This is a genomic window from Thermanaerovibrio acidaminovorans DSM 6589, from assembly GCF_000024905.1.
Classification (GTDB): domain Bacteria; phylum Synergistota; class Synergistia; order Synergistales; family Synergistaceae; genus Thermanaerovibrio; species Thermanaerovibrio acidaminovorans.
Genome location: NC_013522.1, coordinates 1 through 115,343, shown reverse-complemented (window position 1 = coordinate 115,343; position 115,343 = coordinate 1). Strand labels below are relative to the sequence as shown.

Here is a 115,343-nt window from a genome sequence, read left to right as displayed (position 1 = left end):
CTCCTGGGAAGCATGGGGATAGGCAACAACCTGAACGTGGAGGCCTAGGGTCCAAGCCGCCGGGGGAATCTCCCGGCGGTCCCCTGTCCAGCCATGAGGATCCTTCTGTGTCTTGCCCTGCTGCTTACGTTCTGGTCCCCCTCGCAAGGGGCCCCGCTTCGCATTGAGGACCCGGTCCTCTCCCCCATCGGCTCCCACGGGAAGGCGAGGCTTAGGTCCCTGGTGTCCCCCGGGGATGGGGCCCTCCTGATCCTCTTCTCCCCCGGTTGCAGGTCCTGCCGGGATGGGATCCGGGAGGCCCTGGGGGGGCTCAAGGGGAAGGTTAAGGTGATCCCGGTCTCCACCTCTTACCCTCCCAGGGAGTACCTGGAGGAGCGATGGCGGGAGTGGGGCTTCAAGGTCCAAGGCTACGTGGACCCGGGGGATCGGATCTTCCGGGCCATCCAGGTCCGGGAGGTGCCGGTCTTCGCCTTCGTGCGGGGGGAGGATGGGGCCCTGCTGGTGCTCAAGGTCCTGGACGGGAGGGCCACCTCCGGCCACCTGGCCTCCCAGGCCCGCAGGCTGGGGCTGTTACGGTGACGCTTCCAAGGTTGGCCTTTTTTTGTTAGTCTTGTCGCGCCCTCACAGGAGACCACCGTTAGGAGATGTTGCGGATGGACCAACTGGACTTGAAGCTCCTTCAGGACCTCACCGAGGACGGCAGGATCAGCTACGCGGAGCTGGGGCGCAAGTACGGCCTCACCCGGGTTAGCATCAAGGAACGGATCGACCGGCTCCGACAGGAGGGGGTAATAGAGGCCTTCACGGTCACCATAAACCCCGAGGCAACCGGCAAGCACGTGTCCGCCTTCTTCGAGATCGACGTGGAGCCCTTCCACCTGGACTCGGTGGCCCACGCCCTGGCGGAGAAGGACGAGGTGGAGAACCTCTATCTCATGACCGGCTCCAGCACCCTGCACATGCACGCCCTCCTCCGGGACATGGAGGACCTGGAGCGGTTCGTGCTGGACCACGTCTACTCCCTCAAGGGGATAACCCGGGTCCAGACCCACCTGATCCTAAAGCGATACAAGAGCCGCAGCGGGGGCCTCAGGCTCTAGTTTTGGTCTCCGCCCCCCGGGATCCCCGCCGGGGGGCGGAAAACGACGCCTGCTTACCCTATTTGCGCAGATTGAATGGCCAGCCCACCACGCCGCCCTCCAGGACCGCCACGTCCTGGAAGCCGTGCTTCCTCAGTATGGATACCGCGTCCCAGCCCCTTACTGACACCTTACAGTAGGCGATCACCTTGCGGCCCCGAGGCAACTCCTGGATCCGCTTGTCCAGCTGCCCCAAGGGGATGGCGAGGATCCCGTCGAAGGGCAGCTGACCCTGGGCCTCCACTTCGCCGGGGCCCCTCACGTCCAGGAGCACCGCCCCCTGCTCCACCAGTGCCGCCACCTCCGAGGGGCGCACGGTCTCCACCAGCCCGTCCAGCCTGTTGCGAAGGTGATTGGCCCCATGGGTCAGCACATCCAGGGCGGAGGAGAAGGGGGGAGCGTAGGCGTGGTCCATGTCCGCCAGCATGTCCACGGTCATGCCCCCGTAAACCGCACAGGCCAAGGTGTCAAGCCTCTTATCAACCTGGCCGGTTCCGATAAGCTGGGCCCCCAGGACCCGGCGGCTGTTCCGGTCTGCAAGAATCCTTAGCACCACCGGGGCGGATCCAGCCATGAAGTGGGGCCTGTCTGGGTCCGTGACGGTGACGCCAACCGGGTCAAACCCCGCCTCCCGGGCGGCCTGCTCCGAAAGGCCCGTGCGGCCCACCGTGTGGTTGAAGAAGCGCATTACCGCCGTGCCGATTACACCGTTGAAGCAGGTCCCCATCCCCACCAGGTTGTCCGCTATCACCCGACCATGCCGGTTGGCGGTGGAGCCCATGGGTTGCCTGACCGGCCGTCCCGTAACCGTATTGAAGGTCTCCACGCAGTCGCCGCCGGCGTACACATCCGGATCGCTGGTCATCATGTGGGAATCGACCTTGATGCCCCCGGTGGGACCAATCTCGAGGCCCGAGTCCGCCGCCAGCTGGGAGTTGGGACGCACCCCAACGCTAACCAGCGCCAGCTGGGCATCGAAGTCCCCCTTGTCGGTGATGACCCTCCGGAGGGAACCTCCCTCCCCCTCGAAGCCCATAACTCGGCAGCAGGGAACGAACTCCACCCCGTAGGACCGGATCGCCTTGGCCAGGGCGGCACCGAACTCCCCGTCCAACAAGGCCGCCAACGGCCGGTCCAGGAGCTCAACCACCGTCACCTTGATGCCCCGCTTGGCCATGGCCTCCGCCGCCTCAAGCCCAACCAGTCCGGCCCCCACCACCACCGCCCGACTGACATTCCCAGAGTCCAGGGCACAGCGGATCTCCAGCGCGTTACGGGGGGTCCACAGGGGGCTGACCCCCGCCAAGTCCACCCCGGGCAGATCCGGCACCACAGGAGATGCTCCGGTGGCCAGAACCAGCTTGTCGTAGGGGATCTCCTTCCTCTCCCCGGTGGATGAGTCCACCGCCCGGACCACCTTGGCGGCTCGATCCACCTCCAAGGCCAGGTGGTTGGTCAGCACCTGGATCCCCTTGACGTTCCTGAAGAAGTTGGCGTCCCTTATTACCCCCGCCGGGGTGGAGAGCAGTTCCTTGAAGTCCGGCACCGCCCCCTCCAGGAAGAAGGGCATGCCGCACGCGGCGTAGCTCAGCGTGTCGGATCGCTCAATGATGGTGACATCCCAATGGGGCTTGAGCCGCCTAAGCCTGGACGCCGCCTTGGCACCACAGGCCACCCCGCCTACCACCACAACCCGCTTGGAATCCGAACCGGCCACTAGGACCACCTCCGACCAGATATACCCATGGGGGTATTTATGCTGCGCTAAGGGTACACCAAGGGAGGGCAAATGTAAACGGGGACCTCAAGGGTCCCCGGCAAGCCACGGCGCAGTATTAGGTTCCGGAGGGAGCGGACCCTAGACCATCTTGTAGGCGGCGGACTTGGCGCCGCAGATGGGACACTGCTCCGGCGCGCTGGTCCCCTTGTGGACGTGGCCGCACACGGTGCAGACGAAGAACTCGTCCCCGTCATCGGTACCCAGCTTGTCCAGCACCTCCTGGAAGAGCCTGGCGTGAACCTTCTCCGCCTCGTTGGCGTAGGTGAAGGTGCGCACCGCCTCGTCCCGGCCCTCCGCCTTGGCCTCGTCGATGAAGGGGGGGTACATCTGGGTGAACTCGTAAGTCTCGCCGCTCACCGCGGACTTCAGGTTGGAGGCGGTGTCCCCTATGCCCCCCGCCGCCTTGAGATGCGCATGGGCGTGGATGGTCTCCGCCTCCGCCGCCGCCAGGAACATCTTGGCCGCCAGCCTATGCCCCTCCTTCTCCGCCACCTTGGCGAAGGCCAGGTACTTACGGTTGGCCTGGGACTCCCCCGCAAAGGCGCTCATGAGGTTCTCGTTGGTCTTCATGTCCGAATCCTCCTCCTCTTCATTCATGAGATGCCCGCCCGGAGGGCGAGGTATCTAAAACGATTTTTATTTACCCCAGGGGCCCAAACTTGTCAAGGGGGGTTGACCGATCCTCCCCCGGGGAGTATCCTTCCTCCATGATCGAGCATACCATGAACCGGAACGGCAACTTCAACCATAGCTCCCTCTTCTGGTGGTGGCGCCCCTGAGGTCGCGGACACCACTGGATCTTGGTGGGGCCGCGGCCTAGAGGACCGCGGCCCCCTTTTTATCCCGAAGAGGTCGGGGGGCCATCCTACACAGGGGTGGTCCCCCTTCATCTTTAGAAAACACCAAGGTGAGATCGAGAGGAGGAAGACGAGATGAGGAACCATGCGGAGACCGAGACCAGGCGAGGCTACTTCGGGGAGTACGGGGGGGCATTCGTGGACGGATCCATCGGATCCAGGCTGAAGGAGCTCGATCAGGCCTTTCTAGATGCCCTGGAAGATCCGTCGTTCCAGCAGGAGCTCACAGACCTGCTCCGGCGCTACGTTGGGAGGCCCTCGGCCCTTACGTTCTGCGCCAACCTGTCCAGCCGCCTGGGCAGGGGGGCCAGGCTGTACCTCAAGCGGGAGGACCTGAACCACACCGGAGCCCACAAGATAAACAATGCCCTGGGACAGGGTTTGCTCGCCCGTCGGATGGGGAAGAAGGAGATCATCGCCGAGACCGGGGCAGGTATGCACGGCACCGCCTGCGCCACCGTGGCAGCCCTCCTGGGGCTTGAGTGCACCGTCTTCATGGGCTCCCAGGACGTCCAGCGCCAGGCCGCAAACGTGGCCAGGATGAAGGCCCTGGGGGCCCGGGTGGTGAGCGTCTCCCAGGGGGACGGGACCCTCAAGGAGGCGGTGGACGCGGCCCTCCATGAGTACGCTTCCAACCCCCAGGCCTTCTACCTCCTGGGGTCCGTGGTGGGCCCCCATCCCTACCCCACCATGGTGCGCCACTTCCAGTCCGTGATAGGCCACGAGGCCCGGGAGCAGTTCCTGAAGGAGGAGGGGCGGCTCCCCCACTACGCGGTGGCCTGCGTGGGAGGGGGCAGCAACGCCATGGGGCTATTCAGCGCCTTCACGGACGACCTGGACGTTAAGCTCATCGCGGTGGAACCCGCCGGCAAAGGGCTCGATTCAGGGCTCCACGCCGCCTCCCTCATGAGGGGGGAACCGGCGATCATCCACGGCTTCAAGACCTACGTGATCACCGACCCAAACGGGAACCCAGGCCGGGTTCACAGCATATCCTCGGGCCTGGACTACCCGGGGGTTGGACCCGAGCTGGCGCACCTCAAGGACATGGGCCGCATATCCTGTGAAGGGGTCACCGACCAGGAGGCCCTAGATGGCTTCTTGGCCCTCTCAAGGCACGAAGGCATAATACCCGCCCTAGAAAGCGCCCATGCGGTGGCCTTCGCCATGAAACTGCTACCCACCCTCAGCGATGGCACCACCGTGCTGGTGAACCTCTCCGGCCGGGGGGACAAGGACCTCAACACGGTCATGAGGGAGCTGGAACTATAGACTCATAGCCTCAACGAACCTCCACCGAGGACGCCCCATAGGCGGCCAGTATCGCCCGGTACTGGCCGCTTCGCTTCAGCTCCTTGAGCCCCCGATTGAAGGCCCTTATTGTCTCCTCCCCGTCCGGCATGACCCGGGAGGCCATGAGGTGCACCGTGGTCTCCTTGAGGGGCCCCTCCACCACCTGCAGCTTGTCCAACAGCAGGGGCTCCTTCTTCTTAAGCTCCCAAAGGGCCACCAGCTGATCCTCGGGCACCAGGTCTATCCTCCGGGACGCCACCTTCCTGGCCAGGTCGATGAAACTAACCCCATCGTAGGGGATGTAGACCTTAATGAACTCCGGGTCGTAGGCGTAACCCCTCATCCTCCCAACCCGGAGACCCTTCAGGCTCTCTATCCCACGGTATTTGAAGCCGCTCCCCCGCCTGGCCAGGAACACCACCCGGCTCCTCAGGTACGGGTCGCTCACGAAGAAGGCAGAGGCCCTATCGGGGGTGTACCAGGCGTTCATGAGGATAACCTCCCCACGGGAGGCCATCTCCTGGGCCTTCAGCCAATCGATAATCTTGAACTCAACCCGGTACCCCTGGGTCCCGAGGGCCTCCCTCACCAGCTCCGCCGACAGGCCAAGCCTGTGATGGCCCGGATCCAGGTAGGGTCCCCATGGATCCCCCGCCACGGTCAAAACACGGCCAGCGAAAGCAGACCCGCCAGAGGTCAGCCACATAACCGCCATGATCAACAACGCGTATCGAACCTTAACCATCGGGCCCCACCCCCCTTGGTGAGTTATCTAAAATGATAACACCATCCCCGCCATCAGGCACTTGCACCCCGTGCCCCTGATTGGCATACTTATGTGGACACAATTTTTTAAGGAGGGGATAACGTTGAACGTAAAACCGCTTCTCTTGGCGGCGGCCCTGATGGCCTCCGCGGGACCCGCCTCCGGCGGGGACCTGCCCAGTCGGGACCAGGTCCCCCAGGAGCTCCGTTGGCGTCTGGAGGACATCTACCCCACGGACGCCAGCTGGGAGGAGGAGTTCCGGGCGGTTCAGGAGCAGCTGCCCCGGCTGGAGGCCTTCCGGGGCAAGCTATCGTCCCCGAAGGAGCTGGCCGCTTGCCTCAAGCTGAGGGACCAGCTCTCCATAGCGGTGGGAAAGCTCTACGCCTACGCGGTGATGAGGAGCCACGAGGACACCGCCAACCCCACCTACCAGGCCCTGTCGGACCGGGCCTCCTCCCTGGCCACTTTGCTCGGCGCCAAGACCAGCTTCATCGAGCCCGAGCTGGTCCAGTTGCCCCGGGAACTGCTGAGGTCCTTCCTGGACGAGCCCTCCCTTAAGGACCACCGGTTCTTCCTGTCGGAGGTGATCCGGAAGTCCCCCCACGTGCTCTCCCGGGAGGCGGAGGAGCTGGTGGCCTCCATGGGGGAGGTGCTGGAGGTCCCGGAGAGGTCCTTCGAGATGCTAACCAACGCGGACATGACCTTCGCCCCCATAAGGGACGAGAAGGGCAAGCGGGTGGAGATGTCCGAGGAGCGGTACTACCGGTTCCTCCGGAGCAAGGACCGGCGGGTCAGAAGGGAGGCCTATGAGAGCCTCTACGACGCCTACTCGGCCCACGAGAACACCCTTGGGGCCACCTTCGGAGGCATGCTCAAGGCAAGCTCGTTCCTGGCCAAGACCAGGAAATACCCGTCGGTGCTCGCCATGGAGCTCTTCGACGACGCGATCCCCGAGGAGGTGTACCGACAGCTGGTGGACACCGTGGAGTCCAACCTTAAGCCCCTGCACCGCTACATAGACCTCCGGGCCAAGGCCCTAAAGCTGGACCAGCTGGCCCCCTACGACCTGCACGTGCCCCTGGCGGAGGAGATCCACCGGGACATCCCCTGGGATAGGGCAAAGGAGATGGTGCTGGAGGCCCTCTCACCCCTGGGGGAGGACTACGTCCGCAAGGCCCGGGAGGGGCTCGCCAGCGGATGGGTGGACGTGGTGGAGAACCGGGGCAAGAGGGGGGGCGCCTACTCCTGGGGATCCTACGGGACCCACCCCTACATCCTGATGAACTACAACGGCACCATCTCCGACGTGTTCACCCTGGCCCACGAGCTGGGACACTCCATGCACACCCTGTACAGCCACAGCACCCAGCCCTACCCCACCAGCGACTACAGCATCTTCGTGGCGGAGGTGGCCTCCACGGTCAACGAGATGCTGCTGCTGGAACACCTGATAAGGAACGCCAAGGACCCGAAGGAGAAGCTGTACCTGATCAACTACCAGCTGGACCAGATAAGGTCCACCCTCTACCGGCAGACCATGTTCGCCTCCTTCGAGCGGGAGGTGCACCGGCGCCACCAGGAGGGGGAGCCCACCAGCCCCAGGGAGCTCAGGGACCTATGGGGGAAGCTGAACCGCCGGTACCACGGACCAAACTTCCAGGTGGACCAGCGGATAACCATGGAGTGGGCCCGGATACCCCACTTCTACTCCCCCTTCTACGTCTTCCAGTACGCCACCGGCATATCCGCCGCCATATCCCTCTCGGAGGCGATACTGAAGGACCCCTCCGCCCGGGACCGGTACCTGAACATGCTCTCCCGGGGGGGCTCCGCCCATCCCATAGAGCTCCTGAAGGACGCGGGGGTGGACATGACATCCCCAAGGCCGGTGCTGGACGCCATAGGCCTATTCGATAGGCGGCTTGGCGAGATGGAGACCCTGCTGGACCAGGCGGGGAGATAGACGGGGGCGAAACCGCAAGGGGGGCCTACCGGCCCCCCCTCTTCCTCAAGTACATGATCCCATCCGCCCTGGCGATGGCATCCATAATGTTTTCGTCGGGACTGAAGCAGGTGACCCCGTAGTCGAAGGATATCCCCCCAACGGAACACAGCTTCATCTCCTCCATGGAGGCCCTCACCCGGGACAACAGCCCCTCCAGCTCCCGCTCCCCCGCCCCGGGGGAGAAAACCACGAACTCGTCCCCCCCGTAACGGACCAGCACGTCGCAGGACCTGACCGAGGCGGAGAGCGCCCGGGCCACTTCCGCCAGCACCCGGTCCCCCACCTCGTGACCGTAGGTGTCGTTCACCGCCTTGAAGTTGGAGAGGTCCACCATGGCGATGCAGACCGCCTGGCCGGAACGGGCGGATCGCCTCAGCTCCTCCTCCAACCGAGCCTCCAGGTACTTGCGGTTCCACAGCCCCGTCAAGGGGTCCTTGAAGGACTGGAGCTCCAGGAGGTGCAGATGCTCCATCCCCTCCCAAAGGGCCCCCACGTGCCAGGCCAACGTCTCGAAGAACCAAATGTCCGCGGAGTCGAAGGCCTCCCGGTGGGACTCCACCGATATTACCCCCCTCATCCGGCCCATCACAAAGATAGGCACGTCCAGCTGCTGCGCAGGGCTCCTATCCGAAAAGGACAAGTATCCGTCCTCGGAGGAACAGCGATGGACCGTGAGTCGCTGGGTCTGGAGGATTTTGCTCACCAGCCCTCCCCCCGCCTCCTTCAGCCTAATGCTACAAGGGAGCATCTCTTCCCGGGTGATGACGCTAGAGCCCACTATTAGCAGCTCCGGATCCCCATCCTGGACCTGGTAGAACTCCACGAGATCGTAGCCCGCCTGGGCAGACAGGGAGGCCACCACCCGCTGGGCCAGGTCCTCCAGATCCACCGCCCCCTGAAGGTCCTGGACAACCCGGTGAAGCAGACGGGTCCTGTCCAGCTCACGCCTCAAACTGCATATCATCTCGTTCCGCTCTATCCGAAGCGCCAGAAAGGCCCCGAGCGCCTCCAGCAATTTCCCATCCCGTTCCAGATTGAGCGACCGGGGCTGTCTCTTGCCCACCCGGATCATCCCCCACATGTGGCCATCCAAACCCCACATAGGGACCCCCAGCTCGCTTCTTATATCCCCCTCGGTCCTGACCACCACCTGGTCGGTTAGGGAGTCCTCGCAGAGGTACGCCTGGCCGGTGCTCATCACCCGGCCAACCAGGCCAAGGCCCGCCTCGATAAGGTAGTTCACCTCCGCCGCCGAGACGGGGCTTCCCCGGTTGCATCGGAACTCCATGGGGCCCTCCCGGCTGGACCGGGACACCACGGAAGCCACCTGGTAGCCCATCTCCAGGAGCCCATCCACCACCAGCCGGAAGAGCCCCTCCACGGTGGGCTCCTCCGCCAGGCGGATGAATAGCCTGGCCAGGCTCTCCCCCATGGCCACCCTCAGGTTAAGCGCCCCCTCCCTCAACCGGGCCAGGGACGCCTCCCGCTGGATCTGCTCCTTCAGCCGCAGGGAGACCAGCGCCGCCGCCAGCAGCGATGCGGCAACCTCCACCAGCTGGGCCTCCTCGAAGCCCAGCTCGCACCCCGCCTCCCCCGCCACCAGGAGGACTCCAAGGACCTCCCCCGCCCAGGAAAGGGGAAGCGCCCAGCCGGTCCCCCCGCACCACTCACCGCACACCGCCCCCGAGGACTCGAAGGCCCGGCGGACCAGCGGGTGATCCACGAGGCCCCTAACGCCGGAGACGTCAACCCAGATGAAGGACCCGGGCACCCCGTTCCTCGGGAGGTACATCCCCACCGTCCAGCCCCGGAGGTGCCGGGACAACAGCTGCGCCCCCTTGGCGCAGGCGGCCGCCATGGACTGGGCCAGTTCCAGCTGCCGTTTCAGCTGGGTCACCAACGACAGGTCCAAACCATCACCCCCGCTCCACCGGGATCGACTGGGTGAGGCGGAACACCTCCGCCATCTCCAGGTGGACCGCATTGAAGGCCTCCACCACCCGGGGGTCGAACTGGGAGCCGGAGCCGCTCAGGATGTAGTCCACCACCTCCCGGTGTTCAATGGGCTCCTTGTAGGGGCGGCGGCTCCGAAGGGCGTCGTACACGTCCGCCACGGCGGTTATCCGGGCCGACAGGGGGATCCGTTCCCCTTCGAGCCCCTGGGGGTAGCCGGAGCCGTCCCAACGCTCGTGGTGGTTCAAAGCTATCTCCGCCCCCATGGCCAGGCTTCCCTTCCCCTTCAAGATCTGGTATCCCATGATGGTGTGACGCTTCATCAGCTCGAACTCGTGGGGGTCCAGCTTTCGAGGCGCCAGCAGGATGCTGTCCGGGATCCCCACCTTGCCTATGTCGTGGAACTGGGAAAAGATCTCCAGGTCCCGGCAGACCCGGTCCGAGAGCCCCATGGCCTCCCCCAGGATCCGGCAGTAGCTCCCTATTCGGATCAAGTGCTCCCCGGTCTCCTCGTCCCTCATCTCCCCTATGAGGACGATGGCCCGGTAGGCCTCCAGCAGCAACTGCTCCGCCCTCTCGCGCTGGGCGGTCAGATCCACCGGGATGCCCATTATGGCCTTGAGATCCCCATCCCTGCCTCTTATGGCGCTGACGATGAGCTGCACCCAAACCAGAGACCCGTCCTTCCGGCGGTTTATGACCTCCCCCTCCCAGCGGCCCACCGACGGGTCCAGGACCATATCCCACATCCCCTGGAACCTTCGTCGGTAATCCTCCTGGGATATGCCATGATCAAGGTAGACCTGAAGACCGGGGTTAAGGATCCGGGGGTTCTTCCCAAGCGCCTCCTGTTGTGTATATCCATACATCTCCTCGAAGGCCCGGTTCACGTAGGTTATGGCCCCAAGGGGTTTGTGATGCATACGCTCTGGGAGAACTGGTCCAACGCGGAGCGGAAGACGTCCGCCTCATCCCTGGCCTGTATCAGCTCCGTCACGTCGTGCCCCCAGAGGACCAGGGTCCTGGCCCCATCCCCGGAGCCCATGGATCTTATCCGGACCACCAGGTGGCGCACCCGGTCCCTTGTCGGGCAGGTGAGGTGGACCGTACCGTCCCCCTTGGAGATGGCCTCCCTGAGGGTGGCCGCCTGATGGGGGGACCCCATCTCCCAGGCGTAGCGCCCCACCGGGGAGCCCCTGAAGAGGTCCCCCGCCGCCCCGTTGGCCCTCAACACCCGGCCATCCCCGTCCAGGACCAGCATGAGGGTCCCCGGGTCCTGCTCCACCAGCCCCGTGAGCCGCCGCTGAAAGGCAAGGTCCCTCATGGCCCTCCGGAAGGCCCTGTCCCTCACGTTGAGCCGCACCACCGCCCCCAGGATCCCGTCCTCCCCGGGGATGATCCGGCACTCCAGTCGCCCGTCGCGGGAGCTTACGCCGAAGGCGGGGCAGGAAGCGGACCTCACGGCGCACATGGCCAGGCTACAGAGGTCCTCCCCGAAGAGTTCCTCACATCTCATGCCCCGGGCCCTTAAGGGGTCCACCTTCAGGTAGGCCCCCATGGGATCGGACACGAAGACCACCGAACCGTCCCGGCGGATCACCGCCACCGGCTCCCCCGACGCGGACAGGGCCCTCATTAGAAGCTCCTCCATGGGTCCCACCTCCCAAACGCAAGGTTACCTGGGGCCTATTGTAGACCAACTTAACCACTCCCGGGAGGGGGGAGGGTTGTTACGAAACCTTAAGGTTCCGGTAAGACAGCCCCAACGTGGGGCGGGTATCCTTGGATCGCCAAGCTAGGTAAGATCAAGAGGAGGATGATCAAGGTGAGGTCGATTTTGAGGGTGCTGTGTGCCGCACTACTTGTGGGGGTCCTTGGCGGAGCCGCCATGGCGGGGGAGATCGTCATGAACGGTTCCACCACCTTGCTTCCCTTTGCCCAGTCTGCGGCGGAGGCGTTCATGAAGGCCAACCCGGGAGTGAAGATATCGGTCTCCGGCGGGGGAAGCGGCAACGGGATAAAGGCGCTGATCGACGGGACCACCCACATAGCCAACTCCTCCCGGGAGATGAAGTCGGAGGAGATAGAGAAGGCCAAGACCAAGGGGGTCACGCCGGTGAAGCATGTGGTGGCCTTCGACTGCATAATCCCCATAGTGCATCCATCCAACCCGGTGTCCAACTTGACGGTGGACCAGCTGAAGAACATCTACACCGGCAAGGTGAGGAACTGGAAGGAGGTTGGCGGCCCGGACAAGCCCATCGTGGTGCTCAGCCGGGACACCAGCTCGGGAACCTACGAGGTTTGGGAGCAGAAGGTGCTTAGGAAGGAGCCGGTGAGCCCCCGGGCCCTGACGGTGGCCTCCTCGGGGGCCATGATCCAGACGGTGGCCAAGAACCCCCTGGCCATAGGCTACGACGGGATCGGCTACGTGGATCAGCGGTTCGTGAAGCCCCTCAAGATAAATGGGGTTGACGGAACACCCACCACTGCACGAAACGGCAAGTTCCCCACCGCCCGGGAGCTCTACATGTACACCAACGGGGAGCCCAAGGGGGAGGTCAAGGCCTTCATAGACTTCATGAAGGGGCCCAACGGCCAGCGCTACGTGGCCAAGGAGGGCTTCGTGACCCTGAAGCCCTAAGGGAGGAACGCCTCGATGGAATCGAGAGGTGAGGTATCTAGCTTATCTGTAGGGGGGCCCAACGGGGCCCCCTTTTCTGAGGGGGTTACGGTCGTGGACGCCATGCGAGGAGACCGGCTCCCCCGGACATTGGTAGCCGGGGTGGCCTTCACGGGGATAATAGTTGTCGGAGCCATACTGGTGTTCCTCGTCAAGGAGAGCCTACCGGTGCTTCGGGATGCCTCCCTGATGGAGATGCTTACTGGACCGTATTGGTATCCCAGCCAAGAGGAGCCCAAGTTCGGCATGCTTCCCCTGTGGGTGGGCTCCCTGGCGGTGACGGGCCTTTCGGCCCTTATGTCGTTGCCTTTCAGCGTGGGACTTGGGATCTTTCTATCGGAGGTTTGTCCCCGGGGCCTCCGGGAAATCATAAAGCCCGCGGTGGAGGTGATGGGGTTCCTTCCGTCGGTGGTTCTTGGGTTCATCGGGATGGTGGTGATAGCCCCGCACCTGCAGGAGAGGTTCGGGGTGCTGACGGGGCTCAACATGCTCAACGCCTCGTTCCTTTTGGGGATCCTGATGCTCCCCACGGTGGCTTCTCTGGCGGAGGACTCCCTATCATCGGTGCCCAAGGAGGTTCGGGACGGCTCCTACGCCCTGGGTGCCACCCGACTGGAGACCACATTTCGGGTGGTGGTCCCATACGCGGCCAGGGGTATAGGGAGCGCCTGCATCCTCGGGGTTATGCGGGCCCTGGGGGAGACCATGGTGGTTCTCATGGCCGCTGGGGGGGCCGCCATCGTGCCCGAGTCACTGGTCGACCCGGTGAGGCCCCTCACTTCCGCCATCGCGGCGGAGATGGGGGAGACTCCGGTGGGGTCCTCCCACTATCACGCCCTGTTCTTCATGGGGCTGATGCTGCTACTGGCCACAATGGGGCTCAACCTGGCGGTTATGGCCCTGGAGAGGAGGAGGCGAGCGTGAAGATCCGGCTAGTCAAGGACCGGCTGGCCAGTTGGTGCCTTTGGGCTCTAGCCCTTCTGACCCTGGGGGCGCTGCTGGCCATATTGGGCTTCCTGTGGGTGAACGGGAGCTCCGCCATCACATGGGATTTCCTCACCCAGATGCCCCGATCCGGCATGACCCAGGGAGGCATAGCCACTCCACTGGTTGGTACGATCCAACTCATGTTGCTGTCCATGGCCTTCGCCCTCCCCATAGGTGTAGCCACCGCGGTGTACCTAACCGAGTACGCCCCCAAGGGGCCGGTGGCCTCCGCGGTGAGGCTTGCCATCAGGAGCCTGGCGGGGGTGCCGTCGGTGGTATTCGGCCTCTTCGGCCTGTCGTTCTTCTGCATCTTCCTGGGGCTGGGGGCCAGCATGCTGAGCGCCTCCCTAACGCTGGCTTGCCTGGTTCTGCCGGTGGTTGTAACCGCCGCGGAGACCGCCCTCCTGAACGTCCCCAAGGACCTCAGGGACGCTTCTTTTGCCATGGGAGCCACCCGATGGCAGACTATAAGGAAGGTGGTGCTCCCCACCGCCATGCCCTCCATAATGACCGGGGCCATCCTGGGGCTAGGCAGGGTGGCGGGGGAGACGGCGCCCATAATGTTCACCGGAGCGGTTTTCTTCACTCCCAACTTTGCCAAGAGCCCCTTCGAATCCGTCATGGCCCTACCTTACCACATATACGTGCTGGCCACCGCTGGAACCAACATTGACGCCACCAGGCCCATACAGTACGGCACATCGTTGGTCCTGGTGGGAACCGTGTTCCTGCTGTCTCTGACGGGGATAGCCTGGCGGTCCCGGCTCAGACGCTCCGGCAGGGCTTGATAGAACATACACAATAGAACATACACATAGGGAGAGATGTGTCAGATGGAGGAATCCAAGGTGGTCTCCAAGGGACTGACCCTGTACTACGGGTCGGTTCCGGCGGTGAGGAACGTGAACCTATCGGTGCCCGAGAGGTCCGTGATGGCCCTGATAGGCCCATCCGGGTGCGGGAAGAGCACGTTCCTGCGATGCATAAATCGGATGAACGACTTCATAGAGGAGGTGAGGGTGGAGGGGCAGGTGCTCATCGACGGGCAGGACGTCTACGGCCCCCAGACGGACGTGATCTCCCTCCGCCGGCGGGTGGGGATGGTGTTCCAGCGACCCAACCCGTTCCCCTTCTCCATATGGGAGAACGTGGCCTACGGCCCAAGGCTCCACGGCGTGAAGGACCGACGGGTGCTGGACGAGATCGTCGAGCGGAGCTTGCGGGGTGCGGCCCTGTGGGACGAGGTGAAGGACAAGCTGGAGTCGTCCGCCATGAACCTGTCGGGGGGACAGCAACAGCGGCTCTGTATCGCTCGGGCCATAGCTGTCGAACCAGAGGTACTGCTGATGGATGAACCCACTTCTGCCTTGGATCCCATGGGAACCGCCAAGGTGGAGGAGCTGGTTAGGGAGCTCAAGAAGAGTTACACTGTGATAATAGTGACCCACAACATGCAGCAGGCCGCCAGGGTGTCTGATAGGACTGCTTTCTTCCTCATGGGTGAGCTGGTGGAAGAGGGACCCACCAGGGAGATCTTCACATCCCCCAGGGACCCTAGGACCGAGGCCTACATAACCGGCCGATTTGGATGATGGGGGTTGGTCTTCAATGGAGCCTTTGAACATAAGAAAGCACATGGACCAGGACCTGGGGGAGATAAGGTCCGGGATGATGCGGCTAGGGGCCATGGCGGAGGCGTCCATCCGGGGCGGGGTGGCCGCACTGGTTAAACGGGATCGGAGTGAGGCCCGGCGGGTAATTGAGTCCGATGACGAGGCAGATCAGCTGGCCGGGTGGCTGGACATGAGTTGTCTGGAGTTCATGGCCCGGTACCAGCCACTGGGGGCGGACCTTCGGGCCATCTCCTGTGCCATCCACATGGCGGTGGACCTGGAGAGGATCGCGGACCTGGGTGTAAGCGTGGCCAAGCGGGCCCTTCGGCTGATGGACCAGGAGCCCATAAAGCCCCTGATGGACATCCCCCTCATGGGGGATAGGGTGTGCGCCATGCTAGACCTGGCGGTGAAGGCCTACCTCAACGGGGACGAGGACCTGGCCAGGGAGCTGTGCGCCATGGACGACCAGGTGGACGACCTGCAGGACCGGGTGGAGCGGGAGCTGCTGATGATAATGATCGACCGGCCCGCCACCATCGCCCAGGCCTCGGCCCTGGGGGAGGTGGCCCGGGTTCTGGAGCGGGCGGGGGACCACGCCACCAACCTGGGGGAGCACATCATGTTCATGATCACCGGCCGGCGGGTCAAGGCCTCCCAGTTTCGTCGCCCCCTGGGTGATAGGTCATGAGATGGAGGATACTAGTGGTGGAAGACGAGGAGGGCATAAGGGAGATCCTCTCCGAGGCGTTTCGCCGCCAGGGGTACACGGTCATGTGTGCCGCGGACGGAGACCAAGCGGTGGACCTGGCGCTTACCGCCGTGCCGGACTTGATAATTCTGGATCTGATGCTGCCCAAGATGGACGGATGGGAAGTCTGCCGTAGGATCCGGGAGGAGCAGGAGCTTAGGCACGTGCCGGTGATAATGCTTACCGCCCGGCGGGACGAGCGGGATGCGGTGGCGGGGCTGGAGGCGGGGGCGGACGACTACGTCCGGAAGCCCTTCTCCATCCCGGAGCTGATGGCCCGGGTGAGGGCCCACCTGAGGCGCTCCGACTCCCCCCAGGGGGGTGAGGTCCAGATATCCATGGGGAACCTGACGTTGGAGCCCCAGGGGGACGTGCTGGTGGACGGGCGACCCCTGGACCTCTCCCCCACGGAGCACCGGCTCCTGGAGGTGCTCATGTCCGGCCGGGGGAGGCTGGTGAGCAAGGAGGAGATCCTGGGCAAGATCTGGGGGCACGTGGGGAGCGACAGCAGGACCGTGGACGTAAACGTGTTCCGCCTGAGGCGAAAGCTTGAGGAGGCAGGTGCCCGGGTTACCATAAAGACCGTCCGGGGCAGGGGCTACCGGGTCATGGAGGTGTCCTAGGTGCTCAGGTCCATAAGGGGCCAGGTGACCCTGCTCCTGGCGCTCCCCCTGGTGACCCTGGTTGCCCTATGGTGGATCTTCGCCCTGAAGGACACCCGGGGCCACCTGGAGGATGAGACCCGGTCCAACCTGTCGGCCCTGAGCGCATCCGCCGGAGCGCTGGTCAGGCTGAGCGGCACCGAACCAGAGAGTCTGGATCGGGTCCTGGGACATTGGGCCTCCGACACGGGGGTAAGGTGCACCGTGATAGACCGGGATGGACGGGTCCTGTGGGATAGCCAGGTGCCCCTCGAGGGGCTTCCGTCCCTGGAGAACCACCTGACCAGGCCGGAGGTTCGTAGGGCCTTCGAGGCCGGGGAGGGCTACTCGGTTAGGCGAAGCGACACCACCGGGGTTGAGTACCTCTACGAGGCCCGGCGGGTGGAGCTGCCCGGGGGGCCAACGGTGGTCAGGGTGTCGCTGGAGAGGAACCGGTTCGAGGGGGTCCTGTCCTCCCTCAGGATGAGGCTCTTGACCACCCTGGGGGCGGCGCTGCTCCTGGCTCTAGGGGTCGGGACCTGGTGGATGCGGCGGATCACGGGCCCGATCCTGGAGCTGGCTAGGACCGCGGACCGGGCAGAGGCGGGGGAGGATATCCCCCTGCCCCCCGGGGGGCCCAACGAGGTGAGGCTCCTGGGGCTAAGCATCCGCCGGATGGCCCGGCGGCTCAACCGGGCCATGGAGGACCTGGAGGAGGAGCGACGGACCCTGAAGGGGCTGGTGGAAACCATGCCGGTGGGGGTCCTCATGGTGGACCGGCAGAGGCGGGTCCTGTTCTTCAACGACCCGATGTCGGACCTAATGAGATCCGACAGCCCTCCTGGAACGCCGGTGGAGGGGGCGGTGAGGCATCCCAAGCTGATGGATGCGGTGGACCAGCTCCTTAAGGGGGGCCAGGTGGAGGCCACCCTGACCCAGAGCGACGCCTGGTCGGAGCGGCACTACCTTATGAGGGGGGTAGGCGTCCAGGGTTCCGCGGTGGTAACCGTCCAGGACATAACCCAGCGGGTCCGGGGGGAGGAGGCCCTAAGGCGCTTCGTATCCGACGTGGGGCACGAGTTCCAGACCCCCCTGACGGTGATCCGGGGGGCCGCAGAGCTCCTCCGGGACTACGCCCTGGGGGACAACCTGATGCTCATCGACCGGATCCTGGAGCAGCAGAGGCGTCTCACCGACATGGTGGACCGGCTGCTGTTGCTAACCCGCTTCGAGGGGGGAGACCTGGGGGACCCCAGGGAGTTGGACCTGGCGGACCTGGTCCGGAGGGCGGCGGGGGACGCCTCCTGGCTCGCCCGGGACGGGGAGGTTCAGGTGGAGCTGTCGCTGCCCCATGAGGCCCCGGTCAGGGCGTCGGCGGAGATGGAGGCGGCGGTGAGGAACCTCATAGAGAACGCGGTGAAGTACGTGCGGTCCAAGTTCGACCGTAGCCCCGGGGGGCTCGTGAAGGTGACGTTGGAGGACCAGGGGGATAGGTACTCCCTGTGGGTGGAGGACAACGGCCCCGGGGTGCCCCCTGGGATGGAGGAGCAGATCTTCCAGCGGTTCCGCCGGGGGGACCAACACCGGTCCAGGTCCAGTGAGCCCGTGGGGGGATACGGGCTGGGGCTCTCCATCGCCCGGGGGATCGCCCGGGCCCACGGGGGGGACGTGAGGCTGGAGTGGAGCCAGCCGGGGGTTGGCTCCCGGTTCCTCCTGTGGGTTTCCAAGGGGCTAGATAAAAAATAGCTTAAAATAAGCTACCGAATTTGGCGTACAAATAGATGCCATTGTCGACAAAAGGACTACCCCAAATCGACAATGGCGTTTGTTTTTGGTTAAACCAGTCAGGACCTTTTAATTTTATAGCGCAAAACTTGCCCCATCGGGGTCTTTGGTTATAATACCCACATCTTCGGGGGAGGTGGCAAATGGACTCAATATACGAAAACATAAAACCATTTTAAAGGAGGCATCCCTGATGAAACTAGGACGAACTTGGGCCGCGGGGCTCATTTGCATGGCCCTCCTGGCGGCGGTGATCGCCTTAGCTCCACCGGGGTTCGCGGAGGACTCAGAGGAAGGGTCCTTCCGAATAGACGAGGTCAACCCCACCACACAACCATCGGCTTCGAAACCGGCGGACAGCGCCGGACCCGGCGAGGAACCGAAGCTGGTGGCCATAGAGGCAAGGGACGCGGAATACCACCAATCCATCAAGGACGCCCTCAGATCCATGGGGCTCTCACCCAAAGACCTGACCGCCTGGCTACTAAGACACCCGGAATCCATACTTCACAAGCTTGGCTCCTTCTCCGCCGACGACCAGCGCAAGGTGGCCACGGTGACCCGTTACATCCGGGGCACCAACCCGAGCGTGGCCCCCATGACGGCCCTCAGGACCGCCGGGGCCCTGGTGTACTACAGCGCCAAGTACGGCATACCGGTGCACCTGTCCACCGCGGTGGCCCACACGGAGAGCCGGTTCGACCCCAAGGCGGTGAGCAACAAGGGGGCCATGGGGATCATGCAGGTCATGTGGCGGGTCCACAATGGGCTCCTGCAGGCCAACGGCATCGCCACCAAGGACGACATGTTCAACCCCGAGAAGGGGGTGGCGGCGGGGTGCCTGCTCCTGTCCCGATACATCAACGCCTACGGGTCCATACCCAAGGCCCTGGCCCGGTACTACGGGGGCTCCTCCACCGCCTACTTCCGGAAGGTAAACACCAAGATGGCCAACATCCGGTCCTCCATCTATCCCCAGTAGGGACGTCACCCCCCTGGACACCACCGGGGGGTGACGTCCCTCCCCCGGTGGGCGTAAAATGGCGTAGACGCTATGATGCGCCATTCCGGTGAAGGGGAGGTGTCGACTTGGAGGCCAAGGCAAGGGTCATCCAGGAGTACGTGCCGGGCAAGCAGGTAACGCTGGCCCACATGATATGCAACCCCAGGGAGGAGCTCTGCTCCCTGGTGGGGGTGGAGCGGGCGGGGGCCATCGGGATAATGACCATAACCCCTGGCGAGGGGGCTATAATAGCCGCCGACGTGGCCTCCAAGGCGGGGAATGTTAACATGGAATTCATCGACCGGTTCACCGGCTGCATCCTCTTCACCGGCGACGTGGCGGCGGTGGAGAGCTCCCTCCAGATGGCGGTCCAGGTCCTCTCCTCCAGCCTGGGCTTCACCCCCGCCCCAATCACAAGGACATGAGCCGACGCAGGCTGATGGTCGTGGGCCCCATAGGGGCCGGGAAGACCGCCCTGCTCAGGGCCCTGGGGCTTACATCCTGCTCATCCAAGACCGAGGCGATATCCTTCTGCGGGGACGCGGTGGACACCCCGGGGGAGTTCTTCGAGATCCCCCGGTTCTACCACACCCTGATCACCAACTCCGCCAGGGCATCCACGGTGCTACTGGTGGCGGACCCCAAGAGGCCCGTCCGCTTCCCCTCCATGTTCGTGAAGGCCATGAGGGGCTCCGTCATAGGAGTGGTGACCAAGGCGGACCTGGCATCGGAGCAGGAGCTGGATCGGGCCGCCAGGGCCCTCCAGGGGGCGGGGGTGAGGGAGATCTACCGGGTCTCCTCCGTCTCCGGCCAGGGGATCCAGGACCTGGCCAGGAGGCTCGGCCTGGAGGGACAGACCCCCTAGAGCATGGCGGAGACCAGATCCCGGTGGGGGGATGCTATCACCGCGGTGCTGACGATGCCCCCCTCCTCCCCGAGCTTCCTCTCGCAGGCCCGGATGGAGGCCTCCACGCTTCCCAGGTCACCGGTCACCACCACGAACCCCTTGCCCCCCAGACCCCGGGCGATCCTTATCTCCAGAAGGCTAACCGACGCGGCCTTGGCGGCCACGTCCCCCGCCGAGACCGCCGCTACAGCGGATATGGTCTCCACCAGCCCCAGGGCCTCCACGTCCCCGTACTCCCCCGTGGCGGTCAATGCGGGGATCACCGACGGGTGGACGTTGGGGAGCACGTGGGAGTCCACGGTGAAGATGCCTCCCACCTGCACCGCCTTACCCACCGCAGTCCTCACCGCATCCACCTCTCCAGCCACTATAGTCACGTACTTGCCGGGACATATGGGGGACGAGAAGAGGAGCCTGACCTCCGACGCCTTCAGCATGGCGTCCGCCGCCTCAACCCCCTTGGGCACCGTCTTGTACTCCACAAGGCCTATGGCTCCCTTCAAGCTTCAACCCCCCCAAGATCATCTGACACCCGGAGGACCAGCAGATCCTCCCCCACGGACTCCACCAGCCCCCCCAAGGGGGCGTGAAGGTTAGCCGACACGTTCCCCCCCAGCCGGGCCAGGAGCTCCCCTCTTGCGACCCTCTTCCCGGGGGCCACCACCGGGACCGAGGGGGCTCCTATGTGCTGCTTCAGCTTCAACACAAGCCGCCGGGGCTGAACCTCCACCTCCCCCATGGGGGCGTGCACCCCACCGTACCGGGAGAGCCCAAGCCTGCCAAGCAGCTTAGGCGTCGGGAAACCCCGGAAGGACCTGAAGGGGTTGACCTCCTTAGGGGCCTCTCGGTGGGGGTTCCTTATCCCCATCCTGCCCATCCGGGACTTGAGCTCCCGGTTCAACTTCCAGGGCTGCAGCCCCATGACGCATGCCACCTCGCACATGCCGCACTCGCAGCACAGGAAGGCCTCGGTGGCCGCCGCATCCCCCTCACAGGTGTCGTTGTAGGCCGCAAGGCGCATCAGCTTGTCGGGCCTCAGCCGATGTCCCAGCAGGTAACGGGGACAAAGGTCGGTGCAGAGCATGCAGTGACAGCAGGCGGTCTTGGCCAGGCTCATCATGGACCTCATGTCCCTCTCCTTGGCCACCACCAGGGGATGGTCCGGCGGGAGCACTATGAGCCCCTTGGTGGTCTTGGTAACCGGCTCGTCCATGCGCCGGACCACCCTCCCCATCATGGGGCCCCCGTCGATCACCACGAAATCCTTAAGGGGACTGCCCCCCACCGCCGCTACCACCTCACCGAACGAGACCCCGAGGGGGACCCTCACTGTGGCGGGTCTATGCACCTCCCCGCAGACGGTGAGGTACTTCTCCGTCACCGGGATGCCCCGCATGGCCCCCCAGATATTGAGGAGGGTCTCCACGTTGAGCACCACAACCCCCACCTCCAGGGGGATCCCCCCCTCGGGCACTATCCGACCCGTGGCCTCGTAGACAAGCACCTGCTCGTCCCCGGCGGGGTAGACGTTGGGCAACACGTGCAAACGGAGGGATGGGAACCCACCGATCTCGCCCCCCAGGGCCTCCAAGGCCTCCCGGTACTTGTCTTTGATGCCTATGATCCCCTCCCGGGCCCCCAGGGACCGGACCACCGCGTCCAGCGCCTCCAACACCCTGGAGGGGTACAGGGCCATCAGCTGCTGATCCACCTCAAGAAGGGGCTCGCACTCCGCCCCGTTCACCAGGACCGACTCACACCCGCCGCCAAGCTTCACATGGGTGGGGAACCCGGCCCCACCGGCCCCGACCACCCCCGCGTCCCTCACGGCGCTCACCAGATCCTCCATCTAACCCCCCCTCAGGCCCCGAAGACCAGGGTCTTTATCACCACCGGCAACACCCGCCCCCGGGCCAGGGGACGGCCTATGTCCACGTAGTCCCCGTTCTCAACCCTCACGCCGTCCACGCTGACCACCCTCACGTCCTGGGGCAGCCGGCTCGAAAGGGCGTAGCCCAGCGCCTTCCCCATGTCCCGCTCCACCACCAGGACCAAGAGCCCTGACCTGACCGGGTAGTCCCCCAGCCCCTCCAGGATCTCCTCCGCCAGACGCTGGACCTCCTCAAAGGATGGGTTGCTCAACCCCTTGAGCGCCAGGGCCACCCTCATCTGCTCCCCCGCAGAGTCCATGAACCAGCCCAGCCTCTCCCTCAACGCCTGGGGCAGGCAGTGGGCCTCCTCCGCCTCGGACACCCTGAGGATCGGCAGGTTCCTCAGGGGAAAGACCCCATCGTGGCTGAACCCTATGGTGCTGCCGCTCAGCTCCATGGAGTGGCTCCCGGCCCCCACCACCGTGGCCCTTATGGTCTCCTCCGGGGGGACCACCTTACCCAGGGCGAACATCCGGGTGCCCATCATGGCCCGGGCCAGAAGGACCCCCAGGTCCCCGTACCGATAGGGATCGTCCCACACCCCCTGGTGGATGCAGTCCCCCACCCCACCGGATATGGTTATCCGGTCCAGCTCCCTGCGGGGGTCCTTCAGGTCGTGGGACGTCAGCATCCGATCCAGCAGGGATGTCCTGGGGACCAGCCCCAGGAGCTCATCGCACAGGGAAGCCATCCGTCCGCAGATGGACTCCGCCACCTTAGGCTCCAGCCGATCCCCCGCCCGGATCCGGAGCCCCAGGTGATCCAGCACCGGGGATATCAGGTCCGACACATGCTCCACCGTGCCATCCTGGGAGAGGCGGACGAGCCGTCCCCCCACGTTGAGGCACGAGGTATCCACCACGTGCCCCTCCCGGAAGACCGCCACGTTGGTGGTCCCGCCACCCACGTCCAGGTTGGCCACCGTGGAGCCCTCCCGCCTGGAGAGGGCCTCCGCCCCCGACCCCTTGCCGGCCAGGATGGCCTCCAGGTCTGAACCGGCGGTGGCCACCACGAAGTCCCCCGCCATGCCCTCCACGCTCTCCAGGACCGCCTGGGCGTTCTCCTTCCGGGCGGTGTCACCGGTTATTATCACCGCCCCAGCGTTCACCTCCCGGGGATCCACCCCCGCCAGCCGGTACTCCTCCTCCACCAGGCGCCTCACCGCCCGGGCGTCTATCTCCGTGGGGGACAGAAGGGGGGTGAAGTGGATCCGGCTCCGGTAGATCACCCGCTTCTCCACCACCGACACGCTGGGTGCGGAGGACATGGCGGCCCGGTCGTCCAGCACCAGCTGGCTGAAGATAAGCTGGGTTGTGGTGGTGCCTATGTCTATGCCAACGCTGGTGAGCACCTCCCCCATGTCACACCCCCCTGAAAAATCAGTACTCCTTATCGTACCCCTTGGGAAGGTTCCGGTACATCATCACGTAGAAGGCACTGCTGAGCCGGTTGAGTGCCCTTATCACGTCCGGCCGGCTCGGTCCCTCCTCCCGGTTGAAGGCCTTGAAGGCCGCCAGCTCCGCCTCCCGGGCTAAGGCCCTGAGCAGGTTCAGCTCCGCGCATATGGACCCCATGGAGTAGTGGGCCCTTATGTGCCCAATTCCAAAGTGCTTCCGGGGGTTGTGGGACATGCGCCTTATCTGATCCCACTCCATCCCCATGAGGGGGATCTCCTCCACCGGCGAGCCCATCACCTCCGCGCTCACCAGCCCCCTCACCAGGCCAAGGAAGTCCTCCAGCTCCTCCGCCAGGTCCTCCCGGCCCACCTCCGCTGCCCGGGCCTGCAGGGCCACTATCCGGGCCTGCAGGGTGTCCAGCTTGCCCCGGAATGCGATCACCGGATGCCCCTTGGGGACCAGCCGGTTCCCCTTTAGGTGGGTCATGTGCTCCGGCTTCTCCCGGAAGGCCCCCCCGTCGGGGCCAACAAAGGGGGCAGGAAGGGCAGCCCGGAGGACCTCCCGGGGCCCCTCTTCCTCCCCGGCGGGGAGGTCCACCTTGGGGCTCTCCACCACCAGCTGGATCCGCCTATCCGACAGGTACTGCCGGGCCGACGGGGTAACTATGGTGTCCCGGTCCACCACGTACCGGTCCACCTCCTTACCCCCTATCTGGGCCCTCAGGTCCTGCTCGGTCACCAGCTTCATGGGATCACCCCCGTCACTGGGATGCCCAGTCGGCGGGATAGGTCACGTAGAGGAACCGGACGAAGTCCGGGGTGCTGAAGTGGATGGTGGAGTTGGCGGGGATGAAGATCACGTCCCCCTTGTGCCCCACCACCCGCCGGCCGTCCACCACTATCTCCAGGGTCCCGTCTATCACGTAGTCCACCTCGTCGTACCGGAGGGTCCACTTGAAGGTGCTCCTCTCCATCTCCATCACCCCGCACCCCAGCCGGGGGCTCTCCTCCAGGGAGAGGATGTCCTTGAGGTAGACCCGGTCCGAGGGCTTGCCGGTGTCGAACCTCTCGGGCCGGACCTCCCCGGCCCTGACCGCCAGCACCCCGCTGGGGTCCCGGACCTTGGGTACCGACGACCCCTCCACCCCCTGGTCCTTCAGTATGTCCAGAAGTACCTCCCTGATCATTCCCTTAAGCTCTTCCCGGTTCAAAGGACACACCCCCTCCGCGGGCTTCCCCTCCAGGCTCCAGGGCCTGGGGATGAAGCTCCTGTAGATCCAGCCCCCCCAAGGGGAGCCGGCGGGGACCCTCAGGCCCCCGCCCAAAGGGCTCGAATCCCACCTACTTGGCCTGGCCATTGGCCGGGGTGAACTTGCAGGCCAGGATCACCGCAGTGATCCCCCCAACCAACTTGCCCACTATCATGGCCAGGATCAGCCCCCGCTCCACCCCGGCGGTGAAGCCCAGGTGATCGCCAAAGACGAAGGCGGCGCTGACCGCGAAGGCCACGTTTATCACCTTGCCCCGCTCGTCCATGTCCTTCATCATGGTGAACATGGGGATGTTGTTGGCCAAGGTGGCCACCATACCCGCGGCGGACACGTCGTTCATCCCCAGCCTCTTGCCGAAGGCCATGAGGGGCTTATTGAAGACCTTGGTTATGAAGGACACCATGGGGAAAGCGCCCGCCAGGACTATGGCGATGGCCCCCATGACCGCATAGGACTCCGTAAGGGGGGTCAGCGCCATTGGGGACCCCTCGGGGAAGAACCGGAAGGGGGAGAGGGCCTCGATTATGCCCATGGCCAGCCCTATGGTGATCACCGACACAACCCCCTTGCCGAAGAGGATGAACCCCCGGATCATGGTCTCGGGGATCATCTTGAGCCCCAGCACTATCAGGACGGAGAAGACCACCACCGGCACCAGGTTGATGAGCATCACCATGAAGGGGAACTCCCCATTGAGCATCAGTAGCCCCCCGGCGAAGCACCCCAGGGGGATGGTGATCATCCCTATGAGGATCCCCTTGGCCAGGGCGGGATGGTCCTTCTTCTCTATGATCCCCAGCGCCACCGGGATGGAGAAGACTATGGTGGGCCCCATCATGGATCCCAGGATTATCCCCGCGAACTTGCCAACCGTGGGGTTTATGGCCATCTTCATGGCCAAGGGGTAACCACCCATGTCACAGGCCAGAAGGGTGGTGGCGAACATGGAGGGATCCGCCCCCACCATGGTGTAGAGGGGGACTATGACCGGCTTGAGTAGCTCCGCCAGCAGGGGGGCTATGGTTATGACTCCACCCATGGCCAGCATCAGGGAGCCCATGGCCATGAAGCCCTCCTCGAACTTCTCACCGAAGCCCCAGCGGTTGCCGAAGAACGCCCTGTCCACCGCCCCTATCACCATGAACCCGGTCATAACGTAAAGGATCACGTCGTTTATACCCATACGGACCTCACCTCCGATCGATCCAATAGGCCCCGGCACCCGCTAGCCCAGCAGGGACTCGTCCACCTCCACCGAGTCGATGATCCCCACTATCACCGCGTCCACCGGCACCGTCCCGTCCCTGAAGAGGACCCGGGCGGAGCTGCCCTGGGACACCAGCACGTGGTCCCCTATGCCGGCCCCCGCCGCATCCACCGCCACGAAGCTCTGGCTCGCCTCCCCCTTGCAGGGAAGGACCACGAAGAACTTGAGCCCGTTGAGGCTATCGTCCTTCTTGGTGGCCCACACGTTGCCTATCACCTTGGCTATGATCAAACCCCGTCCCCCCTACGCAACTCCACTCCCCTGGTCCTCAAAAGGTCACCGCACAGGGGGGTAACTATGGCCCGGGGATCCACCAGGATGCACCGGACCCCCTCGGTCAGCCGATCCTTCAAATCCCGCTCGGAGACCACCCGGATCCCCCGGAGGTCCAGCACATCACCGGATCCCTGGGGGGAACGGGCCTCCATCGGCTCCGCCGGAGCCACCCTACACTCCCCCGGAGTCGCCACCTCCTCGGGACCGCCCACCACCCGTACACCGAAGGACATGAGCCGGTCCAGGCAGGCCCGGTAGTGGTTCGCAAGGGGAGATCCGGGGCGAAGGCCCCCCATCCAGCCCAGCGCCTCCCGGGTCACCATCACCGGCACCCCCGAGACCAGCCCGTCCAGGATCAGGGACGTCACCGGGTCCTGGGGCACCCCTAGGGAGGCCATCACCAGTTGCCCCATGGACAGCCGGGGCACCAGCACCGCCAAGAACCCTCCGGGAGATACGCAATCCGAGCATGGCACCAGGGACAGGGACCTACGGTAGCCATCCGGCAGGTCCGAAACCTCCCCGGCCACCAGCACGTCCCCCCCAGAGGAGGAGAGCTCCGGGCCCAGCCGCCGCATGAGCTCCTTGACCACCAGGTCCACCAGCTGGGACCGATCCATTCACCTCACCCCTTCCAATCCAAACGGACGGGACAGCCCAGGGCTATGCCCAGGGGGGTCACCAGGAACGGATGGGGGGGTATGGAGGCCTGGATCCCTACCTCCGCCCCAAGGACCCGGTCTATCCCCCCGAAGGCGCAGGTGCCCCCCACCAGATACAGCCTCTCCATTGGAAGCCCCTGAATGGAGCGCCGGACGATGGCCCCCATCTTCTGGAAGACCGGCTTCACCACCCCCAGCAACTCCCCCTGCATGGCGGGGTCCCGCTTCAGGGCCTCCGCCTCCTCCAGGGGGATCCCCCTATTTCCCGCTATGACCAGCGACACGTGGACCCCCCCGGTGGGCTCGTCGTGGACCCGGACCACCCGTCCGTCCCGGAATGCGGCTATCCCGGTGGTGCCGCCCCCTATGTCCACCACCGCCCCGTCGCTTACCCCCAGGACGTGGTTGGCCGCGGTGGGCTCGTCCATCACCGCCAACACCTCCAGCCCGGAGCCCTCCACCACGTACCGGTGGGCGGCCCCGTCCCGCTCGGAGGTGCCGGGGGGCAGGGCTATGGCGGAGGCCACAAGCTCCTCCCCTATGCGCCCCTCCAGCCGACCCTTGAGGCGCCTAACTATGGCGGAGGCACCGGCGAAGTCCACCACCAGGCCGTCCCGGACCACCGAGGCCTCCTCCATCTCGAAGGCCACCGGCCGCCCCCACCGGTCCACCACGGTGAGCACCACCGATGCGGTGCCCAGGTCCACCCCCACTCGAAGGGGGCCCTCCCAGTCCCGCCGGGTCTCATCCCCGGTCCGGAACGCCTCCTCCAGGAGGGCCTCCGGGGACATGACCCCCAATGGACCCGTCATGGCACCAACCTCCCCCTCACGCCCATGCGATAGCCGCAGGCGTTGGCTTCGTCGTAGTCGATGTGCATGGCCAGCTGGAACTTGGGGGACACCCGGACCAGCACCTGCTCGAAGATCACCGGTCTGTCCCCCTCCACCCGGACGCTGACCGTCTGCCCGTCCCGCACCTGCAGCAGGGCCGCGTCCAGGGGGTCCATGTGGATATGCCTCAGGGCGGCGATGAGGCCCTCCTCCAGCTGCACCTCCCCCCGGGGGCCCACCAGCAGGACCCCCGGGGTGCCCTCCACCTGTCCCGACTCCCGGACCGGCACCTGGATCCCCAGGGCCGCCCCATCGGTCAGGGACACCTCCACCTGGGTCCTTCCCCTCTCGGGCCCCAGGACCGCCACGTTACGGATCTCCCCCTTGGGCCCCACCAGGGTGACCCGCTCCTCACACAGGAACTGGCCCGGCTGGGATAGGGGCCGTGCGGGGGAGAGCACGTGACCCTCCCCGAAGAGGGCCGCCACGTGGGGACCCGAGAGGTGCACGTGACGCCCCGAGGCCTCCACCGGGAACGTGAACCGCTCCCTCAGGACCTCCAGCACCCGGTCCGCCAGCTCCCCCGTATCACGGGACCCCATGGGTCTCACCTACCCGCCGCTCAGGCCCCCTCCGAGGGGGATAGCTTGGGGAGGATGAACTCCACCTCCGAGTGGGGCCTGGGGATCACGTGGACCGATATGAGCTCCCCCACCTTGCTGGCCGCTGCGGCCCCCGCGTCGGTGGCGGCCTTCACCGCCCCCACGTCGCCCCGCACCATCACGGTAACCAGCCCACCGCCCACCAGGACCTTGCCTATCAGCGTCACGTTGGCGGCCTTGACCATGGCGTCCGCCGCCTCGATGGCCCCCACTAAACCCTTGGTCTCGATCATTCCCAGAGCCTGCATGTTGTTGTTCATGTCCCCTACCTCCTCGTCGCAGTGGTCTACCTACAGGACGGCCCCGCCGCCCCGGCTAGGCCTGAAGCCGCCTCAAGATCTCCTCGGTTATCCGGTCCACCAGCCGGTCCAGGTCCCTTCCCCCGGGCTCCCGGGGTCCTGGGGCCGACAGGTCCTCGATCTCCCGGACCCCCCAGGCCACCCGCCTCACGTTGATCAGGTGGAGGGGTCCCACGTTGTCCGACGTGGCATTGTGTCCCGCCGCCCCGCAACCCAGCGTCATGGAGGGGAGCAGGTTAGTGGTGGCACCCACGGCCCCCAGGGCGGACCCGGCGTTCACTATCACCCGGGACACGGGCTTCTTGAGCCCGAACTGACGGATCACCTCCATGTCGTTGGAGTGGATGGCCAGGGTGTGCCCCGCCCCCTCGAAGTCCAGGAGGCGGATGCACAGCTCGCAACAGGCCTCCCAGCCGTCCTCGGCGTAGAAGGCCAGCACGGGACAGAGCTTCTCCTGGGAGAAGGGGTACTCCTTACCCACCCCGCCACCCTCGGCCAGCAGGAGCCTGGTGCCCTCCGGGATGGATATGCCCGCCATCTCCGCTATGTGCCTGGGGCTTCGGCCCACCGTGCGGGGGTTCATGAGCCCCGAGGGTAGGAAGATGGTCCTGGCCACCCTCTCCGCGTCCTCCGGGGGCAGGAAGTAGCCCCCTTGTCTTACGAACTCCTCCCGGACCTGGGCCTCCACCTTGCGGTCCACCACCACCGACTGCTCGGAGGCGCAGATGGTGCTGTAGTCAAAGGTCTTGCTGGCCACGATCCTGGACACCGCCTGGGGCACGTGGGCGGTCCTATCGATGAAGGCGGGGGTGTTGCCGGGCCCCACCCCTATGGCGGGGGTTCCGGAGCTGTAGGCGGCCTTCACCATGGCGGAGCCGCCGGTGGCCAGGATCAGGGACACCTGATCGGACCTCATCAGCTCCTGGGTCCCCTCGGGGGACAGGACCGACATGCAACCGAAGATCCCCTTGGGCCCCCCCGCCTCCTCCACCGCCCGGGAGAGGATCCTCACGGTCTCCATGATGCACCCCTTGGCGCTGGGATGCGGGGAGAACACGATCCCGTTGGCGGACTTGAGGGCTATCATGGCCTTGAATATGGTGGTAGACGTGGGGTTCGTGGAGGGTATGAGGGCCGCTATGACCCCCACCGGGACTGCCACCTCGATGACCCGCCGTTTCGGGTCCTCCCCTATGATCCCCACGGTCCTCATGTCCTTTATGGCCTCGTAGACCCCCAGGGCGGCGAACCGGTTCTTGAGGGCCTTGTCCTCCGGCTTCCCGTAGCCGGTCTCCTCGTGGGCCATCCTGCCCAGCCGGTCCGCCTCCTCCATGGCAGCGTTGGCCAGGGCCCGGACCAGGCGGTCTATCTGCTCCTGGTCCATCCGGGCCAGCTCCCGCTGGGCCGCCCTGGCGGCGGATATGAGGTCCCTGGCCTCCTGTCGGGACAGAAGGTCCCGGTCTCTCACCTGCACTGGCGCTCACCTCCCCCCGGGCCCCGGTAGAGGGCCCTTATCTGTCTTATCAGCTCCCCCTTGGAGGCGAACTTTATCCGCCCCCGGTCCATCTGAACCGGCAGGGACCTGGCCAGACGCCTCAGCTGGGCCACCGTCATGGACTCCAGGTCCGGCACATCCCCCCCGGTGCCCGCCGGGGACTCCTTCGGCTCCTCATCGGGGGGGACACAGGCCTTCCCCTCCGGCTCCCCCTGGTGGCCCAGCATCTGGTGCACCTCCGGTGCGGGCCTGGCTATCACGTGGGACGTCACCGGTATCCCCAGGCGTCCCAGGGAGGCCACCGCCACATCCACCGCCGCCCGGACGGAACCCACGTCCCCGGAGAGCAGGACGGTGACGATCCCCCCCTTGACCTTCACCAGGTCCACCAGGGCGACCGACGCCCCCTTCAGGGCCGAGTCCGCCGCCTCCACCGCCCCCAGCATGCCCCTCACCTCCAGAATGCCCAGGGCCCTGCCCGTCGAGCGCCCCTCCACCTCTGCCCGCCTCCCTCAGGGGGCTAGAAGAGCAGGGGGTTCTCGGCCACGAAGATCACCGCCTGGGCGAAGGCGTCACAGGCGGCCTTACAGGCCGACTGGGATCCGGTGAGGAGGCCTCCGCCGAAATTGGTCTCCGACGGGGGGCCGTAGAAGGCAGCCAGCCGCACATCCGCCGCCTTGAGTGCCGCGTCAAGGGCGTACATGGCCTCCAGCGGGGGGGCGATCAGGTACGCCAGGGCCTCCCCCTCCTTTATGCCCGCCACCTTGGACAGGTAGCTACCGGTCCTGGATATGCAGTGGGCGTAGTAGGGTATTGTGTCATCGTCGTTAGCGGATACAAACCATGCCTCGTTCTCTATCACGTCCGCTATGGCGTTGAGGCCGCTTCTCACCTCCGCGGGGTTCGGGCCCGCTATGATGCCTATGATCTCCCCCGCCAGCTTGGTGTTGGCGTTGGCGGCCCCACCGTAGAAGGACTTGGCGTAGACCACCTCCACGTCCGCCTTCTTGGTGGCCTCGTCCAGCGCCGTGTAGGTCACGTCGTCGCTGTCGGCGGTCACCATCCCCAGGCTCCTCTGATCGGGCCTCAGGCCCAGGGCCTTGGCCATGTCGGGGTTCACGTTGGGGATTATCTTCACGCTCAGAAGCCTAGCCTTCAAAGGATCTCCCTTCATTTGCCTTCCCCCCTTAATTACAAAGCGGCTAAAGCTTTAGGTCTATTCCGCTGGCCCGCTTCTCCAGCATGAGCTTTATGATCTCCGCCACGTATCCCCCCGCCTCCACCGCAGGGGTGCCGCCGGAGTGGATGTTGGAGACCACGGTGCGCTTCGCCTCCGGCATCCCCACGGTGCCCTTGTAGGTGATGTAGGCGGACATGCTCTCCGCGGTAACCAGCCCGGGGCGTTCGCCGATGAGGACGCAGACCACCTCCGCCCCGGTCACCTGGGAGATCACGTCCATGGCGGGCACCCGGCCGTACTTTACGAAGAAGGGCTTGGGCAACTTTATGCCCTGTCGGTCCAGCGCCTGGGCCATGGCCTTGAAGGTGTCTATGGCGTTGGTCTCCACCGCGGTGGTGCTGAGCCCGTCGGAGATGTAGACCAGCACCTTGGGGGGCGATCCCACCAGGCGCTTTATGGTCTCCGTAGCCTCGGGGGAGAACCGGCGGCCAAGGTCCGGTCGGGTGAGGAACTGGTCCTTGTCGGCGCACTCGGTCTTGACCACCTGGAGGTCGTTCTTGGCGAGAAACTCATCGGAGACCTCGCTGAAGACCGCATCTTGGGCGGCGGCGTGATCCGCCCTGAACCGGAGGAGGGTCTCGGTCTTGTACCGGGGCCCCGCCCGCCATACCCCTATCCTGGCGGGGGTCTTGGCCTTCATAGCCATGAGCGCCGCCGGGTCCTTGGGGGATGGGACCAGGCACTGGGTCCTTATGTCCACCTGGGTGAGGTCTGGTAGCTCCCCCTCCTGGCCCGACGGGGCCTCCTGGGCCCCCTGAGGCGGGGTTGACGGCTGGGTCGGGCTGGGCTCTGCCCCCCGGGACATCTCGTTCAATATCTCCATCACCAGCTGCTTGAGATCCTGTTCCTTGACCATCGATCACCCCTCCTGTCAGCAGAAGATGGAGGCGTCCCCGGCTCGCTGGGTCAGCACCCCGTTCTCCAGAATCCCCCACTTCTCAAGCCAGCGCTCGAACTCCCCTATGGGCCGTACCTTGAGGAGCTGCCTCAACGCGGCGGTGTCGTGGTAGCCGGTGCACTGGTAGTTGAGCATCACGTCGTCCCCGTGGGGTATCCCCATGAAGTAGTTGCACCCCGCGGCGGTGAGTAGCACCGCCAGGTTCTCGATGTCGTTCTGGTCCGCCTTCATGTGGTTGGTGTAGCAGGCGTCGCACCCCATGGGTATCCCGGTCAGCTTCCCCATGAAGTGGTCCTCCAGCCCCGCCCGGATCACCTGTCTGCTGTCGTAGAGGTACTCGGGGCCGATGAACCCAACCACGGTGTTCACCAGGAAGGGCTTGAAGCGCTTGGCGAAGCCGTAGCACCGGGCCTCCATGGTGACCTGGTCCGCGTCGAAGTGGGCGTCGGAGGAGAGCTCGGACCCCTGGCCAGTCTCGAAATACATGAAGTTGGGGCCCGTTGAGGTGCCCTGCCGGGCCGCCAGCTCCATGGCCTCCGCCAGCATGGTGCCCGATATGCCGAAGGCCTCGTTGCCCTTCTGGGATCCGGCGATGCTCTGGAAGAAAAGGTCCGTGGGGGCCCCCTGGCGGACCGCCTCCATCTGGGTGGTCACGTGGGCCAGGACGCATATCTGGGTGGGGATCTGATAGCGCTCCTTGAGCTCCTGGAAGCTGTGGAGGATCTTCTTGACGTTCTCCACCGTGTCGTCCACCGGGTTAAGGCCTATGACCGCGTCCCCCACCCCGTAGGATAGCCCCTCCAGGATGGAGGCCCTTATGCCCTCCACGTCGTCGGTGGGGTGGTTGGGCTGGAGGCGGGAGGCAAGGGTCCCCGGAAGGCCTATGGTGGTGTTACAGTGGGCGCTGATCCGGATCTTGCTGGCCCCGTAGATGAGGTCCATGTTGCTCATCAGCTTGGCCACCCCGGCCACCACCTCGCTGGTGAGTCCCCGGCTGACCCGCTTTATGTCCTCCCCGGTGACCTGGTCGGACAGGATCCACTCCCTTAGCTCCCCGATGGTCCAGCCCGCCACCTCCTGGTAGATCCTCTCGTTCACGTCGTCCTGGATTATCCGGGTGACCTCGTCCTCCTCGTAGGGGACCACCGGGTTGTTCCTCAGGTCCGCCACGGTGAGGTTGGCCAAAACGTGCTTGGCCGCCACCCGTTCCTCCATGGACTGGGCCGCTATGCCCGCCAGCCTGTCCCCGGACTTCTCCTCGTTCGCCTTGGCCAGGACCTCCTTGACGCTCTTGAACTGGTATACCCGGCCGAAGAGCCTCGTCTTTAGCCTCACCTCTCCATCACCTCCGCTTTGGGTGTAGTGAGAGGGCCCCGGTGGGGAGCCTAAAAGAACCGCCGGGGCCCGGCGCGCCACATCAGGGGCAACGCCCCAAGCGCGCTGGTCCCCGGCGTCCGCGGGCACCCAGCTACCACCGCCGCGATAGGTCTCCTGGCTTACCATCATCCCCCGCCGCGCCTTCCCGGGACAACCCAGTGGCTCCAATGCGGCTTGGTCCGGATCACAGTGGCGGCCCCGCGCCGAAATCCCATCGGCTTCCCTTGCATCGCGGCTGGTCAGAGATTGACAACGGGCAAAGGCCAAACAGAAACCCCTATAGAGGGATAGAAACCTTGTTAGCTAGTATAATCCAGACTCGTCAGAAAAGTCAACAGTGCTCAATATTACGCTATGGTTTCTAATCCCTAATACTACCATGCCACTGGTACAAAAATAAAATTAATATAGAAACCCGAACCCACCCCCGATTGACCTTTCTCTTAAATTAAGCTAATATCATTTGGCATTCGTCCCGCTAGAGATCAGAGACCCGCGGGCCCCATGGGGCCGTGCGGGCTTTTTTAGTATCTGGGGGGACAAATCAAGGGAGAGGGGAGTGAGAGGTTTGAAGATCATAGGACATCGGGGCGCCGCGGGACTGGCACCGGAAAACACCCTGGAGGCCATAAGGCGCGGCCTGGAGCTGAACGTCCACGGCATCGAGATCGACGTGCAGCTCACCAAGGACCGACAAGTGGTGGTGATCCACGACTTCACCGTGGACAGGACCTCCGACGGATCCGGAGAGGTGGACCGGCTGACCCTGGAGGAGCTACGCCGGCTGGACTTCGGCGCCAAGTTCCACCCCTCCTTCAAGGGGGAACGGATACCAACCCTCATGGAGGTGCTCCAGACGGTGCCCACCGACAGGCTCCTCAACGTGGAGCTCAAACAGATCGCCTACCGCCGCCGGGGCCTGGAGGAGGAGGTGGCCAAGGTGATCCGCCACTTCGGACAACACCACCACATCATCGTGTCCTCCTTCGATCACCGGGGCCTCAAGACCATCAAGGAACTGCTACCGGAGATACGGATAGGCCTCCTCACCTACCACTACCCGGTCAACCCAAGATCCTACCTGGAGGGGCTGGGCTTCCCGGTCTACAGCCTGCACCCCGCCTTCGAGCTGGTGGACCGGGAGGACGTGAAGACCTACCTGGATATGGGACTGGAGGTGCTCTCCTACACGGTTAACGACCCCCAAACCGCCCGGGAGCTGGAATCCATGGGTGTCAGCGGCATCTTCTCCGACAGACCGGACCTTTTCGTTTGATCATCTCATACCTCAGGAGGTAAGCCCATGAACCGAAACGTCAAGAAGTGGATAACCCTCTTCTGTCTGGCATTCTCCGGCGGCATAATCTACCAGCTCCCGTACCTGCGGGAACAGTTCTACATTCCCCTCCAGAATGCGCTCCAGATAAACAACACCCAGATAGGCAACCTGATGACCGTCTACGGGATCGCCAACCTGTTCCTATACTTGCCGGGGGGCATCCTGGCGGACCGGCTCCCCTACAAGAAGCTGGTCCCCTTCTCCCTCATAGCCACCGGCCTCACGGGGCTCTACTACTCCACCTTCCCGGGCTACCACATGGCGCTGGCCATCCACGTCATCTGGGCCTTCACCACCGTCTTCACCTTCTGGCCCACCATGCTCAAGAGCGTCAAGATGCTGGGCGACAGCTCCGAGCAGGGGCGCCTCTTCGGCTTCTTGGACTTCGGTCGGGGCCTCTCCGCCACCCTAAGCGCCTTCGGGGCCCTATTCGTCTTCAAGGCCTTCGGTGCCACCCTGCTGGGCCTCAAGGGGGCCATCATCTTCTACTCGGCCACCATGATCGCCCTGGGAGTGGTGGTCTACTTCCTCCTGGAGGAGAAGAAGGGAGAGGTGGCGGAGGGAGCCAAGTCCCTGTTCGACGGCATCGGCGACGTGCTCAGGATGCCCGCCATCTGGCTGGCGGCCATGATAATCTTCGCCGGCTACAGCATCGGCGCGGGGCTAACCTACATCACCCCCTACCTCACCGACGTCTTCAAGATGTCGGTCTCCATGGGGGCCTTCATCGCCATCATAAGGACCTACGGGCTACGCCTGGGGGGCGGACCCGTGGGGGGCATCCTGGCGGACCGGATCGGATCCGCCACCCGGCTGATCCGGATGGGCTTCGTGGCCATCGCTGCCCTGGTGGGCTGCCTCTACCTCATCCCCGGCTCCCCCAAGCTGCTGGCCCTGATGCTGGCCACCACCCTCTCCGCATCCTTCTGCGTCTTCGCCGTCAAGGGGGTCTACTTCGCCCCGGTGGACGAGATAAGGATCCCCAACCACCTGGCCGGCGCCGCCTACGGGGCCATAAGCCTGGTGGGGTACCTGCCGGACACCTTCATCTACAGCTACTTCGGAAACCTGCTGGACCGCTACCCGGGCATCCAGGGATACCGGCTCATATTCCTCTCCCTCATCGCCCTGGCGGCCATAGGCTTCGTCTCCGCCCACCTGCTCCTCAAGCACATCCGCAGAGAGGCCCCCTCATCAAACACCATACCATTGGAGACGGAATGAACGAATCAAGAAGGGGGGCACAAGCCCCCCTTCCTTCGCAACCAGGAACAGCCCTAGAGCAGCCCCGCGTCCTTCAACCGATTAATATGATACTGAATATACAGAGGCCCGAAGAGGAAGGTCATCAAACCCGACTTCGCCACCGAGTCCGCCGCCAATGGGCTCCTCTCCCTCTCCCTCACCCAAGACCTCAGGTTCTCCCGGAACCGGAAGGAAACCACTATCATGATCACCCCGCCAACCAGGGACATCAGGCCATCGAGGACACCCGTTGCCAAGTCAGCGCTTCTACCAAGAACTGCAAACACCAGCGACAGGATCGCCATCCCAAGGGGAGCTATTCCAAGGAGGTCGTCCACTCGCCGAGGCCCCATGGCGTTGAATGCGCCGCGCCTCGAGTAGATCCAATAAGCGGGATATAACCCCAGTGTTACCCAGGTCAAAAGGATCGCAACCAGAAGGTGAACCCTATCTAACCTCACATCACCCTCGTACATCCACGTCAACCCCCCCTCCGCAGGCCCGAACCACCCTCACCTCCCCCAGGTCCCACCGGGAGGCGATGAACTCCCGGCAAGCCTCGGCGGAGACGGGATCCTTGAATATCACCCCGCTGGCGGTGCCCGAGTGGGCCACCGCTATACCTATTCCCTTCCTCTCCCTGCAGGCGGAGAGCAACAGGGGCCACTCCTCCCGAGGCATTATGGCCTGCTGGATTATGGACGACATGGTGGCCGCCGCCGCCACCTTCCTGGAGTTCCCCTCCAGGAGACCCCGCTTGAACACCTGGTAGGCCTTGGCGTGCCGCTGTGCCCTGTCCCTCACCGCCTTGAGCAGCCCTCGGTCCCGCCGGTAAGCCTCGGTGTCCAATGTCCGGTAGGGCAGAAGCGCCGCCAGCCACATCTCCGGCGGCTCCGGCAAGCGCTCGATGAGCCTGCCGTTTATGTGGTCCACCAGCGCCAGGCCGCGGAACATGGTGCCGTCCGAGGGCTCCACCGAACAGCACATCCTGAAAAGCTCCTCCTCCGACACCTCCCGGCCCCCAAGGGCCCCGCAGGAGGCTATGACCCCCCCCACGTCCATGGTGGAGGTCCCAAGTCCCAGGGCGGGACGAAGGGGGTTCTCCACCTCCACCGAGGCGTCATCCACCCCGAAGGCCTCCCGGGCCAGCATCAGCGCCCGGTGGGCCTTGGGCGCCAGGCGACTCCTGCCTCCCCCGCGAAAGGCCCTTACGCTGCCCCGCCACTCCACCGTGAGGCTCACCAGCGCCTCCCCGTCCGGCAGGATCCACCCCTGTATCCACTCCCCCACTGTCCCCCTGAGGGACGCCACCGCCATCAAAGCTCGAACACCCCCATGACTGGCCCGTGATCCGACGGGCGCTCCATCGCCCGGTAATCCCTCAGCACCGCCGAGTCCACCGAACGGTCCGCCAGGCCCCGGGTGGCCAGGATGTGATCTATCCTCCAGCCTATGTTCCGCTCCAGGGCACCCTTCACCCGGTAGTCCCAGAAGGAGAACTCCCCCTCCCCGGGTCGGTGCCGGCGGAACACGTCCACCAGCCCCGCCCCCAGGAGCCCCTCGAAGGCCTCCCTCACGTCCCGGTGAAAACACACGTGATCCGCCTTGTTCTTCGGGTTGGTCACGTCCGCCTCGGTGGGAGCCACGTTCAGATCCCCCACCAGCAACACCTCCCCGTCCCCCTCGAGCTCCCGCACCAGCTCCGCCAGTCGGGACAGGAACCTCAGCTTGTAGGCGTAGTCCGGATGGTCTATCTCCTTCCCCTGGGGCACGTAGCAGTTAACCAGCCACATCCCGTCAAGCCTAACCCCAAGTAACCTGTAGGGATCCATCTCCTCCCCGGAGGGGAAGCCCGCGAAGGAGTCCTGCTCCTCCCCCCGGATCGCCGCCGCCACCCCGTTGTAGGCCTTCATGCCCCTCACGAGGACCCGGTAGCCCCTGGCCTCGAAGATCTCCCGTGGGAACTCCCGGTCCACCGTCTTGGTCTCCTGAAGGCAAAGCACATCAGGCCCTTCCCGGTCCAGAAGGGCCTCCACTATGGGGACCCGGGCCTTTATCGAGTTGACATTGAAGGTTACCACCTTGAAAATTGACAATCATATCCCCCCGCAGAGAACGCCTTGAACCTATTCTATTGTAATCGGGGGATAAAGGGGAGGGGAGGAAGTGCAGAACAAGTGCTCCGGCGCCAGGCGGGTGGCGGTCATAGCCCTCATCCTCGCCTCCCTGATCACCGTTGGGGTCCTGGAGATGCGGATGGACATGGGCCTCTCCTGGGTGGACTCCTTCTTCTACACGGTAACCACCCTGGCCACCGTGGGGTTCGAGGCGCCGCCAAACCTGACGGACCGGGGCAAGGTCATCCTGGTGCTGCTGATAATAGTGGGCTTCGGCGTCATGGCCTACGCCATAGGGGAGATAACCCGCTACTTCGTGGAGGACCGGATCCTCACCATGCTCGGGAGGAGGCGCGACAGGATGCTGAACACCATAAGGGATCACTGGATCATCTGCGGCCTCGGCCGGGTCGGGACCCAGATCGCCGAGACCTTCGCCTCCGAGGGGGTCCCCTTCGTGGCCATCGAGCGGGGGGAGCAGGCCATGGTGTCGGGGGTGGAGAGGGGGTGGCTGGTGGTCAACCGGAACGCCACCGAGGAGCGGGCACTGGAGGAGGCGGGCATCACCCGGGCCCGGGGGCTCATCGCCACCCTGAGCAGCGACCCGGACAACGTCTACGTGGTCCTCTGCGCCCGGGCCCTCAACATGAACCTTAAGATAATCGCCCGGGCCAACGACCCCCAGTCATCCAACGCCCTCTACCGGGCGGGGGCCAACAGGGTGATCAACCCCCTGGTGGCGGGGGCCTTCACCATGGCCAACGTGGCGCTGCGCCCCAAAGCGGCGGAGGCCATGCAGGACCTGCTCTCCACCACCCGGAAGCTGAACCTGGAGTTCGACAAGGTGACCATATCGGACGACAGCCTGGTGGCGGGGCTCTCCCTGGCCCAGGCAAACATGCGGCGCAACTTCAACATGCTGGCCCTGGCGGTGGACCGGAAGGGCAAGGTGGTCTACAACCCCCCGGCGGACTTCGTTCTCCAGGGGGGTGACGAGCTCCTCTTCCTCTGCCAGGTGGACCACGTGGAGGACCTGCGGCGCCTCCTCACCGGCAACATCTAGCCCACGTACAGGACCCCCCGGGCGGACACCCGCACGGGCCCCCTTAGCCGGTACCTGGCCCCCAGGTCCTCCAGCCCCACCTCAACCAGGTTGTAGCCCCCCGGGCTCTCAACCCTCACCGGGGACCCCATACCCCTCATGACCGCTGAGGCGGCCACCGCACAGGCCCCGGTCCCGCAGGAGAGGGTCAGGTCCTCCACCCCCCTCTCATAGGTGATGCACGTGAGCCCCCCCTCCGAGGGGCTCACGAAGTTTACGTTGGTCCCCCGGGGGAACCGGGGATCGTGCCTATATCGGGCCCCCAGGGACCGGAAACCGTCCTCCCTCAGATCCCATCGGTCCGCCCATAGCACCAGGTGGGGAACCCCCACGTGGAGGTACCACATCTCCGCCTCCACCTCCCCAACCCGCTCCGACACCCGGAACAGGGCCCCCTCGCCGAAGGGGTTGAACCCCATGTGGAGCGACACGGTGGAGTCCCGGTGCACATGGGCCCTCACGGGACCCACGTTGGTGAGGAACTCCATCTCCGGGTCCTCCAGCCCCAACCATCTCAGCATCATGGCGAAGCACCGGGCACCGTTGCCGCACATGTCCGCCTCGGACCCGTCGGCGTTGAAGATCCTCATCCTGTAGGCCCCCCGGTCCCACCCCATAACCAGGAGCCCATCGGCCCCCACGGAGGTCCTCCGGCCGCAGGCCCTCACCGCCAGCTCCGGCAGGTCAAACCTAGAGCTGAGCCGCCCATCCAGATCGTCCACGAACAGGAAGTCGTTGCCGTTGCCGTCCACCTTAAAGAACTCCACCCAATGGGACAACCCCATCACCCCCCGGACACCCGGAACCCCCTCCGGGACAGCATCTCCCTCAGCCTCTCCCGGTGGTCCCCCTGGATCAGGATCTCCCCCTCCTCCACCCGGGCACCGCACCCCAGGGACCGCTTCAAGTCCCGGCACAGCTCCTGGACCTGGTCCTCCGACAGGCCCCGGAGGGACACGCAGGTCCCCACGTGACCCTTTAGCCCCTTGCGCCGGAGGGACAACACCGCCCCCTTGGGCCCCTGGGCAGGAACCTCCGCCGAGGGGCGGCCCTCCGGGGGGTCCCCCGACGGGGTTGGCAGGGAGACCCCCGCCCTGGCCAGGGCCTCCCCCAGGGAGTTCAAGTTCCCCTGGCTCTCCGCCAGGGGCAGCCTACGCTTGGCCACCGAACACCATCTCCTCTATCTTCCCCACATCCAGCCTCTCCTCCAGGAAGTCCGCCAGCCGGTCGTACCGCCGGTCCCTCATGGCCCGGCCGCTCATGGCCTCCCCCCGGAGGGACTCAAGCCCCCACAGGGACCTCACGTGGTTAAGCAGGGCCCGCCTAAACAGCGGATCGTCCGCCAGCCCGTGAAGGTAAGCCCCAAAGACCCGTCCGTCCATCCCAAAGGCCCCGTCGGGGATACCCCCATCCAAAATCAACGGCGCCATCCCATCCTCCAGAATGGTCCGCCCCGCGTGGATCTCGTAGCCCTCCACGAAGGCACCGGCTATCCGGTCCAGCCAGTGTCCCCCCATGACCCGGGCCCGGGCGGGGCCCAGGACCTTACTCCCCTCGAACACGGTCCTCACCGGCAGCAGCCCAAGCCCGGCCTCCTCACCCCCCCCTTCGACGCCAAGGGGGTCCGAGATGGACAAACCCAGCATCTGGTAGCCCCCGCAGATCCCCCACACCAGGGCTCCCCTTCCAAGCTCCTCTAATATGGCCCTGGGGAACCCCCTGGCCTTCAGCCAGCGCAGGTCTTCCAGGGTGGTCTTGGTTCCAGGTATCACCACCAGGTGGGCCCCCCGGATCTCCGACGGGTGCCCGGCGAAGGTGACCCGGCACCGGTCCTCCCCCAGGGCGTCAAAGTCGGTGAAGTTGGACATCCTGGGCAGGGCCACCACCGCCACCCGGACCTCCCCGGAGCCGAAGTCCCGGCGGTTCAGGCTGTCCTCCGCGGGGATCGACAGGTCCTCCCTGAGGGGCAGCACCCCCAGGACCGGCAGGCGGCTCATCTCCTTAAGGAAGATCACCCCCTGGTCGAAGAGGGAGGGATCTCCCCGGAAGCGGTTTACCACCAGCGCCCTAATCACAGATCGATCACACCGGGGGATCAGCTGCAGGGTGCCCAGCAGGGAGGCGAAGACCCCGCCCCGCTCTATGTCCGCCACAAGTATCCCAGGGGCCTGGGCAAACTTAGCCATCCTTACGTTCACCAGGTCCTGGGCGTAGAGGTTCATCTCCGCCGGGCTCCCGGCCCCCTCCATTATCACCAGATCCGACGAGGCCTTGAGCTCCCGGAGGGCCGAGGCGGCCTCAAAGAAGAGGTCCTTGGCCATGTGCCGGTGGTAGTCCCTGGCGGAGGCCTCCGCGTACACCCGGCCCCTGAGAATAACCTGGCTCACCGAGTCCCCCAGGGGCTTCAGCAGGATGGGGTTATGGATCGGGTCCGGCTCCACCATGGCGGCCTCCGCCTGGACCGCCTGGGCGGTGCCCAGCTCCCCCCGGGGGGTGGAGTAGGCGTTGAGGGCCATGTTCTGGGCCTTGAAGGGGTTCACCCTGAGGCCCCGCCGGGCGAACAGCCGGCACAGGCCGGTCACCAGGAAGCTCTTCCCCGCGTCGCTGGTGGCCCCCATCACCATCAGGGCCCTACCCTCCCGGCGGGCAGAGGCCCCCGGGATGGCCCTTGGCCCCCCCTCAAGGGGCCTCGAGGCCAGGCAACGGTCCAGGAAGCGCCGGAACGGCATGGGGCAACCCAGGGGATCCAGGTGGACGTAGGAGCCGAAGAGGTCACGCCCCCCGTAGCCGCACCTCCACCCCCTCCCGGAGGAGGCCTTGGAGACCTCCATCAGGGGCTCCTCCTCCCCGTAGGGCTCCGAGTAGTGGAACTCGTGTCCGAAGATCCGCTCCCCCCGGCGGCCAACCAGGCAGTCTGCGTCAAACCGGGCGGTCACGTACCCGAACCGGGATAGCCGGTTCCCCATGGCGAAGTCCAACTTCAGCAACCCCGCCATTGGGGCGGACCGGCCCAGGTGGTCCCGGATGGACCGTCCCAGGACCATGAGGCCCCCGCACTCGGCGTATATGGGTATCCCCCGACGATGGGCCTCCCGGAGGGACTCCATGAAGGGGGAGAGGGCCAGCCGGTCCATGTGCTCCTCCGGGTAGCCCCCAGGGAGGATCACCCCCCTCACCCCCTCCGGTATGGACTCCCTAAGGGGGCTGAACTCCACCAGATGGGCCCCCATCTCCTCCAGGGCCCACCGGCCGCTCCTGTAGGTGAAGGAAAAGGCCTCGTCCCGGGCCAGCGCCACCGGCACCTCCTCCCCCACGGGCAGGTCCGGAAGCCGCTGGGGGGGCAACGCCTCCCGGGCTATGCGGATCAGCCCATCCAGCAGTTCCCCAGGCACCGCGGAGGCCAGCCGGTCTATGGAGCCGGTCAGGTTGGGATCCTCGAAGGCCTGGACCAGCCCCAGGTGTCTGGAGGGTATGCCCCCCTCCACCCGGGGGATGCACCCCAGGACCGGTGGCAGGTGGAGGGACTCCATGGAGGCGGCGAGCAGCTCCCCCATGGGGCCCGAGACCCCGTTCAGGACGATGCCCGCCACCTCCGGGGCCCCTGGCAGGTTCACCAGCCCCCAGGCCTGGGCCGCCAGCGTGGGGGAGGCGGACCGGCAGTCCAGCAGGAGCACCACCGGCAGCCCCAGCTCCCCGGCGGTCCGGGCGGTGGAATGGAACCCCTGGGGGCCTAACCCGTCGTAGAGCCCCATGACCCCCTCCACCAGGCACAGGTCCGCCCCCTCCGAGGCGGTACGGTAGCTCCAGCGGACGAGGCCAGGGGTGAGGAACCCGTCCAGGTTCCAGCACTCCAGGCCCGATGCGGCGGAAAGGTACGAGGGATCGATGTAGTCGGGCCCCACCTTGAAGGTCTGCACCCGGAGCCCCCGGGCGGAGAGGGCCCTCGCCAGGGCGGCGCAGGCGGTGGTCTTCCCCGACGAGCTGCCGGGGGCGGCGATGATTAGCCCCCTGGCCATGGTGCTAGCCTATCATGGACTTGAGGAACGGGGGCAGCACGAAGGCGGCCCGGTGGATCTCGTGGGAGTAATACCGGGTCCCCTCCGGGGCGGGTCGGCGGACCTCCGCGGGGTCCAGCCCCTTGGTGCCTATGCCGTAGGTCCAGAAGCCGGTAGGGTAGGTGGGCATGAAGCCCACCGCCAGCTTCACCACCGGGAAGACCTTCCTGAGGTCCTGGATGGCGCCAGCAACCACGTGGGGGTCCGAGAAGGGGGACTCGGTCTGGCAGACGATGAACCCGTCCTCCTTGAGGGACCGGTGGACGTTGGCGTAGAAGGGGGCCTCGAAGAGCCCGGCGGCGAACTCCACCGGGTCGGTGCTGTCAACGATCACCACGTCGAAGGACTCCCGGTTGTCCTCGATGAACTTGAGGGCGTCCATGGGGAGCACCCGGGCCCTGGGATCGTCCATGGCGCAGCTCAGGGTGGGGAAGAAGTCCCGGGCGGCCCGGATAACCTCCTGGTCTATGTCCACCAGGAAGGCCTCCTTCACCGAGTCGTGGCGCAGCACCTCCCGGAGGGTGCCCCCGTCACCCCCCCCCACGATGAGCACCCGCTCCGGGTTAGGGTGGGAGCACAGCGCCAGGTGGGCCATCATCTCGTGATAGCAGAACTCGTCCCTCTCGGTAACCTGGATGGCCCCGTCCAGGACCATCACCTTGCCGTACTCGGGGGTGTCCACCACCAGCAGGTCCTGGTACTGGGTCTTGATGTTCCTGAGCACCTGGGTGATCCTGAGCCCCAGCTTCATGTTGTGGGTCTGCTCCTCGAAAAGCCACATCTCGTTAAGCCTCTTGGGCCTCACTTCCATAGATCATCCCTCCCGGGCAGAGTAGAAGCCCCCGGGGATCCCCCGGGTGGCTACCAATTTTAACCCATCAATCCCTGTCCTTGAAGCGCTGAAATATGGCATCCATGACCAGGTGGTTCTGCCGGAACCACTCCAGCACCTCCGGGGCGAAGTGCTCCGGCATGGTGCGTCCATCCCCCTGGAGGATCACCCGGACCGCCTCCTCGTGGGACATGCCTTCCTTGTAGGCCCGCCGGGACCTCAAGGCGTCATATATGTCCGCCAGGGCCATGACCCTGCCCTCCCAGGGGATCTGGACCCCCGCAAGGCCAAAGGGGTATCCGCTCCCATCCCACTTCTCATGGTGGGTAAGGCATATGCGCCGGGCCATGGCGAGCCACTCCGCCTCCCCCAGGATCTCCGCCCCCCATACGGTGTGCCGCTTCACCAGTTCGAACTCGTCCCGGGTGAGGCCAGAGGGCTTGGAGAGCACCTCGTGGGGCACCTTGAGCTTGCCTATGTCGTGCAATCGGGCGAAGATGCCTATCTCCTCCGCCTCCGTCTCGGTGCGCCCCAGGTCCATGGCGATGCGGGAGGCATAGGTGCCTATGCGGCTTAAGTGCTCCTCCGTCTCGTTGTGGTATATGCCGGTTATCTCCTGGAGCTTCTGGGCTAGGTAGTAGTAGGACTCCCTTATCTCCTGCCGGGACTTGCTGGCGTCCAGGAAGCCCGCCAGCACCGAAGCCACGGGCACCAGGGTCTCCAACAGGGTCTCGTCCCTTCTCCGCCGCTCGGTGAAGCTCACCGTGAGGCCCCCCACCGGCCGCCCCATGTGGGAGAGCCCCATGACCACCTCGGTAACCACCGCCTCGTGCAGGGGCAGGTACCCCTCCGCCTTGGAGACGTCCTCCGCCCAGATGAGCCCCTCCCGGACCGCCCGGCCGATGAGGGAGGAATCCAGCTTCACCGGCTCCGGGGGAAGCCCCTGGTCGTAGCCCGAGTAGGCCACCGGGATAAGGGTGTCCCCCTCCAGCCGGTCCACCACCACCCCAAAGGCGGAGAGCATCTCCCTTATGGTCTCCGCAATGCGGGCCACCTCGTCGGGGGCCTGGTAGCCGGACCGGACCAGGTTGGCCACCTGAATGGTCTGGCCCCAGATCTGCTCCCGCTTCCGCAGGATCTCGTTTGACTCCGTGAGGGAGGCGTTCATGGCCGCCACCTCCTCCCCGTAGGCGTTTATCTCCTCCTGCTGGGTCCAGAGGACCCGCATGGCGGCGGCAACTCCGGATAACATGGCATGAAACTCCTCCAGCCTGCAACGCTCCATCTTCCTCCCCATCTCCTCCGACAGGGAATCTATCACGTTGGATAACTCCTCCGGGCACCTTGTACCCGCTAGGGCCTTCTCCATCCGGCGGAAGAAGTCCGATATCTCACCCATGTCCGGCATGACCTGGTCACGCCAGAGGCGGTAGAAGGCGAAGAGCAATAAGAACATGGCCAGGGACATGAGAATGGGGATCAAGGAACCTCGAATGGCGTTCAACAGCACTTGCCGCTCCGGAACCGTGACCAGGAGCCTCATGTTCTGCACCTCGAAGCACCGGGCCCAGAAGGGGAGCCCCTGGGCGGTGCGCCCCCGGCCCCAGGTGGAGCCGTTAAGGAAACCCGCATCCACCCAACCCCGGGCGGCGAAGTGCCGCCCCACCGGGCCATAGTCCGCCCATATGACCCGCCCGTCCCGGCCAGCCAGCACCGGGGAGGCCCCCATCTCTCCGGTAACCAAGAGGGGGGATGGGTCCATCCTGACGCCGATAAGGTACCGGGAGCCCTCCATCTCCCGTACGGTTACGAACTGGGGGTGCCCATCGGGGTTGAAGACGCTGGACACCTGCCACAGCCCCTCCAGCTGGTCCATCCCGGAAAGGGCTATGCCGGTCGGGATGTAGCCCCGGAAGGTCTGGTCCACCTGGTCCCCCAGGAGCCGTGCCAGGAGCTCCACATCGGGGAAGTAGGTCTCCGCCTTGTATGGTACGGAGGCGATGTAGGAGGCCTTCACCAGCTCCGAGTCCAGGTGACGAACCAAGTTGGAGCTCAGGTTCTCGGTGAAAATCCAGGACCGCCTCTGCCACTCGGACAGCTGGGACTGGAACATGTAGACCCCCTGCAGGGCCACGAGTAGGAACCCCGCGGTGACCACCAGTCCGAACCAGCGGACGAAAAGCCGCTTGAAGGACGTCACCGGCCCGCCCCCCCCCTATCCCGCCAGACCCCATCCTCCAGGATCACCCTATGAAGGGGCAGCATGGCGTCCCCCGCGGCGTCCAGCGGGTAGTCCCCCCTCAGGGCCCTGACGGTCCTGAGACCCTGGAGCCCCCGGAGGACCCCCTGGGGACCCGGGCCTCCCGAAGAGAGGGCGTCGGCCAGCATGCTCACCGCCCCGTAGGCGGAGTCCAACGCGGGCAGCACCGGAAGTCCCGCGATGCGGCCCTTGAGGAACCGGAGGAAAGGATGCCCCATGTCCAGCTCCACCGGGGAAAAGACCACCGACCAGGCGGTCCCGTTAGGCCCCGCAAGGGCGGCGCTGACCGACGACACCCCCCAGCCGGAGGTCACCGCCCCCATGTCCCTGAGGGACCAGGCCATGTTGAGGTATATGCCCGTGTAGTAGGCGGGGAGGGCCAGGTAGAGCCCGTCGTAGTCCCCCACCATCAGCTCCTTCCTGAACCGCTCGAACATGACCCCCGGATCCCCCTCCATCACCCGGACGGGATCCCGCCCCAGCCCCTTGGCGAACCCCTCCAGCTGTCCCCGGGAGTAGACCGAGTTGCTCCCGTCGATCACCGCCAGGTACCGCTGAAAGCCCCCCAGATCCCGAGCCAGTTCCCCCGCCTCCAGGGCCCCGGAGGGGCCCGAGTACCGGTAGAGCACGTCCCCCTCCACCGCCAGCGAGGGGGCGTTGGCGTTGGTGGCTATGGCGGGCACCTTGGCCTGGTTCAGGAGCGGGAGGATCCGGGCCACGAACCCGGACGTGGCGCCGCAAATCACCGCCGACGCGTTGGCGCCCCTTATGGCCTCCAACGCCTCTCGGTCATCCTTTCCGGTGACCACCAGGGGCCTCAGCCGGTAGCCCCAGCCCCGCCGGGCCAGGTTGAAGTACTCCAGGGCGAACAGGGTGGACTGCTGCACCTCCCTGGAAAGGGCGGCCCCTCCCCCCTTGTCCTCGAACCAAAGGGCCACCACCACGTCCTTTGGGCCCATTAGGCGCCAGGCCATGAAGACGAGCGACAGAACCAGTAGCCCCCCCAGGACGTGGCGGAGCAACCGGGGGTTCATTCCAAGCTTTGGAAGCCTGAGCTTGGGCACCAACTGTCACCTCCAGAGGACCGGCGGGGACCGCCGGCCATGCGGTTAAATTCTACCAGTTTTCTGGCGCATTTTGGCCCTCTCCATAACAACAATTTTATGGAGCCGTCACACTCATGGAGCCATCACAATCCGTCTGGGTTCGGCCCTGATGGGATATAATCCGGATCAAAATCCTTCAGATTCCGGAGGTGACGTCCGTGAGGCGAGCGTTGACCCTGATGGCTGCCCTTTTTTGGCTTGTGGTCCTAGCGTCGCCGGGGCTATCCGCTCCGGTGACGGTTATCTGTCCGGTGGAACCCCTGTCGCACCTGGCCAGGCTCATCGGAGGTGATCGGATCCGGGTGGTTACCTTGATCCCCCGGGGGGCGGATCCTCACTCGTTCGAGATGCGTCCCAGCCACGCCAAGGCGGTGTCGGAGGCCCGGGGGGCCCTGAGGCTCGGTCTTCCCCTGGAGGACCGGCTGCTTCCCAAGATGAGGCAGCGGGGGGTGAGGATATTCCAGCTCAAGTTCGACCCCCTGTACGACGGGCATCGGCACCTGGACCCCCACGCCTGGACGTCGGTAAGGAACGGCATGTCCATGGCCCGGTCCATGGCGGAGGCCTTCGCCGAGTTGGACCCGGCGGGGGCCAAGGCCTACCGGGCTAGCCTCTCCAACGTGCTTTCCCGGATGAGGGACCTGGATCGGCGGATGGGGGATGACCTCTCCCCCTTCAAGGGGAGGGGTATCCTCTCGTACCACCCCTCGTGGAACTACCTCTGCCAGGAGAGGGGGCTGGTGCCCCTCTCGGTGGAGGTCCACGGCTCCGAGGCAGGGCCCAGGCACATTAGCCGTCTCAAGGACCGGATCTCCCGGGAGGACATAAAGGTCATGTTCGTGGAGCCCTCCAAGGCGGGCAAGTCCGCCGCCTCCGCCGCCAGGGCCCTGGGGGTGTCCCTGGTGGAACTGGACCCCATGGGGGACGACTGGTTCGCCATGATGGAGGGCGCATTGGCGGCGTTCCGCTCCGCCCTGTCGGGGAGGTGACGGGATGGAGCTCCACCTCTGGTTCCAATACCTGGGGCCGGTAACCCAGGCCCTGCTGGGGGGGGTGCTCACCTGGGGGCTCACCGCCCTGGGGGCCGCCATGGCGTTCCTGGGGGCTAACCCCTCCAGGAAGCTGATGGATCTGATGCTTGGCTTCGCCGGGGGAGTGATGATCGCCGCCAGCTTCTGGTCGTTGTTGGCCCCTGCCATAGAGATATCCGGGGAGCTTGGGATGGTGGAATGGCTGCCGCCGGCGGTGGGGTTCATCCTTGGGGCGGTGTTCCTTCGGCTCCTGGACCTGGTGCTCCCCCACCTTCACCCGGCCCTCAAGGGGGCCAAGCCGGAGGGGATAAGGGCCCACCTGATGAAGACCACCCTGTTGGTGCTGGCCATAACGCTTCACAACATACCCGAGGGTCTGGCCTTCGGGGTGGCCTTCGGCGCCGCGGGGCTCTCCCCCTCCGCCACCCTCTCCGGCGCAGTGGCCCTCACGCTGGGGATAGGGCTTCAGAACCTGCCCGAGGGGCTTGCGGTGGCGTTCCCGCTACGGAAGGCGGGGTTCTCCCGGGGGAAGGCGTTCTTCTTCGGCCAGCTTTCCGCGGTGGTGGAGCCCCTGTTCGCCATGCTGGGGGCCGCGGCGGTGGAATTCGTGCGGGTGGGGCTCCCCTACGCCCTGTCGTTCGCCGCCGGGGCCATGATCTACGTGGTGGTGGAGGAGGTGATCCCCGAGTCCCAGTCGGAGGACAACGGGGACCTGGCCACCATGGGGCTCATCCTTGGGTTCACCTGCATGATGATCCTTGACGTGGCGCTGGGTTAGCGGTTATACATCTTTGTTAGCCTCCGGTGAACGGGAAGTCCGGTGCGAATCCGGCGCGGCCCCGCCACTGTGAGCCCGACGAGTCCGCCGATGCCACTGGGTATGCCTGGGAAGGGGCGGATAGGATGAAGGCCAGCCAGGAGACCGGCCGGGGGCTGAAGGGAAGGTTGCCTGCGCGGGCGGGCGCCTCCGGTGGGAAACGCCTTCCCTTGCCCTTGGGCCCCGGGCCCGGCACAACATCGAAAGGAAGGGGGGAGGTGCGCTGTCTCTCTCGTACGACCGGGATCCCATATCCATCGAGAGGCAAAGTCTTAGCCTAATCCGTCAGGTCCTCCAATCATACTCCATATCCCCGGATCTCATGCCCGTGGCAGAGCGGGTGGTCCATGCGGGGGCGGACTTTTCACTGGCCAACCTGGTGTGCGCCACCCCGGGGTGGCTCTCCGCCGCCCGGGAGCGTCTCACCCGCCAGCGGATCCTCTGCGACGTGGACATGGTGCGCTCCGGCCTGTCCAGGAACCTGCTACGCCAGCTGGGTCTGGAGCCCGTGTGCCTGATACACCAGGAATGCACCGCCGACGCCAGCCGCCGGATGGGTATCACCCGGGCCATGGCCTCGGTGGACGCCGCTCTGGAGATGGGTATCCGCCTCTTCGCCTTCGGCAACGCCCCAACGGGGCTGTTTCGTCTCATGGAGAGGGGGGATCCCGGCGGGGTGGACCTGATCTTCGCCTTCCCGGTGGGTTTCGTGGGGGCGGCGGAGAGCAAGGAGCTGGCCCTAGGCTGGGGGGCCCCCTGCGTGGCCCTCAGGGGCCCCAGGGGGGGATCCAACCTCTGCGCCGCGGCGGTCAACGCGGTGATGAGGCTCTGCGGGGGGACCAAGGGTTAGCGTGGTCATGTCATGGCGCCCGAATAACGTCTCGGGAGGTATGAAAAGTGAGGAGTTTATTGAGGTTCGCGGCGTTGGGGCTGACGTTGGCGTTGAGCCTTCTCTCGCCCTTGGTGGGGGGTATCGCCCTGGCTTCGGAGGCTAAGACCCAGCGGAACGCCATCCTGGTGGTTGCCTTCGGCAGCTCCATGCGGGAGGGCCAGCGGGCCATAAACGCGGTGGTGAGCTCCGTGAAGGGTGCCTTCCCAGGGACGGAGGTCCGGCTGGCGTACACCAGCCGCATAATAATGCGGAAGCTTGCCAAGGAGGGTCAGCACTTCGACGATCCCCTGGTGGCCCTATCCAAGCTCCACGCGGAGGGCTTCACCCACGTGGCGGTGCTCTCCACCCACGTGATCCCCGGGGAGGAGTATGAGGACCTGTCCGCCATCGTGGGGGCCTTCAACTACATGAGGGACCACGGGTCCAAGAGCGGCTTCGAGGCCATAGCCCTGAGCCGGCCGCTCCTCTGGTCCCCGGAGGATTTCGATAAGATGGCGGCTATCCTCAACCGGGCATACGGTAAGGACAGGACCCGGGCGGTGGTGTTCATGGGGCACGGGTCCCCCCACCCGGCGGAGGGGGCCTACGCCCGGCTCCAGACCGTGAGCCTGAGGACCAACCCCAACTTCGTCTTCGGCACCGTGGAGGGGACCCCGTCGCTGGACGACGTGGTGTCCACCCTCAAGCACGGGAAGTTCAAGCGGGCGCTGCTGGTGCCCTTCATGCTGGTGGCGGGGGACCACGCCCACAACGACATGGCGGGCCCGGAGGATGAGTCCTGGAAGAGCGTGCTCTCCAAGGAGGGCATAAGGGTGGACGTCCACCTGGCGGGGCTCGGGGAGAACCCGGAGGTCCGGGCCCTTCTCGTGGAGCACCTGCGGGAGGCGGCCAAGGAGGCGGGCTTCTAGCCCAACGGCGCCACGACGAGGGGGCCCATGGGCCCCCTCGTGAACGTATGCCCCACCGGGCGGGAAGGGAAGCGACATCCTGCATGCATAAAAGAAGACTGGTAATCCTCCTTGCGGTGCTCCTGTTGGCGGCGTTGCCCCGCTTTTCCTGGGCTGTTACGGTGATGGACGACCTGGGGCGCCGGGTTACGGTCAAGGGTCAGGTCCGGCGGATCGTGTCCCTCTACCCGGCCCACACGGAGAACCTGGTGGCCCTTGGGGTCCGGGACCGGATCGTGGGGATCTCCCAGGGGGACGATCCGGATCTGGTAAAGGGGGCCCGGCAGCTACCCTTGAGGCCCTCGCCGGAGACCATACTGTCCCTCAAGCCGGACCTGGTGGTCATGCGGTCCCTGCAGTCCTCCATGCAGCCCCAGCTCATATCCCAGCTTGAGGGGTTCGTGCCGGTGGCGGTGCTGGACCCCCCGTCCTTCGATGGGCTGGAGTCCTACGTGCTTCGCCTGGGCACCCTGGTGGGCCGCCGCAAGGAGGCCCAGGCGAAGCTCAAGTGGGCCCTGGGTATCCTGGAGGAGAGCCGGCGGCGGAACCGAGGCCGGTCCCTGGGGGCGGTCCTCATAGTCAACAATCGGGACGCGACCACCTGTAGCCCCGGCACCTGGCCCAGCCGCCTGATGGAGGCCTCGGGACTTCCCCCGGCGGTCCAGGGGGTCCCCACCTCGGAGGGGAGCGCGGTGGCCCGGCTGGGGGCGGAGGGGCTACTGGCCGCCTCCCCCAAAATCAAGGTGATCCTGGTCCAGCGGGGCCCCATGAACCCCGGGGGCCTGGAGGACTTCCTCCGGGACCAGCGCTTCGCCCCCATGGAGGCGGTGCGCCGGGGTAGCGTCTTCCAGGTGGACGAGCGGGACGTGTCCCGGCCGAGCCTCATGAGGCTCCAGCGGGGCCTCAACCTCCTCTCCTCCATCCGGGAGGGGGCCAAGTGAGCTTGAGGTACGGCTTCACCACCGGCACCGCCGCCGCCGCCGCTACCCTTGGGGCCGCCCTTTGGCTTCTGGGCAGGCCCTCCTGGTGGGTCAAGGTGACGCTCCCCTCCGGGCAGGTTCTCCCCATACCGCTGGGGGGTTGCGAGCGGATAGAGGGGGGAGCCCAGGCCTGGGTCTTCAAGGACGCGGGGGACGACCCGGACGTGACGGACCGGATGGCCATAGCCGCCAAGGTGTGGCTCCGTCCGGGGGGAGGCGTGGAGGTGGACGGGGGCCACGGGATAGGGCTGGTGACCCGGCCAGGGCTCCCGGTGCCGGTTGGGGGCAGGGCCATAAACCCCGCCCCCCTGAGGATGATCCGGGAGAACCTCCTGGGCGCCCTCCCCCGGGGGCTGGGGGCCCGGGTGGAGATCTGGGCCCCCGAGGGGGAGAGGGTGGCCAAGGGGACCTTCAACCCCAAGCTGGGGATAGAGGGGGGCATATCCATCCTGGGGACCACCGGGGTGGTTCGCCCCATGAGCGAGGACGCGGTGGTGGAGACCATAGGCGCCGAGCTGTCGGTCCTTCGGGCGGAGGGGGCCACGTCCGTGTGCCTGGCGCCGGGGAACTACGGCCGGGACGTGGCGGTCCGCCTGGGGGTTCCGGTCCACAGGGTGGTCAACGTGAGCAACTACGTGGGGCCCTCCCTGGACCGGTGCCGGCAGCTTAGCTTCCGAGGGGTGCTGTTCGTGGCCCAGGTTGGCAAGATGGCCAAGGTGGCGTCGGGCTCCATGGACACCCACAGCGCCAAAAGCGACGGCCGGATGGAGGCCCTCTGCGCCTACGGGGCCCTGATGGGCATGGACTCCTGCTGGATCCGGCGCATAATGGACTGCAACACCGCTGACCAGGCGGCCACCATGATGATCCAGGACCCCCGGGGACGCCTGGCGCTGGAGGAGCTCTGCCGCCGGGCCTCCAGAAGGGTGAGCGAAAGGTCTGAGGCTTCTGGGGCGGCGGTCACCTTCGCGTTGCCCAACCTGGAGCTGGCCCGGTCCGGGCCGGTGGAGGACCTTATAAGGTCCATGAGGGGGGACGGTTGATGCTGGAGCTTGGGGAGATAAACGTCTTTGGCACCGGGGCGGGGCCATGGCACCTGACCGACCGGGTCATGTGGCTGATCATGGGCTGTTCGTCCCTCATGGGGGACCGGCGGATCCTGGAGGCCCTGGAGGTGAGGGAGCACCAGGTAAGGTTGCCCCTGGCCTACGGGGACCAGCTGGGGCCCGCCATAGAGGGGGCCCCCAAGCCCCTGGGGATCCTGGTGAGCGGGGATGTGGGGCTCTTCAGCCTGGCCCAGCGGGTGTGCGGCCTTTTCCCCCACCGGGTGCGCCTCTTCCCCAACGTGTCCAGCCTCCAGCTCATGGCCTCCCGTCTGAAGCGAAGCTGGGCCAACGTGCCGGTGATCTCCGTCCACGGCCGTCCCCCGCTGGAGGCCCTGGAGCTCCGCCGGTTCCTCTGGGGCAGGCCCGAGGGAGCGGTGCTACTGGGAAGGCCCCAGGATGTCCGGGAAACCCTTCTGCGCCTTGGGGAGCTGGTGCGGCCGGACGTGACCGGTCACCTGGGGTGGGACCTGGGCACCCCCCGGGAGCAGGTGTTCCACGGGGGGCTGGACCAGCTGGCACACCTGCCATACACGGGGAACCTATCGATCCTGTGGCTCTCCGCGGGCCCCCAGGGATTCTTCGGGGAGCAGTCCCTTAGCTGCCTGCCGCCGGGGCCCATGGACGACTCCGCCTTTCAGCGCCTCCAACGGGTGCCCATGACCAAGAGCCCGGTGAGGGGCCTCGTCACCGGCCTCCTTCAGCCCCTGTGGGGGGCCCGCATCCTGGAGGTGGGGACCGGCACCGGGGCGCTCACCTGCGAGCTGGCCCGGCAGGCGGGGCCCGGGGTGGTGGTCTCCATCGAGCGGGACCCGGAGGCCATGGAGCTGGCCCGAGGGAACCTGGAGCGGCTGGGGCTGGCCCTTGGGGTTCATCTAGTGGGGGGCAGCGCCCCGTTGGACTTGCGGGGGACCTTCGACCGGATCGTGATCGGCGGCCACGGGGGCGCATTGGAGGACGTGATCCGCTGGGCCCGGGACCTGCTGGTCCCCGGGGGCAGGGTCCTGGTGCCCTGCGTTCTGGCCCGCTCCGGCCCCAGGGCGCTCCAGGCCCTTGAGGAGGCGGATCTGAAGTGCGGCATGACCCGGCTCTTCCCCACCTGGGGCAGACCCCTCGGGGGGGATTGGATGGCGGAGGGCATGAACCCGGTTGACTTGGTTTGGGGTGATCTAACGTGAAAGGACCGGTTTGGATAGTTGGGGCGGGACCCGGGGATCCGGAGCTCATCACCCTCAAGGGGGCCCGGCTCCTGATGGAGGCGGATCTGGTGCTCTACGCTGGGAGCCTGGTGAACCCCCAGGTTCTCGAGCACTGCCGGGATACCTGCGAGAAGGTGGATTCCTCCCGGCTGTCGCTGGAGGACCAGGTGGAGCTCATGGCAGACCGGTGCGGCCGGGGGCTCAAGGTGGTGCGGCTCCACACCGGGGACCCAAGCCTCTACGGGGCCATAGGGGAGCAGATCCGGGCGCTGGAGGCCCGGGGGGTGGAGTGCCGGATCGTGCCCGGGGTCTCCAGCCTCCAGGGGGCCGCATCGGCCCTCAAGATAGAGTACACCGTGCCCGGCGGGCCCCAGACGCTGGTCTGCACCCGCCTGCCCGGCAGGACCCCGGTGCCCGGGGGGGAGGACCTGAGGGTCTACGCCTCCACCGGGGCCACCCTGGCCATCTTCCTCTCCTCCGAGATGGCCCAGCGGGCATCGGAGCTGTGCATCGAGGGGGGGCTGGACCCCCGCACCCCCGCCGCCTGGGTCTACCGGGCCACCTGGCCGGACCAGCGGATGGGCAGGACCACCCTGGATCGCCTGGGGGAGCACATGGCATCCCGGGGCATCACCCGGCACGCGCTGATGGTGGTGGGGCAGTGCCTCGATCCCCAGGGACGGAGCCTGCTCTACCACCCCTCGTTCCACCACATGTACCGGAAGGGGGCCCCGGAGGATTGAGGGCGCTGGTGTTGGGCCTCAAGGGGGCCCGGGAGGGGGCCGAGAGGCTCGGATCTCTCCTGAGGGTGCCGGTGGAGCTGGCGGAAGGGGACCTCAAGGCCCGGTTCGAGATGGCCTGGGGGGGCCACGACGCCCTGGTGTTCGTGGGGGCGGTGCCCATAGCGATCCGGGCCATGGCGCATCTGCTGAGCGACAAGGCATCGGACCCGGCGGTGTTGGCCCTCCCGGAGGACCTCTCGTGGGTGATGGTTCTGGCGGGGGGTCATCTGGGGGGCGGATCGGACCTGGCCTGGGAGATCGCCTCCCGGACCGGCGCCAGGTGGATCCCCAGCACCGCCACGGACCGGCGGCTGATCACCGCCCCGGACCGATGGGCCCGGCGGCACGACCTCCGGCTCCTCAACAAGCGCCTCCTGCCGGGGCTGATAAGGGGGCTCCTGGACCGGGGGGAGCTCCGCTGGTGGTGCGACCCGCTCCTGCCCCACCCTCCCCTGCCCCACGGGGCGGTGGAGGCAGGAACCCCCGAGGAGGCCCAGGTGCTCTACACCGTGAGGGACCTGGGGCTGGAGGATCGGCTGGTTCTGGTGCCCCGGGCCATCTCGGTTGGGGTGGGGTTCCGGAGGGACGCCGCCGGGGAGGAGATCCGATCCGGCGTCCTCGATGCGTTGAGGTCCCACCCGGAGGGGCCCTTCCTCCCGGAGGCGCTAAGGCGCCTGGGCACCTGGGAGGGCAAGGAGGGCTCCAGGTCCCTGATGGAGGCCGCAGGGTCCCTGGGGGCGGAGGTCCGCTTCTTCCGCCAGGGGGAGATCCTAGGAGCTGAGGGGCCATTCTCCCCCTCGGCGGCGGAGCGTCACCTGGGGCTACCCGGGGTGTCGGAGCCCTGCGCGGCCCTGATGGGCCGGCCGTTGGGGGGCCGCATGGTGCTTGGGGGGATCACCGCCGCCCTGGCGCTGGAGGATCCGCCGTTTGCGGGTTCCCTGTCGGTGGTGGGGATAGGCCCCGGTGATCCCCGGCTCATGACCGTGGAGGCCCTGGAGGAGCTGGAGGGGTGCGACGTGATCGTGGGCTACTCCCTCTACGTGGACCTGGTGCCCTCCCACATCCGGGGCGCCAAGCGGCTGGAGTCCTACCGGATGGGTCAGGAGGAGGACCGGGTGGTCCGGGCGGTGGAGCTGGCGGAGGCGGGGTATCGGGTGGCGCTGGTGTGCGGCGGGGACCCGGTGCTCTTCGGCCTCGGGGCCCTGGCGCAACGGCACGCGGAAGGGCGGGTGAGCTTTCGCATCGTTCCGGGGCTTAGCGCCGCCCAGGGGGCGGCGAGGGCCGTGGGACCCTACTACACCAACGGCCTCAGCCTCCTCTCCCTGTCGGACTACCTCCAGGACTGGGACCGGGTGCGGGAGGCCCTGGAGTCCGCCGCTGGTGGTGGGCTCTCGGCGGGGATCTACAACCCGGTCTCCCGGGGCAGGGAGGAGAAGCTGGAGGCGGTCCGGAGGGCGTTCCGGGGCAGGCGGGCCCTGGTCTGCACCGACATCTCCCGGCCCGGGGAGGAGGTGCGGGAGGTTGCGGTGGAGGAGCTGACCAAGGACCTGGTGACAATGAGGAGCATGATAATCGTGCCCGGCAGGGGCTGCGAGAGGACCCCCCAGGGCCAGTGGCGGGACCTTCGGGGCTACTCCAGCGAGGGGTCCCACCGGGAGATGCCGGAGTTGGACGTGCTGGTGGCGGGGGGCACCTCCGATGGATATGAGGCGGCCCGGGAGCTGCTCGAGCTGGGTCTTCGGGTTGGGGTCTCGGTGGCCTACGGGACCGGGCTGTCGGTGGTGCCCCCGGGGGCTGCGGCGCTGGTGGGGCCCCTGGACCGGATGGGCTGGGAGGATCGCCTCCGGGAGCTGAGCCGAAGGGGCCTCCGGGCGGTGCTGGACGCCACCCACCCCTTCGCGTCGGAGGTGAAGGGGCACCTGGACGGGGCCTGCGGGGCCCTGTCGATCCCCCTGGTCCGGCTGAGCCGTCCCATCCGGATCCCCACGGAGGCGGTAAGGGTGGGCAGCTACGGGGAGATGGCGGAGGCGCTGATATCCCGCACCGGTCCGGGGGACCTGGTGTTCCTCACCTTCGGGGTCAAGGGGCTTGTGGAGGTGGCAGGCCCCCTCAAGGGGGCGGGCAGGCGGGTCCTGGCTCGGGTGCTGCCCACGGAGGATAGCCTCCGGGGTGCCCTTTCGGCGGGGCTCTCCGGCCGGGAGATCCTCTGCTCCTGGGGGTCCCTGGGGGCGGTCAGCGACCGGGCCATTATGGAGGACGCGGGGGCCCGAGCCTGCGCCGCCAAGGCCAGCGGGGATCCTTCGGGGCTGGAGGGTAAGCGCCGGGCGTGCATGGAGATGGGGATCCCCCTGGTGCTCCTGGTCCCCCCCCGGTTCGAGGGGCTGGAGATGGCGGAGGCGCTCGAGAGGGTCAGGGCCATGCTGGGCCGCTGATGGTCCGGCAGGGGATTGGATTCGTAAAGTTGGGAGGTCTTGGGTTTGATACTGTACGGGGTTGGCATGGGGCCCGGTGACCGGGGTTTGGTCACCCTGAGGGCGGTTGAAGTTCTAAAGGAGGCGGAGGTGGTGTTCGAGCCCCTGTCCGGCCGGGGGAGGCGGAGCGTGGCGGGGGATCTGGCCCGGGACCTGGTGCCGGGGCTGGTCACCGTGCCGGTCATCTTCCCTATGACGGGGGACGACGGGGAGCTGATGAGCTCCGTCACCGAGGCCCTCAGGTCCACCTCCCCCAGCTGGGGGGGCAGGTCGACTCTGGCCATGCCGGTCATAGGCGACTCGGCCCTCTACTCCACGGTGCTGAGCCTTAAGCGGGGGCTGGAGGCCCTGGGGGAGGAGGTGGAGCTCCGGCTGGTGCCGGGCATATCGGCCCATTCCGCGGCGGCTTCGCTGCTATCGAGCTTCATGGCCATGCGGAACCAGGTCTTATCGGTGATCCCCGGATCGGCGGGTCCGGAGAGGGTTCTGGAGGCCCTCAGGGCCTGCGACAGCGCCGCCCTCTACAAGCCATCGGCCCTGAAGGACCGCCTTGGGGAGGTGGTGACCTCCTCGGGTCCCTGGGAACGGGTGGTCCGGGTCCACCGGGTGGGGCTAGAGGGGGAGAGGTGGGTGGAGGGGCAGGAGGCCCTGGAGCCCACCGATGACTACCTGGCGGTGATGCTCCTTTGGCGCTGAGGGGGCTTCTGATCGGGGAGGCGAGGCTAACGTTGAGCCTGATAGCGGGGGCCCTGGCGGGGGAGCTGATGGTGAGGTACCGGGTCACGGACCGGGTCTTCCGGCCGGTGGAGAGGCTGGTTCGCCGCCTGAAGGTGAACCCCCAGGCCATCAGCGCCATGACCGTTTCGGTGGCAAGCCCCCGGGTTGGGGCCGCGATGCTGGCCTCCGCCCACTCCAGGGGGGAGATAACCCAGGAGGACGCGGTGTTCGGCACCCTGTGCCTGGCGTTCCCCGCCTACGTGAAGCGCTGGCTGGTCACCGCCCCCATGGCGGCCGCCCTGGCGGGGCCCCTGGGGGTACTCTACTCATCGGTGTTGATCTTCCGGAGCGCCGCCCGGTTCCTCCTGTGCCTTCACCTGCTGCGGCGCCGGGGCTCCGGGGGCAGCTCGCCGGCGGTTGATGACCCAGCGGAGGGCAGGACCGCCACGGCGTCGGAGGGACGGTTCCTCCGTCAGGGCCTCAGGTCCCTTCCCCTGGCCTGGATCTTCTTTGGGGTAACCTACTGGGCCATGCCGGCGGTGGAGGCCTGGGCCCTGGACAACCTCAGATGGCTCGTATCCCCCTCGGGCCTCACGGTGGTCACCTCCGCCCTGGCCCACAGCACCGCCTCGCTGGCCTCCGCCAAGGGGGCGCTGGAGGCGGGCTCCCTGTCCCTGCCCGGGGCCCTCCTGGCGCTACTCATGGGCAACGCCCTGGGCACCTTCACCCGGGTGCTTAGACAGAACGTGGGCTACTGGGTTGGGATCTTCCCCGGGGAGGTGCTTCGTCCCCTTGGGATCTGGCACCTGGGTACCCTGCTCCTCTTCGAGGCCCTGTCGATCGGCCTGGTTCTCCTCTGGTGGGGGTGGAGCCGGTGACCGGGCCCCTTGCGCTGGGGGTATGGCCCAGGAGGCCCGATGGGGCCCTGGAGGCGCTGAACCTCAAGACCTGCTGGAGGGACGAGTGGTACGCCCTATGCGAAAATCCGGACGGGGCGGAGTTCACGGGCCCCAAGGCGGCGATGCACCTGATCCGAGTGCTCCTGGGGCTCGAGAGCTTCGCGGTCGGTGAGTTCCACATAGTTAACCAGGTGAAGCGGTGCTACCGGGAGCAACATGCCTCCTGCGGTCCGGTGCTCCACCGGCTCTTCCAGCGCAGCTTCCGGGCCGCCCGGCTGATAAGGGGGACCAAGCACCCCGGCCGGGCCCCCTCCATCCCCTACCTGGCCGCCTCGGCACTCAAGGATCACCCAGGCTTTCCCCGACTGCGGGTCCTGGTGGCGGGCATGGGTGAGATGGGACGGGAGGCCGCCAAGGTGCTATCCTACTTGGGTTGTCACGTCACCTGCACCTCCCGCTCCTCCCCTCCCCCGCCGGGGCTTCCATGGGTGGGCTGGGGGGAGTTCCTCTCCGGCGGGGCCCTTCGAGGCATCCAGGGGCTATTCCTCTGCACCGGGGCGGACCGGTTCGTTGTGGAGCCCAAGGATCTGCGGGGTAGCGGGATCTGGGTGGTGGACCTGGGCAGCCCTCCCCAGTGCGGCCCCGGGGAGGGCTATAGGTACGTGGGCATCGGGGAGATAGCGGAGGCCAGCCGTGGGGCCCTACGGTCCTACCGGCAGGAGCTGGCGGCGATGGAGGAGGCGGCGTCGGAGGCGGCGCTGGTGGTTTGGGAGGAGATGCTGGGCCGATTCCCGGAGATCCTGGGAGGGGGCTCCAAGACCGGAGGGATAGCGGTATGAGTTTCGGCCCCATGGTGGCCTTGAGGAGGGACGAGCCCATTCTGGTGGTTGGGGGCGGTCCCGTGGGATACAGGAAGACCTGTAGCCTCCTGGACGGGGGGGCGTCGGTGACGTTGGTGTCCCTGGAGTTCTGTCCGGAGCTTCGGGAGCTGATCGGCAAGGACATAGTGACCGCCGAGGAGAGAGGGGTCCAGAGGGGGGACTTCGAGCGCTTCCGCTTCGCTGTTCTGGCCCTGCCGCCGGAGGCCACGTTGGAGGCCCTCAGGATGCGGGAGGGGACCCGGTGTCTGGTGTGCTGCTGCTCCCTTCCTGATATGGGGGACTTCGCGCTGGCGGCCCAGTGGAGCCACGGCAACTTCCGGGTTGGGATCTCCAGCGGCGGCACGGACCCCGCCGGGGCGGCGAAGCTCAAGGGCCTGATCCGGGCCTTCCTGGAGGGGAAGAGGCTCAGGCGATGACCCGGTTCGATCTGTTGACCCGCTCCAGCCCCCTGGCCATGGCCCAGGCCAGGATGTGGAAGGACAGGATAGAGTCCCTTGGGCACTCGGTGAGGCTGCTGGACGTGAGCACCCACGGGGACCGGGACCGTCGCCGTCACCTGGCCTGCTTCGGAGGCTTCGGGGCCTTCGTGAAGGCCCTGGAGGACCGACTCCTGTCGGGGCAGGGCCACGGGGCGGTGCACAGCCTAAAGGACGTGCCCTCAGTGCAGCCGGATGGGCTGGTGATAGCCGGCGTGCTGGAGCGGGGGCCCAGGGGGGACGTGCTGGTGACCCGGGAGGGGCTGAGCCTGGAGGAGCTGCCTTCCGGGGCGGTGATCGGCACCTCCAGCATCCGGAGGGCAGCCCAGGTGAGGATGCTAAGGGGGGATCTGAACGTGGAGTGTTGCCGGGGCAACGTGCACTCCCGGCTGAGGAAGCTGGAGCAGGGGCTCTTTCACGGGATCGTGCTGGCCCGGGCGGGGCTGGAGCGGCTTGGGATAAGGGCCCCCATGGCGGAACTTCCCTTCATCACCTCCCCCGGCCAGGGGGCGGTGGCGCTGGAGGCCCGGGAGGGATCGGAGCTACACCTCCTGGGGGCCCGGCTGACCCATCGGTCCACCTGGCTGGAGGTGCTGGCGGAGCGGTCGTTCCTGAAGGCCTTCGGGATGGGCTGCTCCGCCCCGGTGGCCGCCTCGGCGGTGATGGACCGGGACACCCTGACCCTCAAGGTTCAGGTACTCTCCCCCAACGGCACCTCCGCCGCGGAGGCGGAGGTGTCCTGCGTACCCTGGGGGGAGGAGGACGCATACGCCCTGGGGGAGGCGGCGTTCAGGGAGATCTCCGGATCGCCGGAGGTCCTCTCCGCCGGGTCCGCCGCCCGGGAGGTGTGCGGCCCATGATATGGCTGACAGGGGGCGGCTGTGCCTCCCCCCGGTGGCTAACCCAGGAGGGGGCGGAGGCCCTGGGGTCCGCATCGGCGGTGGTCTACGACCGGCTGATCCACCCGGACCTGCTTCTCCTCTGCCCCCCCGGGGCCCTGTTCATCCAGGCGGGGAAGCGGGGCTCGGACCACACCATGTCCCAGGAGGAGATAAACCGCCTGCTGGTGGAGCTGGCGGCGGACCACCCCCACGTGGTGCGCCTCAAGGGGGGGGACCCCTTCGTGTTCGGCCGGGGGGGCGAGGAGGCCCAGGAGCTGGACCGTCACGGGATACCCTGGCGGGCGGTCCCGGGGGTGACCGCCGCCCTGGGGGGCCTGCTGAAGGAGGGGATCCCGGTTACCCACCGGGGGGCCGCATCGGCGGTGTGCCTTGCCACCGGCCACCTGGAGGCCCCCTCCGAGTCCTACTGGGGGTCCCTGGCCCGGTTCGATGGAAGCCGGGTGCTGTACATGTCCGCATCGAACCTGCCAGAGAACCTGGGGCGCCTAATATCCCTGGGGCTTCCGGAGAACGAGCCGTGCGTGGCGGTGACCTGGGGGGGCTGGGGCAGGAGCTACGTCGTGGGGGGCACCGCCGGGGAGGGGGCCCGAGGGGGCTGGGCGTCCCAGGTCCGGAGCCCATCGGTGGTGATGATCGGTGGTTCCGCCCGAGTGAGGCTCACCCCCGCGGAGCTGCCACTCAAGGGGCTCACCGTGGCGGTCTGCCGGCCCATGCCGGAGGGGTACCAGACCGCCCGGCGGCTGGAGGCCCTGGGGGCGGATGCGTTCACCCTCCCGTTGCTGGAGGTGAGGCCCACCGCCTCCCGGGAGGAGCTGCTTGCATCCCTGGAGGGGGCGGACACGGTGGTCTTCACCAGCCCAAGGGGGCCCAAGGTCTTCAGGGACCTGGTGATGGACCTTAGGCTCCTCCGGTGCCGGACCGTGGCCATCGGAGAGGGGACCCGCAGGTCCCTGGAGGAGATGGGCATAGGGGTGGACCTTATGCCGGAGCGGGCGGACAGCCGGTCCTTGGCGGAGCTTTTGGTGTCCTGCGTGCGCCCCGGGGAGAGGATCCTGTTCCTTCGGAACCGGCGGTGCTCCCCCCTGCCGGTGGAGGCGGTCCGCCGGGCTGGTGCCCTGGCTTTGGAGCTGCCCATTTACGAGATGGTCCCCCGTGGTCTGCCCTGGCGGGAGCTGATACTGGAGCACTGGCAGGACACGAGGCCCCATGCGGTGGTGTTCGGCAGCGCCGCCCTGGCGGAGGCCTTTGCGGATGAGTTCGGCCCCCTTCCCGCCGGGGCGGTGCCGGTGGCGTGGGGTGAGGAGTGCGCCAAGCGGTGTGGGGAGCTCTTCCGCCGCCGGGGGGTCGTCATGGCCTCCCAGGACCTTGATGGTCTGGTATCGGCCCTGTTGGAGATAAGGGGGAGCGAGCATCCCCCTAAGCATCGTGGAAGGGGATGATTCTTGATGATGTCGTCCGGCAAGAGCAATCTGGAGTGTTTCGAGCGTGCCCAGCGGAGCTTGGTCGGGGGGGTCAACAGCCCGGTTCGGGCCTTCGGGGCGGTGGGTGGGACGCCCAGGTTCTTTGAGCGTGCCAGGGGATGTCACCTTTACGACGTGGAGGGCAACCGCTACGTGGATCACGTGATGAGCTGGGGGCCCATGATCTTAGGTCACGGGCATCCGGAGGTCCTGGAGGCGGTGCACCGGGCGGTGGATGCGGCGCTCACATTCGGGGCCTGCTCTCCGCTGGAGGCAGATCTGGCGGAGATGATCAAGGCCAAGTTCCCCTCCATGGACCTGATCCGGTTCACCTCCTCCGGCACCGAGGCGGTCATGGGGGCGGTGCGGCTCGCCCGGGGTTTCACCCGCAGGGATCTGATCGTCAAGTTCGCAGGCTGCTACCACGGCCACGGGGACTCCCTTCTGGTGTCCGCCGGTAGCGGGGCCCTCACCTTCGGCACCCCCTCGTCCCCGGGGGTCACCCGGGCCTGCGGGGCCCAGACGCTGGTGCTCCCCTACAACGACATCTCCGCCGCCCGGGAGGCGTTCCGTCGTTTCGGGGGGCAGATAGCGGGGGTCCTGGTGGAGCCCTGGGGGGGCAACATGGGGCTGGTGCCCCCGGTGGAGGGGTTCCTTGAGGGGCTCCGGGAGGTGACCTTGGAGGATGGGGCGCTTCTGATCTTCGACGAGGTGATAACCGGCTTCCGGGTGCCCCAGGGGGGCGTGCAGGGCCTTCTGGGGATCCGGCCGGACATCACGTGCCTCGGCAAGGTGATAGGGGGCGGCATGCCGGTGGGGGCCTTCGGGGGCCGGAGGGACGTGATGGAGCACCTGTCCCCCCTGGGGCCGGTCTACCAGGCGGGGACCCTGTCGGGTAATCCGGTGGCCATGGCCTGCGGCATCGCCACCCTAAGGTGCCTCACGGACCGAGCTTACGTCGAGCTGGAGGAGAAGGGGGCCTATCTGGAGGGGGCCATACTGGAGGCCGCCCGGTCCGCAGGAATCCCCGGGTCGGTAACCCGGCTGGGATCCGCCCTTGGGCTCTTCCTGGGCCCGGTTCCCCGGAACCTGGAGGAGGTTAAGGCCACCCGGGTGGACCTGTATCCCAGGCTGTTCCACCTCATGTTGGACCAGGGGGTATACCTGCCCCCCAGCGCCTTCGAGACCTTCTTCGTATCTCTGGCCCACGGGACGGAGGACCTGGAGCAAACTGGACGGGCCTTCGCCGAGGCCTTCAGGGCCTTAAAGGGGATGATGTAGGATGACGGGCTCCTTCCCTCAATCGAGGTGCCGGCGCAACAGACTCTACCCCACCATCCGCCAGGCCCTCATGGAAACGGTGATCACCCCCTCCAACCTGGTGCTTCCCCTCTTTGTGGTGCCCGGCGAATCCGTGGAGGAGCCGGTGTCCTCCATGCCGGGGGTTCAGCGATGGAGCGTAGATCGGCTGGGGAAGCCGGTGGAAGAAGCTATGGAAGCGGGTGTCCGATGCTTCCTGCTGTTCGGCATCCCCTCCTACAAGGACCCGGACGGAACGTCCGCGGACCGACTTGACCAGCCGGTCCAACGGGCCCTGAGGCTTCTCCGGGACCGGTACCCGGAGGCGTACCTGGTGGGGGACGTTTGCCTATGCGAGTACACGTCCCACGGCCATTGCGGTATTATTAAGGAAGGCAATATCGATAACGACCTCACCTTGAAGAGGCTGGCTTCAGTGGCGCTGAGCCATGCGGAGGCTGGGGCTCACGCGGTGGCCCCGTCGGATATGATGGACGGTAGGGTTTCCGTAATCAGACAGGAGCTGGATGGATCGGGGTTCTCGGACGTTGGTGTATGGAGCTACGCTGCCAAGTTTGCCTCCGCCTTCTACGGTCCCTTCAGGGATGCGGCGGAGAGTACCCCCGCCTTCGGGGACCGGAGGAGCCACCAACTGCCGGTAGAGAACCGGCTTGAGGCGATAAGGGACGCCCTGATGGACCAGGATGAGGGGGCGGATCTGTTGATCGTGAAGCCCGCGGGGACGTCGCTGGACGTGGTGAGGGACCTGCGGGAGGAGGCCCGGTTACCCCTGGGGGGCTACGTGGTTAGCGGCGAGCACTCCATGCTGGCCGGTGCCATATCGGCGGGGTTGCTTAGGGAGGATGCTTACCTGGAGTATCACCTTTGCGTCAAGCGAGCGGGCTGTTCGGTGATCATAACCTACGGGGCGGTGGACCTGGCCCGGAGGGTGAGACGGCTACTGGGGGTGTGAAGATGGAGGGCCGTTACGTGGATCCGCGCTCCACCGTGGACGACAGCGTGGTCATGGGCTTCGGGGTGGTAATCGAAGAAGACGTGCTGATAGGTCCCAACGTGAGTATAGGACACAACGTGGTGATCCATAGGGGGGTCAGGATAGGCCCCGGGTGCCGTATAGGGTCCAACACGGTGCTGGGGCGTACCGCCCCCGCCGATGGGGGGACCCCCAGGGAGTTGCCCCCCCTGGTGGTGGCCCCCAACGTGACCATCGGTTCTCTGTGCGTCATCTACCGGGGTGCCCTGATAAACCAGCTGGTCCAGATAGGGGACCTGGTTAGCGTCCGGGAGGACGTGACCATCGGGGAGATGACGGTGATCTGCCGGGGGGTTACAATAGAAAATAAGGTAACCATCGGTCGGAAGGTCAAGATCGAGGCGGAGGCCTACGTTACTGCCCTTTCCAACATAGGGGACCACTGCTTCATCGCCCCGGAGGTTACGTTCACCAACGACAATCTTCTCGGGGAGACCCGGGATCGGAGCAGGTCCAGCGGGGGCCCAACGCTGCTTAGGGGGGCTCGGATAGGCGGCAACGCCACACTCCTTCCCGGCGTTCAGATCGGCGAGGACGCCCTGGTGGGAGCGGGCAGCGTGGTCACTCGGGACGTTCCCGCCGGGGTGATCGTGGCGGGAGTCCCCGCCCGGCTGCTTAGGCCGGTCCCCACCGAGCAGCTGCTGATGAGGAGGAAGATGTACGATCAATGAAGAAATCGCTCCCCGCCCACACGTCGGCGGTTCGCAAGATCCTGCTGGATGTGGCCTGTGCTCTCGTTTCGTCCCTCGCAACCTTCGTCCTCAGGCTGGATCTGCCGCTGCCGGTCAATTTCGCCCCATCGCTGGTCCCCTACTCTATCCTGGCGACGGCCACTAAGCTGGGTCTGATCCTTTGGTTGGGCACATGGCGCCAGTCCTGGCGGAACTCCTCGGTGCCGGATCTGATCCAGCTTCTGAAGGTCATGGTCGCCTTCGTGGTGATCATGTCCGGGGTGGGCTTCGTACTGGGCCCCGCAAACATGCCCCTCCCCCGGGGGATACCCTTCATTGACGGGGCCATCACTCTCCTCTTGTGGGGGGGCATTAGGCTTCTGGCCCGGGGTTTTCACGAACGGGAGGGGCATAGCGGGTCCCACCTCAGGCCGGTGGTCATAGCCGGAGCGGGATCCGCAGGCACGTCGTTGGCCCGGGAGATCCAGAGAAACCGGTCCTGCGGCATGAGGGTAGCGGCCTTTCTGGACGATGACCCGGCGAAGCTGAAGATGACCATCCTGGGCGTGCCTGTGGCGGGGACGCTGGACCAGCTTGGGGAGGTGCTGGACCGGTTCGGGGCCAGCGAGGTTTTGATCGCGATGCCATCCGCCCCGGGTTCGGCGGTGAGGCTCGTCATGGAGCAGGCCTCATCCAGGCGGGTCCGGGCCAGGATAATCCCCGCCATAGCGGAGGTCCTCTCCGGCCGGGTCTCCCTGGACCTGGTGAGGGACGTGGAGGTGGAGGACCTGCTTCGCCGTGAGGCGGTGCGGCTGGACCTGGATGAGATCGGCAGCTACCTGCGAGGTCAGCGGGTTATGATAACCGGCGCAGGAGGATCGATAGGAAGCGAGTTGGTCCGACAAGCGATCCCCTTCGGTCCGTCGCTCCTGGTGCTCCTCGGTCGAGGGGAGAACAGCCTGCACCAACTTGAGATGGAGCTAAAGGGGATGGACCCGGTGCCTCCCTTCGTCACCGTAGTTGCGGACGTGAGGGACAGGACCAGACTCGGAAGGGTTATAGCCCGTTACCGTCCATCGGTGGTGTTTCACGCGGCGGCCCACAAGCACGTTCCCATGATGGAGGAACACCCGGAGGAGGCGGTAAAGAACAACGTGCTGGGGACGCTGAACGTGGTGGAGTGTTGCATTGAGGCTGGTGTATCAACCCTGGTCAACATATCCACCGACAAGGCGGTGAACCCAACGTCGGTGATGGGAGCATCCAAGCGGCTGGCGGAGATGGTGGTACGCCGGGTGGCGGACCGGGTGCCTCCGGGCGGAGCTTACGTGTCGGTTCGGTTCGGCAACGTGCTGGGCAGTCGAGGGAGCGTGGTCCCCCTGTTCAAGGAGCAGATCCGACGCGGAGGACCGGTTACGGTTACCGATCCGGAGATGGTACGCTACTTTATGACCATCCCGGAGGCGGCGCAGCTGGTGCTTCAGGCGGGGGGCATGGGGATGAACGGGGCGGTGTTCGTGTTGGACATGGGGGAACCGGTGAGGATCGTGGACATGGCGAGGGACCTGATCCGCCTATCGGGCTTGGAGCCCGATAGGGACATCCGTATAGAGTTCACCGGCCGTCGCCCGGGAGAGAAGCTGTACGAGGAGCTCTTGACCGCCGAGGAGGGAACCGAGGCCAGCCGGCACAGTAAGATCTTCGTGGCCAGGACGGAGCATATGGGTCTGGAGCTGGACCAGGTCATCCAACGTCTCAGCTTTGCTGCGGAGGTTGGGGACCAGGAAGCCATAAGGCGGATCCTGTCGGAGGCGATCCCGACCAGCCGTTTGGAGGGCATTGGCCCCGGGGGGGATTGAGGGGTGTACCTCCGGTTTGGCAAGAGGCTTATGGATCTGCTGCTGGCCTCCCTGGGGCTGCTCCTTCTTTGGCCCTTGATGTTGCTGGTGGGCCTGCTGGTCAGGATCAAGCTGGGATCACCAGTGATCTTCAGGCAGGTGCGTCCCGGCCTTGAGGGCAAGCCCTTCACCCTGTACAAGTTCAGGACCATGAGGGACCTCCATGGGAGCGACGGGGCCCCTCTACCAGATCGGGACAGGCTGACCCCCTTCGGCGTTTTCCTCAGGTCCACCAGCCTGGATGAGCTTCCGGAGCTCTTCAACGTTCTCAAGGGGGAAATGAGCCTAGTCGGCCCCAGGCCGCTTCTGATGGAGTATCTAGATCTCTACACCCCGGAGCAGATGAGGCGTCATCAGGTTCGCCCGGGTATAACCGGCATTGCGCAGGTGATGGGACGAAACGCCCTCCCGTGGGAGGAGCGGTTCCGGCTGGACGTCTGGTACGTAGACAACCTGTCGCTGACGCTGGACCTCAAGATCCTGGCCATGACGGTCTGTAAGGTCATCCGGCGGGAGGGCATCTCCCAGGAGGGGCAAGCCACGGTGGAGAGGTTCCGGGGCAGCGGAGTTTCGGGAGGAGGAAGCGAGAATGGTTGAGCGGATACACCTGTCGCCTCCCCACATGACCGGGGAGGAGCTGGCGCTGGTTAAGGAGGCTTTCGAAAGCAACTGGGTGACCCCCTTGGGCCCCCACGTGGACGCATTTGAGGCAGAGATGTGTGAGTATCTAGGCGTCAAAGGTGCCCTTGCTCTCTCGTCCGGTACCGCAGCGGTCCACCTGGGGTTGGTGTTGCTGGGGGTAGGCCCCGGTGACCCGGTGATCTGCTCTACCTTGACCTTCGCTGCCAGCGTTAATCCCGTGGTTTACCTTGGGGCGGAGCCGATCTTCGTGGACTCCGACGAGGAGACCTGGAACATGTCGCCCGAGGCACTGGAACGGGCAATTCGCTGGCTCCATGCCCAGGGTCGGCGGCCCAAGGCGGTTATCCCGGTGGACCTGTACGGTCATAGTGCGGACTACCGTCGGATAAGGGAGATCTGCGACCTTTGGGATATCCCGGTGTTGGAGGACGCTGCGGAGGCCTTAGGCGCCACTTACGGGGATCGCAGATGCGGCACGCTTGGGGAGTTCGGAGTGCTCTCATTCAACGGGAACAAGATAATAACCTGCGGAGGCGGTGGAATGCTGGTTTCGGATCGGGCAGATGATTTGGAGAGGGGCCGATTCCTTTCCACCCAGGCCAGGGAGAAGGTTCCCTGGTACGAGCACCGTCAGGTGGGTTACAATTATCGTCTAAGCAACATTCTGGCCGCCATAGGCCGAGGGCAGCTGAAGGTCATAGAGGACCGGGTGGCGTGCCGCCGTCGGATTTTCGACCGGTACGTTGAGGGGCTTGGGGATCTGCCGGGGCTGAGCTTCATGCCCGAGGCGCCCTACGGCAGGAGCAACCGGTGGCTCACGGTGATCCAGCTGGGGGAGGAATCCCCGGTTACTCCCCTTGAGTTAATGAAGCGTCTGGAGGAGCGGCACGTGGAGTCTCGGCCGGCTTGGAAGCCCATGCATCTTCAGCCATTGTACCGGGGTAAGGCTTACTTTCCCCACCGGGAGGGTTACAGCGTATCGGACCGGCTTTTCCAGCGGGGACTGTGCCTTCCCTCCGGATCGTCCCTCCGGGAGGATCAGCAGGACCTGGTTATCCAGATCATCCGAGAGGCCATGGGGGCTTAGCGTAACCAGCCGGTGAAACGCTGTTCACCAGAATGGACCGGACAGGAGGTGTGCCTTTTGCGATCTAACTCCCAGGGTGTCAAGGTGATACTGGCGGCCAATATGTCATGGCCGGTGGTTAACTTTCGACTACCACTCATAAGGGACCTGGTGGCTAACGGCTGTTCCGTAGAGGTTCTATCCCCTGACTGGCCAGGAGAGCAGCTTGAAATTCTGCGCAGTGCTGGGGCCCGGGGTCTTACGTTCCCCCTCCAGAGAACCGGCATAAACCCCCTGTGGGACATAAGAACCCTTTGGCACCTGTACCGTCACTTCCGCAACTCCAAACCCCAGGTTGTGTTTTCCTTTGGAGCAAAGACCAACGTTTGGGGCATGGTAGCTGCCCGAATGGCCCGGGTTCCCCGCCGGGTAGCCATGGTGGAGGGGATGGGCTATGCATTCACCGACTCCCCCGGAGGGGGGGTTAATCGTGGTCTTCTGCGATGGATCCTCCGGATGCTCTACCGCCTGGCCTTCGCATCGGCACACCGGGTGGTGCTGTTAAACCAGGACGACCTTAGAGATTTAACTAACCTATGTGGCCTAGATGAATCCAAGGCGTACCTTCTGGGCCCCATAGGGATCCCCCTCGAAGATTGGCCCATGCGGGAACCCCACCTAAACCCGATCACCTTCACCATGGTTGGTCGCATCCTTCGCGAGAAGGGGGTAATGGAGTACCTTGAAGCGGCTCGGATTGTAAAGAGCCGTCACCCGGAGGTTAGGTTCAACCTTTTGGGTCCCCTGTTTGACAACCCCGGCACCCTCTCCGCCATGGACATAAAACCCTATGTGGAGGACGGCACCGTCTGCTGGCCCGGCATGGTGGACGTTAAGCCCTGGCTAGAGAGGACCAGCGTTTTCGTCCTCCCCTCCTACTACCGGGAGGGAGTGCCCAGAAGTACCCAGGAGGCCATGGCCATGGGGCGGCCGGTTATCACCACCGACTCGGTGGGCTGCAGGGACACGGTGGAGGACCGGGTGAACGGGTTCCTGGTGCCCCCCAGGGACGTGGCGGCCCTGGCGGAGGCCATGGAGAGGTTCGTGATGGAGCCGGAGCTCATAGTCCGGATGGGGCTCGAGAGCCGCCGGATGGCGGAGGAGCGGTTCGACATGCGGTCAGCCAACCGGCGGATAATGGAGGTAATGGGAGTCATCGCTTAGCTAGCAATTAAGCTCGCCGTGTCTAACCCCTTGGCGCTTGGGATACTATCTACTGGCCATAGGGGCACCAGTCCCAGTATGGATCCCGTACACAGATACAAGTTTTTTCTTCATCCTGCTCTTGACGATTGCAACCCTCTGGGGGTAAGTTAAGATTTACTCACCCCCTTAAAGAGCCCGAGAGATGTCTCACATGCATAGCGTCATCGCGTAGCCATATCTACCGCTGTCCAGATGTGAGTAGTTTTGATAAGGTCACCCGCCCTGGGGGAAGGACCACCTGGATCCGGTAAAAAGCAACACCGCCTCCAGCCAGGCACCGGCGGACATTTCCTTACTTCTGCCTTTGCATATACATATACCAGCTCAAGCGCTACTATAGCTTTTCCCGCATCGCAAGGTTCCGCGCTCCCCTATGGATGGTGTTCGCCGAAGAAGTAGCGGTAGAAGGCGAAAAATCCGTTTTCCCCCGCTGAGACCGCTTTATCGGGGAGATATTGGGCCCCACATTGCCCCCACCCTTGCGCCCCTGGGTTTTGGTGATAGTATGATAGGCTAAACACTGGAGCGAGGGGGCGGTTGGGGTGGAGGTTTTCTTCGACTTCGCGTGCCCGTACTGTTACCTTGTCTGGAGCTTCCTGGGCAGGCTCGGCATGCTGGAGGGGGACCTCAAATGGTCCCCCTGGATGATAAGGCCCGACGTGCCCCAGGGGGGGCTCAGGAGGCGCTGGCCATTGCTGGACGAGCTTAGGCGCCTTGGCTCCGACGCGGAGGTCCCCTTCGCGGAGCTGGAGATCATCCCCAATACCCGGCGGGCGCTATTGGCGTACCTTTGGGCGGACCAGCGGGGGCTATCCAGGGAGGCGTTGAAGGCCACGTTCCTCGGGTTCTTCGCCCAGGGGCGGGACATAGGGGACCCCAGGGAGCTGTGCGCCCTCTACGCTGAAGGGGGGCTGCCGGATCCCTCCCAGGCCTTCGAGGACGTGGCCCTCATGGAGCGGCTGGGGCAGTTGGACGTGCGGGCGGAGGCCATCGGGGTGGAGGTGGTGCCCTCCTTCGTAGAGGGGGACCGGGTGGTGCTCTCCTGGCGGACCAGCTTCGTAATGAAGGACCTGGCGGAGTTCATGAGGGGACGGGGGATCTGAGGTGCCGCGGATAGTGGTGATGGGCGCCTCCGGCCGGGAGATGCTACTCAAGGTGGCGCACCATCCCAACGTGAACCACCCGGTGCTGGCCGATAGCTTCGAGGAGCGAACCTCCGGCCGGGGGGCCAGGCAGGCGGCGGCCTGCTCCAGGCTCAGGGGGCAGGTGAGCCTCATATCCGCGGTGGGCAGCGACGGCTCCGAGCGGGCAGTTCTGGAGGACATGCAGGACCAGCGGGTCAACATGCGCTCCTCCAAGGTCATCCGGGGGGCCCAGACCATGCGGGAGGTGACCCTTCGCATGGCCTTCGGGGGACAGAGCAGGGTGGTCTACCCGGGGGCGTGCGCTATGCTCACCTCCCAGCACGTTTTGGAGGCATCCAAGACATTCCAGGGGGTGGCCTGCGCCCTCTTTCAGCTGGAGCTGCCGGTTGAGGCGGTGATGGAGGGGATGCGGTGCGCTAGGCGGGCGGGGGCGGTGGTGCTCCTGGACCCCTACCCCGCCACCGGGAACCTGCCGCCGGAGATCTGGAGCTTGACCCAGGTAGTGCTGCCCAACGCGGAGGAGATGGCCCGCATAACCGGCAAGGACGACCCGGACGAGGGGGCGGGGAGGCTCATGGACCTGGGGGTCCAGGCGGTGGCAGCCCACCTGGGGCCCCTGGGGGCCATCCTCTACTCCAGGGGATCCAGGCCCCGGTCGTTCCAGGCCTTCCGGGTGGACACTGTGGATCACGACGGCGCGGGGGACGCCTTCGCCGCCGGGGTGACGGTGGCCCTCTCGGAGGGGATGGACATGGAGGAGGCGGTCCGGTTCGGCTGTGCCGCCGGGGCCCTGGCCTGCACCCGGGAGGGCACCCTGAACGCCTTCCCCGCCAGACAGCAGGTGGAGGGACTGCTCGTCTCCCAACCCTCCCCGGGGAGGACGTGACTTATCCACACGATATCCACCGAAGGGATGTGAAAAACCCCCATGAAGGTGTTGAAATCTCCAAGGGTGAAGGACCGGGCCTCCAGCTCGGACCTGTACGGGGTGAGCCATGAGGTGCGGCGGATAATCGACTGGGTGGTGCTCCACGGGGACCGGGCGGTGCTGGAGGGCTCCCGACTACACGACAGATCCTCCCGGGACAGCATCCTGGTGCCCGTGGAGGAGCTCCAGCGGGCCCACCGGTCCATGGATCCGGAGCTTCTGGAGGCGGTCCGGTATGCGGCCTCCAACGTGGAGACCTTCGCCCAGCGACAGAAGGGGGCCCTGATGCCCCTGGAGGAATCGGAGGTCCGGGATGGGGTGTACCTGGGTCACCGAGTTGTTCCGGTGGACTCCTGCGGCATCTACATCCCCGGGGGCTCGTACCCCCTTATCTCCACCGCGGTGATGCTGGCGGTGCCCGCCCGGGTAGCTGGGGTGGGCCGCATATGCGCCTGCACCCCCGTGAGGCGCGGCACCAACTCCCCGGATCCGTCGGTCCTGGGGACCCTCTACGAGCTGGGGGTAACGGAGGTGTACGCCGCCGGGGGGGCCTACGCGGTGGCCGCCATGGCCCACGGGACCGAGTCGATCCCGCCGGTGGACGTGATCGTTGGCCCGGGCAACAAGTACGTCACCGAGGCCAAACGGCAGTGCTTCGGCAAGGTGGGCATCGACTTCGTGGCGGGCCCCAGCGAGGTGCTCATAATCGCCCAGGAGGGGGATCCGGACTTCATCGCCTGGGACCTCCTGGCCCAGGCGGAGCACGACCCGGACGCCAAGGGGGTGCTGGTGACCACCTCCCCTGCCCTGGCCCGGCAGGTGATGGACCGGGTGGAGACCATACTGGGGGAGATAGTGACCTCCCCGGTGGCCCGGTCCTCCTGGGAGGACCACGGGGAGGTGCTGGCGGCGGAGGGGATGGACGAGGCGGTGGAGTTTTCCAACCGGATGGCACCGGAGCACCTGGAGCTGATGGTCCAGGACCCGGACCGGTGGATACCGCGCCTTCGGAACTACGGAGCCCTTTTCATCGGGGAGCACTCCGCGGAGGTCTTCGGGGACTACGCCTCGGGGAGCAACCACACGTTGCCCACCGCCGGGGCATCCCGGTACACCGGTGGGCTATGGGTTGGAACGTTCCTCAAGGTGCTGACCTCCCAGCGGGTGACCCGGGAGGGGGCCCGGGAACTGGCCCGGGTCTCCGCCCTCCTGGCCCAGGCGGAGGGGCTCATGGCCCACCGGGGGGCGGCGCTTGCGAGATCCCGGAAGGGGTGATGGGGATGAGGACCCTCAAGGCGGTGTCACTGGCATCTGTGCTGGTGCTGCTCCTCTGCGCCTCCGCCCTGGGGGCTCCCAGGGTGTCGGTGGTGACCCTGCGAAGGACCCTGGGGGACCTAAGGATATCGGTCCAGTACCCCCGGGTGGAGACCGGGGGGGATCCCAAGGTGCTGCTTCGGATGAACCGGGCCTTCAAGGAGGAGGCTGTGAGGGTCCTCCGCCAAATGGAGGCCCTGGCCAGGGAGGCAGGGGACAGGGGGGATCCGAAGCTCTACCGGTGCGAGAGGAGGGTTAGGGTCACGTTCCGCCGGGGGAACCTCTTCAGCTTCACCGCTGAGCAGTTCGTGAGCCTTCCCAACATGGCCCACCCGGACTCGGGCCTCGTGGGGCGCACCTACGACGCCTCCACTGGGGAGGCGGTGACGCTGGACCGGCTCTTCCTGCCCCAGTGGAAGCAGTTGGTCCAGGACCGGGTGGGGAGGATGGCCATGGACCGGATCGGATCGGGGAAGCTGGAGATCAACCAGGACCAGGACATCCCCTCCGCAGAGGAGTACAAGGACAGCTTCTATCTCTCCAGGGACCGGCTGGTGATCTACTGGGAGAGGTACCGGTTCACCCCCGGGTACGTGGGGGTGGTGGCCTTCGAGATCCCACTGCGGGAGCTGAGACACCTGGCCCGGGAGGCGGCGGTGCGGTTCCACTGAACCACCTTGGCAGTCCGGGGGTCGGGGCTGGGTCCCCGGCCCCCTTTCCATTGGAAGTTGACATGGGGAGTCTTTGACCATAAGATACCGACCGTACGGTCTGGAATTTGCAGGTTCACCAGAAGGGGGATCCGGATGAGGATAAAGGCAGACTGGCGGTTGGGGGCCCTGGCGGTGCTGGCGGCCCTTGGGGTGTTTTGGGGGCTGAGGCACTTCTCCCCTCCCGACGAGGAGACGGTGGGCAAGGCCCAGCCGGTGTCGGTTCGGGAGGTGGGGCCCATGGACTTTCGGGAGGACTTCTCCACCCAGGGGACCATCCGGGCCCTTCGGTTCGCGGCGGTTACGCCCAAGGCGGACGGTACCATCCTGGAGGTGTACGTCCGGGAGGGGGACCGGGTGCGTCGTGGTCAGCCCCTGTTCAGGACCGACAACGTGCGGCAGGAGGAGGCGTACCGGATCGCCCAGCGGGACGTGGACGCCGCCAGCTTCGCGGTGGAGGAGCGGACCCATGCGGTGATCCGGGCCCGGGCGGAGCTGGAGCGGGTGGAGCTGGACCTGAAGCGCTTCCGGGAGTTGCTGGACGAGGGGGCCATAAGCCAGAGCATGTTCGACGATGTATCCACCCGATATAGGCAAGCGAAGGCCATGTACGCCTCCGCCCAGAGCATGCTCAACTCCGCCCAGGCTTCTCTGAGGAAGGCCCAGGGGGCGCTTAACATAGCCAGGAAGAACCTTTCAGACACCACGGTGGTCTCCCCCATGGACGGGATGGTGAGCCGCCGCCTGATGGAGCCCGGGGAGATGGGCCGGGCGGGGGTGCCGGTTCTCCGGATAGACGATCCCTCCCAGGTGGAGGTTCTGGCGTACCTGCCATCGGAGATGTACCCCAAGGTGGTGCCCGGGGTGACCCGGGTTGAGCTGCTGGACTCGTCGGGGGCCCCGGTGGAGGTGCTCACCGTAAAGATCAAGAGCCCGGTGGTGGATCCCACATCCCGGTCCTTCGAGGTCCGGTGTCTTGCGGAGGGGGGCCCCTCCAAGGTGCCCGGCGCCATGGCGGAGCTCCGGTTCCTGCTGGGTAGCAGCAGGTCCCTGGGTATCCCCAGAAGGTCGGTGGTCCACCGGGAGGAGGGGGACGTGATCTACACGGTGAGCGGTGACGTGGCCCGGATGGTGCGGGTGGTCACCGGCCTGTCCACCGACGGACACGTGGAGCTGGTCTCCGGGGACGTGAAGGCCGGGGACCTGGTGGTGGTGGACGGGGCCCAGATGCTGGATCAGGGGTCCAAGGTCAAGGTAGTGAGGAGGTCCAAGTGATGCTTCACCGGGCCTCCCTGAGGCGCCCCATCGCCATGGGGTGTCTGCTGATCGCCCTGTCGCTACTGGGGATCAACGCCTACCGGAAGATGGGGCTGGAGCTGATGCCCAAGGCGGACGTGCCGTACGTCACGGTGGTCGCCATCTGGCCCGGCGCCTCCCCCCGGGATATAGAAACCGACGTGGCCAAGAAGATCGAGGACGCGGTCTCCTCCGTGGACGGGATAAAGCACATAAAGTCCACCTGCATGGAGAACGTGGCGGTGGTGAGCCTGGAGTTCGAGCTGGGCACCGACGTCAACGTGGCGGCCAACGACGTCCGGGAGAAGATCGACCCCATCGTGCCGGACCTGCCCGAGGGGGTGGAGAAGCCCATAATCCAGAAGTTCGACATCAACGCCTCCCCCATCATCACCATGGCGCTGGTGGGGGACATGAGGCTGGACGAGCTGTACGACTACGCGGACTCCCGGCTCAAGGACCGGTTCTCAACCATTCCGGGGGTGGCGGAGGTGAGGCTCACCGGGGGCTCCAAGCGGGAGCTCCACGTGCTACTGGACCCTTTCCGGCTGGCGGAGCGGGGGCTCACCTCCAGCCAGGTGACCCGGGCCCTGGCGGAGGGGGTCCGGACCATACCTTCCGGGCGGATCAAGGACGGGGAGGACGAGTGGTCCGTCCGGTTCGACGGGGACTACCGGAGCGTCCAGGACCTGGCCATGATGCCCATAGCGGCCCGGAACGGGGCCAGGGTGTACCTGAGGGACGTGGCCCAAATCCGGTTCGACACCGCGGAGAGGCGTCAGGCGGTCTTCCTGGACGGCCGTCAGGCGGTGGGCATCCGGATCGTCAAGAAGGCGGACGCCAACGCGGTGGAGTTGGTGGACCGGGTGATGAGGACCTTCGAGTCCCTTAAGGGGGAGCTCCCCGGGGGGATGAGGCTGGTATGGGTCACCGATGAGGGGACCTACATCCGCTCCTCGGTGCGGAACACCATCTCCAGCATAGTCCAGGGGATAGTCCTCACCGCCGGCATCCTCTTCTTCTTCCTGTACAACCTGCGGTCCACCCTGGTGGTGTCGGTCACCATGCCCCTCACCATAATCATGTCCCTGTTCTTCATGCAGCTCATGGGCTACACGCTGAACACCTCCACCCTGCTGGCCCTGGGGCTGTCGGTGGGGATTTTGGTGTCCAACAGCCTGGTGGTGCTGGAGCGGGTGCTGTCCAAGCTGAAGGAGCACGGGGACCCCAAGAGGGCCGCCCTGGAGGGCACGTCGGAGGTGGCCCTGGCGGTGCTGGCCAGCGCGGGCACCAACGTGGTGGTGTTGCTACCCATAGGGCTCATGGGCAGCATGGTGGGGCTCTTCTTCCGCCCCTTCGCTATCACGTCCCTGACGGTGAACGCCATGTCCATCTTCATATCATTCACACTGACCCCCATCCTATCCGCGTACCTCCTCAAGGTGACCTCCGGCGGGAGGCTGGAGAGGCTGGAGGAGCGGTTCAACCGGTGGCTGGACCGGCTATCGGATAGGTACGTGGGGGCGGTGCGGCACCTGGTGTCCAGCCGGGCCCGGGCCACCGGGGTACTGGTCCTGGTGCTGGTGCTCTTCCTGCACGCCATGACGTTGCCCAAGAGGATAGGGTTCAACTTCGCCCCCGACGTGGACAAGGGGAACGTTTACGTGAAGCTGGAGTTCCCAACCCGCCAGAACCTGGACGCCACGGTCCAGGGGGTGAGAGAGGCGGAGGAGCGGCTCAGGGACCTTCCTCACCTGAGGCACGTGTTCTCCACCGTGGGCACCGTGGAAGGCATCGGGGAGAACGAGGAGGGGGTGTACCTAGCGCAGCTGCTGCTCAATTTCTCCGACAAGACCGAGAGACGGGAGAGCATCTTCCAGCTGGTGGAGGAGGCTCGGCGGCGCATGAGGGACTTCCCGGGGGCCAAGGTGTCGGTAAGCATACCTTCATTCATAGGGGGGCAGAACGTGCCCATCCAGATGGACATAATGGGGGACGACTTCGAGCAGCTGGACCGGATAGCCCTTGAAGTTCAGCGTCGGGTCCAGGAGAAGGGGGGCTTCTTCGACGTGGACACCTCGGTGAGGGAGGGCAAGCGGGAGTTGCTGGTGCGGCCCAACAGGGCGGTGCTGGCGGACCTGGGGGTGCCCCCCCTGGCCATAGGGGGCATGTTGAGGAACAACCTGGAGGGGCAGAAGGCGGCGGTCTTCAAGACCCTGGACAAGAACTACGACATCCGGGTCAAGTTCCAGGAGGTGTCCGGAACCCAGCGGGTGGCCAGCTTCCAGCTGCCCGGGCCCGGGGGTTCCACGGTGCCGTTGGCTTCGGTAGCCCAAGTGAGCCAGGGCCTGTCCCCCATCAAGGTTTACAGGTCAGACAAGATGAGGACCAGCAAGCTGTTCGCCAGCCTCTCCCCTGGGTATCCGCTGGGCACCGCGGTGGAGGACGTGGAGGACATGGTGAAGCGGGAGAACCTGTTGCCCCCAGGCTACACGGTGAAGTTCCGGGGGGACTACGAGCGGATGGCGGACGCCAACCAGGCGTTCCTGGAGGCGGGGGTTCTGTCGGTGATCCTCACGTTCCTCACGCTGTCGGCCATACTGGAGTCCTTCAAGTGGCCGGTGTTGATCCTCACCACTGTTCCCCTGGGGATGGTGGGGGTATTCTGGGCCCTGTGGCTAACATCAACGGGGATGAACATCTTCGTGCTTCTCGGGGCGGTGATGCTGATAGGCATCGTGGTCAACAACGCCATCCTGGTGGTGGACCAGTTCAGGTCTCTGAGGGCCCAAAGGCCTGGGCTGGACAGTGCGGAGCTGATGCTCATGGCGCTCAAGGAGTCGTTCCGCCCAGTGTTGATGGTCACGCTGGCGGCGGTGCTTGGGATGATGCCCCTGGCGCTGTCCCGTGGGATGGGCAGCGAGTTCACCACCGGCATAGGCATCGCCTCCGCCGGTGGGGTGGCAATGTCGGGGCTGCTGGCCCTGTTCGTGATTCCCCTCCTCTACATAGTTCACCTGGAGTGGAAGTCCCGCCGGGGAGGGGATGGGGGGAAGGGATGAGGCGAAAGGGGCGCCTTCTTTATAGGGGCGAGAGAGGATGGGCATGTCCTCTCTCGCCTCGTTTTCTATCTAAGCATCCACCTCAAACACCTTCATTTGGGGGAAAGTGCAACAATTTCTCCGTTGGATCAAAGTTGGCAAACCATATCTCTAGGATAACAGTCCCTCGTTACCTTAAGAGTCCCTGCTTATTTTTTTATTTTATCACCCTACCACTGTTTAAAGCCCAGCCCCCATAGAACAAAAACCCCCGGCCCGGTTATCCCGTGGCCGGGGGTGACGGATCGCAAGCCTACCCCACGAAGACCTCCTCGATCATCTTGAGGGCCCGGTCGATCTCCTCCTTGGTGATCACCAGAGGGGGAGCGAAGCGGATGATCCAGCTGTGGGTCTCCTTGCAGAGGAGCCCCTTGTCCTTCAGGGCGGTGGTGTAGATCCGGGCCTTGCCGGCGGACTCGTTCAGCACCAGCCCGATCAGCAGCCCCTTGCCCCGGACCTCCTTTATCTTGTCCGTCTTGGCCTGGATGGCCTTGAGCCCATCCATGAAGTACTTGCCCAGCTCCGCTGCCCGGTCCGCCAGCTTCTCCTCCACCAGCACGTCAATGGCCGCCATGGCCACCGCACAGGCCAGGGGGTTGCCGCCGAAGGTGGAACCGTGGGTGCCGGGCTTGAAGACCCCAAGGACGTTCTCGTTGGCCGCCACGGCGGAGACGGGGAACACCCCACCGCCCAGGGCCTTGCCCATGATTATGATGTCCGGGTCAACCCCCTCGTGCTGGAATGCGAAGGTCTTGCCGGTGCGGCAGAAGCCGGTCTGGACCTCGTCCACCGCCAGCAGCACGTTGTTCTCCCGGCAGATCCGCTCAAGTCCCTTGAGGAACCCGTCGCTGGGAACCCGGATACCCGCCTCACCCTGGATGGGCTCCACCAGGATGCCCACCGTGTTCTTGTTGACCGCCCGCTTGACCGCCTCCAGATCGTCGTAGGGGACGATGACGAAGCCCGGCGTGTAGGGGCCGTAGTGGTCCCTGGCGTCCGGATCCACCGAGAAGGAGATGATGGTGGTGGTCCGGCCGTGGAAGTTCTCCTCGAAGACGATTATCTCCGCCTTGTCCTGCTCAACCCCCTTCACCAGGTAGCCCCACTTGCGCATGGTCTTTATTGCGGTCTCCACCGCCTCGGCGCCGGTGTTCATGGGAAGCACCATGTCCTTGCCCACGAACTCCGCCAGCTTCTTGGCGAAGAGGGGCCAACGATCGTTGTAGAACGCCCGGGAGGTGAGGGTCACCAAGTCCGCCTGATCCTTCAGGGCCTGTATTATCTTGGGATGGCGATGCCCCTGGTTAACCGCCGAGTAGGCGGAAAGCATGTCCATGTAGCGGCGCCCCTCCGGATCCTCCACCCATATGCCCTCCGCCTTGCTGATAACCACCTCGAGGGGATGGTAGTTGTGGGCACCGTACTTGTGCTCCATCTCCATGAGCTCCTTGGAAGTGTACATCCGGCCTCTCCTCCTTTTTTGTAGCCTCGCCAGGTTGGGACCGTCCTCCGTCGACTGGGCCTTCCATGCGAGATCCGCGGCGGGGCATTGAACTATTTTCTTTCGAAAGTTTACACCATTCGGGATTGAAGGGCAACCCCCCCATGATTCGCCGCGGCGGGCCCGGCTACCGATCCAGATCTTACCAGAACTCCCGCATAATAGCCAGAAAAGAAAAAGTAATATCCGTGCCTTTTGAAGATCGGTTTTCATGGTATCCTTCCGTTGCGACGCAAAATCTGGAAAAATATCCCGAATTTGAATTGTGTTTCTTAAGTGAGGTGATGGTTCGAACCAAGGCCGCATGGCAATGAACCCCCACCAAGGGGCGCTTCATCTTCATCATCATAAACCAAACGGAGGGATGCATTTTGAGTCAGAAGCGACGAGGGCTGTTCAACCGGTTCCTGGACCTGGTGGAGAAGGGGGGCAACAAGTTACCCCACCCGGCAACCCTGTTCCTCATCCTTGGGGTGGCCATAATCATCATATCCGGCATAGCGGGATCCATGGGACTCAAGGTCACCTACGAGAGGATCGCCAAGGGGGTGGCGGAGCAGGTCACCGTGGAGGCGGTCAGCCTCACCAATAAGGAAGGGATCCGCCGGATCGTCTCCGAGGCGGTGACCAACTTCACCGGCTTCGCCCCGTTGGGCACCGTGTTGGTGGCCATGCTGGGAGTGGCGGTGGCGGAGGGCACGGGGCTCATCCAGGCGTGCCTCAAGAAGCTGGTGCTCAGCACCCCCAAGAGGCTCATCACCTTCGTGGTGGTCTTCGCGGGGGTCATGTCCAACATAGCCTCCGACGCGGGCTACGTGGTGCTGGTTCCCCTGGGGGCCATAGTATTCATGGGCTTCAAGCGGCATCCCCTGGCGGGACTGGCCGCCGCCTTCGCCGGCGTCTCCGGGGGCTTCAGCGCCAACCTTCTGGTGGGCACCCTGGACCCCCTCCTCTCGGGCATAAGCCAGGCGGCGGCCAACATCTTCCAGCCGGGCTACATCGTGAACCCCACGGATAACTACTTCTTCATGGCGGCCTCCACCTTCGTCCTCTCCATCATAGGCACCGTCATCACCGAGAAGGTGGTGGAGCCTCGGCTGGGAGAGTACCACGGGGGAGATCACGATGACCACGACATATCCACCATCACCGACCAGGAGCGCAAGGGCCTCCGCTGGGCGGGGCTGAGCCTGCTTATCTTCGTGGCCATCGTGGCCGTCCTGGTGGCCCCCTCAAACGGCATCCTCCGGGATGACGAGGGCAAGATCCTGGGACACACCCCATTCATGATGGGCCTGGTGCCCCTCATCGCCGCCTCGTTCCTCATCCCCGGGGTCTTCTACGGCATCGCCACCGGCTCGGTGAAGAACGACAAGCACGTGGCCAACATCATGGGCAAGGGCATGTCCACCATGGGCAGCTACCTGGTCCTGGCCTTCTTCGCCGCCCAGTTCGTGGCCTACTTCGGCTGGTCCAACCTGGGCATAATCCTGGCGGTCAAGGGGGCGGAGCTCCTCAAGGCCACGGGCATGACCGGCGTCAGCCTAATAATCGGATTCGTCCTGGTGGCGGCCTTCATTAACCTCTTCATCGGAAGCGCCTCCGCCAAGTGGGCCATAATGGCCCCGGTCTTCGTCCCCATGTTCATGGCCCTGGGCTACACCCCCGCTTTCACCCAGCTGGTCTACCGTATCGGGGACTCCTGCACCAACATAATCACCCCCCTCATGTCCTACTTCGCGGTCATCGTGGCCTTCGCCCAGAAGTACCGGAAGGACATCGGCATGGGGACCCTCATATCCATGATGCTCCCCTACTCCCTGGCCTTTCTGGTGGGCTGGACCGCCCTGCTGGTCATCTGGTTCCTGCTGGGACTCCCCATAGGACCCGGAGCGTTCATAAGGCTATAATCCAAGAAGTCCCGAGGGGGCCCAAAGGCCCCCTCTAACGTTAGAAGGAGGCGACTCGACTTGATAAACCGGGAAAGGCTGCTGGAGGAGTTCCTGGAGCTGGTGCGCATACCTAGCCCCTCTGGAAGGGAGAAGGCCATGGCGGACCTCTTGGTGGCCAAGCTCGCCCAGATGGGGCTTCAGGTCACCGTGGACGATGCGGGCGACAAGGTGGGGGGCCAGACGGGGAACGTGATAGGCCGCCTCAAGGGCACCGTGGAGGCCCCAACCATCCTATTCAGCGCCCACATGGACACCGTCACCCCCTGCGACGCCATCAACCCCATCGTCAAGAACGACACGGTCTACAGCGACGGCACCAGCGTACTCGGGGCGGACGACAAGGGGGGCATCACCGCCATCCTGGAGGCCCTGCGGGTCCTCAAGGAGAACTCCATCCCCCACGGTGACGTGGAGGTGGTCTTCTCCATATGGGAGGAGGGGGGCCTCAAGGGGGCCTTCAACCTGGACACATCCGCCCTCAGGGCTAAGCACGGCTACGTGCTGGACAGCGGCGGGGATGTGGGACAGATCATCACCTCCGGCCCCGCCCAGGACAAGATAGACGCGGTGATCCGGGGACGCAGCGCCCACGCGGGGGTGGCGCCGGAGGAAGGCGTAAGCGCCATCATGATCGCTGCCCGGGCCATCGACCGGATGAACCTGCTGAGGATAGACCCGGAGACCACCGCCAACGTGGGCTACATCATGGGGGGCGGGGCCACCAACATCGTCACCCCCGAGGTTACCATAAGGGCCGAGGCCCGAAGCCTGGACCAGGAGAAGCTGGACCGCCAGAGCCGCCACATGGTTCAATGCCTGGAGGAGGCGGCCTCCCACTTCGGGGGCTCCGCAGAGGTGACCGTCACCCGGGCGTACCCCCCCTTCCGGCTGGACGACCAACACCCCACGGTGGCCATGGTGAAGAGGGCCCTGGAGCGCATGGGGGTGACCCCCACCACCACCTCCACCGGCGGCGGCAGCGACACCAACGTGCTCAACTCCAAGGGGATCCCCTCGGTTAACCTGGGGGTTGGCATGAGGAAGGTCCACACCCTGGAGGAGCACATCCACGTGAAGGACCTGGAGACCTCCGCCCGGATGGTGCTGGAGATAATCCGCTCCTTCGCCGGCGCCTAGGCCCCCAAGGCCCCAAGGACGGGCCCCCCGAGTCCTCATCACCCTGGGGGCCCTTGTCGGCTATAATAGCCTGGTATTCGACCAAAATTTGGGGGTTGACTCATGGAGTTTCAGGTCAGGAACGTGGCACAGATCGCCCAGGCGGATATGCGGTTCGGGGACCTCACCGTTCTGGTGGGCCCCCAGGGGGCGGGCAAGAGCGTGTTACTCCAGCTGTTCAAGCTGGCCATCGACAGGGCCTACGTGGAGGACACCATGGCCAGTTTCGGCCAGGACTGGCAAAGGGGCAACCCAAGGGCCCTGCTGGACGCCTACCTGGGGCTGGGCATGGGGCGCAGCTGGAATGAATCGAGCCAGATGCTGCTCCAGGGGGAACCGGTGGACCTGGCTTCCGAACCGAAGGGTCACCCCACCCAGGAGGCCCTGTTCTACATCCCCGCCCAGAGGGCCATATCCATGCCCGCCGGCTGGCCCCAGCCATACAGGGCCTACCGCTCCACGGACCCTTTCGTGCTCAAGAACTTCAGCGAAGCCCTCCGAACCCACATGGATAACATCTCCTCCCGAGATAACATCTTCCCCACCAAGTGGAAGCTCAAGGGCCCCATGCGGAAGCAGATCGACTGGGGGGTCTTCCACGGGGCCAAGGTCTCCATGGGGGACCTGTCAATGCAGAGACAGGTGGTCCTCAAGGTGGGGGGAGGGAGGGATAACTACGGAGTATCCTACACCGCCTGGTCGACCGGACAGAGGGAGTTCTTCCCCTTCCTGATGAGCTGCTACCGGCTGCTCCCCTCCTCTAAGAAAACCAAGGACGACAACATCCAGTGGGTGGTGATCGAGGAGCCCGAGATGGGGCTTCACCCCCGGGCCATCTTCTCCTCCGTCCTCCCCCTGGTGTTCGACATGCTGCACAGGGGCTACCGGGTGGTCATCTCCACCCACTCCCCCAGCGTGCTGGAGGCCCTGTGGGCCATCAGGGAGATAAATGCCAGGATCCTGTCCAAATACAACGCCAGGGACAGGAGCAACAAGGTGAAGCTCATATCGGAGATGATGGGGCTAAAAACCGCCCGGGGGGACGTGAAGGACATGGTGGACAGTCTCCTGGAAAAGAAGATCCAGGTCTACGGGTTCCAGCTGGGGCAAGGGAAGGACCACCTGGTGCATGTCAAGGACATATCCACCCTGGACCCCTCCAGCGACGACCCGGACATATCCGGATGGGGGGGGATCGTATCCTACAGCTGCGGGATCTCCGAGACGGTGGCCAAGGCGGAGAGGGGGGCCATCCGGTGACCGGTCCCAGCAAATTCGAGAGGGCCCTCCAGGCGGTGGGGGGCCTTAGGATGCAACGGGGGCTCAAGGCCCTGGGGAACAACTCCAGCAAGGTCACCTGCAAGGACAGCCGTATGATCCTGGGCAGCGTGGACCTGGACAAGGACCTGAAGGACCAGATGCCCCAGGATAGCCGGTGGGACTACGTGATAGGATATGAAAACAACAAAGAGGATAAGGCCTTCTTCGTGGAGGTCCACCCGGCCCACACCAGCGAGGTAAGCCAGATCGTCAAGAAGGCCCAATGGCTCAAAAAGTGGGCCGAGACGAACGCCAAAGAGCTCTGGGGGATGAAGCACCGAATCTACTGGATCGCCACCGATGGGGTACACATTAGATCCAACGACCATGGCCTAAGGAAACTGTCCCAATTGGGGGTCTCCCGCCCGGTCCCCAGGCTGGACCTGGACAAGTGCGATCCTTGACCCTAAAAGGGCCCACGTAAGCCGGCGGCCCCATTTACGGGGCCGCCGCGCCACATCCAACTCGACGATCACACCCGGCTCAGCAATCCACCCGGAAAACGGTGTCTATCACGCTCCCGTCCCGGTACTCCACCAGCGCCACCACCCGGCTCCTGTCCTCCTCAACCTCCCGGGGAACTCCGGTCAGCCTCTCCACCTCCTCCTTCAGCTCCCTTATGTCCTTCACGCAAAGGCCCATCCGCCTGGCGGACTCCGCAAGATCCACACAACGGGGGTTCACGCACACTCCCCGCTCGGTCACTATGGCGTCCACCGTCTCCCCCGGGGTCACCACACATCCCACCCGCTCCCGGATCGACGGCACTCCACCCCGGAACGACGGAAGCACCACCACCGACAGCTTCGACCCCGCCGCGGTGTCGCAGTGGCCACCGGATGCACCACGCAACACACCATCATGGCCGGTCAGCACGTTCACGTTGAAATCCACGTCCACCTCCAGCGCCGCAAGAACCACCACGTCCAAATGGTTCACCACGCAACCACGGTTCAGCGGGTTCGCGTACCACGACTGGTCTATCTCCACGTGGTTCCGGTTCCTCAACATGGATCCCGTCACCGACGCGTCGAAGCTCTGAACGTCGTAAAGGACCCGGAAGAGACCCTCCTCCAGCATCTGCGCCATGTAACCCGTCACACCGCCACACCCGAAGCTGCCACGGATACCCTTGGCGCTCATGTGCTCCCTCACGTAGCGGGCCACCGCAAGGCTCGCCCCTCCAGCACCCACCTGAAACGACACCCCGTCCTCCATCAGTCCCGACGCCAGGATCAGCCGAAACGCGTCCCGGGCAATCTTCAGGTCCACAGGGTTGCGGGTTATCCGGGCCGCACCGGTGGCTATCTTCCGGGGATCACCAAGGCTGTCCACCACCAGCACCTGGTCCACCAGATACTGGGGCACCGACACCACACCAAGCGGATCCTCCGAAAGGTCGTCCGTCACCGCCACCACGTGACGGGCGTAGCGGGCGTCCTGCTGGGCGTAACCCAGCGACCCGCACGCGGACCTGCCCAGCATGCCGGTAAAGTTCCCCATCCGGTCGCACTTGGGGGCCCCAAGGAACGCCACGTCTATCCTTATGCTTCCCTCCTCTATCGCCCGGGCCCGGCCGCCGTGGCTGTGGATCACCACCGGAACCTCCAGCTCTCCCCGGCTTATGGCCTTACCAACCTCACCCCTAACGCCGGAGGTGTGGATCATCCTCACCACACCGCGCCGGACGAAACCCGACACCTCCTCGTGGGCGTCGGTCAGCGAGCTGGGCGCCAGCGTAAGATCCCTTATACCAAGCCTCTCGCAGGCCTCCAGCACACGGCACATCACCGCGTCACCGTTCCTCAGATGATGGTGGAACGACACGGTCATGCCGCTCTCCAGCCCGGACCTCCTTATGGCCTCCTCCACGTCATGGGTCACCTTGTCCCTCCGGGCCGGATAGCCCCTCATTGGGGGGCTCACCCGGGGAACCTCCTCTCCCAGGCGGCAGAACGGACCACCATAGGGGATCACGGCACCGAAACCGGGAACCTCAAGGGGCACCGGACGTCCTATGGCGTTCTCCACAAACCTCACAGACCTTCCACCTCCCCCATCTCCCAGAGACGAAGGGTGTTCTCCGCCCGCCTCACCACCGGCGCGTCCACCATCCGGCCGTCCACGGACACAACCCCCTTGCCCTCCGCATGGGCCCTACAGGCGGCATCCACTATCCGGCGGGCCCGCTCCACCTCCGACAACTCCGGCACGAAGGCCCGGTGGATCCACTCTATCTGGCTCGGGTGGATGGCCGCCTTGCCAGTGAAGCCAAGCCCCACCACCCGGCGGGCCTCCTCGTAAAGCCCCTGGTGGTCATCCACGTCAGCCCAAACCGTGTCCAGCGCCTGAAGGCCAAGGCTCCGGGCCGCCAGCGCCACCTGGCTACGGGCCACGAAGAGCTCCCAGCCCTCCCGGGTCTTGCTCACCCCCATGTCCGCCGTCAGGTCCTGACCTCCCAGAGTCAGCGCCTCCACCCGGGGGCTACTGCGACCTATCTCAAGGGCGTTCACCACCCCGCGGGCGGTCTCCAGCATGGCGTGGATCCTCACGCTGCCCACCGGCAACCCATGCTCCTCCTCTATCCGGCCCATGAGGCGGTCCGCCAGGATCACGTCCTCCGGGGAGGAGCACTTGGGGATCCTCACCGCGTGGGGCCTCAAGGGAACCACCGCCCTAAGGTCCTCCTGGAAGAACTCCGTGTCCGCCCCGTTCACCCGAACGGTGACCACCACGGACCCGAAGTCCAGCACCTTGAGCATCTCGCACACCAGGTCCCGGGCCGCGTCCTTCTCCGACAGGGCCACCGCGTCCTCCAGGTCCAGAAGCACGCTGTCCGCCCCGAAGGTGGCGCAGTGCTGCAGCATCCCCGGGCTGTTACCCGGCACGTAAAGCATGGACCTCACGGGCCTCATCCCTCTACACCCCCAACGGCCCTGCTCAGGGCGGTCTTAAGCCGGGCCCTGAGGGTGGGAAGGATGGCCCCCTGGTCCTGGATCTCCACCAGCGCACCGGTTATGCCCATCCGGCATAGCCCCTCCTCCACCAGCGCCCGGGTCCGCTCCGGGTACATCCTGGCGCAGACCCCCTTGAGGCGAACCTCCACTCGGTCCGACGGGTACACGCACACCAGACAGTCCGAGGACTCCAGCGTGCCCGCTCGAGACTCCACAATCAACTCTAACACCCCCCCCAAACAAACGGCGGGGGATCCATCCCCCGCCATCATCCGCCCCGCTAACCTACATCCTCTCGCATATGGCCCTGGCGAAGGCGGAGCAGGAGACCTCCCGGGCCCCCTCCCGCTGGCGGGCCAGGTCGTAGGTTACCACCCCTTCGCTTATGGCCCTCTCCATGCCCCTTATCACCAGCTCCGCCGCCTCCCTCCAGCCCAGGTGCTCCAACATGAGCACCCCGGAGAGGATCAGGGAGCCGGGGTTAACCTTGTCCTGACCGGCGTACTTGGGGGCGGTGCCGTGGGTGGCCTCGAAGAAGGCCACCTGGTCGTTCATGTTGGCCCCCGGGGCCAGACCAAGGCCCCCCACCGCCGCCGCCAGGGCGTCGGACATGTAGTCCCCGTTCAGGTTGGGCATGGCCAAAACGTCGTACTCCGAAGGACGCAGGAGGATCTGCTGGAACATGGCGTCTGCGATCCGGTCCTTTATCACTATCTTACCCTCCGGCACCACGCCCCCGTGGAGCTCCGACACCTCCTGCTCGGTGATGCACACGTGCCCGAACTCCCGCTTGGCCAGCTCGTAGCCCCACTTCATGAAGGCCCCCTCGGTGAACTTCATTATGTTCCCCTTGTGGACCAGGGTTACGGACTTGCGGCGGTTGGCGATGGCGTACTGGATAGCCATCCGGACCAGCCGCTCGGTCCCCGTCCTGGAGATGGGCTTTATGCCTATGCCTGAGTCCACCCGGATCTCCTTCCCCATACCCTTGAGGAACTCTATCACCCGGCGGCACTCATCGGTACCCTCCTCCCACTCTATCCCCGCGTACAGGTCCTCGGTGTTCTCCCGGAAGATCACCATGTCCACGTCCTGGGGACGCTTCAGAGGGGCGGGGACCCCCTCGAACCACCTAACGGGCCTCACGCAGGCGAAGAGATCCAGCTCCTGCCTGAACGCCACGTTCAGGCTCCTGAAGCCGCCTCCAACCGGGGTGGTGAGGGGACCCTTTATGGCCACCCGGAAGTAGCGCACCGCGTTGAAGGAGTCCTCGGGGATCGCGGTGCCGAACATGTCCATGGCCTTCTGACCCGCGTAGATCTCCCACCAGTGGAGCCTCCTCCTGCCCCCGTAGGCCTTCCTCACCGCCTGGTCCAGCACCATCCTCATGGCGGGGGTTATGTCCACCCCGATGCCGTCCCCCTCCACGTAGGGGATCACCGGCTCGTCCGGCACCTGAAGGCGGCCACCATCGAAGAGGATCCTCTCCCCGCTCTCGGGGGCCTTGTAGATCTTGAGCTCCAGTCCCTCAAACCTCATCACACCTGCTCCCTCCCTTTCCTTCGGGGCCAAGGCCCCGCTATGGGATCCGAAGTCACCCCGTCCGCGGCCAACGGATCCGGGCAACCCATGTAGCCCGCGTAGCCCTCATCAAGAGGCAAAACGTGGCGGTAGTTAAAAAAAAGCCCCGGGGTGCGGAAGCGGAGGCGCTACTGCCGTTCGGTACCTTTTGGCCGTCTCCGGAAGGGGAGCAAACTGGGCAAGGGTTTACGTCTTCCGAGAGGGCCGCCCCCGGGGAACCTTTTTCTTTGCTTCGCTTTACCGAATTATCATAATTGCCCTATCGTCGGGCCTTAACGTAGTTGAGCCTGCCGCCGGCCATTATCACATTGAGGTCCTCCTCCCCCACCGGGGTGGTGCAGGGCACCTGGATGCCCTTGGTGACGTCGGTAACCCGGAAGACCGATCCGGCCCGCACCTCATCGGTGGCCAGCTCCAACCGGTCCCCCTGGTCTATCCGGTCGTAGTCCGCCGGATCCTGGAAGACCAGGGGCAGGATACCGAAGTTCACCAGGTTGGCCAGGTGGATCCGGGCGAAGCTCTTCACCAGCACCGCCTTCACCCCCAGGTAGCGGGGGGCCAGGGCAGCGTGCTCCCGGCTGGAACCCTGTCCGTAGTTGGCGCCCCCCACAACGAAGCCACCGCCGGAGGCCAGGGCCCTCTCGGGGAAGGTGCCGTCCACCACCTGGAAAACGTGTTTTGATATGGCCGGGACGTTGCTCCTCAGGGGCAGGACCTTGGCCCCCGCGGGCATTATGTGATCGGTGGTTATATCGTCCCCAACCTTCAGAAGCACCAGGCCGCAGACCATTTCCCCCAGGGGCTCCATGGCGGGCAAGGGCGCTATGTTTGGCCCCCGGCGGATCTGGATCGAAGATCCGTCCTCGGGGGGGAACACGAACCGCCGGTCGTCCACGTGGAACCTCTCGGGCTGGACGAAGACGAAGGGCTTAAGACCCCGGCGCTGGGCGAAGTCCCTTGGATCCGTCAGTCTCCCCTCCACAGCGGAGGCGGCGGCAGTTTCGGGACTAACCAGACAAACCTTACCCGTCTTATGGCCGCAGCGGCCCAGGAAGTTGCGGTTTATGGTCCTCAGGGAGACCCCCTCGGTGGGGGGAGCGAAGCCCATGCCTATGCAGGCCCCACAGCTCACCTCCAGGATCCTGACCCCGGCGGAGAGGATCCTCTCCAGGGCGCCGGAGGCGGCTATGTGGTGCAGCACCTGGCGGCTCCCGGGGGATACGCCCGCGTCCACCTCCGGGTGCGCCGGCCCGTCCCCCAGGATGTGGGCCACCGACTCCAGGTCCCGGAGGGAGGAGTTGGTGCAGGAGCCGAACATGACCTGCTGGATCTCCATCCCCGCCACCTCCCTCACGGGGACCACGTTGTCCGGCTGGTGGGGCAGCGCCACCAGGGGCTCCACTCGGGACAGGTCTATCTCTATCTCCTGGTCGTAGACCCCGTCCGGGTCCGCCTCCAAGGGCACGAAGGCCTCCTCCCTGCCCTGAGCGGCCAGCCAACGGCGGGTAACCTGGTCACTGGGGAAGATGGAGGAGGTGGCCCCCGTCTCGGCCCCCATGTTGGCCATGGTGGCCCGCTCTGGCACCGACAGGGTCTCAACACCGGGACCGCAGTACTCCAGCACCTTGCCAACCCCGCCCTTGACCCCTATGCGGCGCAGCACCTCCAGGATCACGTCCTTGGCGGAGACGAAGGGGCCAAGACGGCCGGTCAGGTGCACCTTTACTATCCTAGGGTAGTTGACGTAGAAGGGCTCCCCCGCCATTGCCAAGGCCACGTCCATGCCCCCCGCTCCGATGGCCAGCATCCCCACCCCGCCGGAGGTGGGGGTGTGAGAGTCGCTGCCCAGGAGAGTCCTGCCCGGAACCGCGAAGCGCTCCACGTGAAGCTGGTGACAGATGCCGTTGCCCGGGGGGGAGAAGACTATCCCGTATTTCTTGGCCACGTCCATCAGGTACCGATGGTCATCCGGGTTCTTGAAATCCTCCTGGATCATGTTGTGATCCACGTAGCTAACCGAGAGCTCCGTCCTCACCCGCTCCACTCCTATGGCCTCGAATTGGAGATACGTCATGGTACCGGTGGCATCCTGGGTGAGGGTCTGGTCAATCCTGATACCTACCCTCTCCCCCCTCTCAGGCCTTCCCTCAACCACGTGAGGGTTCAAGATCTTCTCGGTTAGCGTGAGTCCCACGGTCAACAGCTCCTTTCTTTAGATAGATAAGCAAAGCTACCGCATCAAAAAAAATGGACCTCCGCTTCCGCGAAGATCCAACTATCCGTGCAATGCCACAAGGAGGGTACGAAGGACCCAGCCCACCCTGATGGCGTCACCCCGGTAGAACGTCCGATCTCCGCGGACTTCTCCCGCCGCTGCCCCGGGCCGGTCTCCTGGCTCACCCTCATCCCCTAACGGGCCCCTTCCCAGGGATCCAAATCCCCAGTGGATAACGCTCGCAGAGTCAGGCTTACAGTGGCGGGTCCGCGCCGGACTTTCACCGGCTTCCCGTTCACCCGAAGCAGTTCAAGTTTTTTAAATACCGGGACCCTAGATCCCTTGGGGGGAATTCTCCATGCTCAACGACAATTTGTCAAGCGGAGACTGTAAAATACATATTTTTCAGTAAATTAGCATCCCTCTTCGGCGCTGTCGATGAAAGGGTTGCGGGATTCCAGACCCTTCATCTCATATCGCACTCGGCGCCCATCATTCGCTTTATCCCTAACCTGATCCGCCGTATACGCCCCCTGATGGAGAAGAGTTCCTCGGGCCTCAGCGTCACTCGCCTGGTCTCCCCCGCATCAAGGGATCTAATCAGCTTAGCCATTGTAGGGAAGAAGTTGTACCTCTCGAGAATCAGCTCCCTGCACAGCCGAAGCAACGGAACAGCCTTGGAGTAGGCATCGCTTTGAATGATCTCCCGAATGGCATTCACGGCCCCCTCCGGATCATCTATGTCTATCCGGGCGAAGGAACCCTCAGGGAAGTACTCCTCCAGGTTGGGACAGCCCCAGTAGATTGGGAAAGCCCCCCCCAGGTATGCATCCGCCAGCTTCTCGGACCAATAGTGCGGGCATGACGAGTTTTCCAGCACCACGTGGTACCTGTAGGGCCTAATGGCATCCCTTTTGCAGGAAACCTCCCGGGCCCGGCCCCGGCCGAAGAGATCGAGCCCATCGATTCCAGCCCCCCCAAGGAGCTCCACGAACCGGTTCCTACGGCGGTGACAATCCCGGCTCCGCTTGGCGGAGCATATAACGGAGGCCAAACGTTCCTTACACGAAAATGGATCGTCCGCAACAAGGGAGTCGTAGCTCTCCAGGAACCTGTCGTCTCCCTCTCCGGACACGTTCCTTCCGTAGTGCCACGGAAGACACTGTTGCCCCAGGATCAACCCTCCATGGTCCATGGCATGACACGTGAGAACTCGGGCAAACTGTCTGGTGTACCTTGGGTCGTAGGACTTTATAGCCGGAGGCTCAAAGGTTACCAAAACCACCCTCTCGCCGGGACAGACGGTACTCTGGACCTCTCTAACGCCCTCGAAGACTATCCATCCGCCCGATCCACCTCCTGGTCCACCAGGAACTCGACCCCATCCCAGACTCCGCTACCGGATGGGCTCTGCAACTTCAGAGGCCAATGGGGAAAGGCGGTGCTTACCCTTATCCTCATCCGGCATACCCCCTGGCATCCCGCCAGTTATCCAGGAACCACCTATAGGTGGAGCGAATTCCCTCCTCAAGCCCTATTGAGGGGCTCCAACCCATGGATCTTATCTTGGAAACGTCCAGAAGCTTCCTCGGTGTTCCGTCCGGCTTGCTGGAATCCCAGACAACCCGCCCTCGAAAACCCACCACGTTCCTTACCATATCGGCCAACTCCGCTATGGTAACATCGGTACCGGTCCCAACGTTGATCGGCTCATAGCCTCGATAGTTCTCCAGAAGGAACACGCTCGCACATGCAAGGTCATCCACATGTAGGAACTCCCTGCGGGGGCTCCCGGTTCCCCAGAGGACCACCTGTTCCGCTCCCCTTGCCTTGGCCTCGTGAAACTTGCGGATCATGGCGGGCAAAACGTGGGACGTCTCCAGATGGAAGTTATCACCAGGACCATACAGGTTTGACGGCATGACGGATATATAGGACACGCCATACTGGCGGCTGTAGGCCTCGCACATCTTAAGCCCCGCTATCTTGGCCACCGCATAGGCCTCGTTCGTGGCTTCCAGTGGCCCGCTCAGAAGGTAATCCTCCCGGATCGGCTGCGGACATAGCTTGGGGTATATGCAGGAACTCCCGAGGAACAGAAGCAACCCAACCCCAGCTCCAAAGGCCTCCCGGATAACGTTCACCTCTATGGCCAGATTCTCACCTATGAAATCCGCGGGATATTTGGCGTTGGCCATTATCCCACCCACCTTGGCTGCACATAGGAACACGCAACCGGGACGAACTCGCCGCATGAAGGATCTTACCGCCGCCTGATCCGTAAGATCCAGCTCAGACCTATCAGCGGTTATAACATCCTCTCTGCCCAGAGACGATAGGCGCCTAATAACCGCAGATCCCACAAGACCCCTATGCCCCGCAACGAAAATTGGGCCCGGAACGTCGAAGGCCATCACAACGCCCCCTCCATGGGGGGATGCACGGGATAACCGGACCTGGAGCAAAGCCTCTCCCGCTCGGCTAACATTAGATCGTAAGACACCATCTCATCCACCAGCTCCTCCGGGGTCACGGTGGGTTCCCAGCCCAGCGTCTCACGGGCCTTGGTGTAATCACCCAGGAGCACGTCCACCTCGGTGGGGCGGAAGTATCTTGGATCCACTTCCACCAACACCCGGCCGGTATCGGCGTCGATCCCCTTCTCCTCCACCCCGCTGCCAATCCACTTTAACGATATGCCAACCTTAGAGAACGCCAACTCGGCAAACTCCCTCACGGTGTGACAGCGTCCGGTGGCTATCACGTAGTCCCCCGGCTCGTGGTGTTGAAGCATCATCCACATGGCCCTAACATAGTCCCTGGCATGTCCCCAGTCCCTCCGGGCGTCCAGGTTTCCCAGGTATAGCCTATCATCAAGTCCAAGGGATATCCTAGCGGCCCCGCGGGTTATCTTCCTGGTCACAAAGGTCTCTCCCCTAAGGGGCGACTCGTGGTTGAACAGGATACCGTTGCAACCGAAGATCCCGTAGGCCTCCCGATAGTTTACCGTGATCCAGTAACCGTACAACTTTGCCGCTCCGTAGGGGCTACGGGGGTAGAAAGGGGTGGTCTCTCGCTGGGGCACCTCAGAGGCCCTTCCGTACAGCTCGCTGGTGGAGGCCTGATAGAACCTGCAACTGTCCTCCATCTTTAGGATCCTTATGGCCTCCAGTACCCTCAAAACCCCCAGACCATCTCCGTTTGCGGTGTACTCCGGAGTCTCAAAGGACACCTTGACATGACTCTGGGCCCCCAGGTTGTATATCTCGTGGGGCCTAACCTCCTGGAGGATCCGGATCACGCTTGATGAGTCGGTCAGATCTCCATAGTGAAGAAACAACCTTCGGCCCTCCACGTGAGGGTCCTGGTATAGGTGGTCTATCCGGCCGGTGTTAAAGAGGGACGACCTCCTCTTGAGACCATGGACCTCGTATCCCTTGGACAGAAGAAACTCCGCCAGGTACGCCCCATCCTGTCCCGTTATCCCTGTTATGAGGGCCCTTTTCAATTTATCCGCACTCCCCACATTGCCACTATCCTCTCCCATCGCGAAATCCGCACCGGATTTATTCTTACCCACCAAAGACCTTATGTCCGATCCGAACCACCACCAACCGAAGGGGTCCATCGCCAACGTTTTCGATCCGGCAACTTTCTCCAACGGGTACCCACACCCCATCTCCAGCCAAAACCGTCATCTCCCGGTTACCAATAGTGACCCGGGCTTTGCCCTCGATGACCCCCCAACTTTCGCTGGACTTAGCGTGATGATGTGGATCGATGGCGCCGCCAGGTTTCACCTGGACCTCCGTCACATCGTAACCCACCCCTCGGATCAGGGACCTGCAGGATACCCCATTAACGCATCCGGCCAGGAGTTCGGGCAACTCTCGGCCCCCTAAACTCGCAAGCTTCTCCGCCAACAGACCAACCCGCTGGGACTCATTCCTGGGAGCCACTAAAATGGCGTCTCCACCGTCCACCACCAGCATGTCCCGCAGACCCAGAGCAGCGATGAGCCGCCCCTGGCCCATTATGAGAGACCCCTCACAGTTCAAGGCAACGCAGTCGCCGGATATCACGTTGCCATCTCCGTCCTTCTGAAGCCATTTGTATATGGCGTCCCAGGAACCTATGTCGCTCCAATCTCCATTAAATGGCACCATTGCCCCATCGCTGGACTTCTCAGCCAGGCCCCGGTCTATGGACACGCTCGGGGAGTCGGCAAAGGCGGAGATAAATTCATCGTAGCCACGGGATACCAATCGGTACAGATCCTCCATATGCCGCTCCAATTGATCCATGAGACACCCTAGGGTGAGACAGTACATGCCGGAGTTCCAGTAGTATCGCGGGTCCTCCGCATAGGCCCTGGCGGACTCAACGTCCGGCTTCTCTCGAAAGGACCTAACCAAGAACCCGGGACCAACGGGACCTCCAACCTCTATATAGCCGTAACCGGTCTCGGGACCTGCGGGTCTAACCCCAAAAACCACCCAACGGCCCCTCAAGGCCAGCTCACAGGCCTTATCCACCGCCCCAACGAATTCCCCAGCTGGACCCATGATGTGGTCCGACGGGGCCACCAAAATAACCTCCCCCCGCGGGACACCAAGGTTCAGCAGATATGACGCCCCGAGGGCCACCGCGGATGCGGTGTTGCGGCCCACGGGTTCCAACACCAGGTGAGCCCCCAATGCTCCCACCGATTCCAGCTCCAACATGACCCGATCCCGGTGCTTAGGGTTTGTCACCACCACGAGATCAGAAGGTCTGACTATCCCCATGGCCCTCTCCAAGGTCAAGCCCAAGAGGGAACGCTTCCCATCGAACTCAAGAAACTGTTTGGGCAGCCAGGACCGTGAAAGGGGGAAAAGCCTGGTGCCACCTCCACCGGCAAGTATGACAACCTTCATGGGCAGATCGAACTCCAGGTAACGAGATCCATTGAAACCGGCGTTCTACCGAGATATCCGGTAGAGGACCCCCGCCTCCCGGTCCCAGGCGTAAGCGTTACCCTGTTCGGAGGGTCTTCCCTGATTATCCAGCCTCTCCATGCCATACAGAAGCACCTGGTCCATGGCAACCGACCCGGAGACCGGGTGGGCCATCGGGAAGTAGCCCACCACCCTGAAAGGCTCGGGCCAACCCTCCGGAGGCTCCACACCGTCCCGGCTCATCCTGTCCATCAGCTCCGCCAGTGGCTCAGGACAGATCCTTCCGAATGTCAGGCGAGCCCCGGAGGAGCTGAAGAAGGGCTTCATCAGGATGTAAGCCAGCCACGCACCCTCCGGTTCCGGCAGGGCCTCGTATGCCAGGTAGGCGGTGTAAAGTACCGCGTCCGCCGCCACAAGGGACCTAGGGACCTCCTCCTCCATCAGACCAGAGACGCTGGACCACATGGAGGGATCTCCACCAGGAAACAACCGATCCACCAAGGCAAGCCCAGCCCCTATCCTCTCAACCGGGGATATACCCTGACCATGGACCAGCTGACGCCATAGGGCTAGGTCACTCTTGGAGTGGTAGTGGGACGACAGTATCCTCCCCCGCACCTCCATTCCCAGCCTCTCCCCTTCTTCCTTCTTGCTGACGAACCCGCTGGCACCGGAGGCAATCAACATCGCAACCAACAAAGACAACAGTGAAAGACTAAAAACCCTCGGCATTCGGATCCCCCCTCCAGATTCTATAATTCAAATGATAATGGCATATACACGAAAAGCAAACCAACCGGAGATCAAGCCAAGACGCCCCTGTAGACATCCAAGACCCTTAGGGCCATGGTTTGAACCGACGGTATCCTCCCCGGGTCAAAACGGGCCGACGGGCGTTCCCCCCGGAGGAATCCGGCCAGGGCGAACCTCCAGGCCCATGGGTCCCCGGCTGGAACAAGCTCCGAGGGATCCAAGGCGAGCTCCCTCACCGCCGGCAGGTTTGATGCCATGACAGGGGTTCCAATCTGAACTGCCCTCATCAGGGTCCTACCCATCCCCTCCTCCAGGGAGGGGAAGACGAAGCAGGAACAACGGCTCATCCAATGGTCCACGTCATCCCTGAAGCCGTGGAAGGTTACACGGTTTGAGAGGCCCAACCGGCAAGATAGAGCCTCCATCTGGTGCCTTTGGGGGCCATCGCCCACCACATCAAGCCGCCAATCCCCATCAACACCCCCAAGGGCTTCGAGGAGAACCCCCAACCCCTTGCTTTGGGTTATCCGCCCCACGAAAAGGAAAGACGGAATACCCCCTGGGTCACCGACCCAAGTAACCGACGGCTCTTCCATGCCATTGAAAATCACCGCAGACCTCACAGGCAGCAGTTCTCCTAGGTGCTCGCGCACCGATTCGCTCACACATATAACCCCATCGGCTCTATTAATGGGAAGGAGGGCCACGTTCCTGCGGTAGCAACTGTGCGCGGTTATCACCAAGGGTACCCGGGACATCCTAGAAGCCCACCACCCTATCCAATTGGGGACCCTAGAGTGGGTGTGGATCACGTCCAGCCTGTTGTTGCTTGCAATACGGGCTATCCTAACCGCGGAGTAGAGGGCGGTTGCCGGGTTTTTTAGATGGACCGGCAGGTGGAGCACCTCCACGTCCGGTGACAACCGGTCCTCCAGGGAACCCCCGGCGGAAACCACCCACACCCGATGTCCCATGGTGCAGAGATGATTGGATAGATCCAGCACATGACGTTCAACCCCCCCTTCTACCAACTCCGGAAGGATCATCATTACTTTCATTTATCTATCAAGGCCCCTTCCTAAGGCAGTGAAAACCGATCGGCGGGAGGGCTCGTTAGCCTCCCGCCGACCATGTTATATCCCTTGAACGATACCTTCAAGCCTAACGGCAGTGGAGCCAACAGGCCACCTCCCGCCCCCCCACATCCGCCAACGGGGGCTCGTCGGTCCTGCACCGGTCCATGGCGTAGGCGCACCGGGGATGGAACCGGCAGCCCGACGGTGGGTTGACCGGTGAGGGAACGTCCCCCTCCAGGATTATCCTCTCCGACTTGGCATCCGGGTCCGGAAGGGGGATGGCGGAGAGGAGCGCCTTGGAGTAGGGGTGCAGGGGCTCCTTGAAGAAGGCCCCCTTGGGGGCGGACTCCACCAGCTTGCCCAGGTACATGACCGCCACGTGGTCCGATATGTGACGGACCACCGACATGTCGTGGGATATGAACAGGTACGTTAGCCCCAGCTGGTCCCTCAGGTCCTTGAGCAGGTTCAGTATCTGGCTGCGGATGGACACGTCCAGGGCGGAGACCGGCTCGTCGCACACCAGGAACCGGGGCCTCACCGCCAGGGCCCGGGCTATGCCTATCCTCTGCCGCTGGCCGCCGGAGAACTCGTGGGGATACCGCATGGCGTCGCTGGGCTTCAGTCCGCTCATCTCCAGCACCTGGCCCACGTAGTCCGCAAGGCTGGACCGGTCCACTATGCGGTGGTACAGCGGCGCCTCCCCCACTATGTCCATAACGGTCCTGCGGGGGTTGAGGCTCCCGTATGGGTCCTGGAAGATTATCTGCATGGACCGCCGGACCCAACGGGGGTCCTCCTTGAGCTTGGCGGACACGTCCTGGCCGTCGAACGTTACCTTGCCCGCGGTGGGCTCTATCAGGTGAAGCAGGGTCCTGCCGGTGGTGGTCTTGCCGGAGCCGCTCTCCCCCACCAGGCCCATGGTCTTGCCCTTGGGGATCCTAAGGCTCACCCCGTCCACCGCCTTCACGTGACCCACCACCGACTGGAACAGCCCCTTGCGGATGGGGAAGTGCTTCACCAGCCCCTCCACGTTAAGAATGGCATCCATCTACTCCACCCCCGTAACCCTAGAGTCCCCGTCGTAGAGGAAACACCTGACCTTGCGCCCGTCGCTCAGCTGGTAGAAGGGGGGTCCCTCCACCACGCACCGGTCGTGACAGCTGGCGCACCGGTTGGAGAACCGGCAGCCGGCGGGGAAGTACCTTGGATCCGGCACCGAGCCGGGGATCACCGCCAGTCGGTCCCGGTCCTCGTTCAGCCGGGGTATGGACTCCAGAAGCCCCCGGGTGTAGGGGTGCAGCGGGTCCTTGAAGGCCTCCCGAACCAGGGCCTCCTCCACCACCTGGCCCCCGTACATGACCACCACCCGGTCCGCCATCTCCGCCACCACCCCCAGGTCGTGGGTTATGAGCATTATGGCGGATCCGAAGTCCTTCTTCAGGTTCCGCATCAGGTCCAGTATCTGGGCCTGGACCGTCACGTCCAGGGCGGTGGTGGGCTCGTCGGCGATCAACAGCTTGGGGTTGCACGCCAGGGCCATGGCGATCATGACCCGCTGCCTCATGCCACCGGACATCTGGTGGGGGTACGAGTCCAGCCTCTTGCGGGGCTCCGATATGCCCACCTTCACCAGCATCTCCAGGGCCCTCTCGTCCGCCTGGGACTTGGTGAGCCCCTGGTGGAGCATCAAGGGCTCCCTTATCTGCTCGCCTACGGTGAAGACCGGGTTAAGGCTGGTCATGGGCTCCTGGAAGATCATGGATATGGAGTTGCCCCGCACCTTCCGCATCTCCGCCTCGGAGAGCTCCAGCAGGTTCACCCCCTGGAAGACTATCTTGCCCCCGTCCACCCGACCGGAGGGCTTCTGAAGGAGCCCCATGACCGACAGGGCGGTGACCGACTTGCCGCACCCCGACTCGCCCACCACGCAGAGGGTCTCCCCGGGCTTCACCTGGTAGCTGACCCCGTCAACCGCCCGAACCACCCCGTGATCCGTGTGGAAGGAGGTCCTCAAGGACTCTATAGAAAGCAACATCCCAAGCACCCCCTATCGCTTCATCCGCACGTCCAGGGCGTCCCGAAGGCCGTCCCCCAGGAAGTTGAAGGCCAGAACGGTGTACATTATGGCCAGCCCCGGGAAGATGGACCACCACCAAATTCCGGACGCCAGGTACTGCTGCCCCTCGGATATCATGAGCCCCCAGGAAGGCGTGGGGGGTTGGGCGCCGAAGCCAAGGAAGGCCAGCCCCGCCTCGATCATGATGATGCCTCCCATGCCCATGGTGGCCTGGACGATGACGGGCGCCATGGCGGAGGGCAGGATGTGCACGAAGAGGATCCGCCAGGATGGAAGCCCCAGGGCCTTGGCGGCCTCCACGAACTCCATCTCCCTAAGCTGCATGAACTGGGCCCGCAGCACCCGGGCGATGGAGACCCAGCTTATGAGCCCTATGGCCACGTACACGGTGCTGAGCCCCGGGTCCTTGAAGACCGCCACCACCGCCAGGACGAACAGCAGGAACGGGAAGGCGTAGATGACGTTCATCACCCAGGATATGAAGTCGTCCACCTTGCCCCCCACGTAGCCCGCTATGGCCCCCATGGGGATGCCTATCAGCAGGGAGACCACGGTGGCGAAGATGCCTATCTGCAGGGATATCCTGGCCCCGTAGAGGATCCGGCTGAAGATGTCCCGGCCGTAAAGGTCGGTGCCCATGATGTGCTTGGCGGAGGGGGCCGCCAGCCGGGCGGACATGCCCTCGGTCCAGATGAGCTGCTTAACCGGGTCGTAAGGGGCGATCACCGGGGCGAAGACCGCCGCCAGGATCACCGTGATGGTCATGATGAGCCCCGCCATGGCCAGCTTGTTGCGCTTGAACCTGAGCCACGCGTCCGCCCAGAGGCTCCGGGGCTTCGGCTCCTCCACCACCGCGGTGCATACATTAGGAGTCACGTTCTCGCTAACGCTCATGTCCAAAACCCCCTACTCGTAGCGTATCCTGGGATCGAAGAGCCCGTAGGAGAGGTCCACCAAGAGGTTGGCCACCAGGAAGATGAGGGCTATGACGATGACGGTGCCCCTTATCATGGGGAAGTCCCGAGCCACCAGGGCCTCCACCGCCAGCCTCCCCACCCCGGGCAGGGCGAAGACCGTCTCGGTGAGCACCGCCCCGGACAAAAGCCCAGACATCTCGGCCCCAACGATGGTGACCACCGGGATCATGGCGTTCTTGAGGGCGTGCTTTAACACCACCGCCCGCTCCGAGAGCCCCTTGGCCCGGGCGGTCCTTATGTAGTCCATGCTGAGGACCTCCAGCATGCACGACCGGGTGAGCCGGGCTATTATGGCTGCGGGCCTCAGCCCCAGGGCTATGATGGGCAACACCATGTACCTGAACGACCCATCCTCGTAACCCACCCCGGGCACCCAGTGGAGACCGTAGGCGAAGACCAGGAGGAGCAACAGGCTGAACCAGAAGACCGGGGCGCTCACCCCCGCTATGGCTATGAACATGGCGGAGTAGTCGAAGATGGAGTACTGTTTGACCGCGGACATTATCCCCGCCGCCACACCCACTATGGTGGCCAGGACGATGCACCATATGGCGAGCCTCATGGTGACCCCGAACCTCTCCCCTATGGCCTTGGAGACCGGCTCGTTGGTCCTATAGGACTTGCCAAGGTCACCCCTTACCAGCTTGGACAGGAAGTCCACGTACTGGACCGTCAAGGGCTTGTCCAGTCCCAGGTCAGCCCTTATCCGGGCCAGCGTCTCCGGATCTCCCCGCTGACCCATCATTATCCTGGCGGGATCGCCGGGGACCACCGCCATGAGGATGAAGATGACGGTCACCACTCCCCACACCACCGGTATGGAGACCAGAAGCTTGCGAAGGACGTACTGAAACAAGGCCGCACCTCCAATTCAATGAGGGGGAGAGGGGGATCTACCCCCTCCCCTTGGTCATGTCTACTTCGTCTTCCAGACCCTGGACAGGTCTATCTGATAGTCTCCCATGGCAGGTAGGACCACGTTCTTCACGTTGGGCTGATGGACCATGCTGGTGGTGTAGGCGAAGAGGAAGATCCAGGGGGCGTCGTTGACGATCAGCTGCTCCGCCTCCTGGTAAAGCTTCATCCGCTTGCCCCAGTTGGACTCCCGCCTGGCCTCGGACAGGAGCTGGTCCACCTTGGGGTTCTTGTAGAAGGAGTAGTTCCCCTTGGAGCCGAAGTTGGAGGAGTGGAGGTTCACGAACAGGAAGTTGTCCGGGTCCATGTAGTCCACCACCCAACCCATGCGGAACATCTGGGTCTCACCACGATCGCAGGTATCCAGGTGAACCCCCCAGTCCAGCTCCTTCAGCTTCACGTTGACCCCTATCTGGGACAGCTGGGCCTGGACCGCCTCGCAGATGGCCTTGTGGCCCGCACCGGCATTGAACTGGAGCTCCACGTCCAGCCCGTTGGGGTAGCCCGCCTCCGCCAGGAGCTTCTTCGCCTTGGCGGGGTCATAGCCGTAGCCCTTCAGGTTGGGGTTGAAGCCCGGCATGCCGGGGGGCAGGACCCCCTTGTTGACCTTGCGCCGACCGTTGAGGATCATCTGGTTGATGGCCTGCCGGTCGATGGCCCAGTTCAGCGCCTGGCGGAGCTTCACGTTGTCCTTGAAGGGGGGCTTGGAGGTGTTCATGCCGATGTAGTAGGTCCCAACCCAGGGACGCTCCACGAACAGCTTCTTGGGACCGTAGGTGGCCACGCACTCCTTGTAGACCTCGTCGGGAACGGCGGTAAGGATATCGATGTTGCCCTTTTTGAACTCCAGCCACGCCACCGACTGGTCGGGGATAACCCGAAGCTCCACCCGGTCCACGTAGGGAAGCCTGTTCCCCTGGGCATCCTTGCCCCAGTAATGGGGGTTCCGCTCCACCACGAAACGCTGGTCGTGCTTCCACTCCTTGAACACGAACGGACCGGTGCCCACCGGGTGGAACGAGAAGTCCTTGCCCCACTTCTCCGCGTCCTCCCGGGGAACCACGCTGAACGCGTGGTACGCCAGCACCGCAAGGAACGGGGCGAAGGGGTACTCAAGGGTGAACTGCACCGTGTAGGGGTCCAGAACCTTTATCCCGGACCACTCCTTGGCCTTCCCCTCGGTGAACTCCTTGTAGCCCTTTATCTGCTCCACGAAGTAGGCCCGGGGGCTCTTGAGACGGACCAGACGCTCGAAGGAGTACTTCACGTCCTCCGCCTTCACCTCCCGGCCCTTGTTCAGCGTGGGCTTGCCCTCGCTCACGCTGTGGAACTTGACACCCTTGCGGAGCTTGAAGGTGAACACCGTGGAGTCCTTGTTTATGGTCCAGGACTCCGCAAGGCCCGGCAGGATCTTCTTGCCGTCCGGATCGTTGAAGACCAGCGTCTCGAAGATAAGGTTGGATGCCCGGTCGGAGGCGGTGTCGGTGGTGAACGCCGGGTCTATCTTGGGGGGATCCGACGCCTCCCGGTAGACCAGGGTTCCCCCGTAGACCGGCTTATCCGCCGCCAGGGCCGGAAGGGACATAAGGGACATGACGCCCAGTGCCAACAGGAGCAGGACCGCCTTTTTTCGCATACACTACTACCTCCCCTCAGATCTCGACTTAGCTAAGCTGATGAAACCCTCTGGTTGCCCCGAATCCTATCCCCATGGACCACCCCCTTTTGGACTTTTCAAACTATACAACGGGCTTAATTAAAAGTCCATATAACAATATGGGGTCGATCCAACAAAGGGGCGGATCTCAATGGCTCACGGCGCCGGGGACAGCGCCCCGGCGCCGGCTGGTCTTCACTTGACCTTCCAGACCCTGGAGAGGTCCGTCATGTAGTCCCCCATGGCGTGGAGGACAACGTTCTTCACGTTGGGCTGGTGCACCATGCTGCTGCTGGTGGCCATCATGAAGATCCAGGGGGCATCGTTGACGATCAGCTGCTCCGCCTCCTGGTAGAGCTTCATCCGCTTGTTCCAGTTGGACTCCCGCCGGGCCTCGGACAGGAGCCGGTCCACCTTGGGGTTCTTGTAGAAGGAGTAGTTCCCCTTGGAGCCCGCATTGGAGGAGTGGAGGTTCACGAACAGGAAGTTGTCCGGGTCCATGTAGTCCACCACCCAGGTCATCCGGTACATCTGGGTCTCACCCCGGTCGCACATGTCCAGGTGCGCCCCCCAGTCCAGCTCCTTCAGCTTCACGTTGACCCCTATCTGGGATAGCTGGGCCTGGACCGCCTCGGCTATCTGCCGGTTGCTACCCCCGGAGTTGAACTGGAACTCCACTGTGAGCCCCTTGGGGTAGCCCGCCTCCGCCAGGAGCTTCTTCGCCTTGGCGGGGTCATAGCCGTAGCCCTTCAGGTTGGGGTTGAAGCCCGGCATGCTGGGGGGCAGGACCCCCTTAACTGGCCTGTTCCGGCCGCTCAGGATCAGGTCCGAGATGGCCTGCCGGTCGATGGCCCAGTTCAGCGCCTGGCGGAGCTTCACGTTGTCCTTGAAGGGGGGCTTGGAGGTGTTCATGCCGATGTAGAAGGTGCCCACCCCGGGACGCTCCACGAACAGCTTCTTGGGACCGTAGAGGCCCTTGCACTCCTTGTAGTACTCGTTGGGGATGGCGGACAGGATGTCGATGTTGCCCTTTTTGAACTCCAGCCACGCCACCGAGTTGTCCGGGACGATCCGGATCTCCACCCTGTCCACGTAGGGAAGCCTGTTCCCCTGGGCATCCTTGCCCCAGTAATGGGGGTTCCGCTCCACCACGAAACGCTGGTCGTGCTTCCACTCCTTGAACACGAACGGACCGGTGCCCACCGGGTGGAACGAGAAGTCCTTGCCCCACTTCTCCGCGTCCTCCCGGGGAACCACGCTGAACGCGTGGTACGCCAGCACCGCAAGGAACGGCGCGAAGGGGTACTCCAGGGTGAACTGCACCGTGTAGGGGTCCAGAACCTTTATCCCGGTCCACTCCTTGGCCTTACCCTCGGTGAACTCCTTGTAGCCCTTTATCTGCTCCACGAAGTAGGCCCGGGGGCTCTTGAGACGGACCAGACGCTCGAAGGAGTACTTCACGTCCTCCGCCTTCACCTCCCGGCCCTTGTTCAGCGTTGGCTTCCCCTCGCTCACGCTGTGGAACTTGACCCCCTTGCGGAGCTTGAAGGTGAACACCGTGGAGTCCTTGTTTATGGTCCAGGACTCCGCAAGGCAGGGAAGGATCCTCTTGCCGTCCGGGGAGTTGATCACCAACGTCTCGAATATCAGGTTGGACGCCCGATCGGAGGTGGTGTCAGTGGTGAACGCCGGGTCTATCTTGGGGGGATCCGACGCTTCCCGGTAGACCAGGGTTCCCCCGTAGACCGGCTTATCCGCCGCCAGGGCCGGAAGGGACATAAGGGACATGACGCCCAGTGCCAACAGGAGCAGGACCGCCTTTTTTCGCATACATAGTTACCTCCCCTCAGATGCATTACCAGCGATAACGAAACAATTGAGCCTAAAATATCAACTAAACAGCTATCACCCCCACAGGTTTTCCGTATTTTCCAAACTATACGACGGAAAAGATTAAATGTCCATAGCATCAAAGGGGACCTTTGTCATATATATTTAACGGGACATACAGCAAATCGCGGTGACCAACCGGGGGATCACCGGCAAAAAGGACCGGGGCGGGGGATCTCCCCCGCCCCGGTTTGGCGATCGATATGGGAACGGTATAAGGCGCTACTCCGCCGCCAGGTCCACCGAGCTCTCCCAGAGGCCGTGGATGTTACAGTAGGAGAGGGCGGTGAGGGTGCCCCCCTTGGCCACCTTCAGCCTGAAGACCCCGAAGGGCTCCGTGTGGGCAGGACCCTGGTTGGCCCCGTCGGTTGACTCCCCGTGGACGTCGAAGGTCACCCGGCCAACCTCGTAGGGGAACTTGCCCCCCTCGGGCTTGAAGATCAGCTGGATCCAGCGGATGTGGTGCTCCGTGGTGTTGGGATGGGGTATCTCCTTGCCCACCGAAACCTGAACCTCAAAGGGCTCCCCGGCCTTCACCGGCCCCTTGACCTCTATGACCGGTACGTGCTTCTCGCCCTTCCAGTCGCCGGACTGAATCAGATCCGCCATCTTCATCTCCCCTACCTCCCTCAATCTAAAAAGAATTTAGTTTAACCCCTAGGGCATATTTAAGCCCCTTGAGCTCCGGCTGTCAATCCCCGGGGAAGAGCTCGGCGAAGATGTCCCTCACCCGCTCGATCCTCTGGCAGCGGTGCACGTTGTCGCCGCAGAAGAAGAGCCCCTCCTCCCAGTTGCCCCGGTAGGCGTCCACCAGGGCCTGGGCTATGCAGAAGGTCTCCCGGGTCCTTATGTAGGTGCAGTGGCTTAGACACCGGGCGATGCAGGGCTTGCTCTCCACCTTGCCCTCCAGGTAGCGCTGGACGAAGGGGTTCCTCAGTGCCCTGCCGGGTATGCCCACGGGGCTCATGATGACCACCACGTCGTCGGCGGTGGCGTTAACGTAGGCCTCCTTGAAGCGCACGTCCGCGTCGCACTCCTCGGTACAGGCAAACCGGGTCCCCATCTGGACCCCCTTGGCCCCCAGGGCGAAGGCCCGCTCCATGTCGGACCTGTCGAAGATCCCCCCGGCGGCTATGACCGGGATCGGGCTCTTCAAGACGTCCTCCACGTACCGGACCAGCTGGGGCACCACCGTCTCCAGGGAAAACTCCGGGTCCGTAACGTGCTCCATCTTGGTGGCCCCCAGGTGACCCCCGGCGTGAAGGGGGGTCTCCACCACGAACCCGTCGGGCTGGCGGCCGTGCTGCTTCTCCCACCGGCGGACGATCAGCTCCGCCGCCTTGAGGGAGCTGACAATGGGAACCAGCGCCACGTCCGGGAAATCCCGGGTGAGCTCCGGGAGATTGAGGGGCAGCCCCGCGCCGGAGACGATCACGTCCGCCCCGGCCTCGCAGGCGGACCGGACCTGGGTGTCGTAGTCGGTGAGGGCACACATGCAGTTCACCGCTATGACCCCCTCCGGGGCAATGGCCCTGGCCTCCCTGAGGGCGTCCGCCATGGCCAGCTGGTTGGCCTCGAAGTAGTTCCTCCCGTCGAAGTGGGGGGATGCGCACGCAAGCCCCACGCTGGCTATGGTGCCCACCCCGCCGCAGGCCGCCACGGCCCCCGCCAGCCTGGGGCCGGATATCATGACCCCCATGCCGCCCTGAACCAGAGGATACCTGGGACTGTGCTTTCCTATCTTGAGTTCCGGTAGCTTCAACCTCATGACCCCTTCGCTATCATATGTCTCCGCCCAGCGGATCTAGATATTATATAATATTTGAACACCGGCCGCGGCGCCGGGATTTGCCCCTAAAGCAGCATCAGCTCTAAAGGGCGACAGCCGGTTTTCCCGATGGGAAAAGGGGGTTCCCCCCGCGCTTCTGTGGATCGCCTTTTAACCAGCGGCGAAACTCGACAAGACTGGGCCGGAAGAGGATCCTGCACCTCCCCACCACCACAGCACCTGGCAAATCCTCCGTTCCGATTCCTCCGGAACCGTCCCCTTCAGCCGCTGGACGTCTTCACATCGAAAGGGCGATAGGGATTCATCAGCTCCTGCAGTATATCGATCTCCAGGGCCATGGGGCCCCACCTTAGCTCCAAAAGGTCACGGACCGATTATGCAAGCCACAAATAAGACATCCTGGTGGGGTGTCCGAAAGGGGTGTTAGGGATGGGAGAGATGGCGGTGAAGACCTTTGGGGCCATCCGACGGCGCTGCAGATTGTCACCGCAGTAGCTTTGTAGGTTATTAACCTGCCCGCATGGGAAGCGCAAAAGGGACTTGAAGGGTCCCGGTGGGATGCCCCAATCCATAGACCCCGACGCCTAATGCCTACCCCTCCCCCCGGAGGGCCATGAGCCTGGCAAGGGCGGTCAGTATCTCCGGGTCGCTCACAAGGCCCGCAAGGCGCTCCCGGGCCCTCTCCAGCGCCTCCGGGTCCACCTGGGGCCGGGGCCTAGCCTTGGGCCTCGGAGACGACACCTTAACCTCCAGGGGACGCTCGAATCCGCCGCCCCCGACCACCGCCCTTATGTCCTCCACCGGAAGCCCCAAGCGCCTCAAGGCCACCAGGACCCCCTTCTTGCACATCATCATCTTCATCCGGGCGGAGGAGCTGGAACAGACCACCAGAAGACAGCCCCGCTCGAACGACGCGGGCCTGCTCCTGGACCCCAGCTCCTCCCCCACAAGACCCCGCCACATTCGCTTCAGGTGCGCCAGCCCAAGGCCTATCCTCACCTCACCCCGGGCCTCGGATATGACCTCCCTGAAGGACCTCAAGGGCCATCACCCCCCTCGAGGTGCATCCAGATGAGCTCCACGTCCGCGGGCGTCACGCCGGATATGCGGCTCGCCTGGCCCAGCGTCCTGGGCCGAACCCGGTTCAGCTTCTCCAGGCTCTCCCTTAGAAGCCCCCTCACGGACCCGAAGTCGAATCCCTCCGGGATCCTCACCTGGTCCATCCGGCTCATCCGCTCCACCCGCCGGTCCTCCCGGGCCACGTAGCCCCGGTACTTCTCCTCCACCTCCACGGACCGCCACGACTCAGACGGGCCCCCGATGCGGGTGAGATCCCTCAACGTCTCCCAGGTCACCTCCGGCCTTCTAAGGAGCTCCAGGGCCCTAACGGGCTCTTCCACCGGCGAGGAACCCAGCTCCCTCAGCCTGGGGTTCACGAAGTCCGGCTTCAGCACCGCCCCTTCTAGCGCCTCCCGGAGCTTCCTCTGGTCCTCCATCCGGGACATCACCACGCCCCAGCTAAGGTCGTCCAGGAGCCCCAGCTCCCGGGCCCTGAAGGACAGCCTCCGGTCCGCATTGTCGTGCCTAAGCCTCAGCCGGTGCTCACAGCGGCTGGTGAGCATCCGGTAGGGCTCGTCGGTCCCCTTGGTCACCAGATCGTCGATCAGGACCCCCACGTAGGCCTCGTGACGGCCCAGCACGAAGGGTTCGTTGACCCCCATGGCCCTCAGGGCCCCGTTCACCCCCGCCACCAGACCCTGGGAGGCCGCCTCCTCGTAGCCGGAGGTGCCGTTCACCTGCCCCGCCATGAAGAGCCCCGCAAGGCCCTTCACCTCCAGCCAGGGCTCCAGCTGCCTTGGATCCGAGTACCAGTACTCTATGGCGTAACCGGGCTTAAGTATCCTGGCCCCCTCGCATCCCGGCAGGGTCCTAACCATCCGGACCTGAACGTCGTAGGGCAACGACGTGGAGAAGTTCTGGACGTAGACCTCGTTGGAATCCTTGCCCACCGGCTCCAGGAAGACCGGATGGGAGTCCCGGTGGGGGAAACGGACCACCTTGTCCTCGATGGACGGACAGTACCTGGGCCCAACTCCCTCTATGAGCCCAGTGTAGAGGGGGCTCCGGTCCAGGGCCTCGATTATGATCCGGTGGGTCTCCAGGTTGGTCCTGGTGCAACCGCAGAAGAAGCCGGACACCACCCGGGGCTCGGAGAAGACGCTCATGGCGCAGGGCTCCTCCTCCCCCTCCTGGTGCGGTATCGAATCCCAGTCTATGGAGTCCCGGTGGAGCCTGGGAGGGGTCCCGGTCTTGAGCCTGCCCAGCTTGAGCCCCAGGGACATCAACGACTCCGCAAGACGATAGGACCCCAGGTTCCCCATGGGCCCCGCCTGGAATCGATCCAGACCTATGTACACCCTAGCTCCGCTGTAGGTGCCAGGAGAGAGGATCACCGCAAGGCACTCCACCACCTGCCCAAGGGAGGTCCTGACCCCCCTTATCCGGCGATCCTCCACCCATAGGTCCACCGCCTCCGCCTGGAGGACGTGGAGGTTGGGCTGGGACTCCACCTGGAGCCGGTAGGCCCTGTGAAACTCCCACATGTCGCACTGGATCCGAAGGGTCCTCACTGCGGGCCCCTTGGAGGTGTTAAGCCACCTGACGTGCAGGGCGGATCGGTCCGCCGCCTTGGCCTGAAAGCCCCCCATGGCGTCCACCTCCCGGGTTAGGTGCCCCTTGGCGGGGCCCCCTATGGAGGGGTTGCAGGCCATAAGGGCGGTGTTCTCCAGGTTCATGTTGAGCAGCAGGGTGCGCACCCCCATCCGGGCGGAAGCCAGGGCCGCCTCGCACCCCGCATGGCCGCCCCCCACCACCACAACCGGGTAGAAGTCATCCCCACGATTCAAGACAGATCACCCCCCAACGGGCGTAACCACCCCGGACCTGACCCGGTATAGGGACGCCCCATCTGGCGCCTCCGGCAGGTCCGCGGTTGAGGCCAGAACCTGTACCCCCAGCTCCACAAGCCCCCGGGCCATGAGGGTCCGGCCCTCCCGGTCCACCTCGGCGAAGACCTCGTCCATCACCAGCACCGGCCCCCTGCGCAGGGCCTTGTAAACCACCTGGGCGGAGGCCATCACCAGGGCGGCGAAGGCCCGCCTCCTCTGCCCCCGGCTGAGGGCAAGCCCCGCCGCGTGCCCACCGGATGTCAGCACCACATCGTCCCTGTGGGGACCGAACCGGGGGCGCCGGTGGGTCATCTCCTCCCCCTTGATGGACCGGGCGGCCTCCAGGAACCGCCCCGGCTCCAACCGGTCCAGGGACTCGTGTTGCCCCACGTAGGAGGCCTCCAGGTGGATCCCAAGGCGGGAGGCGAAGGCCTGGGACAGCTGGCAGAGCCTGGGGGCCACAACGGACCGGGCCCTCCATATCTCCACCGCCTCCCGGGCCATGACCCTCAAGGTCATCTCCTCCCACCGGCCGCACCGGAGGGACGCCATCCGTTGCCTCACAGCCCGCCGGTAGCGGGTCAGCGCCTCCCCGTAGCCGGGGACGCACAGGACGCAGACCATGTCCAAAAGGCGCCGCCTCATTGACGGCGGCCCGTCCACCAGGGCGGCGCTGTCCGGCAGGAAGGCCAGCACCGGCATCCTGCGCCTCAGCTCCGATCCGGTCACCGCGGATCCGTCGATCTTGAGCAGCGGACGCCGGTTGAACTGGAAGGCGCAGGTGATCTCCTCCTCCCCGGAGGCCTGGGCCACCGCGGCGGACATAGGGGAAGGGGAGCCGTCACCCCGACGGGGGATCATGGAGGGCCTGCCGAAGCCCCCCCAGCCGGAGGCGGCGCAGAAGGCCTCCAGGAGGTTGGTCTTCCCCGCCCCGTTGGGGCCGAAGAAAAGGTTGAGGCCAGGCGACAGGTTAACCGCCTGGTCCTCCAGGTTCCTGTACCTATATAGCTTGATTGACCTAAAGTGCATCGTCCCCCGGCAGCTCCGACTCGTCCATGGCGAGCGGCGCCAGGAGGTAAAGGTAGCTGTCGGAGCCTATGCGCTTGATGCACAAGTGGCCTCCGGGGCCGTTGAACTCAAGCCTGACCAGGCTGTCCTGGAGCCCCTTGACCCCGTCCAGGAGGAACTTAACGTTGAAGGCTATCCTCAAGGGCTCGCCCTCGATGGCGCCCTCCACCTCCTCCACCGCGTCCCCGAACTCGGGGGAGCGGCTCCTCAGGGTGCAGCTGCCCCCGGGGGAGAGGTTCACCGCCACCATCTTGTTGAAGTCCCGGACCACCAGGTCCAGCCTCTCCAGGGCGCCGATCATCTGGGACCGGGAGACCTCCATGAAGGTGGTGCAGGACTTGGGGATTATCCGCTCGTACTGGGGGAACTTGCCGTCCACCCGCCTTATGGCGAACTCGAAGTCGTCGGATATGAAGTAGGCCTGGGCCTGGTCCAACAGGATCCTTACATCCCCGTCCTCCTGGAGGCCGGACAGCATCCGGTCCAACTCCCTTATGGCCCTCATGGGAAGCAGCATGCTCTCCGACGAGGAGCCCTCCATGGGGCACTTGGAGTAGGCCAGGCGTCTGGAGTCGGTGGAGACGATCCTCAGGGCCCCCTGGTCCCCCTGCAGGTAGACGCAGGACAGGTACTGGGGGTACTCGTCCGACGTGGAGGCCGCTATGCCACCCTCGGATATGGCGTTCCTGAGGTCCTGGGCCTTAACGGTGCCGAACTGGGCTGCGGAGGCGGAGGAGGGGAACTTGGGGAACTCGGAGACGTCGTAGGTGCTGAACCGGTAGCGGCTCCGGCCGGACACCATGGTCCCCCTGCCCTCCTCGAGGTTTATGGTGAAGCTGGGATCCGGGCACTTCTTGAAGAGGTCCCCCAGCACCTTGACGGGAAGCAGCGCTTCCCCGTCCAGGTCCGATTGGACCCCCTGGACCGGGCACCTGAGGCTGGTCTTCATGTCCGTGGCGAAGAGCTCCACCCTGCCGGCGGAGGACCGGATCATTACGCTGGAGGAGGCACCGGACGATGACGCCCCGGCGCACCGCTCCGCCATGTTCCATGCCCTTATGAAGGGCCCCTTCTCTATGTTCAGCTTCAACGTTATCCTCCCCTTCCCCTATATCTTCTTTTCTTCTTTTAGAACCTAGGAGCCGTAGCAGTAGGTGCGGTGGACGGTGTGGATAACCCGATGAACCCCTTGCGATCAGCGGTTTTTTCCACATTTTGCATGTGGACGGATCGTAGAGAAGATCTCCTCAAGTTATCCACATTTTCCACAGGATGACTGTGGAATAGTTCCCTTCGAGTTTCATCCACCGGATCGTCCACAGTGGATGCCCGCCGTTTCTACAGCTTCTTCCTTACGTTATCCACAACGCTCTTGACCCTAAGATCGGTCTTCAGGAGCTCGTCTATCTTCCTGCAGGCATGTAGCACCGTGGTGTGATCCTTCTTGTTGAACGCGTAGCCTATCTGCTGAAGGCTCGCCTCCGTGTGCTCCCTGCACAGGTACATGGCCACCTGCCTGGCCAGCGCCAGGTCCGACGTCCTCTTTGTGGACAGCAGGTCATCCACCGGCATGCCGAAGCTCTCCGCCACCAGGTGCTGGATCAGGTCTATGCTCACCGGTCCGCGCATCACGTTGCGGATTATGTCCTTGAGCCACTCGGCGGCGTTCTCCACCGATATGACCTCCCCGTTGAGCTCCGAGCAGGCCACCACCCGGTTCAAGGCCCCCTCCAGCTCCCTTATGTTGCTGGGGATGTTCTGGGCCAGGAAGAAGATCACGTCCTCGGGCACCTCGTAGCCCCTCATCTCCGCCTTCTTCTGGAGTATGGCCACCCGGGTCTCCAGATCCGGGGGCTGTATGTCCGTAACCAGTCCCCACTCGAACCGGGATACAAGCCGCTCCTCCACCCGCTGGATGTCCTTGGGGGGCCGGTCGGAGCTTATGACCACCTGCTTCTTGGCATCGTGGAGGCTGTTGAAGGTGTGAAAGAACTCCTCCTGGGTGCTCTCCTTGTCCGCCAAGAACTGGATGTCGTCGATCAGGAGCACGTCCACGCTCCGGTACTTGGCCTTGAAGTCCTGGGTCCTGTTGTTCTGGATGGCAGATATGAGCTCGTTGGTGAACTTCTCGGAGCTCACGTAAACCACCTTGGCCCCCGGCTGGTTGTCGCACACGTAATGGCCTATGGCGTGCATCAGGTGGGTCTTGCCAAGCCCCACCCCACCCCATATGAACAGCGGGTTGTAGGCCACCCCGGGGGACTCCGCCGCCGCCAGGGACGCCGCGTGGGCTAGCCGGTTGGACTTGCCCACCACGAAGTTGTCGAACACGTAGTTGGGGTTGAGGCCCCCTCGCTGACTCTGGAGGGGCATGGCCGCCGCTTCCGCCCTCTTCTGCTCGTTGGGCCTTATCTCGGAGCCAACCTTTAGCTCCACGTCCTCCGCAACCCCCAGGGCCCTGACCAGCTCCTTCAGGGGCAGGAGGAACCGGCTCTGGATCTGTTCCTTTATGAACACGTTCGGGACGTCCAGCACCAGCATCCCGCCGGATATCTCCAGGGGAAGGCAGGTCTTGAGCCACGTGCCCGCCGCACCGGGGGGAAGCACGTCCCTGCCCTTGTCCAGTATCTCGTTCCACAGGACCTTCAGGTCTTCCAAGTGATTCACCTCTCCGCTATCCACCACGGCTCCTCCACACGTCCCATGTGGATAAAATCCCGGTGCAAAACCCCTAAAGATCCGGTTTCCACCGGGGGAGACCATTGTACCACGAATTTA

107 protein-coding genes and 3 riboswitches (1 of these 110 running past the window's edge) are annotated in these 115,343 nt (G+C 64.8%); of the genes, 50 read left to right on the top strand and 57 right to left on the bottom strand.

The genetic code is table 11. The features are described 5' to 3' along the window. The 3 genes from TACI_RS09130 to TACI_RS00520 form a co-directional block, all read left to right on the top strand. Positions 1 to 48: the final stretch of a hypothetical protein gene (locus TACI_RS09130; protein WP_012868862.1), read on the top strand. 123 nt of this gene lie to the left of the window's left edge; the window shows 48 of its 171 coding nt (coding positions 124-171); its start codon lies off the left edge, out of view; the stop codon is at positions 46 to 48. A gap of 45 nt (positions 49 to 93) precedes the next feature. Then, positions 94 to 579 (top strand): hypothetical protein, encoded by a 486-nt coding sequence (locus TACI_RS00525; protein WP_012868861.1) that lies wholly within the window; start codon positions 94 to 96, stop codon positions 577 to 579. 74 nt (positions 580 to 653) lie between these two features. After that, positions 654 to 1,100 (top strand): Lrp/AsnC family transcriptional regulator, encoded by a 447-nt coding sequence (locus TACI_RS00520; RefSeq protein ID WP_012868860.1) that lies wholly within the window; start codon positions 654 to 656, stop codon positions 1,098 to 1,100. A gap of 58 nt (positions 1,101 to 1,158) precedes the next feature. Here the strand turns inward: TACI_RS00520 and TACI_RS00515 are convergent, their stop codons facing one another. After that, positions 1,159 to 2,856 carry an FAD-dependent oxidoreductase gene (locus TACI_RS00515; protein WP_012868859.1) on the bottom strand — a complete coding sequence of 566 codons (1,698 nt, stop codon included), beginning with the start codon at positions 2,854 to 2,856 and terminating at the stop codon, positions 1,159 to 1,161. A 141-nt stretch (positions 2,857 to 2,997) separates the two neighbouring features. Then, positions 2,998 to 3,489 (bottom strand): rubrerythrin family protein, encoded by a 492-nt coding sequence (locus TACI_RS00510; RefSeq protein WP_164925069.1) that lies wholly within the window; start codon positions 3,487 to 3,489, stop codon positions 2,998 to 3,000. Between the two features lie 362 nt (positions 3,490 to 3,851). Between TACI_RS00510 and trpB the strand changes: the two genes are divergently transcribed. Continuing rightward, the gene (trpB, locus tag TACI_RS00505; RefSeq protein ID WP_012868857.1) at positions 3,852 to 5,048 is read left to right on the top strand and encodes a tryptophan synthase subunit beta; all 1,197 of its coding nucleotides are present in this window, start codon (positions 3,852 to 3,854) and stop codon (positions 5,046 to 5,048) included. Positions 5,049 to 5,058: 10 nt separating this feature from the next. Here trpB and TACI_RS00500 read toward each other — a convergent pair whose 3' ends face one another. Continuing rightward, positions 5,059 to 5,814 (bottom strand): substrate-binding periplasmic protein, encoded by a 756-nt coding sequence (locus TACI_RS00500; protein ID WP_012868856.1) that lies wholly within the window; start codon positions 5,812 to 5,814, stop codon positions 5,059 to 5,061. Between the two features lie 124 nt (positions 5,815 to 5,938). Between TACI_RS00500 and pepF the strand changes: the two genes are divergently transcribed. Then, on the top strand, positions 5,939 to 7,798 hold the full coding sequence (gene pepF, locus TACI_RS00495) for an oligoendopeptidase F (protein ID WP_012868855.1): 1,860 nt from the start codon (positions 5,939 to 5,941) through the stop codon (positions 7,796 to 7,798). 25 nt (positions 7,799 to 7,823) lie between these two features. On the opposite strand, the gene TACI_RS00490 is transcribed toward pepF, so the two are convergent. Genes TACI_RS00490 through TACI_RS00480 form a run of 3 tightly spaced genes read right to left on the bottom strand, consistent with a single transcriptional unit; the run spans position 7,824 to position 11,444 of the window. Beyond that, a complete protein-coding gene (locus tag TACI_RS00490; protein WP_012868854.1) occupies positions 7,824 to 9,752 on the bottom strand; it encodes a sensor domain-containing diguanylate cyclase in 1,929 nt (642 codons plus the stop codon). A 4-nt stretch (positions 9,753 to 9,756) separates the two neighbouring features. Continuing rightward, positions 9,757 to 10,716 (bottom strand): HD domain-containing phosphohydrolase, encoded by a 960-nt coding sequence (locus TACI_RS00485; protein WP_012868853.1) that lies wholly within the window; start codon positions 10,714 to 10,716, stop codon positions 9,757 to 9,759. Beyond that, on the bottom strand, positions 10,689 to 11,444 hold the full coding sequence (locus TACI_RS00480; protein WP_012868852.1) for a PAS domain-containing protein: 756 nt from the start codon (positions 11,442 to 11,444) through the stop codon (positions 10,689 to 10,691). Before TACI_RS00480 ends, TACI_RS00485 begins: the two co-directional genes overlap by 28 nt. 165 nt (positions 11,445 to 11,609) lie before the next feature. On the opposite strand from TACI_RS00480, the gene TACI_RS00475 reads away from it, so the two are divergent. From TACI_RS00475 to TACI_RS00430, 10 genes are all read left to right on the top strand, one after another. After that, on the top strand, positions 11,610 to 12,437 hold the full coding sequence (locus TACI_RS00475) for a phosphate ABC transporter substrate-binding protein (protein ID WP_164925068.1): 828 nt from the start codon (positions 11,610 to 11,612) through the stop codon (positions 12,435 to 12,437). A gap of 102 nt (positions 12,438 to 12,539) precedes the next feature. Further along, positions 12,540 to 13,400 (top strand): phosphate ABC transporter permease subunit PstC, encoded by an 861-nt coding sequence (gene pstC / locus TACI_RS00470; protein ID WP_164925270.1) that lies wholly within the window; start codon positions 12,540 to 12,542, stop codon positions 13,398 to 13,400. Next, the gene (gene pstA / locus TACI_RS00465) at positions 13,397 to 14,251 is read left to right on the top strand and encodes a phosphate ABC transporter permease PstA (RefSeq protein WP_012868849.1); all 855 of its coding nucleotides are present in this window, start codon (positions 13,397 to 13,399) and stop codon (positions 14,249 to 14,251) included. Before pstC ends, pstA begins: the two co-directional genes overlap by 4 nt. 36 nt (positions 14,252 to 14,287) lie before the next feature. After that, positions 14,288 to 15,055, top strand: a complete 768-nt coding sequence (gene pstB / locus TACI_RS00460; RefSeq protein WP_012868848.1) for a phosphate ABC transporter ATP-binding protein PstB — start codon at positions 14,288 to 14,290, stop codon at positions 15,053 to 15,055. A 16-nt stretch (positions 15,056 to 15,071) separates the two neighbouring features. Then, positions 15,072 to 15,767, top strand: coding sequence for a phosphate signaling complex protein PhoU (phoU, locus tag TACI_RS00455; protein WP_012868847.1), 696 nt, complete (start codon positions 15,072 to 15,074; stop codon positions 15,765 to 15,767). A 17-nt stretch (positions 15,768 to 15,784) separates the two neighbouring features. Then, positions 15,785 to 16,450, top strand: coding sequence for a response regulator transcription factor (locus tag TACI_RS00450; RefSeq protein WP_242601116.1), 666 nt, complete (start codon positions 15,785 to 15,787; stop codon positions 16,448 to 16,450). After that, positions 16,451 to 18,214 carry a sensor histidine kinase gene (locus TACI_RS09365; RefSeq protein WP_012868845.1) on the top strand — a complete coding sequence of 588 codons (1,764 nt, stop codon included), beginning with the start codon at positions 16,451 to 16,453 and terminating at the stop codon, positions 18,212 to 18,214. A gap of 232 nt (positions 18,215 to 18,446) precedes the next feature. Next, the gene (locus TACI_RS00440) at positions 18,447 to 19,235 is read left to right on the top strand and encodes a lytic transglycosylase domain-containing protein (RefSeq protein WP_012868844.1); all 789 of its coding nucleotides are present in this window, start codon (positions 18,447 to 18,449) and stop codon (positions 19,233 to 19,235) included. Positions 19,236 to 19,342: 107 nt separating this feature from the next. Further along, on the top strand, positions 19,343 to 19,681 hold the full coding sequence (locus TACI_RS00435) for a BMC domain-containing protein (RefSeq protein WP_012868843.1): 339 nt from the start codon (positions 19,343 to 19,345) through the stop codon (positions 19,679 to 19,681). Beyond that, complete coding sequence (locus tag TACI_RS00430; RefSeq protein WP_012868842.1) at positions 19,678 to 20,121, top strand: EutP/PduV family microcompartment system protein; 444 nt, start codon at positions 19,678 to 19,680, stop codon at positions 20,119 to 20,121. The genes TACI_RS00435 and TACI_RS00430 overlap by 4 nt, the downstream gene beginning before the upstream one ends. Here the strand turns inward: TACI_RS00430 and TACI_RS00425 are convergent. Genes TACI_RS00425 through TACI_RS00350 form a run of 16 tightly spaced genes read right to left on the bottom strand, consistent with a single transcriptional unit; the run spans position 20,118 to position 33,728 of the window. Then, complete coding sequence (locus TACI_RS00425; protein WP_012868841.1) at positions 20,118 to 20,666, bottom strand: BMC domain-containing protein; 549 nt, start codon at positions 20,664 to 20,666, stop codon at positions 20,118 to 20,120. The two genes, TACI_RS00430 and TACI_RS00425, sit on opposite strands and share 4 nt — an antisense overlap. After that, positions 20,663 to 22,012 carry a 4Fe-4S dicluster domain-containing protein gene (locus TACI_RS00420; RefSeq protein ID WP_012868840.1) on the bottom strand — a complete coding sequence of 450 codons (1,350 nt, stop codon included), beginning with the start codon at positions 22,010 to 22,012 and terminating at the stop codon, positions 20,663 to 20,665. The genes TACI_RS00425 and TACI_RS00420 overlap by 4 nt, the downstream gene beginning before the upstream one ends. An 11-nt stretch (positions 22,013 to 22,023) precedes the next feature. Beyond that, a complete protein-coding gene (gene eutA / locus TACI_RS00415) occupies positions 22,024 to 23,454 on the bottom strand; it encodes an ethanolamine ammonia-lyase reactivating factor EutA (protein WP_012868839.1) in 1,431 nt (476 codons plus the stop codon). 19 nt (positions 23,455 to 23,473) lie between these two features. After that, positions 23,474 to 24,238: a cobalamin adenosyltransferase gene (locus TACI_RS00410; protein ID WP_012868838.1), complete on the bottom strand. Its 765-nt coding sequence runs from the start codon at positions 24,236 to 24,238 to the stop codon at positions 23,474 to 23,476. Positions 24,239 to 24,251: 13 nt separating this feature from the next. Continuing rightward, entirely contained in the window at positions 24,252 to 24,848 is a 597-nt protein-coding gene (locus TACI_RS00405) for a cupin domain-containing protein (RefSeq protein ID WP_164925066.1), read from the bottom strand. Further along, positions 24,832 to 25,944: an ethanolamine utilization protein EutH gene (locus TACI_RS00400; protein WP_012868836.1), complete on the bottom strand. Its 1,113-nt coding sequence runs from the start codon at positions 25,942 to 25,944 to the stop codon at positions 24,832 to 24,834. The genes TACI_RS00405 and TACI_RS00400 overlap by 17 nt, the downstream gene beginning before the upstream one ends. Before the next feature lie 42 nt (positions 25,945 to 25,986). Then, positions 25,987 to 26,259, bottom strand: a complete 273-nt coding sequence (locus TACI_RS00395) for a EutN/CcmL family microcompartment protein (protein WP_012868835.1) — start codon at positions 26,257 to 26,259, stop codon at positions 25,987 to 25,989. Next, complete coding sequence (locus TACI_RS00390) at positions 26,256 to 26,924, bottom strand: hypothetical protein (RefSeq protein WP_012868834.1); 669 nt, start codon at positions 26,922 to 26,924, stop codon at positions 26,256 to 26,258. Before TACI_RS00390 ends, TACI_RS00395 begins: the two co-directional genes overlap by 4 nt. A gap of 5 nt (positions 26,925 to 26,929) precedes the next feature. Beyond that, a complete protein-coding gene (gene eutJ / locus TACI_RS00385; protein ID WP_012868833.1) occupies positions 26,930 to 27,778 on the bottom strand; it encodes an ethanolamine utilization protein EutJ in 849 nt (282 codons plus the stop codon). After that, positions 27,775 to 28,401 carry a phosphate propanoyltransferase gene (gene pduL / locus TACI_RS00380; RefSeq protein WP_012868832.1) on the bottom strand — a complete coding sequence of 209 codons (627 nt, stop codon included), beginning with the start codon at positions 28,399 to 28,401 and terminating at the stop codon, positions 27,775 to 27,777. Before pduL ends, eutJ begins: the two co-directional genes overlap by 4 nt. Before the next feature lie 20 nt (positions 28,402 to 28,421). Then, complete coding sequence (locus TACI_RS00375) at positions 28,422 to 28,721, bottom strand: BMC domain-containing protein (RefSeq protein ID WP_012868831.1); 300 nt, start codon at positions 28,719 to 28,721, stop codon at positions 28,422 to 28,424. A gap of 55 nt (positions 28,722 to 28,776) precedes the next feature. Then, positions 28,777 to 30,234 carry an acetaldehyde dehydrogenase (acetylating) gene (locus TACI_RS00370; protein ID WP_012868830.1) on the bottom strand — a complete coding sequence of 486 codons (1,458 nt, stop codon included), beginning with the start codon at positions 30,232 to 30,234 and terminating at the stop codon, positions 28,777 to 28,779. Continuing rightward, entirely contained in the window at positions 30,225 to 30,752 is a 528-nt protein-coding gene (locus tag TACI_RS00365) for a BMC domain-containing protein (RefSeq protein ID WP_012868829.1), read from the bottom strand. The genes TACI_RS00370 and TACI_RS00365 overlap by 10 nt, the downstream gene beginning before the upstream one ends. A gap of 23 nt (positions 30,753 to 30,775) precedes the next feature. Continuing rightward, a complete protein-coding gene (eutL, locus tag TACI_RS00360; RefSeq protein ID WP_012868828.1) occupies positions 30,776 to 31,429 on the bottom strand; it encodes an ethanolamine utilization microcompartment protein EutL in 654 nt (217 codons plus the stop codon). 28 nt (positions 31,430 to 31,457) lie between these two features. Further along, complete coding sequence (gene eutC, locus TACI_RS00355) at positions 31,458 to 32,351, bottom strand: ethanolamine ammonia-lyase subunit EutC (RefSeq protein ID WP_012868827.1); 894 nt, start codon at positions 32,349 to 32,351, stop codon at positions 31,458 to 31,460. 15 nt (positions 32,352 to 32,366) lie between these two features. Further along, a complete protein-coding gene (locus TACI_RS00350; RefSeq protein WP_012868826.1) occupies positions 32,367 to 33,728 on the bottom strand; it encodes an ethanolamine ammonia-lyase subunit EutB in 1,362 nt (453 codons plus the stop codon). A 129-nt stretch (positions 33,729 to 33,857) separates the two neighbouring features. Then, positions 33,858 to 34,019, bottom strand: a riboswitch (cobalamin riboswitch). A 319-nt stretch (positions 34,020 to 34,338) separates the two neighbouring features. On the opposite strand from TACI_RS00350, the gene TACI_RS00345 reads away from it, so the two are divergent. Further along, positions 34,339 to 35,046, top strand: coding sequence for a glycerophosphodiester phosphodiesterase (locus tag TACI_RS00345; RefSeq protein ID WP_012868825.1), 708 nt, complete (start codon positions 34,339 to 34,341; stop codon positions 35,044 to 35,046). Between the two features lie 27 nt (positions 35,047 to 35,073). Further along, positions 35,074 to 36,333 (top strand): MFS transporter, encoded by a 1,260-nt coding sequence (locus TACI_RS00340; RefSeq protein ID WP_012868824.1) that lies wholly within the window; start codon positions 35,074 to 35,076, stop codon positions 36,331 to 36,333. Positions 36,334 to 36,386: 53 nt separating this feature from the next. Here the strand turns inward: TACI_RS00340 and TACI_RS00335 are convergent, their stop codons facing one another. The 3 genes from TACI_RS00335 to xth are packed head-to-tail and all read right to left on the bottom strand — an operon-like array spanning position 36,387 to position 38,450. After that, positions 36,387 to 36,830 (bottom strand): DUF4234 domain-containing protein, encoded by a 444-nt coding sequence (locus TACI_RS00335; RefSeq protein ID WP_164925065.1) that lies wholly within the window; start codon positions 36,828 to 36,830, stop codon positions 36,387 to 36,389. After that, on the bottom strand, positions 36,817 to 37,671 hold the full coding sequence (locus TACI_RS00330) for a GHMP family kinase ATP-binding protein (protein ID WP_164925064.1): 855 nt from the start codon (positions 37,669 to 37,671) through the stop codon (positions 36,817 to 36,819). Before TACI_RS00330 ends, TACI_RS00335 begins: the two co-directional genes overlap by 14 nt. After that, a complete protein-coding gene (xth, locus tag TACI_RS00325) occupies positions 37,671 to 38,450 on the bottom strand; it encodes an exodeoxyribonuclease III (protein ID WP_012868821.1) in 780 nt (259 codons plus the stop codon). Before xth ends, TACI_RS00330 begins: the two co-directional genes overlap by 1 nt. Before the next feature lie 70 nt (positions 38,451 to 38,520). Here xth and TACI_RS00320 point away from each other — a divergent pair, with 70 nt between their 5' ends. After that, the gene (locus TACI_RS00320) at positions 38,521 to 39,534 is read left to right on the top strand and encodes a potassium channel family protein (protein WP_012868820.1); all 1,014 of its coding nucleotides are present in this window, start codon (positions 38,521 to 38,523) and stop codon (positions 39,532 to 39,534) included. On the opposite strand, the gene dapF is transcribed toward TACI_RS00320, so the two are convergent. The 6 genes from dapF to TACI_RS00290 all read right to left on the bottom strand — a co-directional run bounded on the left by dapF (position 39,531) and on the right by TACI_RS00290 (position 47,784). After that, entirely contained in the window at positions 39,531 to 40,358 is an 828-nt protein-coding gene (gene dapF / locus TACI_RS00315) for a diaminopimelate epimerase (protein ID WP_164925063.1), read from the bottom strand. The two genes, TACI_RS00320 and dapF, sit on opposite strands and share 4 nt — an antisense overlap. Beyond that, on the bottom strand, positions 40,358 to 40,738 hold the full coding sequence (locus TACI_RS00310) for a translation initiation factor (RefSeq protein ID WP_012868818.1): 381 nt from the start codon (positions 40,736 to 40,738) through the stop codon (positions 40,358 to 40,360). The genes dapF and TACI_RS00310 overlap by 1 nt, the downstream gene beginning before the upstream one ends. Then, on the bottom strand, positions 40,725 to 43,589 hold the full coding sequence (locus tag TACI_RS00305) for a cobyric acid synthase (RefSeq protein WP_012868817.1): 2,865 nt from the start codon (positions 43,587 to 43,589) through the stop codon (positions 40,725 to 40,727). Before TACI_RS00305 ends, TACI_RS00310 begins: the two co-directional genes overlap by 14 nt. 4 nt (positions 43,590 to 43,593) lie before the next feature. Next, positions 43,594 to 44,439 (bottom strand): polyamine aminopropyltransferase, encoded by an 846-nt coding sequence (speE, locus tag TACI_RS00300; protein ID WP_012868816.1) that lies wholly within the window; start codon positions 44,437 to 44,439, stop codon positions 43,594 to 43,596. A 67-nt stretch (positions 44,440 to 44,506) separates the two neighbouring features. Next, positions 44,507 to 46,660, bottom strand: coding sequence for an HD domain-containing phosphohydrolase (locus TACI_RS00295; protein ID WP_012868815.1), 2,154 nt, complete (start codon positions 46,658 to 46,660; stop codon positions 44,507 to 44,509). Beyond that, complete coding sequence (locus TACI_RS00290) at positions 46,657 to 47,784, bottom strand: ABC transporter substrate-binding protein (protein ID WP_164925062.1); 1,128 nt, start codon at positions 47,782 to 47,784, stop codon at positions 46,657 to 46,659. The genes TACI_RS00295 and TACI_RS00290 overlap by 4 nt, the downstream gene beginning before the upstream one ends. 191 nt (positions 47,785 to 47,975) lie before the next feature. Here TACI_RS00290 and TACI_RS00285 point away from each other — a divergent pair, with 191 nt between their 5' ends. The 28 genes from TACI_RS00285 (at position 47,976) to TACI_RS00150 (ending at position 79,734) form a co-directional block, all read left to right on the top strand. Continuing rightward, the gene (locus TACI_RS00285) at positions 47,976 to 48,815 is read left to right on the top strand and encodes a metal ABC transporter substrate-binding protein (protein WP_164925061.1); all 840 of its coding nucleotides are present in this window, start codon (positions 47,976 to 47,978) and stop codon (positions 48,813 to 48,815) included. A 4-nt stretch (positions 48,816 to 48,819) separates the two neighbouring features. Next, a complete protein-coding gene (locus tag TACI_RS00280) occupies positions 48,820 to 49,635 on the top strand; it encodes a ZIP family metal transporter (RefSeq protein WP_012868812.1) in 816 nt (271 codons plus the stop codon). Between the two features lie 7 nt (positions 49,636 to 49,642). Beyond that, positions 49,643 to 49,802: riboswitch (cobalamin riboswitch) on the top strand. Between the two features lie 71 nt (positions 49,803 to 49,873). Beyond that, positions 49,874 to 50,524: a precorrin-8X methylmutase gene (locus TACI_RS00275; protein ID WP_333644946.1), complete on the top strand. Its 651-nt coding sequence runs from the start codon at positions 49,874 to 49,876 to the stop codon at positions 50,522 to 50,524. A 47-nt stretch (positions 50,525 to 50,571) separates the two neighbouring features. Next, a complete protein-coding gene (locus TACI_RS00270; protein ID WP_012868810.1) occupies positions 50,572 to 51,474 on the top strand; it encodes a sirohydrochlorin cobaltochelatase in 903 nt (300 codons plus the stop codon). An 83-nt stretch (positions 51,475 to 51,557) separates the two neighbouring features. Beyond that, positions 51,558 to 52,454 (top strand): ABC transporter substrate-binding protein, encoded by an 897-nt coding sequence (locus TACI_RS00265; protein ID WP_012868809.1) that lies wholly within the window; start codon positions 51,558 to 51,560, stop codon positions 52,452 to 52,454. Beyond that, a complete protein-coding gene (gene cbiD / locus TACI_RS00260) occupies positions 52,451 to 53,536 on the top strand; it encodes a cobalt-precorrin-5B (C(1))-methyltransferase CbiD (RefSeq protein WP_164925059.1) in 1,086 nt (361 codons plus the stop codon). The genes TACI_RS00265 and cbiD overlap by 4 nt, the downstream gene beginning before the upstream one ends. After that, complete coding sequence (locus tag TACI_RS00255; protein ID WP_012868807.1) at positions 53,536 to 54,774, top strand: bifunctional cobalt-precorrin-7 (C(5))-methyltransferase/cobalt-precorrin-6B (C(15))-methyltransferase; 1,239 nt, start codon at positions 53,536 to 53,538, stop codon at positions 54,772 to 54,774. The genes cbiD and TACI_RS00255 overlap by 1 nt, the downstream gene beginning before the upstream one ends. After that, positions 54,771 to 55,538 carry a precorrin-4 C(11)-methyltransferase gene (cobM, locus tag TACI_RS00250; RefSeq protein ID WP_012868806.1) on the top strand — a complete coding sequence of 256 codons (768 nt, stop codon included), beginning with the start codon at positions 54,771 to 54,773 and terminating at the stop codon, positions 55,536 to 55,538. Before TACI_RS00255 ends, cobM begins: the two co-directional genes overlap by 4 nt. Then, on the top strand, positions 55,535 to 58,009 hold the full coding sequence (locus TACI_RS00245) for a precorrin-6A/cobalt-precorrin-6A reductase (RefSeq protein WP_012868805.1): 2,475 nt from the start codon (positions 55,535 to 55,537) through the stop codon (positions 58,007 to 58,009). Before cobM ends, TACI_RS00245 begins: the two co-directional genes overlap by 4 nt. A gap of 39 nt (positions 58,010 to 58,048) precedes the next feature. Next, the gene (locus tag TACI_RS00240; RefSeq protein WP_278007110.1) at positions 58,049 to 58,744 is read left to right on the top strand and encodes a precorrin-2 C(20)-methyltransferase; all 696 of its coding nucleotides are present in this window, start codon (positions 58,049 to 58,051) and stop codon (positions 58,742 to 58,744) included. A 32-nt stretch (positions 58,745 to 58,776) separates the two neighbouring features. Further along, positions 58,777 to 59,643: a hypothetical protein gene (locus tag TACI_RS00235; protein WP_242601115.1), complete on the top strand. Its 867-nt coding sequence runs from the start codon at positions 58,777 to 58,779 to the stop codon at positions 59,641 to 59,643. Continuing rightward, positions 59,640 to 60,503, top strand: coding sequence for a glutamyl-tRNA reductase (locus tag TACI_RS00230; RefSeq protein WP_012868802.1), 864 nt, complete (start codon positions 59,640 to 59,642; stop codon positions 60,501 to 60,503). The genes TACI_RS00235 and TACI_RS00230 overlap by 4 nt, the downstream gene beginning before the upstream one ends. Then, positions 60,500 to 60,961 carry a precorrin-2 dehydrogenase/sirohydrochlorin ferrochelatase family protein gene (locus TACI_RS00225; protein ID WP_012868801.1) on the top strand — a complete coding sequence of 154 codons (462 nt, stop codon included), beginning with the start codon at positions 60,500 to 60,502 and terminating at the stop codon, positions 60,959 to 60,961. Before TACI_RS00230 ends, TACI_RS00225 begins: the two co-directional genes overlap by 4 nt. Further along, the gene (gene hemC, locus TACI_RS00220) at positions 60,958 to 61,881 is read left to right on the top strand and encodes a hydroxymethylbilane synthase (protein WP_012868800.1); all 924 of its coding nucleotides are present in this window, start codon (positions 60,958 to 60,960) and stop codon (positions 61,879 to 61,881) included. Before TACI_RS00225 ends, hemC begins: the two co-directional genes overlap by 4 nt. After that, positions 61,878 to 63,362 carry a uroporphyrinogen-III C-methyltransferase gene (gene cobA / locus TACI_RS00215; protein WP_012868799.1) on the top strand — a complete coding sequence of 495 codons (1,485 nt, stop codon included), beginning with the start codon at positions 61,878 to 61,880 and terminating at the stop codon, positions 63,360 to 63,362. The genes hemC and cobA overlap by 4 nt, the downstream gene beginning before the upstream one ends. A gap of 6 nt (positions 63,363 to 63,368) precedes the next feature. Beyond that, entirely contained in the window at positions 63,369 to 64,664 is a 1,296-nt protein-coding gene (hemL, locus tag TACI_RS00210) for a glutamate-1-semialdehyde 2,1-aminomutase (protein WP_242601160.1), read from the top strand. 1 nt (position 64,665) lies between these two features. After that, the gene (hemB, locus tag TACI_RS00205; RefSeq protein ID WP_012868797.1) at positions 64,666 to 65,655 is read left to right on the top strand and encodes a porphobilinogen synthase; all 990 of its coding nucleotides are present in this window, start codon (positions 64,666 to 64,668) and stop codon (positions 65,653 to 65,655) included. Positions 65,656 to 65,657: 2 nt separating this feature from the next. Beyond that, positions 65,658 to 66,407, top strand: coding sequence for an acyltransferase (locus TACI_RS00200; protein WP_012868796.1), 750 nt, complete (start codon positions 65,658 to 65,660; stop codon positions 66,405 to 66,407). Continuing rightward, complete coding sequence (locus TACI_RS00195) at positions 66,404 to 68,266, top strand: polysaccharide biosynthesis protein (RefSeq protein ID WP_012868795.1); 1,863 nt, start codon at positions 66,404 to 66,406, stop codon at positions 68,264 to 68,266. The genes TACI_RS00200 and TACI_RS00195 overlap by 4 nt, the downstream gene beginning before the upstream one ends. A gap of 3 nt (positions 68,267 to 68,269) precedes the next feature. Continuing rightward, on the top strand, positions 68,270 to 68,902 hold the full coding sequence (locus tag TACI_RS00190; protein ID WP_012868794.1) for a sugar transferase: 633 nt from the start codon (positions 68,270 to 68,272) through the stop codon (positions 68,900 to 68,902). Continuing rightward, positions 68,895 to 70,034 (top strand): DegT/DnrJ/EryC1/StrS family aminotransferase, encoded by a 1,140-nt coding sequence (locus TACI_RS00185; protein WP_012868793.1) that lies wholly within the window; start codon positions 68,895 to 68,897, stop codon positions 70,032 to 70,034. Before TACI_RS00190 ends, TACI_RS00185 begins: the two co-directional genes overlap by 8 nt. Positions 70,035 to 70,091: 57 nt before the next feature. Beyond that, positions 70,092 to 71,237 (top strand): glycosyltransferase family 4 protein, encoded by a 1,146-nt coding sequence (locus TACI_RS00180; protein ID WP_012868792.1) that lies wholly within the window; start codon positions 70,092 to 70,094, stop codon positions 71,235 to 71,237. A 584-nt stretch (positions 71,238 to 71,821) separates the two neighbouring features. Then, positions 71,822 to 72,382 (top strand): DsbA family oxidoreductase, encoded by a 561-nt coding sequence (locus TACI_RS00175; protein WP_012868791.1) that lies wholly within the window; start codon positions 71,822 to 71,824, stop codon positions 72,380 to 72,382. A 1-nt stretch (position 72,383) separates the two neighbouring features. Beyond that, positions 72,384 to 73,310, top strand: coding sequence for a carbohydrate kinase family protein (locus TACI_RS00170; RefSeq protein ID WP_012868790.1), 927 nt, complete (start codon positions 72,384 to 72,386; stop codon positions 73,308 to 73,310). A 42-nt stretch (positions 73,311 to 73,352) separates the two neighbouring features. Then, positions 73,353 to 74,627 carry a histidinol dehydrogenase gene (gene hisD, locus TACI_RS00165; RefSeq protein ID WP_012868789.1) on the top strand — a complete coding sequence of 425 codons (1,275 nt, stop codon included), beginning with the start codon at positions 73,353 to 73,355 and terminating at the stop codon, positions 74,625 to 74,627. A gap of 5 nt (positions 74,628 to 74,632) precedes the next feature. Continuing rightward, the gene (locus TACI_RS00160) at positions 74,633 to 75,337 is read left to right on the top strand and encodes an RsiV family protein (protein ID WP_164925058.1); all 705 of its coding nucleotides are present in this window, start codon (positions 74,633 to 74,635) and stop codon (positions 75,335 to 75,337) included. Between the two features lie 135 nt (positions 75,338 to 75,472). Beyond that, the gene (locus TACI_RS00155; protein ID WP_012868787.1) at positions 75,473 to 76,651 is read left to right on the top strand and encodes an efflux RND transporter periplasmic adaptor subunit; all 1,179 of its coding nucleotides are present in this window, start codon (positions 75,473 to 75,475) and stop codon (positions 76,649 to 76,651) included. Then, positions 76,651 to 79,734, top strand: coding sequence for an efflux RND transporter permease subunit (locus tag TACI_RS00150; RefSeq protein ID WP_012868786.1), 3,084 nt, complete (start codon positions 76,651 to 76,653; stop codon positions 79,732 to 79,734). Before TACI_RS00155 ends, TACI_RS00150 begins: the two co-directional genes overlap by 1 nt. Before the next feature lie 292 nt (positions 79,735 to 80,026). On the opposite strand, the gene rocD is transcribed toward TACI_RS00150, so the two are convergent. Continuing rightward, positions 80,027 to 81,235: an ornithine--oxo-acid transaminase gene (gene rocD, locus TACI_RS00145; RefSeq protein WP_012868785.1), complete on the bottom strand. Its 1,209-nt coding sequence runs from the start codon at positions 81,233 to 81,235 to the stop codon at positions 80,027 to 80,029. A gap of 410 nt (positions 81,236 to 81,645) precedes the next feature. On the opposite strand from rocD, the gene TACI_RS00140 reads away from it, so the two are divergent. The 4 genes from TACI_RS00140 to TACI_RS00125 all read left to right on the top strand — a co-directional run bounded on the left by TACI_RS00140 (position 81,646) and on the right by TACI_RS00125 (position 86,126). Continuing rightward, positions 81,646 to 83,184, top strand: a complete 1,539-nt coding sequence (locus TACI_RS00140; RefSeq protein WP_012868784.1) for an AbgT family transporter — start codon at positions 81,646 to 81,648, stop codon at positions 83,182 to 83,184. A gap of 60 nt (positions 83,185 to 83,244) precedes the next feature. Then, entirely contained in the window at positions 83,245 to 84,363 is a 1,119-nt protein-coding gene (locus tag TACI_RS00135; protein WP_012868783.1) for a M20/M25/M40 family metallo-hydrolase, read from the top strand. A 102-nt stretch (positions 84,364 to 84,465) separates the two neighbouring features. Continuing rightward, a complete protein-coding gene (locus tag TACI_RS00130; protein WP_012868782.1) occupies positions 84,466 to 85,662 on the top strand; it encodes an ATP-binding protein in 1,197 nt (398 codons plus the stop codon). Next, entirely contained in the window at positions 85,659 to 86,126 is a 468-nt protein-coding gene (locus TACI_RS00125) for a hypothetical protein (RefSeq protein ID WP_012868781.1), read from the top strand. The genes TACI_RS00130 and TACI_RS00125 overlap by 4 nt, the downstream gene beginning before the upstream one ends. A 79-nt stretch (positions 86,127 to 86,205) precedes the next feature. Here TACI_RS00125 and citF read toward each other — a convergent pair whose 3' ends face one another. The 25 genes from citF to dnaA form a co-directional block, all read right to left on the bottom strand. After that, positions 86,206 to 87,762 carry a citrate lyase subunit alpha gene (gene citF, locus TACI_RS00120; RefSeq protein WP_012868780.1) on the bottom strand — a complete coding sequence of 519 codons (1,557 nt, stop codon included), beginning with the start codon at positions 87,760 to 87,762 and terminating at the stop codon, positions 86,206 to 86,208. Next, positions 87,759 to 88,637 carry an HpcH/HpaI aldolase/citrate lyase family protein gene (locus TACI_RS00115; protein WP_012868779.1) on the bottom strand — a complete coding sequence of 293 codons (879 nt, stop codon included), beginning with the start codon at positions 88,635 to 88,637 and terminating at the stop codon, positions 87,759 to 87,761. The genes citF and TACI_RS00115 overlap by 4 nt, the downstream gene beginning before the upstream one ends. Next, positions 88,634 to 88,894: a citrate lyase ACP gene (locus TACI_RS00110; protein WP_242601159.1), complete on the bottom strand. Its 261-nt coding sequence runs from the start codon at positions 88,892 to 88,894 to the stop codon at positions 88,634 to 88,636. The genes TACI_RS00115 and TACI_RS00110 overlap by 4 nt, the downstream gene beginning before the upstream one ends. 70 nt (positions 88,895 to 88,964) lie before the next feature. Beyond that, positions 88,965 to 90,218 (bottom strand): isocitrate dehydrogenase (NADP(+)), encoded by a 1,254-nt coding sequence (gene icd, locus TACI_RS00105; protein ID WP_012868777.1) that lies wholly within the window; start codon positions 90,216 to 90,218, stop codon positions 88,965 to 88,967. A gap of 301 nt (positions 90,219 to 90,519) precedes the next feature. Continuing rightward, positions 90,520 to 92,454, bottom strand: a complete 1,935-nt coding sequence (locus TACI_RS00100; protein ID WP_012868776.1) for an aconitate hydratase — start codon at positions 92,452 to 92,454, stop codon at positions 90,520 to 90,522. Positions 92,455 to 92,624: 170 nt separating this feature from the next. Further along, positions 92,625 to 92,826: riboswitch (cobalamin riboswitch) on the bottom strand. Between the two features lie 115 nt (positions 92,827 to 92,941). Further along, the gene (locus TACI_RS00095) at positions 92,942 to 93,754 is read right to left on the bottom strand and encodes a glycosyltransferase family 10 domain-containing protein (RefSeq protein ID WP_164925056.1); all 813 of its coding nucleotides are present in this window, start codon (positions 93,752 to 93,754) and stop codon (positions 92,942 to 92,944) included. A gap of 56 nt (positions 93,755 to 93,810) precedes the next feature. Further along, entirely contained in the window at positions 93,811 to 93,936 is a 126-nt protein-coding gene (locus TACI_RS09360) for a hypothetical protein (protein ID WP_278007109.1), read from the bottom strand. Continuing rightward, positions 93,933 to 94,889: a GDP-L-fucose synthase family protein gene (locus TACI_RS00090; RefSeq protein ID WP_012868775.1), complete on the bottom strand. Its 957-nt coding sequence runs from the start codon at positions 94,887 to 94,889 to the stop codon at positions 93,933 to 93,935. Before TACI_RS00090 ends, TACI_RS09360 begins: the two co-directional genes overlap by 4 nt. Next, positions 94,889 to 95,983 carry a GDP-mannose 4,6-dehydratase gene (gene gmd, locus TACI_RS00085; protein ID WP_012868774.1) on the bottom strand — a complete coding sequence of 365 codons (1,095 nt, stop codon included), beginning with the start codon at positions 95,981 to 95,983 and terminating at the stop codon, positions 94,889 to 94,891. The genes TACI_RS00090 and gmd overlap by 1 nt, the downstream gene beginning before the upstream one ends. Positions 95,984 to 96,047: 64 nt before the next feature. Continuing rightward, positions 96,048 to 97,391 carry a sugar phosphate nucleotidyltransferase gene (locus TACI_RS00080; protein WP_012868773.1) on the bottom strand — a complete coding sequence of 448 codons (1,344 nt, stop codon included), beginning with the start codon at positions 97,389 to 97,391 and terminating at the stop codon, positions 96,048 to 96,050. Positions 97,392 to 97,436: 45 nt separating this feature from the next. Then, a complete protein-coding gene (locus tag TACI_RS00075) occupies positions 97,437 to 98,117 on the bottom strand; it encodes a hypothetical protein (RefSeq protein ID WP_242601114.1) in 681 nt (226 codons plus the stop codon). A gap of 98 nt (positions 98,118 to 98,215) precedes the next feature. Next, a complete protein-coding gene (locus TACI_RS00070; RefSeq protein ID WP_278007123.1) occupies positions 98,216 to 99,211 on the bottom strand; it encodes a glycosyltransferase family 4 protein in 996 nt (331 codons plus the stop codon). Between the two features lie 115 nt (positions 99,212 to 99,326). Further along, on the bottom strand, positions 99,327 to 100,292 hold the full coding sequence (locus TACI_RS00065; protein WP_012868770.1) for an ABC transporter ATP-binding protein: 966 nt from the start codon (positions 100,290 to 100,292) through the stop codon (positions 99,327 to 99,329). Further along, the gene (locus TACI_RS00060) at positions 100,293 to 101,279 is read right to left on the bottom strand and encodes an ABC transporter ATP-binding protein (protein ID WP_012868769.1); all 987 of its coding nucleotides are present in this window, start codon (positions 101,277 to 101,279) and stop codon (positions 100,293 to 100,295) included. Between the two features lie 12 nt (positions 101,280 to 101,291). Continuing rightward, on the bottom strand, positions 101,292 to 102,215 hold the full coding sequence (locus TACI_RS00055; protein WP_012868768.1) for an ABC transporter permease: 924 nt from the start codon (positions 102,213 to 102,215) through the stop codon (positions 101,292 to 101,294). A 12-nt stretch (positions 102,216 to 102,227) separates the two neighbouring features. Then, a complete protein-coding gene (locus TACI_RS00050) occupies positions 102,228 to 103,154 on the bottom strand; it encodes an ABC transporter permease (protein WP_012868767.1) in 927 nt (308 codons plus the stop codon). 60 nt (positions 103,155 to 103,214) lie between these two features. After that, entirely contained in the window at positions 103,215 to 104,849 is a 1,635-nt protein-coding gene (locus TACI_RS00045; protein WP_012868766.1) for an ABC transporter substrate-binding protein, read from the bottom strand. Positions 104,850 to 105,065: 216 nt separating this feature from the next. Further along, positions 105,066 to 106,700: an ABC transporter substrate-binding protein gene (locus tag TACI_RS00040; protein ID WP_012868765.1), complete on the bottom strand. Its 1,635-nt coding sequence runs from the start codon at positions 106,698 to 106,700 to the stop codon at positions 105,066 to 105,068. Between the two features lie 282 nt (positions 106,701 to 106,982). After that, positions 106,983 to 107,375: a class II SORL domain-containing protein gene (locus TACI_RS00035; RefSeq protein WP_012868764.1), complete on the bottom strand. Its 393-nt coding sequence runs from the start codon at positions 107,373 to 107,375 to the stop codon at positions 106,983 to 106,985. 76 nt (positions 107,376 to 107,451) lie between these two features. Next, complete coding sequence (locus TACI_RS00030; protein WP_164925054.1) at positions 107,452 to 108,528, bottom strand: NAD(P)H-dependent flavin oxidoreductase; 1,077 nt, start codon at positions 108,526 to 108,528, stop codon at positions 107,452 to 107,454. A gap of 612 nt (positions 108,529 to 109,140) precedes the next feature. After that, positions 109,141 to 109,590 carry a DciA family protein gene (locus tag TACI_RS00025; RefSeq protein WP_012868762.1) on the bottom strand — a complete coding sequence of 150 codons (450 nt, stop codon included), beginning with the start codon at positions 109,588 to 109,590 and terminating at the stop codon, positions 109,141 to 109,143. Continuing rightward, positions 109,587 to 111,455, bottom strand: coding sequence for a tRNA uridine-5-carboxymethylaminomethyl(34) synthesis enzyme MnmG (gene mnmG, locus TACI_RS00020; RefSeq protein ID WP_012868761.1), 1,869 nt, complete (start codon positions 111,453 to 111,455; stop codon positions 109,587 to 109,589). Before mnmG ends, TACI_RS00025 begins: the two co-directional genes overlap by 4 nt. A gap of 6 nt (positions 111,456 to 111,461) precedes the next feature. Continuing rightward, entirely contained in the window at positions 111,462 to 112,526 is a 1,065-nt protein-coding gene (gene recF, locus TACI_RS00015; RefSeq protein WP_012868760.1) for a DNA replication/repair protein RecF, read from the bottom strand. Further along, entirely contained in the window at positions 112,516 to 113,655 is a 1,140-nt protein-coding gene (gene dnaN / locus TACI_RS00010) for a DNA polymerase III subunit beta (RefSeq protein WP_012868759.1), read from the bottom strand. The genes recF and dnaN overlap by 11 nt, the downstream gene beginning before the upstream one ends. A gap of 248 nt (positions 113,656 to 113,903) precedes the next feature. Continuing rightward, positions 113,904 to 115,223, bottom strand: a complete 1,320-nt coding sequence (gene dnaA, locus TACI_RS00005; protein WP_164925053.1) for a chromosomal replication initiator protein DnaA — start codon at positions 115,221 to 115,223, stop codon at positions 113,904 to 113,906. Positions 115,224 to 115,343 lie beyond the last annotated feature (120 nt).

Excerpts from the sequence above, each read along its gene's own strand:
- TACI_RS00200 (WP_012868796.1), top strand. The coding sequence starts at position 65,658 with ATGGAGGGCCGTTACGTGGATCCGCGCTCCACCGTGGACGACAGCGTG.
- TACI_RS00400 (WP_012868836.1), bottom strand. The coding sequence starts at position 25,944 with ATGGGTATAAACGACGTGATCCTTTACGTTATGACCGGGTTCATGGTG.
- TACI_RS00330 (WP_164925064.1), bottom strand. The coding sequence starts at position 37,671 with ATGGCGGTGGCGTCCCTCAGGGGGACAGTGGGGGAGTGGATACAGGGG.
- TACI_RS00090 (WP_012868775.1), bottom strand. The coding sequence starts at position 94,889 with ATGGCCTTCGACGTTCCGGGCCCAATTTTCGTTGCGGGGCATAGGGGT.
- TACI_RS00255 (WP_012868807.1), top strand. The coding sequence starts at position 53,536 with ATGCTGGAGCTTGGGGAGATAAACGTCTTTGGCACCGGGGCGGGGCCA.
- TACI_RS00280 (WP_012868812.1), top strand. The coding sequence starts at position 48,820 with ATGGAGCTCCACCTCTGGTTCCAATACCTGGGGCCGGTAACCCAGGCC.
- eutJ (WP_012868833.1), bottom strand. The coding sequence starts at position 27,778 with ATGACGGGTCCATTGGGGGTCATGTCCCCGGAGGCCCTCCTGGAGGAG.
- TACI_RS09360 (WP_278007109.1), bottom strand. The coding sequence starts at position 93,936 with ATGAGGATAAGGGTAAGCACCGCCTTTCCCCATTGGCCTCTGAAGTTG.
- TACI_RS00520 (WP_012868860.1), top strand. The coding sequence starts at position 654 with ATGGACCAACTGGACTTGAAGCTCCTTCAGGACCTCACCGAGGACGGC.
- cobA (WP_012868799.1), top strand. The coding sequence starts at position 61,878 with ATGATATGGCTGACAGGGGGCGGCTGTGCCTCCCCCCGGTGGCTAACC.
- eutA (WP_012868839.1), bottom strand. The coding sequence starts at position 23,454 with ATGGGGGAGGTGCTCACCAGCGTTGGCATAGACATAGGCACCACCACA.
- TACI_RS00410 (WP_012868838.1), bottom strand. The coding sequence starts at position 24,238 with ATGAAGCTGGTGACCGAGCAGGACCTGAGGGCCCAGATAGGGGGTAAG.
- TACI_RS00055 (WP_012868768.1), bottom strand. The coding sequence starts at position 102,215 with ATGAGCGTTAGCGAGAACGTGACTCCTAATGTATGCACCGCGGTGGTG.
- pstB (WP_012868848.1), top strand. The coding sequence starts at position 14,288 with ATGTGTCAGATGGAGGAATCCAAGGTGGTCTCCAAGGGACTGACCCTG.
- TACI_RS00420 (WP_012868840.1), bottom strand. The coding sequence starts at position 22,012 with ATGGAGGATCTGGTGAGCGCCGTGAGGGACGCGGGGGTGGTCGGGGCC.
- TACI_RS00480 (WP_012868852.1), bottom strand. The coding sequence starts at position 11,444 with ATGGAGGAGCTTCTAATGAGGGCCCTGTCCGCGTCGGGGGAGCCGGTG.
- hisD (WP_012868789.1), top strand. The coding sequence starts at position 73,353 with ATGAAGGTGTTGAAATCTCCAAGGGTGAAGGACCGGGCCTCCAGCTCG.
- TACI_RS00525 (WP_012868861.1), top strand. The coding sequence starts at position 94 with ATGAGGATCCTTCTGTGTCTTGCCCTGCTGCTTACGTTCTGGTCCCCC.
- TACI_RS00150 (WP_012868786.1), top strand. The coding sequence starts at position 76,651 with ATGCTTCACCGGGCCTCCCTGAGGCGCCCCATCGCCATGGGGTGTCTG.
- TACI_RS00035 (WP_012868764.1), bottom strand. The coding sequence starts at position 107,375 with ATGAAGATGGCGGATCTGATTCAGTCCGGCGACTGGAAGGGCGAGAAG.
- TACI_RS00500 (WP_012868856.1), bottom strand. The coding sequence starts at position 5,814 with ATGGTTAAGGTTCGATACGCGTTGTTGATCATGGCGGTTATGTGGCTG.
- pduL (WP_012868832.1), bottom strand. The coding sequence starts at position 28,401 with ATGGGGTCCCGTGATACGGGGGAGCTGGCGGACCGGGTGCTGGAGGTC.
- TACI_RS00185 (WP_012868793.1), top strand. The coding sequence starts at position 68,895 with ATGGTTGAGCGGATACACCTGTCGCCTCCCCACATGACCGGGGAGGAG.
- rocD (WP_012868785.1), bottom strand. The coding sequence starts at position 81,235 with ATGTACACTTCCAAGGAGCTCATGGAGATGGAGCACAAGTACGGTGCC.
- TACI_RS00340 (WP_012868824.1), top strand. The coding sequence starts at position 35,074 with ATGAACCGAAACGTCAAGAAGTGGATAACCCTCTTCTGTCTGGCATTC.
- TACI_RS00130 (WP_012868782.1), top strand. The coding sequence starts at position 84,466 with ATGGAGTTTCAGGTCAGGAACGTGGCACAGATCGCCCAGGCGGATATG.
- icd (WP_012868777.1), bottom strand. The coding sequence starts at position 90,218 with ATGAGGTTTGAGGGACTGGAGCTCAAGATCTACAAGGCCCCCGAGAGC.
- dapF (WP_164925063.1), bottom strand. The coding sequence starts at position 40,358 with ATGGGGTTGTCCCATTGGGTGGAGTTCTTTAAGGTGGACGGCAACGGC.
- eutL (WP_012868828.1), bottom strand. The coding sequence starts at position 31,429 with ATGAAGGGAGATCCTTTGAAGGCTAGGCTTCTGAGCGTGAAGATAATC.
- TACI_RS00040 (WP_012868765.1), bottom strand. The coding sequence starts at position 106,700 with ATGCGAAAAAAGGCGGTCCTGCTCCTGTTGGCACTGGGCGTCATGTCC.
- trpB (WP_012868857.1), top strand. The coding sequence starts at position 3,852 with ATGAGGAACCATGCGGAGACCGAGACCAGGCGAGGCTACTTCGGGGAG.
- TACI_RS00485 (WP_012868853.1), bottom strand. The coding sequence starts at position 10,716 with ATGCATCACAAACCCCTTGGGGCCATAACCTACGTGAACCGGGCCTTC.
- TACI_RS00510 (WP_164925069.1), bottom strand. The coding sequence starts at position 3,489 with ATGAAGACCAACGAGAACCTCATGAGCGCCTTTGCGGGGGAGTCCCAG.
- TACI_RS00160 (WP_164925058.1), top strand. The coding sequence starts at position 74,633 with ATGAGGACCCTCAAGGCGGTGTCACTGGCATCTGTGCTGGTGCTGCTC.
- TACI_RS00305 (WP_012868817.1), bottom strand. The coding sequence starts at position 43,589 with ATGGCCAGGGGGCTAATCATCGCCGCCCCCGGCAGCTCGTCGGGGAAG.
- TACI_RS00430 (WP_012868842.1), top strand. The coding sequence starts at position 19,678 with ATGAGCCGACGCAGGCTGATGGTCGTGGGCCCCATAGGGGCCGGGAAG.
- TACI_RS00045 (WP_012868766.1), bottom strand. The coding sequence starts at position 104,849 with ATGCGAAAAAAGGCGGTCCTGCTCCTGTTGGCACTGGGCGTCATGTCC.
- TACI_RS00440 (WP_012868844.1), top strand. The coding sequence starts at position 18,447 with ATGAAACTAGGACGAACTTGGGCCGCGGGGCTCATTTGCATGGCCCTC.
- eutC (WP_012868827.1), bottom strand. The coding sequence starts at position 32,351 with ATGGTCAAGGAACAGGATCTCAAGCAGCTGGTGATGGAGATATTGAAC.
- TACI_RS00065 (WP_012868770.1), bottom strand. The coding sequence starts at position 100,292 with ATGGATGCCATTCTTAACGTGGAGGGGCTGGTGAAGCACTTCCCCATC.
- TACI_RS00475 (WP_164925068.1), top strand. The coding sequence starts at position 11,610 with ATGATCAAGGTGAGGTCGATTTTGAGGGTGCTGTGTGCCGCACTACTT.
- TACI_RS00060 (WP_012868769.1), bottom strand. The coding sequence starts at position 101,279 with ATGTTGCTTTCTATAGAGTCCTTGAGGACCTCCTTCCACACGGATCAC.
- TACI_RS00115 (WP_012868779.1), bottom strand. The coding sequence starts at position 88,637 with ATGAGGCCCGTGAGGTCCATGCTTTACGTGCCGGGTAACAGCCCGGGG.
- hemC (WP_012868800.1), top strand. The coding sequence starts at position 60,958 with ATGACCCGGTTCGATCTGTTGACCCGCTCCAGCCCCCTGGCCATGGCC.
- TACI_RS00195 (WP_012868795.1), top strand. The coding sequence starts at position 66,404 with ATGAAGAAATCGCTCCCCGCCCACACGTCGGCGGTTCGCAAGATCCTG.
- TACI_RS00405 (WP_164925066.1), bottom strand. The coding sequence starts at position 24,848 with ATGGCCAGGCCAAGTAGGTGGGATTCGAGCCCTTTGGGCGGGGGCCTG.
- hemB (WP_012868797.1), top strand. The coding sequence starts at position 64,666 with ATGACGGGCTCCTTCCCTCAATCGAGGTGCCGGCGCAACAGACTCTAC.
- TACI_RS00030 (WP_164925054.1), bottom strand. The coding sequence starts at position 108,528 with ATGAGGTTGAAGCTACCGGAACTCAAGATAGGAAAGCACAGTCCCAGG.
- TACI_RS00225 (WP_012868801.1), top strand. The coding sequence starts at position 60,500 with ATGAGTTTCGGCCCCATGGTGGCCTTGAGGAGGGACGAGCCCATTCTG.
- TACI_RS00335 (WP_164925065.1), bottom strand. The coding sequence starts at position 36,830 with ATGTACGAGGGTGATGTGAGGTTAGATAGGGTTCACCTTCTGGTTGCG.
- TACI_RS00390 (WP_012868834.1), bottom strand. The coding sequence starts at position 26,924 with ATGGATCGGTCCCAGCTGGTGGACCTGGTGGTCAAGGAGCTCATGCGG.
- speE (WP_012868816.1), bottom strand. The coding sequence starts at position 44,439 with ATGGAAGTGAGGCCCAAGAGGCTTAACGAGATGTGGCTTTTCGAGGAG.
- TACI_RS00155 (WP_012868787.1), top strand. The coding sequence starts at position 75,473 with ATGAGGATAAAGGCAGACTGGCGGTTGGGGGCCCTGGCGGTGCTGGCG.
- pstC (WP_164925270.1), top strand. The coding sequence starts at position 12,540 with ATGCGAGGAGACCGGCTCCCCCGGACATTGGTAGCCGGGGTGGCCTTC.
- TACI_RS00265 (WP_012868809.1), top strand. The coding sequence starts at position 51,558 with ATGCATAAAAGAAGACTGGTAATCCTCCTTGCGGTGCTCCTGTTGGCG.
- phoU (WP_012868847.1), top strand. The coding sequence starts at position 15,072 with ATGGAGCCTTTGAACATAAGAAAGCACATGGACCAGGACCTGGGGGAG.
- hemL (WP_242601160.1), top strand. The coding sequence starts at position 63,369 with ATGATGTCGTCCGGCAAGAGCAATCTGGAGTGTTTCGAGCGTGCCCAG.
- recF (WP_012868760.1), bottom strand. The coding sequence starts at position 112,526 with ATGCACTTTAGGTCAATCAAGCTATATAGGTACAGGAACCTGGAGGAC.
- TACI_RS00375 (WP_012868831.1), bottom strand. The coding sequence starts at position 28,721 with ATGAACAACAACATGCAGGCTCTGGGAATGATCGAGACCAAGGGTTTA.
- TACI_RS00070 (WP_278007123.1), bottom strand. The coding sequence starts at position 99,211 with ATGATCCTTCCGGAGTTGGTAGAAGGGGGGGTTGAACGTCATGTGCTG.
- TACI_RS00080 (WP_012868773.1), bottom strand. The coding sequence starts at position 97,391 with ATGAAGGTTGTCATACTTGCCGGTGGAGGTGGCACCAGGCTTTTCCCC.